Origin of the sequence: Luteimonas sp. MC1828 (genome assembly GCF_016461615.1) — a bacterium.
Classification (GTDB): Bacteria; Pseudomonadota; Gammaproteobacteria; order Xanthomonadales; family Xanthomonadaceae; genus Luteimonas.
Map to the genome: position 1 here is coordinate 1,130,734 of NZ_JAEMNY010000001.1, position 113,978 is coordinate 1,244,711.

General features: G+C 70.1%; 97 protein-coding genes, 1 tRNA gene, 2 pseudogenes and 1 riboswitch (2 of these 101 only partly in view). Of the genes and pseudogenes, 55 read left to right on the top strand and 45 right to left on the bottom strand.

Annotated elements, in window-relative coordinates:
- Positions 1 to 828, bottom strand: the 5' portion of a protein-coding gene (gene radA, locus JHB91_RS05195; RefSeq protein ID WP_199375409.1) for a DNA repair protein RadA. The gene continues 555 nt to the left of window position 1, outside the view; 828 of the gene's 1,383 nt are visible here — the first part of the coding sequence; the start codon lies at positions 826 to 828; its stop codon lies off the left edge, out of view.
- Between the two features lie 126 nt (positions 829 to 954).
- On the opposite strand from radA, the gene JHB91_RS05200 reads away from it, so the two are divergent.
- Positions 955 to 1,030 (top strand) — tRNA-Thr (locus JHB91_RS05200).
- 73 nt (positions 1,031 to 1,103) lie between these two features.
- Here the strand turns inward: JHB91_RS05200 and ispH are convergent.
- The 5 genes from ispH to murJ form a co-directional block, all read right to left on the bottom strand.
- The gene (gene ispH / locus JHB91_RS05205) at positions 1,104 to 2,054 is read right to left on the bottom strand and encodes a 4-hydroxy-3-methylbut-2-enyl diphosphate reductase (protein WP_199471939.1); all 951 of its coding nucleotides are present in this window, start codon (positions 2,052 to 2,054) and stop codon (positions 1,104 to 1,106) included.
- 66 nt (positions 2,055 to 2,120) lie between these two features.
- A complete protein-coding gene (gene lspA / locus JHB91_RS05210) occupies positions 2,121 to 2,618 on the bottom strand; it encodes a signal peptidase II (protein WP_199471940.1) in 498 nt (165 codons plus the stop codon).
- Positions 2,609 to 5,407: an isoleucine--tRNA ligase gene (gene ileS, locus JHB91_RS05215; RefSeq protein ID WP_233398613.1), complete on the bottom strand. Its 2,799-nt coding sequence runs from the start codon at positions 5,405 to 5,407 to the stop codon at positions 2,609 to 2,611. Before ileS ends, lspA begins: the two co-directional genes overlap by 10 nt.
- Positions 5,408 to 5,466: 59 nt before the next feature.
- Positions 5,467 to 6,417 (bottom strand): bifunctional riboflavin kinase/FAD synthetase, encoded by a 951-nt coding sequence (locus JHB91_RS05220; RefSeq protein ID WP_199375405.1) that lies wholly within the window; start codon positions 6,415 to 6,417, stop codon positions 5,467 to 5,469.
- A 91-nt stretch (positions 6,418 to 6,508) separates the two neighbouring features.
- Positions 6,509 to 8,050 carry a murein biosynthesis integral membrane protein MurJ gene (gene murJ / locus JHB91_RS05225; RefSeq protein ID WP_199471943.1) on the bottom strand — a complete coding sequence of 514 codons (1,542 nt, stop codon included), beginning with the start codon at positions 8,048 to 8,050 and terminating at the stop codon, positions 6,509 to 6,511.
- A 236-nt stretch (positions 8,051 to 8,286) separates the two neighbouring features.
- On the opposite strand from murJ, the gene rpsT reads away from it, so the two are divergent.
- A complete protein-coding gene (rpsT, locus tag JHB91_RS05230) occupies positions 8,287 to 8,556 on the top strand; it encodes a 30S ribosomal protein S20 (RefSeq protein WP_199375403.1) in 270 nt (89 codons plus the stop codon).
- 244 nt (positions 8,557 to 8,800) lie between these two features.
- On the opposite strand, the gene cgtA is transcribed toward rpsT, so the two are convergent.
- The 3 genes from cgtA to rplU all read right to left on the bottom strand — a co-directional run bounded on the left by cgtA (position 8,801) and on the right by rplU (position 10,559).
- A complete protein-coding gene (cgtA, locus tag JHB91_RS05235; protein WP_199471946.1) occupies positions 8,801 to 9,883 on the bottom strand; it encodes an Obg family GTPase CgtA in 1,083 nt (360 codons plus the stop codon).
- A gap of 82 nt (positions 9,884 to 9,965) precedes the next feature.
- Positions 9,966 to 10,226, bottom strand: coding sequence for a 50S ribosomal protein L27 (gene rpmA / locus JHB91_RS05240; protein WP_199375401.1), 261 nt, complete (start codon positions 10,224 to 10,226; stop codon positions 9,966 to 9,968).
- Between the two features lie 12 nt (positions 10,227 to 10,238).
- Positions 10,239 to 10,559 (bottom strand): 50S ribosomal protein L21, encoded by a 321-nt coding sequence (rplU, locus tag JHB91_RS05245; RefSeq protein WP_199471948.1) that lies wholly within the window; start codon positions 10,557 to 10,559, stop codon positions 10,239 to 10,241.
- A gap of 522 nt (positions 10,560 to 11,081) precedes the next feature.
- Between rplU and JHB91_RS05250 the strand changes: the two genes are divergently transcribed.
- The 3 genes from JHB91_RS05250 to JHB91_RS05260 all read left to right on the top strand — a co-directional run bounded on the left by JHB91_RS05250 (position 11,082) and on the right by JHB91_RS05260 (position 17,051).
- Complete coding sequence (locus JHB91_RS05250) at positions 11,082 to 13,505, top strand: S8 family serine peptidase (RefSeq protein WP_199471950.1); 2,424 nt, start codon at positions 11,082 to 11,084, stop codon at positions 13,503 to 13,505.
- A gap of 193 nt (positions 13,506 to 13,698) precedes the next feature.
- Positions 13,699 to 16,635, top strand: coding sequence for an excinuclease ABC subunit UvrA (gene uvrA, locus JHB91_RS05255; RefSeq protein WP_199375398.1), 2,937 nt, complete (start codon positions 13,699 to 13,701; stop codon positions 16,633 to 16,635).
- A complete protein-coding gene (locus tag JHB91_RS05260; RefSeq protein WP_199375397.1) occupies positions 16,632 to 17,051 on the top strand; it encodes a thioesterase family protein in 420 nt (139 codons plus the stop codon). The genes uvrA and JHB91_RS05260 overlap by 4 nt, the downstream gene beginning before the upstream one ends.
- A gap of 14 nt (positions 17,052 to 17,065) precedes the next feature.
- On the opposite strand, the gene JHB91_RS05265 is transcribed toward JHB91_RS05260, so the two are convergent.
- The 7 genes from JHB91_RS05265 to JHB91_RS05295 all read right to left on the bottom strand — a co-directional run bounded on the left by JHB91_RS05265 (position 17,066) and on the right by JHB91_RS05295 (position 23,377).
- Positions 17,066 to 18,454: a sigma-54 dependent transcriptional regulator gene (locus JHB91_RS05265; RefSeq protein ID WP_199375396.1), complete on the bottom strand. Its 1,389-nt coding sequence runs from the start codon at positions 18,452 to 18,454 to the stop codon at positions 17,066 to 17,068.
- 119 nt (positions 18,455 to 18,573) lie between these two features.
- Complete coding sequence (locus tag JHB91_RS05270) at positions 18,574 to 19,941, bottom strand: acetate kinase (RefSeq protein WP_199375395.1); 1,368 nt, start codon at positions 19,939 to 19,941, stop codon at positions 18,574 to 18,576.
- A gap of 20 nt (positions 19,942 to 19,961) precedes the next feature.
- Positions 19,962 to 20,477, bottom strand: coding sequence for a hypothetical protein (locus JHB91_RS05275; RefSeq protein ID WP_199375394.1), 516 nt, complete (start codon positions 20,475 to 20,477; stop codon positions 19,962 to 19,964).
- Positions 20,478 to 20,479: 2 nt separating this feature from the next.
- Positions 20,480 to 21,139: a C39 family peptidase gene (locus JHB91_RS05280; protein WP_199375393.1), complete on the bottom strand. Its 660-nt coding sequence runs from the start codon at positions 21,137 to 21,139 to the stop codon at positions 20,480 to 20,482.
- A gap of 44 nt (positions 21,140 to 21,183) precedes the next feature.
- Positions 21,184 to 21,528 (bottom strand): hypothetical protein, encoded by a 345-nt coding sequence (locus JHB91_RS05285; RefSeq protein ID WP_199471952.1) that lies wholly within the window; start codon positions 21,526 to 21,528, stop codon positions 21,184 to 21,186.
- Between the two features lie 74 nt (positions 21,529 to 21,602).
- Positions 21,603 to 22,538, bottom strand: coding sequence for a hypothetical protein (locus JHB91_RS05290; RefSeq protein ID WP_199375391.1), 936 nt, complete (start codon positions 22,536 to 22,538; stop codon positions 21,603 to 21,605).
- Positions 22,539 to 22,918: 380 nt separating this feature from the next.
- Positions 22,919 to 23,377, bottom strand: coding sequence for a copper chaperone PCu(A)C (locus tag JHB91_RS05295; protein ID WP_199375390.1), 459 nt, complete (start codon positions 23,375 to 23,377; stop codon positions 22,919 to 22,921).
- Positions 23,378 to 23,404: 27 nt separating this feature from the next.
- On the opposite strand from JHB91_RS05295, the gene JHB91_RS05300 reads away from it, so the two are divergent.
- Positions 23,405 to 24,181, top strand: a complete 777-nt coding sequence (locus JHB91_RS05300; RefSeq protein WP_199375389.1) for an enoyl-CoA hydratase/isomerase family protein — start codon at positions 23,405 to 23,407, stop codon at positions 24,179 to 24,181.
- 3 nt (positions 24,182 to 24,184) lie between these two features.
- On the opposite strand, the gene JHB91_RS05305 is transcribed toward JHB91_RS05300, so the two are convergent.
- From JHB91_RS05305 to JHB91_RS05315, 3 genes and pseudogenes are all read right to left on the bottom strand, one after another.
- Positions 24,185 to 25,060, bottom strand: a complete 876-nt coding sequence (locus tag JHB91_RS05305; RefSeq protein WP_199471954.1) for a sulfurtransferase — start codon at positions 25,058 to 25,060, stop codon at positions 24,185 to 24,187.
- A pseudogene (locus tag JHB91_RS05310) lies at positions 25,060 to 25,877 on the bottom strand (CoA pyrophosphatase). The gene JHB91_RS05305 and the pseudogene JHB91_RS05310 overlap by 1 nt, the downstream one beginning before the upstream one ends.
- Positions 25,878 to 26,015: 138 nt before the next feature.
- Positions 26,016 to 26,726, bottom strand: a complete 711-nt coding sequence (locus tag JHB91_RS05315) for an FKBP-type peptidyl-prolyl cis-trans isomerase N-terminal domain-containing protein (RefSeq protein WP_199375387.1) — start codon at positions 26,724 to 26,726, stop codon at positions 26,016 to 26,018.
- 182 nt (positions 26,727 to 26,908) lie between these two features.
- Between JHB91_RS05315 and JHB91_RS05320 the strand changes: the two genes are divergently transcribed.
- The 3 genes from JHB91_RS05320 to nth are packed head-to-tail and all read left to right on the top strand — an operon-like array spanning position 26,909 to position 28,784.
- Positions 26,909 to 27,691, top strand: coding sequence for an enoyl-CoA hydratase-related protein (locus tag JHB91_RS05320; RefSeq protein ID WP_199375386.1), 783 nt, complete (start codon positions 26,909 to 26,911; stop codon positions 27,689 to 27,691).
- A 53-nt stretch (positions 27,692 to 27,744) separates the two neighbouring features.
- Entirely contained in the window at positions 27,745 to 28,113 is a 369-nt protein-coding gene (locus JHB91_RS05325; protein WP_199375721.1) for a hypothetical protein, read from the top strand.
- A gap of 26 nt (positions 28,114 to 28,139) precedes the next feature.
- Positions 28,140 to 28,784, top strand: coding sequence for an endonuclease III (nth, locus tag JHB91_RS05330; protein ID WP_199375385.1), 645 nt, complete (start codon positions 28,140 to 28,142; stop codon positions 28,782 to 28,784).
- A gap of 21 nt (positions 28,785 to 28,805) precedes the next feature.
- On the opposite strand, the gene JHB91_RS05335 is transcribed toward nth, so the two are convergent.
- Entirely contained in the window at positions 28,806 to 29,489 is a 684-nt protein-coding gene (locus tag JHB91_RS05335) for a TonB family protein (protein ID WP_199375384.1), read from the bottom strand.
- A 141-nt stretch (positions 29,490 to 29,630) separates the two neighbouring features.
- Positions 29,631 to 30,482, bottom strand: a complete 852-nt coding sequence (locus tag JHB91_RS05340) for a 2OG-Fe(II) oxygenase (RefSeq protein ID WP_199375383.1) — start codon at positions 30,480 to 30,482, stop codon at positions 29,631 to 29,633.
- Positions 30,483 to 30,748: 266 nt separating this feature from the next.
- On the opposite strand from JHB91_RS05340, the gene JHB91_RS05345 reads away from it, so the two are divergent.
- The 17 genes from JHB91_RS05345 to JHB91_RS05425 all read left to right on the top strand — a co-directional run bounded on the left by JHB91_RS05345 (position 30,749) and on the right by JHB91_RS05425 (position 49,021).
- A complete protein-coding gene (locus JHB91_RS05345) occupies positions 30,749 to 32,212 on the top strand; it encodes a hypothetical protein (RefSeq protein WP_199375382.1) in 1,464 nt (487 codons plus the stop codon).
- Positions 32,213 to 32,314: 102 nt separating this feature from the next.
- Positions 32,315 to 35,020: a TonB-dependent receptor gene (locus JHB91_RS05350; protein ID WP_199375381.1), complete on the top strand. Its 2,706-nt coding sequence runs from the start codon at positions 32,315 to 32,317 to the stop codon at positions 35,018 to 35,020.
- A gap of 156 nt (positions 35,021 to 35,176) precedes the next feature.
- Positions 35,177 to 36,019, top strand: a complete 843-nt coding sequence (locus tag JHB91_RS05355; RefSeq protein ID WP_199375380.1) for a type II secretion system protein N — start codon at positions 35,177 to 35,179, stop codon at positions 36,017 to 36,019.
- Positions 36,016 to 38,109, top strand: coding sequence for a type II secretion system secretin GspD (gene gspD / locus JHB91_RS05360; protein ID WP_199471955.1), 2,094 nt, complete (start codon positions 36,016 to 36,018; stop codon positions 38,107 to 38,109). The genes JHB91_RS05355 and gspD overlap by 4 nt, the downstream gene beginning before the upstream one ends.
- Positions 38,106 to 39,605, top strand: a complete 1,500-nt coding sequence (gene gspE, locus JHB91_RS05365; protein WP_199375378.1) for a type II secretion system ATPase GspE — start codon at positions 38,106 to 38,108, stop codon at positions 39,603 to 39,605. Before gspD ends, gspE begins: the two co-directional genes overlap by 4 nt.
- Positions 39,592 to 40,797 (top strand): type II secretion system inner membrane protein GspF, encoded by a 1,206-nt coding sequence (gspF, locus tag JHB91_RS05370; RefSeq protein ID WP_199375377.1) that lies wholly within the window; start codon positions 39,592 to 39,594, stop codon positions 40,795 to 40,797. Before gspE ends, gspF begins: the two co-directional genes overlap by 14 nt.
- Positions 40,798 to 40,811: 14 nt before the next feature.
- Positions 40,812 to 41,276 (top strand): type II secretion system major pseudopilin GspG, encoded by a 465-nt coding sequence (gene gspG / locus JHB91_RS05375; protein WP_305067897.1) that lies wholly within the window; start codon positions 40,812 to 40,814, stop codon positions 41,274 to 41,276.
- Positions 41,277 to 41,738, top strand: a complete 462-nt coding sequence (locus tag JHB91_RS05380) for a GspH/FimT family pseudopilin (RefSeq protein ID WP_199471956.1) — start codon at positions 41,277 to 41,279, stop codon at positions 41,736 to 41,738.
- Entirely contained in the window at positions 41,722 to 42,117 is a 396-nt protein-coding gene (gene gspI / locus JHB91_RS05385; protein WP_199471957.1) for a type II secretion system minor pseudopilin GspI, read from the top strand. Before JHB91_RS05380 ends, gspI begins: the two co-directional genes overlap by 17 nt.
- Entirely contained in the window at positions 42,114 to 42,743 is a 630-nt protein-coding gene (gspJ, locus tag JHB91_RS05390) for a type II secretion system minor pseudopilin GspJ (protein WP_199471958.1), read from the top strand. The genes gspI and gspJ overlap by 4 nt, the downstream gene beginning before the upstream one ends.
- Entirely contained in the window at positions 42,740 to 43,717 is a 978-nt protein-coding gene (gene gspK, locus JHB91_RS05395) for a type II secretion system minor pseudopilin GspK (protein ID WP_343225057.1), read from the top strand. Before gspJ ends, gspK begins: the two co-directional genes overlap by 4 nt.
- Positions 43,714 to 44,835, top strand: a complete 1,122-nt coding sequence (gspL, locus tag JHB91_RS05400) for a type II secretion system protein GspL (RefSeq protein WP_199471959.1) — start codon at positions 43,714 to 43,716, stop codon at positions 44,833 to 44,835. The genes gspK and gspL overlap by 4 nt, the downstream gene beginning before the upstream one ends.
- Positions 44,832 to 45,323: a type II secretion system protein GspM gene (gene gspM, locus JHB91_RS05405; RefSeq protein ID WP_199471960.1), complete on the top strand. Its 492-nt coding sequence runs from the start codon at positions 44,832 to 44,834 to the stop codon at positions 45,321 to 45,323. The genes gspL and gspM overlap by 4 nt, the downstream gene beginning before the upstream one ends.
- The gene (gene gspN, locus JHB91_RS05410) at positions 45,320 to 46,015 is read left to right on the top strand and encodes a type II secretion system protein N (RefSeq protein WP_199471962.1); all 696 of its coding nucleotides are present in this window, start codon (positions 45,320 to 45,322) and stop codon (positions 46,013 to 46,015) included. Before gspM ends, gspN begins: the two co-directional genes overlap by 4 nt.
- Positions 46,016 to 46,098: 83 nt before the next feature.
- Positions 46,099 to 47,253, top strand: a complete 1,155-nt coding sequence (locus JHB91_RS05415) for a porin (protein WP_199471964.1) — start codon at positions 46,099 to 46,101, stop codon at positions 47,251 to 47,253.
- 81 nt (positions 47,254 to 47,334) lie between these two features.
- On the top strand, positions 47,335 to 48,492 hold the full coding sequence (locus JHB91_RS05420) for a glycosyltransferase family 1 protein (RefSeq protein ID WP_199471965.1): 1,158 nt from the start codon (positions 47,335 to 47,337) through the stop codon (positions 48,490 to 48,492).
- Positions 48,464 to 49,021, top strand: a complete 558-nt coding sequence (locus JHB91_RS05425; protein WP_199471967.1) for a phosphatase PAP2 family protein — start codon at positions 48,464 to 48,466, stop codon at positions 49,019 to 49,021. Before JHB91_RS05420 ends, JHB91_RS05425 begins: the two co-directional genes overlap by 29 nt.
- Before the next feature lie 11 nt (positions 49,022 to 49,032).
- On the opposite strand, the gene creD is transcribed toward JHB91_RS05425, so the two are convergent.
- The 3 genes from creD to creB all read right to left on the bottom strand — a co-directional run bounded on the left by creD (position 49,033) and on the right by creB (position 52,641).
- Positions 49,033 to 50,355 (bottom strand): cell envelope integrity protein CreD, encoded by a 1,323-nt coding sequence (gene creD / locus JHB91_RS05430; protein WP_199471969.1) that lies wholly within the window; start codon positions 50,353 to 50,355, stop codon positions 49,033 to 49,035.
- A gap of 135 nt (positions 50,356 to 50,490) precedes the next feature.
- Positions 50,491 to 51,927: a two-component system sensor histidine kinase CreC gene (gene creC, locus JHB91_RS05435; RefSeq protein WP_199471971.1), complete on the bottom strand. Its 1,437-nt coding sequence runs from the start codon at positions 51,925 to 51,927 to the stop codon at positions 50,491 to 50,493.
- A 6-nt stretch (positions 51,928 to 51,933) separates the two neighbouring features.
- Positions 51,934 to 52,641 (bottom strand): two-component system response regulator CreB, encoded by a 708-nt coding sequence (creB, locus tag JHB91_RS05440; RefSeq protein WP_199471973.1) that lies wholly within the window; start codon positions 52,639 to 52,641, stop codon positions 51,934 to 51,936.
- Between the two features lie 51 nt (positions 52,642 to 52,692).
- Here creB and rlmJ point away from each other — a divergent pair, with 51 nt between their 5' ends.
- The 4 genes and pseudogenes from rlmJ (at position 52,693) to JHB91_RS05460 (ending at position 58,467) form a co-directional block, all read left to right on the top strand.
- Positions 52,693 to 53,550, top strand: coding sequence for a 23S rRNA (adenine(2030)-N(6))-methyltransferase RlmJ (gene rlmJ, locus JHB91_RS05445; protein ID WP_199471975.1), 858 nt, complete (start codon positions 52,693 to 52,695; stop codon positions 53,548 to 53,550).
- 62 nt (positions 53,551 to 53,612) lie between these two features.
- Positions 53,613 to 54,143 (top strand): annotated as a pseudogene (locus JHB91_RS05450) (GNAT family N-acetyltransferase); the annotation flags it as partial.
- Positions 54,144 to 54,287: 144 nt separating this feature from the next.
- Positions 54,288 to 57,800: a transcription-repair coupling factor gene (mfd, locus tag JHB91_RS05455; protein ID WP_199471979.1), complete on the top strand. Its 3,513-nt coding sequence runs from the start codon at positions 54,288 to 54,290 to the stop codon at positions 57,798 to 57,800.
- Between the two features lie 109 nt (positions 57,801 to 57,909).
- Positions 57,910 to 58,467: an outer membrane beta-barrel protein gene (locus tag JHB91_RS05460; RefSeq protein WP_199375363.1), complete on the top strand. Its 558-nt coding sequence runs from the start codon at positions 57,910 to 57,912 to the stop codon at positions 58,465 to 58,467.
- Between the two features lie 55 nt (positions 58,468 to 58,522).
- On the opposite strand, the gene JHB91_RS05465 is transcribed toward JHB91_RS05460, so the two are convergent.
- From JHB91_RS05465 to JHB91_RS05490, 6 genes are all read right to left on the bottom strand, one after another.
- The gene (locus JHB91_RS05465) at positions 58,523 to 58,825 is read right to left on the bottom strand and encodes a hypothetical protein (protein WP_199471981.1); all 303 of its coding nucleotides are present in this window, start codon (positions 58,823 to 58,825) and stop codon (positions 58,523 to 58,525) included.
- A complete protein-coding gene (locus JHB91_RS05470; RefSeq protein ID WP_199375361.1) occupies positions 58,822 to 59,496 on the bottom strand; it encodes a DNA-3-methyladenine glycosylase 2 family protein in 675 nt (224 codons plus the stop codon). Before JHB91_RS05470 ends, JHB91_RS05465 begins: the two co-directional genes overlap by 4 nt.
- 4 nt (positions 59,497 to 59,500) lie before the next feature.
- Positions 59,501 to 59,848, bottom strand: a complete 348-nt coding sequence (locus JHB91_RS05475) for a DUF423 domain-containing protein (protein ID WP_233398518.1) — start codon at positions 59,846 to 59,848, stop codon at positions 59,501 to 59,503.
- Between the two features lie 61 nt (positions 59,849 to 59,909).
- Positions 59,910 to 61,061 (bottom strand): SRPBCC family protein, encoded by a 1,152-nt coding sequence (locus JHB91_RS05480; protein ID WP_199471983.1) that lies wholly within the window; start codon positions 61,059 to 61,061, stop codon positions 59,910 to 59,912.
- Positions 61,062 to 61,160: 99 nt separating this feature from the next.
- Positions 61,161 to 61,832, bottom strand: a complete 672-nt coding sequence (locus tag JHB91_RS05485) for a response regulator transcription factor (RefSeq protein WP_199471985.1) — start codon at positions 61,830 to 61,832, stop codon at positions 61,161 to 61,163.
- The gene (locus JHB91_RS05490; RefSeq protein WP_199471987.1) at positions 61,829 to 63,070 is read right to left on the bottom strand and encodes a sensor histidine kinase; all 1,242 of its coding nucleotides are present in this window, start codon (positions 63,068 to 63,070) and stop codon (positions 61,829 to 61,831) included. The genes JHB91_RS05485 and JHB91_RS05490 overlap by 4 nt, the downstream gene beginning before the upstream one ends.
- Positions 63,071 to 63,257: 187 nt before the next feature.
- Between JHB91_RS05490 and JHB91_RS05495 the strand changes: the two genes are divergently transcribed.
- From JHB91_RS05495 to JHB91_RS05535, 9 genes are all read left to right on the top strand, one after another.
- Entirely contained in the window at positions 63,258 to 63,851 is a 594-nt protein-coding gene (locus tag JHB91_RS05495; protein WP_199471989.1) for a GNAT family N-acetyltransferase, read from the top strand.
- Positions 63,852 to 63,853: 2 nt separating this feature from the next.
- Complete coding sequence (minC, locus tag JHB91_RS05500) at positions 63,854 to 64,660, top strand: septum site-determining protein MinC (RefSeq protein WP_199471991.1); 807 nt, start codon at positions 63,854 to 63,856, stop codon at positions 64,658 to 64,660.
- Positions 64,661 to 64,689: 29 nt separating this feature from the next.
- Entirely contained in the window at positions 64,690 to 65,499 is an 810-nt protein-coding gene (minD, locus tag JHB91_RS05505; RefSeq protein WP_199375356.1) for a septum site-determining protein MinD, read from the top strand.
- Between the two features lie 3 nt (positions 65,500 to 65,502).
- Positions 65,503 to 65,769, top strand: coding sequence for a cell division topological specificity factor MinE (gene minE / locus JHB91_RS05510; protein WP_199375355.1), 267 nt, complete (start codon positions 65,503 to 65,505; stop codon positions 65,767 to 65,769).
- A 7-nt stretch (positions 65,770 to 65,776) separates the two neighbouring features.
- On the top strand, positions 65,777 to 66,340 hold the full coding sequence (locus JHB91_RS05515; RefSeq protein WP_343225058.1) for a hypothetical protein: 564 nt from the start codon (positions 65,777 to 65,779) through the stop codon (positions 66,338 to 66,340).
- A 38-nt stretch (positions 66,341 to 66,378) separates the two neighbouring features.
- Complete coding sequence (locus JHB91_RS05520) at positions 66,379 to 68,379, top strand: M2 family metallopeptidase (RefSeq protein WP_199471993.1); 2,001 nt, start codon at positions 66,379 to 66,381, stop codon at positions 68,377 to 68,379.
- Between the two features lie 226 nt (positions 68,380 to 68,605).
- A complete protein-coding gene (locus tag JHB91_RS05525; protein WP_233398519.1) occupies positions 68,606 to 73,975 on the top strand; it encodes a HAMP domain-containing protein in 5,370 nt (1,789 codons plus the stop codon).
- Positions 73,975 to 75,747 carry a response regulator gene (locus JHB91_RS05530; RefSeq protein WP_199471997.1) on the top strand — a complete coding sequence of 591 codons (1,773 nt, stop codon included), beginning with the start codon at positions 73,975 to 73,977 and terminating at the stop codon, positions 75,745 to 75,747. The genes JHB91_RS05525 and JHB91_RS05530 overlap by 1 nt, the downstream gene beginning before the upstream one ends.
- Positions 75,744 to 76,403, top strand: coding sequence for a HAMP domain-containing histidine kinase (locus tag JHB91_RS05535; RefSeq protein WP_199471999.1), 660 nt, complete (start codon positions 75,744 to 75,746; stop codon positions 76,401 to 76,403). Before JHB91_RS05530 ends, JHB91_RS05535 begins: the two co-directional genes overlap by 4 nt.
- 31 nt (positions 76,404 to 76,434) lie before the next feature.
- On the opposite strand, the gene JHB91_RS05540 is transcribed toward JHB91_RS05535, so the two are convergent.
- Positions 76,435 to 77,685, bottom strand: a complete 1,251-nt coding sequence (locus JHB91_RS05540) for a multidrug effflux MFS transporter (protein WP_199472001.1) — start codon at positions 77,683 to 77,685, stop codon at positions 76,435 to 76,437.
- A gap of 143 nt (positions 77,686 to 77,828) precedes the next feature.
- Positions 77,829 to 77,929, top strand: a riboswitch (glycine riboswitch).
- A gap of 46 nt (positions 77,930 to 77,975) precedes the next feature.
- Here JHB91_RS05540 and gcvP point away from each other — a divergent pair.
- From gcvP to JHB91_RS05565, 5 genes are all read left to right on the top strand, one after another.
- The gene (gene gcvP / locus JHB91_RS05545; RefSeq protein WP_199472003.1) at positions 77,976 to 80,873 is read left to right on the top strand and encodes an aminomethyl-transferring glycine dehydrogenase; all 2,898 of its coding nucleotides are present in this window, start codon (positions 77,976 to 77,978) and stop codon (positions 80,871 to 80,873) included.
- Between the two features lie 90 nt (positions 80,874 to 80,963).
- A complete protein-coding gene (gene egtB, locus JHB91_RS05550) occupies positions 80,964 to 82,271 on the top strand; it encodes an ergothioneine biosynthesis protein EgtB (protein ID WP_199472005.1) in 1,308 nt (435 codons plus the stop codon).
- Positions 82,268 to 83,254 carry an L-histidine N(alpha)-methyltransferase gene (gene egtD / locus JHB91_RS05555; RefSeq protein WP_199472720.1) on the top strand — a complete coding sequence of 329 codons (987 nt, stop codon included), beginning with the start codon at positions 82,268 to 82,270 and terminating at the stop codon, positions 83,252 to 83,254. Before egtB ends, egtD begins: the two co-directional genes overlap by 4 nt.
- Positions 83,255 to 83,426: 172 nt before the next feature.
- The gene (locus tag JHB91_RS05560) at positions 83,427 to 85,508 is read left to right on the top strand and encodes a catalase (RefSeq protein ID WP_343225083.1); all 2,082 of its coding nucleotides are present in this window, start codon (positions 83,427 to 83,429) and stop codon (positions 85,506 to 85,508) included.
- Positions 85,509 to 85,510: 2 nt separating this feature from the next.
- Positions 85,511 to 85,843 carry a thioredoxin family protein gene (locus JHB91_RS05565; RefSeq protein ID WP_199472009.1) on the top strand — a complete coding sequence of 111 codons (333 nt, stop codon included), beginning with the start codon at positions 85,511 to 85,513 and terminating at the stop codon, positions 85,841 to 85,843.
- Between the two features lie 30 nt (positions 85,844 to 85,873).
- Here the strand turns inward: JHB91_RS05565 and JHB91_RS05570 are convergent, their stop codons facing one another.
- Entirely contained in the window at positions 85,874 to 86,380 is a 507-nt protein-coding gene (locus tag JHB91_RS05570; RefSeq protein ID WP_199472010.1) for a hypothetical protein, read from the bottom strand.
- A gap of 177 nt (positions 86,381 to 86,557) precedes the next feature.
- Between JHB91_RS05570 and JHB91_RS14095 the strand changes: the two genes are divergently transcribed.
- Positions 86,558 to 88,417, top strand: coding sequence for an FUSC family protein (locus JHB91_RS14095; protein ID WP_199472011.1), 1,860 nt, complete (start codon positions 86,558 to 86,560; stop codon positions 88,415 to 88,417).
- 12 nt (positions 88,418 to 88,429) lie between these two features.
- On the opposite strand, the gene JHB91_RS05580 is transcribed toward JHB91_RS14095, so the two are convergent.
- The 6 genes from JHB91_RS05580 to JHB91_RS05605 form a co-directional block, all read right to left on the bottom strand.
- Complete coding sequence (locus JHB91_RS05580) at positions 88,430 to 88,984, bottom strand: GIY-YIG nuclease family protein (protein ID WP_199472012.1); 555 nt, start codon at positions 88,982 to 88,984, stop codon at positions 88,430 to 88,432.
- Positions 88,984 to 89,553 carry an alpha-ketoglutarate-dependent dioxygenase AlkB gene (locus JHB91_RS05585; protein ID WP_199472664.1) on the bottom strand — a complete coding sequence of 190 codons (570 nt, stop codon included), beginning with the start codon at positions 89,551 to 89,553 and terminating at the stop codon, positions 88,984 to 88,986. The genes JHB91_RS05580 and JHB91_RS05585 overlap by 1 nt, the downstream gene beginning before the upstream one ends.
- A gap of 632 nt (positions 89,554 to 90,185) precedes the next feature.
- Positions 90,186 to 91,406 (bottom strand): beta-ketoacyl-ACP synthase I, encoded by a 1,221-nt coding sequence (gene fabB, locus JHB91_RS05590; protein ID WP_199472013.1) that lies wholly within the window; start codon positions 91,404 to 91,406, stop codon positions 90,186 to 90,188.
- On the bottom strand, positions 91,406 to 91,921 hold the full coding sequence (fabA, locus tag JHB91_RS05595) for a 3-hydroxyacyl-[acyl-carrier-protein] dehydratase FabA (RefSeq protein WP_199375340.1): 516 nt from the start codon (positions 91,919 to 91,921) through the stop codon (positions 91,406 to 91,408). The genes fabB and fabA overlap by 1 nt, the downstream gene beginning before the upstream one ends.
- 111 nt (positions 91,922 to 92,032) lie before the next feature.
- A complete protein-coding gene (locus JHB91_RS05600; RefSeq protein WP_233398520.1) occupies positions 92,033 to 94,123 on the bottom strand; it encodes a TonB-dependent copper receptor in 2,091 nt (696 codons plus the stop codon).
- A 70-nt stretch (positions 94,124 to 94,193) separates the two neighbouring features.
- Positions 94,194 to 94,592: a DUF2946 family protein gene (locus tag JHB91_RS05605; RefSeq protein ID WP_199472015.1), complete on the bottom strand. Its 399-nt coding sequence runs from the start codon at positions 94,590 to 94,592 to the stop codon at positions 94,194 to 94,196.
- 165 nt (positions 94,593 to 94,757) lie between these two features.
- Between JHB91_RS05605 and JHB91_RS05610 the strand changes: the two genes are divergently transcribed.
- The gene (locus tag JHB91_RS05610; RefSeq protein ID WP_199472017.1) at positions 94,758 to 95,426 is read left to right on the top strand and encodes a hypothetical protein; all 669 of its coding nucleotides are present in this window, start codon (positions 94,758 to 94,760) and stop codon (positions 95,424 to 95,426) included.
- 3 nt (positions 95,427 to 95,429) lie between these two features.
- On the opposite strand, the gene JHB91_RS05615 is transcribed toward JHB91_RS05610, so the two are convergent.
- Entirely contained in the window at positions 95,430 to 95,831 is a 402-nt protein-coding gene (locus tag JHB91_RS05615; protein WP_199472019.1) for a host attachment family protein, read from the bottom strand.
- Positions 95,832 to 95,958: 127 nt separating this feature from the next.
- Between JHB91_RS05615 and JHB91_RS05620 the strand changes: the two genes are divergently transcribed.
- The 5 genes from JHB91_RS05620 (at position 95,959) to JHB91_RS05640 (ending at position 101,139) form a co-directional block, all read left to right on the top strand.
- Complete coding sequence (locus tag JHB91_RS05620; protein WP_199472021.1) at positions 95,959 to 97,110, top strand: PAS domain-containing sensor histidine kinase; 1,152 nt, start codon at positions 95,959 to 95,961, stop codon at positions 97,108 to 97,110.
- A complete protein-coding gene (locus JHB91_RS05625; RefSeq protein WP_199472023.1) occupies positions 97,110 to 97,472 on the top strand; it encodes a response regulator in 363 nt (120 codons plus the stop codon). The genes JHB91_RS05620 and JHB91_RS05625 overlap by 1 nt, the downstream gene beginning before the upstream one ends.
- A 112-nt stretch (positions 97,473 to 97,584) precedes the next feature.
- On the top strand, positions 97,585 to 97,989 hold the full coding sequence (locus tag JHB91_RS05630) for a hypothetical protein (protein WP_199472025.1): 405 nt from the start codon (positions 97,585 to 97,587) through the stop codon (positions 97,987 to 97,989).
- Positions 97,986 to 99,467 (top strand): ATPase domain-containing protein, encoded by a 1,482-nt coding sequence (locus JHB91_RS05635; protein ID WP_199472027.1) that lies wholly within the window; start codon positions 97,986 to 97,988, stop codon positions 99,465 to 99,467. Before JHB91_RS05630 ends, JHB91_RS05635 begins: the two co-directional genes overlap by 4 nt.
- Before the next feature lie 25 nt (positions 99,468 to 99,492).
- Entirely contained in the window at positions 99,493 to 101,139 is a 1,647-nt protein-coding gene (locus tag JHB91_RS05640) for a diguanylate cyclase (RefSeq protein ID WP_199472029.1), read from the top strand.
- Here JHB91_RS05640 and JHB91_RS05645 read toward each other — a convergent pair.
- A complete protein-coding gene (locus JHB91_RS05645; protein ID WP_199472031.1) occupies positions 101,129 to 102,820 on the bottom strand; it encodes an ATP-binding protein in 1,692 nt (563 codons plus the stop codon). The genes JHB91_RS05640 and JHB91_RS05645 overlap by 11 nt on opposite strands.
- The gene (locus JHB91_RS05650) at positions 102,807 to 104,324 is read right to left on the bottom strand and encodes an ATPase domain-containing protein (protein ID WP_199472032.1); all 1,518 of its coding nucleotides are present in this window, start codon (positions 104,322 to 104,324) and stop codon (positions 102,807 to 102,809) included. The genes JHB91_RS05645 and JHB91_RS05650 overlap by 14 nt, the downstream gene beginning before the upstream one ends.
- A 223-nt stretch (positions 104,325 to 104,547) precedes the next feature.
- Here JHB91_RS05650 and JHB91_RS05655 point away from each other — a divergent pair, with 223 nt between their 5' ends.
- Together JHB91_RS05655 and JHB91_RS05660 are read left to right on the top strand one after the other, a co-directional pair.
- Entirely contained in the window at positions 104,548 to 105,054 is a 507-nt protein-coding gene (locus JHB91_RS05655) for a M48 family metallopeptidase (RefSeq protein WP_199472033.1), read from the top strand.
- A 34-nt stretch (positions 105,055 to 105,088) separates the two neighbouring features.
- Entirely contained in the window at positions 105,089 to 106,216 is a 1,128-nt protein-coding gene (locus tag JHB91_RS05660) for a sensor histidine kinase (RefSeq protein WP_199472034.1), read from the top strand.
- Positions 106,217 to 106,303: 87 nt separating this feature from the next.
- Here JHB91_RS05660 and JHB91_RS05665 read toward each other — a convergent pair whose 3' ends face one another.
- From JHB91_RS05665 to JHB91_RS05675, 3 genes are all read right to left on the bottom strand, one after another.
- The gene (locus tag JHB91_RS05665; protein WP_199472035.1) at positions 106,304 to 106,801 is read right to left on the bottom strand and encodes a hypothetical protein; all 498 of its coding nucleotides are present in this window, start codon (positions 106,799 to 106,801) and stop codon (positions 106,304 to 106,306) included.
- Positions 106,802 to 106,941: 140 nt separating this feature from the next.
- Complete coding sequence (gene ygiD, locus JHB91_RS05670; RefSeq protein WP_199472036.1) at positions 106,942 to 107,805, bottom strand: 4,5-DOPA dioxygenase extradiol; 864 nt, start codon at positions 107,803 to 107,805, stop codon at positions 106,942 to 106,944.
- A 36-nt stretch (positions 107,806 to 107,841) separates the two neighbouring features.
- Positions 107,842 to 108,666, bottom strand: coding sequence for a dienelactone hydrolase family protein (locus JHB91_RS05675; protein ID WP_199472037.1), 825 nt, complete (start codon positions 108,664 to 108,666; stop codon positions 107,842 to 107,844).
- 107 nt (positions 108,667 to 108,773) lie between these two features.
- Between JHB91_RS05675 and JHB91_RS05680 the strand changes: the two genes are divergently transcribed.
- A complete protein-coding gene (locus JHB91_RS05680) occupies positions 108,774 to 109,754 on the top strand; it encodes a helix-turn-helix domain-containing protein (RefSeq protein WP_199472039.1) in 981 nt (326 codons plus the stop codon).
- A 5-nt stretch (positions 109,755 to 109,759) separates the two neighbouring features.
- On the opposite strand, the gene JHB91_RS05685 is transcribed toward JHB91_RS05680, so the two are convergent.
- A complete protein-coding gene (locus JHB91_RS05685; protein WP_233398521.1) occupies positions 109,760 to 110,194 on the bottom strand; it encodes a sulfur transferase domain-containing protein in 435 nt (144 codons plus the stop codon).
- Here JHB91_RS05685 and hsdR point away from each other — a divergent pair.
- Positions 110,193 to 113,978: the 5' portion of a type I restriction-modification system endonuclease gene (hsdR, locus tag JHB91_RS05690; RefSeq protein ID WP_233398522.1), read on the top strand. Its footprint extends 30 nt past the window's final position; only the first 3,786 of its 3,816 coding nucleotides appear in the window; it begins with the start codon at positions 110,193 to 110,195; its stop codon lies off the right edge, out of view. The two genes, JHB91_RS05685 and hsdR, sit on opposite strands and share 2 nt — an antisense overlap.

A 113,978-nucleotide genomic window follows, 5' to 3' on the forward strand; every position in this document is an offset into this window, starting at 1 on the left:
CTTGTCGCCCATCGCGAACACGCCGAGTTCGTTGACGGCGCCGAAGCGGTTCTTGAACGCGCGCAGCACGCGGAAACGGCTGCCGCTGTCGCCCTCGAAATACAGCACCGCGTCGACCATGTGCTCGAGCACGCGCGGGCCGGCGATGCCGCCCTCCTTGGTGACGTGGCCGACCAGGAACACCGCGGTCCCGGTTTCCTTGGCGTAGCGCACCAGGCGCGCGGCGGATTCACGCACCTGGCCGACGGATCCGGGCGCGGCGGTCATCGATTCCGTCCACAGCGTCTGCACCGAATCGGCGACGATCACCCTGGGGCGCAGCTTGGCGGCATGGCCGAGGATGTTCTCCACGCCGGTTTCCGCCAGGGCGCTGAGGCCGTCGAGCGGCAGGCCCAGCCGCGCGGCGCGGCCGGCCACCTGGGCCAGCGACTCCTCTCCGGTGACATACAGCCCCGGCAGCGTGCCCGACATGCTGGCCATCGCCTGCAGCAACAGGGTGGACTTGCCGATGCCCGGATCGCCACCCACCAGCACCACGGCACCTTCCACCAGACCACCGCCGAGCACGCGGTCGAACTCACCGATGCCGGTGGAGACGCGCTCGTCCTCATGGTGGCGCACGTCCTTGAGCGCCGTGACCTGCGGCGCCTCGACCTTGCCGGCCCAGCCGCCACGGCGCGCGGGCGACGACGCCTTGGCCGCCGACGCAGGCTCGAGCACGATCTCCGACACCGTGTCCCACGCCCCGCAGGCGCCGCACTGGCCCTGCCACTTGCTGGAATCGGCGCCGCATTCGGTGCAGACGTAGGCGGTGCGCGCCTTGGCCATGGACATCCCGGGGGTGTTGGAGAGGCCGCAGGATAGCGGCCACCGGTCGCGTCGGGCGAGACGCGACGCCCCTGCGCCCTTCCGCTTTGACCGTACGCGCCCGCTCGCCCTACAATGCGCGGCCACGCCGGAATAGCTCAGTTGGTAGAGCGGCGCATTCGTAATGCGTAGGTCGTAGGTTCGATTCCTATTTCCGGCACCAGTGACGCAGAAAGGCCGCCCTCGGGCGGCCTTTTTGTTGCGCGAGCCAGGCCGGGGTGGCCCGGCCGCCCGCCCTACTCCACCAGCCGCAGGCGCAGTTCCTTGGGCAGCGCGAACACCATGTTCTCCGGCTCGCCGGACAGCTCGCGGATGCCTACGGCGCCCAGCTCGCGCAGGCGCGCCAGCACGCCTTCCACCAGCACGTCCGGCGCCGAGGCGCCGGCGGTCACGCCGATGTGGCGGCGGCCTTCGACCCAGCGCACGTCGATCTCCTCGGCACCGTCGATCAGGTACGCCTCGACACCATCGCGCTCGGCCAGCTCCCGGAGCCGGTTGGAGTTGGAGCTGTTCGGCGAACCGACCACCAGCACCAGGTCGCACTGCGACGCCAGCGCGCGCACCGCGTCCTGGCGGTTCTGGGTGGCGTAGCAGATGTCGTCGTTCTTTGGCCCCTGGATCGCCGGGAAACGCAGGCGCAGGGCCTCGATGACGCTGCGGGTGTCATCCACCGACAGCGTGGTCTGGGTCGTGTAGGCCAGGTTCCCGGGCTGCGAGACCTCGAGCACGGCCACATCGGCGACGTCCTCGACCAGGTAGATGCGCCCGGTGCCGCGTTCCTTGTTCCACTGGCCCATCGTGCCTTCGACTTCCGGATGCCCGGCATGGCCGATCAGCACCACGTCGCGCCCGGCTCGGCACTGCCGCGCGACCTCCAGGTGCACCTTGGTCACCAGAGGACAGGTGGCGTCGAACACCTTCAGGCCGCGCCGGTCGGCTTCCTGGCGCACCGCCTGCGAGACGCCGTGGGCGCTGAAGATCACGGTGTTGCCATCGGGCACCTCGTCGAGCTCCTCGACGAAGATCGCGCCGCGCTTCTTCAGGTCATCGACCACGTAGCGGTTGTGGACCACCTCGTGGCGCACGTAGATGGGCGCGCCGAGCGTCTCGATGGCGCGCTTGACGATCTCGATGGCGCGGTCCACGCCGGCACAGAAACCACGGGGGTTGGCGAGCACGATATCCATGATGGCCATTCTACCGCCCCGGCACGGGCGCCGCCCTTCCCGGGCTGCGGGAGGAGCGGCGCGCGTTTATGCCGGCTTCGGCTTGCCTGCGATCAGCCCGAACAGCGCGATCCCGATCGCACCGCCGACGATCGCGGCATCGGCGATGTTGAACGCCGGCCAGTAGTAATCGCGCCAGTGCCACTGGACGAAATCGATGACATGGCCATGCACGATCCGGTCGATCACGTTGCCGATCGCGCCGCCGATCACAAGCGCGAACGGCAGCGCCGTGCGCCAGTCACCACGCGGGGTGCGCGAAAGCCACACCGCCAGCAGACCGCTGATGCCGAACGCCAGGATGCTGAAGAACCACTTCTGCCAACCACCGGCATCGGACAGAAAGCTGAACGCGGCACCCGTGTTGTAGGTGCGGTACCAGTTCCAGAATCCGTCGATCACCGGGATCGCCGTGTACTCCGGCAGGCTGCTGAGTACCCACTGCTTGCTCAGCTGGTCGAGCACGATGACCAGCGCGGAAAGCAGCAGCCAGGGCAACGCATTGCGGGCGGGCTTCAGAACCATTGGCGATCCTCAGTGTTGCCTTCGACGTTGCCCGCGCAGCGCGTGCACAGCAGCGGATGCGCGGCGACGGTGCCGATGTCGCCGCGGTGCTGCCAGCAGCGCACGCACTTGGGCTTGGTGGTGGCCGTCGCGCTGACGCCGATCTCGGTGGCGCCATCGGCGACCACCAGCGCGACATCGCCGCTGATCAGCAGGAAGCGGAGTTCGTCGAGCAGCGGCGACAGCCGATTCTGGTCGGCGACGCCGCATGCGAGCGTGATCTCGGCTTCCAGCGCGGCACCGATCACGCCGCTCGCGCGCATCGGCTCGAGCACCTTGGCCACCTGCTCGCGCAGGCGCAGCAACTCGTCGAACTCGCGCGCCGACATCGCGGCGTCGTCGGCCATCGGCGCCAGGCCGTCGTACCAGGTGGCGAACAGCACGTTGTCCTCGCGCGTGCCCGGCAGGTGGCTCCACATTTCGTCGGCGGTGAACGCCAGCACCGGGGCGATCCAGCGCACGAAGGCCTCGGTGATGCGGTACATCGCGCTCTGCGCGCTGCGCCGGCCGCGCGAGTCCTCCGGCATGGTGTACAGCCGGTCCTTGGTGACATCGAGGTACAGCGAACCGAGGTCGACGCTGCAGAAATTGAGCAGCGCCTGGATGATCTCCGCGAAATCGTAGCGCGCGTATGCGGCGACGATCTTTTCCTGCACTTCCCACGCGCGGTGCACGATCCAGCGGTCCAGCGCCACCATGTCGTCGAGCGGGCGCAGGTCGCGCACCGGGTCGAACCCGTGCAGGTTGCCGAGCAGGAAGCGCGCGGTGTTGCGGATGCGGCGGTAGGCATCGGCGTTGCGCTTGAGGATCTCCTTCGACAGCGACATCTCGTTGCTGTAGTCGGCCGACGCGATCCACAGGCGCAGGATGTCCGCGCCCAGCGTCTTCATGATTTCCTGCGGCTCAATGCCGTTGCCGAGCGACTTCGACATCTTGCGGCCGTTCTCGTCGACCGTGAAGCCGTGCGTCAGGCACTGCCGGTACGGCGCGGCGCCGTCGATCGCGATACCGGTGAGCAGCGACGACTGGAACCAGCCGCGGTGCTGGTCCGAGCCTTCGAGGTACAGGTCGGCCGGCTTGCCGATGCCGCGCGCGGCCAGCACGCACTCGTGGGTGACGCCGGAATCGAACCAGACGTCGAGGATGTCGGTGATGCGGTCGTAGTCGCCCGCCTCGTCGCCCAGTAGCTCGGCCGGATCGAGGTCGTACCAGGCATCGATGCCGGCAACCTCGACGCGGTCGGCGGCAGCGCGCATCAGTTCGCTGGAGCGCGGGTGCGGCTCGCCGGTCTCGCGGTGCACGAACAGCGCGATCGGCACGCCCCAGGTGCGCTGGCGCGAGATCGTCCAGTCCGGGCGGCCCTCGACCATGCCCGCGATGCGCGCTTCACCCCACCCGGGAAACCACTCCACGCCCTGGATCGCGGCGAGCGCGTCGCGGCGCAGCCCCGCCTGGTCCATCGAGATGAACCACTGCGGCGTGGCGCGGAACACCACCGGCGTGCGGTGGCGCCAGCAGTGCGGGTAGCTGTGCTGCAGGCTGGCATGCGCGAGCAGTGCGCCGTTGGCACGGAGGACTTCAACAATCGCGTCGTTGGCCTTCCAGATGTGCGTGCCGGCGAGCGCCACGCCGTCCGCCGCCGGCGTCGACGGCAGATACACGCCGCGTCCGTCGACCGGGTTGAGCTGCGCCGCCGTGTACTTCTCGACCAGCCCGTAGTGCCGGGCCGCCACGAAATCCTCCTGGCCATGCCCGGGGGCGGTATGCACCGCGCCGGTGCCGTCTTCGGCGGTCACGTGTTCGCCGAGGATCAGCGGAATGTCGCGCCCGGGGTAGAACGGGTGCGCAAGCAACTGGCCTTCGAGCGCGCTGCCCGGGGCGTGGCCGTGCACGGTCACCTCGTCCACCCCGTAGCGTGCAAGCGCCTTCGCCTCGAGCCCCGAGGCCAGCACCAGCCAGCGGCGTCGGCCGCCATGCGCCGGCCCTTCGACCAGCGGGCCCTCGACAAGCGTGTAGTCCAGCCCCGCGCCCAGCGCCACCGCCAGCGATGCCGGCAGCGTCCACGGCGTGGTGGTCCAGATCGGCACCGCGATCTCGACACCTTCCGGCACTTCGGTGCCGAAGGCACGCGCCAGCGCCTGTGCATCACGTGCCGGGTACGCCACGTCGACCGCGGTCGACTGCTTGTCCTGGTATTCGATTTCCGCCTCGGCCAGCGCCGAGCCGCAGTCGAAGCACCAGTAGACCGGCTTCACGCCGCGCACCAGATGGCCGTTGTCGACCACCTTGGCCAGCGCGCGCATTTCATCGGCCTCGAACTTCGGGTCGAGCGTGAGGTACGGGTTGTCCCAGTCGCCGAGCACGCCCAGGCGCTTGAAATCGCGCATCTGCAGTTCGATCTGCGACAGCGCGTAGTCGCGGCAGGCCTGGCGGAACGCGGTGGCATCGAGCTTCACCCCCACCTTGCCGTGCTTCTTCTCGATCGCGATCTCGATTGGCAGGCCATGGCAGTCCCAGCCGGGGATGTACGGCGCATCGAAACCGGCGACGGTCTTCGAGCGGACGATGATGTCCTTGAGGATCTTGTTGACCGCATGCCCGAGGTGGATGGCGCCGTTGGCATACGGCGGACCGTCGTGCAGCACGAACTTCGGCCGACCCGCGGCGTGCGTGCGCAGGCGTGCGTACAGGCCCTCGCCCTCCCAGCGCGCCAGCGTGTCCGGCTCCCGCTTGGGCAGGTCGCCGCGCATCGGAAACGCGGTCTCGGGCAGGAGGATGGTCGGCTTGTAGCGCTGGCTGTCGTCGTCGGTCACGCGGTCGCTCGCTGCGGGGGCTGCATCAAAAGGTGGCGCGCCTGCTCGGCGTCGCGCTGCATCTGCGCGACCAGGGTCGGCAGGTCGGGGTATTTTTCCTCGTCGCGCAGGCGCGCGACGAACTCGACCTCGATGCGCCGACCATAAAGGTCGCCGTCGAAGTCGAACAGGTGGGCTTCCAGCAGCGGCTCCACGCCGTCCACGGTCGGCCGGGTGCCGAAGCTCGACACCGAGGGCCAGGGCCGGTCACCGACGCCGTGCACGCGGGTGGCGTAGATGCCCTGCAAGGCCGGCACCTTGCCGCCGAAGCGCAGGTTGGCGGTGGGGAAACCCAGCGTACGGCCGAGTTGGCGTCCACGCACCACGCGCCCGGCGATGGCATAGGGCCTGTCGAGCAGCCGCGTGGCGGCGGCGAAGTCGCCTGCCGTCAGCGCGGCGCGGATGCGGGTGCTGGACACGCGCTCGTCGTCGAGCAGGACCGGCGCGATCTCGCCGGCGGCAAAGCCGAGTCGCTGCCCCGCCTGGCGCAGGGTGTCGAGGTCACCGGCGCGCCGCTGGCCGTAGCGGAACCCGGGGCCCACCCAGACCTCGCGGGCAGCGAGGCGTCCGGCCAGTACCGATTCGGCGAACGCATCCGGCGACAGCGCCGCGAATCCGGCGTTGAAGCGCAACAGGCCGACGGCATCGGCACCAAGCGCGCACAGCCCTTCGAACTTCGCCCGTGGCAGCCCCAGCCGCGGCGGTGGAGCGACAGGCGCGAAGAATTCCCGCGGCAAGGGTTCGAAGCTCAGCGCGACCAGCGGCAAGCCAAGGGCGTGGGCGCGCCCGGCCGCGTGGCGCAGCAGCGCGCGATGGCCGAGATGCAGGCCGTCGAAGGCGCCGATGCAGGCCACGCTGCCCTCGGGGCACAAGGGCCCGCCGTCGACGTCGCGGAACAGCTGCTTCATGGGGTCCTGGGTGGAGAGGTGCGGCCGCCACCGGCGCCGCGACCGCGTGGGGTCGACCAGAGAGTATAACGGCGGCGCTCCACCCCCGGCCTCAGTGGCGCAGGTGGCGGGGCCGCAGGCCCAGCACCAGCAGGGCCAGGCCGTAGCTCGCCGCGCCGGCGGAGATGGTCGCCAGCAGCCAGCCAGCGCGTGCCTGCCAACCATCGATGGCCGTCCAGTCGCCGATCCAGCCGCGCATCGCCAGCACGGCCGCCGCCATCGCCGCGCACGCCAGCAGAAGCCGCAGGCCAAATCGGCCCCAGCCCAAGGCGGGCACATAGACCCCGCCGCGGCGCAGGTAGCGCCACAGCAGCCAGGCGTTGGCCACGCCGGCAAGACCCGTGGCGAGTGCGATGCCACCGTGCGCGCCCGGCGTGTCGTGCAGCCACATCGGCGTGGTGAACGCGATGGTCAGCGCCACGTTGATGGCGACCGTCAGCAGGGCCGCGCGCATCGGGGTCTTCATGTCCTGGCGGGCGTAGAACGCCGGCGCCAGCACCTTGCTCAGCATGAACGCCGGAATGCCGATGCTCATGGCGGTCAGGCTGAGCGCCGCCATCCGCGTGTCCACCGCGGTGAATGCGCCGTAGTTGTAGACCGTGGCCGTCACCGGCTCGGCCAGCAGCAGCAGGCCGAGGCCCGCCGGCATGCCGGCCAGCAGCGCCATGCGCAGCGCCCAGTCCAGCGAATGGTTGTAGCCGTCCGCGTCTTCGGCCGCATGCCGGCGCGACAGGTGCGGCAGGATCACGGTCCCCAGCGCCACGCCGAACAGCCCCAGCGGAAACTCGACCAGGCGGTCGGAGTAGTACAGCCAGTCCTGGCTGCCATCGGCCAGCAGCGACGCGAATGCCGTGCCCACCAGCAGATTGACCTGCGCCACCGAGGACGAGAACAGCGTCGGCAGCATCAGCTTGCCGACCCGGCGCACGTCCGGATGGCGGAAGCCGGGGCGCAGGCGCGGCCGCAGCCCCAGCCTGCCGAGCGCCGGCCACAGCAGCACCAGCTGCAGGAAGCCGGCGACCAGCACGCCCCAGGCAAGGCCCACCGGCTGCACCTCGAAACGCGGTGCCAGCCAGAACATGGCGGCGATCATCGTCAGGTTGTGCAGCACCGGGGTGAACGCCGGCAGCGCGAAACGCCCTTCGCTGTTGAGCACCGAGCCGGCCAGCGCCATCATCGAAATGAACAGCAGGTACGGGAACGTGATGCGCAGCATCAGCGCCGTCTGCGCGAACTTCTCGGGTTCGTCCAGCGCACCCGGCGTGAACAGCGCGGTGATCACCGGCGCCAGCAGCACGCCGGCGGCGCAGACCACCAGCACCACCGCGCACAGCGCGCCGGCCATGTGGTCGATGAAGTCCTTGAGCGCCGCGCGATCGCCGCGTTCCTTGATCTCGTTGAGCACGGGCACGAAGGCCATCGCCATCGAACCCTCCGCGAACACGCGGCGCAGGAAGTTCGGGATGCGGTAGGCGACAATGAACGCACTCATCGCACCGCCGGTGCCGAACAGCGTGGCCTGCAGCATGTCGCGCACGAAGCCGGCGATCCGCGACAGCAGGGTCATCGCACTGAACACCGCGGTCGAACGCATCAGCCCGCCACGCGGGCGGCGACCTCCGGGACCGGGGGCGACTGGCCCGCTTGCCGAAGCTGCAGACGGCGCGGCCGCGGCCGGATCCGGGCTGTCCAGGCCCGGTGCCGGGGCGGACCCGGTCACGCCCGCAGCCCCGCGTGGCGGGCATTGTTGACGCAAGCCCCTGATTCACCCATAATTTCCTGCTTGCTCGACCCCAAACTCATCTCTACCCCAGTTTCCAGGATCCCATCGTGGCCAACATCAAGTCCTCCAAGAAGCGCGCCAAGCAGGCTGTCGTGCGCAACCTGCGCAACAACAGCCAGCGTTCGCAGCTGCGCACCGCCGTCAAGAAAGTGCTCAAGGCGCTCGACGCCAACGATGCAACCGGCGCCCGCGAGGCCTTCAACGTCGCGCAGCCGATCCTCGATCGCTTCAGCGCGCGTGGCCTGATCCACCGCAACAAGGCCGCCCGCCACAAGAGCCGCATCAACGCCCGCATCAAGGCGCTTGCTGCCGCCTGAGGCCGTTGTACCGGCGCTTCCCGAAAACCCGGCCTCGGCCGGGTTTTTTGCGTGGGCTGGGCGGGGTGCCAGGGCAAAGGCGTTCCTGGCCACGGATTTGCGCGGATTTACCCGGATCTGTCCGAGGCGAGCGGATGCGTCACGCGCAGACGGCTGCATCTGGTGTGGCTCTTGCACCCTATCCCCGCTGATCCGCGCAAATCCGTGGCACGAAGAAGCTCCTGCCCTTTCCACCCCGCCCACCTCAGCCTCCGGCCGGGTCAGCCGGAGCGGCTGCATGGGCTGCGTCGGCCGCATCGGCGGCTTCAGCGGCCAGCAGGGCCTGTTCGTCGAGGAACGCCTGGACCTTGAGCATCACGTCGCGGGTGCCCGTGTGCGCAAGGCCCGAGACCACGAACCAGGGCTGGGTCCAGCCGAGTTCGGACACGATGCGCTCGGCCAGAGCGCGTGCGTCGTCGACCGGCAACAGGTCGGCCTTGTTGAGCAGCAGCCAGCGCGGCTTCTCCATCAGGCCGGCATCGAACTTCGCCAGTTCGTGCTCGATCGCGCGCACCTGCGCAACCGCATCGGAGCCGTCGAGCGGCTCCACTTCGACCAGGTGCAGCAGCAGGCTGGTGCGCTGGATGTGGCGCAGGAACAGCGCGCCGAGGCCGGCGCCATCGGCGGCACCCTCGATCAGGCCCGGAATGTCGGCGATCACGAAACTCCGCGCCGGCTCCACGCTGACCACGCCGAGGTTCGGGTACAGCGTGGTGAACGGATAGTCCGCCACCTTCGGCGTGGCCGCCGAGACCGCGCGGATCAGCGTCGACTTGCCCGCGTTCGGGAAGCCCAGCAGGCCGACATCGGCGAGCAGCTTCAGTTCCAGGCGCAGCGCGCGCTGCTCGCCTTCGCCGCCCGGCGTAGCCCGGCGCGGGGCGCGGGTGATCGAGCTCTTGAAGTGCATGTTGCCCAGCCCGCCCTGCCCGCCGCGCGCGACCAGCAGGCGGTCGCCGTCGTTCACCAGGTCACCGATCACCTCGTCGGTGTCGATGTTGAGCACCTGGGTGCCCACCGGCACGGTGATCACCGTATCGGTGCCGCCCTTGCCGTAGCGCTGCTGGCCCATGCCGTCTTCGCCGCGCTGGGCGCGGAACGCCTTCTGGTGGCGAAAATCGACCAGCGTGTTGAGGTTGCGCGTGGCTTCGATCCAGACGTTGCCGCCGTCCCCGCCATCGCCACCATCAGGTCCGCCGAGCGGGATGTATTTTTCGCGCCGGAAACCGACGCAGCCATTGCCGCCGTTGCCGGCGGTCACGGTGATTTCGGCTTCGTCGACGAGTTTCATGTCTGGATCCGCTGCTTGATTGGGGGGATTACAACAAAAAGCCCCGCCGGAGCGGGGCCCTTGCTGAATCGTGGCGCCAGGCTCAGGCCTCGGCAACCACGCTCACGGTGCGACGCTTCTTCGGGCCCTTGACCGCGAACTCGACCTTGCCGTCGATCAACGCGAACAGGGTGTGGTCGCGGCCGAGGCCGACGCCCGCGCCCGGGTGGAACTGGGTACCGCGCTGGCGGATGATGATGTTGCCGGCATCGATCGCCTGGCCACCATAGATCTTCACGCCGAGGTATTTCGGGTTGGAGTCGCGGCCGTTGCGCGAGGAACCTACGCCCTTTTTATGTGCCATGGCTGCTGCTCCTTACTTCTTGTCGCCACCGGCGATGCCGGTGATCTCGATTTCGGTGTAGTGCTGCCGGTGGCCCATCTGCTTGCGATGGTGCTTGCGGCGGCGGAACTTCACGATGCGCACCTTGTCGGCGCGGCCGTGGGCCTTGACGGTGGCGGTGACGGTGGCGCCCTTGAGCGCGTCGCCGATCTTGATGCCTTCGCCGTCGCCGAGCATGAGCACGTTGTCGAACGTGATCTCCTTGCCCGCCTCGACGTCAAGCAGCTCGACGCGGAGCGTCTCGCCTTGCATCACGCGGTATTGCTTTCCGCCTGTTACCAGGACTGCGTACATGACCAAGCTTCCTATGTAGTTATTGTGGTCTCTGTCACCTTTGCGGCAGACAGGAGCGGAATTGTAGGCGATTCATGAAGTTAGCGTCAAATCAACCTGAATACAGCCAATACGGTTGCGTGCGGGGTGCTGCATCAAGTAGCGTCGGGTGACGGTAGCTTCAGGGGGTTGCCGCATAGGGAAGTCAAGACTGCGTGCGGAGCCCGGTGGCTGTGGACTCCGCGATGGATGAATGTCTACGGGGGCCTCTGTTCGTGCAAAGCGAGACCAGCGCCAAGGTGGCCAGCGATGGCTGCGCGCCCCCGACCCTGCCCCGCCAGCCAGCGCATCCGCCCGCGGCGCGCCTCATCGACGCCATTGCCCGGCGCCCCTCCGTATACAGCCTCCCCACACGTGCCGCCGACGCAAGCCGTCGCGCCGCGGGCAGGCCTGCAAGTTCCACTGTGGTCGCACCAGCAACTCTGTGGATAGGGCCGACGCCCTGAAAAGCGTTCGGATCGATTAAAGGGAGAGAGGATCGAAATGACACGACGCACTCGCAGCACCACGACAACGACCGCGCTCGCGGTGGCCATTGCAGCCGCACTGGTCGCAGCACCCGCGGCCTACTCGGCTGGCAGGCAGCCCGCCAAGACCGCCAAGGGCCCGGTGTTTTCCAAGCCGGCCCAGGCCTACGGGACCAACCTCAAGGCCCCGACCAACGAAACCCACGACGGTTTCATCATCAGCTTCCAGAAGGGCGCCAAGCCCAGCGCGGCAGCCCTCCGTGACCACCTCCAGGCCGTCGGCAAGAGCCTGGGCATCCAGATCGCGGTCGACCGTGACCTGGCCACCGGGGCAAAGCTGGTCCGCACCAGCCGTGCCCTCGACCGTGACGGCCTGAAGCAGCTGACCATCGAGCTGATGAAGAGCCCGATGGTCCGCGCCGTCGACCCCAACGGCCGCATGTACCGCGCGTTCACGCCGAACGACCCGCTGTTCGCCGAGCAGTGGCACTACCAGGGCGGCGGCATGGGCATCAACGCCGTCGAAGCCTGGGATACGGTGGACGGCGCCGGCTACATCGTCGCCGTGCTCGACACGGGACAGGTGAACCATGCCGACCTGGCGGGCCAGTTCATCGCCGGCTACGACTTCATCAGCGATCCGGCCAACGCCCGCGACAACGATGGTCGCGACGCGAACCCGAATGACGAAGGCGACTGGGACGACAAGTACGACAGCTCCTGGCACGGCACCCACGTCGCCGGCACCGTTGCCGCACTTACCGACAACAACGTCGGCGTCGCCGGCGTGGCACATGGCGCCAAGGTCCAGCACGTGCGCGTGCTTGGCAATGCCGGTGGCACGTTCGCCGACATCAACGACGCCATTGTCTGGGCGTCGGGTGGCACGGTGGCCGGTGTGCCGGCCAATGCCACCCCCGCGAACGTCATCAACCTCAGCCTGGGTGGCACCACGGTCTGTCCGACCGCCATGCAGGATGCGATCGACATCGCCATCGCGAACGGCACCGTCGTGGTCGCCGCGGCCGGCAACTCCAGCGCGAACGTGAGCGGGTTCTCCCCCGCTGGCTGCAATGGCGTGATCGCTGTCGCGGGCACCGGGCCGAACAACACCGCCTATGCGTCGACCAACTTCGGTACGCGCATCAACGTGGCGGCTCCGGCCGGCAGCGGCTCGCAGCCGGCCACCAACCAGGTGCTTTCAACGCTGAACGCCGGACTCGAAGGCCAGGGCGCGGACTCGTACGCCTGGTATGCGGGTACGTCGATGGCGGCACCGCACGTCGCGGGCACCATCGCGCTCATGATGGAGGCTGCGGACGAAGCATTGCCGCCGGCCGAGGTCGAGACCATCCTCGAGAACACCGCGTTCGCGGCGAACGGTCTGGTCGCGGGCTGCAACAACGCCGAGCGCTGGTGCGCCAGCATGATCGACGCCGGCCGTGCCGTCGCGGTCGCCAGGGGCGAGGAGCCTCTGCCCCCGACCCCGCCGGCACCGCCAGAGCCGCCGCCGCCGACCGTACTCCAGAACGGCGTGACGGTGGACCTGCCGGACATGGTGGCCAACGACAACCTGTACTTCGTGCTGGATGTCCCGGCCGGCCAGGGTCAGCTGAACTTCAACCTCGGCGCCGGCACCGCGGGTGACTCGGACATCTACGTCCAGTACAACCAGCGTCCGACGAACTCGATCTGGCAGTGCCGTCCCTGGACGGGTGGCACGGTGTCGGAGCTCTGCTCCTTCACTGCGCCCACGGCAGGCCAGTGGCATGTCCGGGTGAACGCGTACACGGCGTCCGCCGGGTACACGCTGACCGGAAACTACACCGTGGAAGGTCCGCCGCCGCCGACGACGACCGTGCTCCAGAACGGCGTCACCGTGTCGGGCCTCAGCCTCGCGACCAACCAGGAGCTGTTCTTCGTGCTCGACGTGCCGGCAGGCGCGACCGACCTCAAGTTCCAGATGACGGGGACGAATGGCGATACGGACCTGTATGTCCGCCGCGGCAGCCTCCCGACCGACGCGGCCTACGATTGCCGTCCATGGCTGTCTGGCAGCAACGAGACGTGCACCATCGCCGCGCCCGAGGCGGGTCAGTGGTTCGTCCGCCTCGACGGCTATGCCGCGTCGACGGGCGTGAGCCTCACCGGCAGCTTTGTCGGCGGGCCGGCCGGCGAGCCGCCCACCAACGTGTCGGCAGCCTATGCCTTCGCGCTCAAGGCGTTGCGCGTCCGCGTGCCGCTGAAGTGGGAAGGTGGCGGCGAGCAGGTGGACATCAAGCGCAATGGCGCGACGGTGGCCACGGTGGCCAACAGCGGCTACCTGCTGCACACGTTCACTGCCAGCGCCCCCGGTGCCGGCAGCACGACGTACGAGGTCTGCAATGCCGGGACCGCCGAGTGCGCCTCGACCACGGTGAACTACACCGCGCGTCGCTGATCACCCGGTAACACGCTGCAAGCGAGGGGCCCGGTTCGCCGGGCCCCTTTTTGTTGCCCCGGGCACTCCGCGCCGGCACGCCGCCAGGCGCTGGCAATCCGCGGATTTGCCCCCAAATACCCGGCTCGGTAGGCTGCCTGATTGCCCTGCCCGTCCTGTCCCACTCCCCCCTGCCCCACCCGGACCCCACCCGATGGCGATGGACTACATCCGCATCCGCGGCGCACGTACCCACAACCTCAAGAACATCGACCTCGACCTGCCGCGCGACAAGCTGATCGTGGTCACCGGCCTGTCCGGATCGGGCAAGTCGTCGCTCGCGTTCGACACCATCTACGCCGAAGGCCAGCGCCGCTACGTCGAGTCGCTCTCCGCGTATGCGCGGCAGTTCCTGAGCGTGATGGAAAAACCCGACATCGACCACATCGAGGGCCTGTCGCCGGCGATCGCGATCGAGCAGAAGTCGACCTCGCACAACCCGCGCTCCACCGTCGGCACGATCACCGAGATCTACGACTACCTTCGCCTGCTCTACGCGCGCGTGGGCCAGCCGCGCTGCCCCGACCACCACTATCCGCTGGAAGCGCAGATCGTCAGCCAGATGGTCGACCAGGTGCTGGCGCTCGATCCCGACCGTCGCTGGATGCTGCTTGCCCCGGTGGTGCGCGAGCGCAAGGGTGAGCACGCGCAGGTGTTCGAGCAGCTGCGCGCCCAGGGCTACGTGCGGGTGCGCGTCGACGGCGCCCTGTACGAGCTCGACGCCGTGCCGCCGCTTGCGCTGCGCCAGAAGCACACCATCGAAGCGGTGATCGACCGCTTCAAGGTGCGTGACGACATCGGCCAGCGGCTGGCGGAATCGTTCGAGACCGCGCTCAAGCTCGGTGACGGGATGGCCGAGGTGCGCGCGCTGGACGGCGAGGACGTCCCGCCGCTGCTGTTCTCGTCGCGTTACAGCTGCCCGGTGTGCGACTACGCGCTGCCGGAGCTGGAGCCGCGCCTGTTCTCGTTCAACGCGCCCGCCGGCGCCTGCCCGACCTGCGACGGACTGGGCGTGAGCCAGTTCTTCGACCCGGTGCGCGTGGTGGTGCACCCGGAGCTCAGCCTCGCCGCCGGCGCGGTGCGCGGCTGGGACCGCCGCAACCACTACTACTTCCAGCTGATCGCGTCGCTGGCCAGGCACTACGGCTTCGACGTCGACACCCGCTGGCAGGAGCTTCCCGAAGACGTGCGCGAGGCGGTGCTGTTCGGCAGCGGCAAGGACCTCATCGGCTTCACCTACGTCACCGAAGGCGGCGCGCGCAGCCAGCGCCGCCACCGTTTCGAGGGCGTGGTGCCCAACCTCGAGCGCCGCTACCGCGAGACCGAATCGGCGGCGGTGCGCGAGGAGCTGTCCAAGTACATCAGCGAGCGCGCCTGCCCCGACTGCGGCGGCGCGCGCCTGAACCGTTCGGCGCGCAACGTGTTCGTGGCCGAACGGCCGCTGTCGTCGCTGGTGGTGCTGCCGATCGACGAGGCGCTGCGCTTCTTCACCGGCCTGGAGCTTCCGGGCTGGCGGGGCGAAGTGGCCAGCCGCATCGTCAAGGAGATCCGCGAACGGCTGGGCTTCCTGGTGGATGTCGGCCTCGACTACCTGACCCTGGAGCGCAAGGCCGATTCGCTGTCCGGCGGCGAGGCCCAGCGCATCCGTCTGGCCAGCCAGATCGGTGCCGGCCTGGTGGGCGTGATGTACGTGCTCGATGAACCCTCCATCGGCCTGCACCAGCGCGACAACGAGCGACTGCTGGGCACGCTGGTGCGCCTGCGCGACCTCGGCAACACGGTGATCGTGGTCGAGCATGACGAAGAAGCGATCCGCCTGGCCGACCACATCGTCGACATCGGCCCCGGTGCCGGCGTGCATGGCGGCGAAGTCGTCGCCGAAGGGAGCTACGCGGACATCCTCAAGGCGCCGCGCTCGCTGACCGGGCAGTTCCTGTCAGGCAAGCGCCGGATCGAAGTGCCCGCGCTGCGCCACAAGGCCAATCCGAAGATGCTGCTGACGCTGCGCGGCGCGTCCGGCAACAACCTGAAGGACGTCGACCTGACCATCCCCTCGGGGCTGTTCACCGCGATCACCGGCGTGTCCGGCTCCGGCAAGTCCACGCTCATCAACGACACCCTGTACGCGCTGGCCGCCAACGAGATCAATGGCGCCTCGCACACGCCGTCGCCGGTGCGCGAGGTCCAGGGCCTGGACCTGTTCGACAAGGTGGTCGACATCGACCAGTCGCCGATCGGGCGCACGCCGCGCTCCAATCCGGCCACCTACACCGGCCTGTTCACGCCGCTGCGCGAGCTGTTCGCGCAGGTGCCCGAGGCGCGCGCGCGCGGTTACGGCCCGGGGCGCTTCAGCTTCAACGTGCGCGGCGGCCGCTGCGAGGCCTGCCAGGGCGACGGCCTGATCAAGGTCGAGATGCACTTCCTGCCCGATGTCTACGTGCCCTGCGACGTGTGCGGCGGCAAGCGCTACAACCGCGAGACGCTGGACGTGCTCTACAAGGGCCACAACATCCACCAGGTGCTGGAAATGACCGTGGAGGCCGCGCTCGACCTGTTCCACGCGGTGCCGTCGATCGCGCGCAAGCTGGAGACGCTGTCCGACGTGGGCCTGAACTACATCAAGCTGGGACAGTCGGCGACGACGCTCTCGGGCGGCGAGGCGCAGCGGGTCAAGCTGTCCAAGGAGCTGTCGCGCCGCGACACCGGGCGCACCCTGTACATCCTCGACGAGCCGACCACCGGACTGCATTTCCACGACATCGAACACCTGCTGGGCGTGCTGCACAAGCTGCGCGACGACGGCAACACGGTGGTGGTGATCGAGCACAACCTGGATGTCATCAAGACCGCCGACTGGGTCATCGACCTCGGCCCCGACGGCGGCCATCGTGGCGGCCAGATCATCGCCCAGGGCACGCCGGAAGAAATCGCCGCAATGCCGCAGTCGCACACCGGGCGCTTCCTCGCCCCGCTGCTCGGCGCGCACGCACACCTGCCGGCGGCGGCCACCGGCGACAAGCCCGCCCCCCTCCGTTCCAGGGGTCGCACCGGCACGCCGACCCGCGGCCGCAAGACAAGGAAGACGACATGAGCCAGGCTTCCGGCGAACACGGCAAGCTGCTCCATCGCATGCCCATCGAACTGCGCTGGCGCGACCTCGACGCGTTCAACCACGTCAACAACTCCAACTTCATGACCTACCTCGAAGAGGCACGGATCCGCTGGTTCGAGACGCTGGGCCAGGAATGGGTGACCGACGAGGTGGCGCCGCTGCTCGCGGCGGTGCAGATGAACTACCGCCAGCCGATTCCCTATCCGTCGTCGATCGTGGTCGAGCTGACCGCCGACCGCGTGGGTACCAGCAGCGTCACCCTCGGCCATCGCATCACCAGCGCCGACGGCGACGTGCTGCACGCCGACGGCCACGTGGTGATGGTGTGGGTGGCGCGCGCCAGCGGCCGGCCCACGGCGCTGCCCGAGGGCGTGCGCAACGTGGCGAGCGGCTGACGGCGCGACGGCGTTCAGCCCGTTCCGGCGACGTCCAGCCTGCTGCCGCGCAGGCCGTGCCGGATCATCAACCGGTACAGCGTGACCCGCGAGATCGCCAGGTCGCGCGCGGCCGCCTGCAGGTGGTGGCCGTTGCGCAGCAGCGCGCGCTCGATCGCCATGCGCTCGCCCTCGCAGCGCGCTTCGGACAGGGTCGTCGGCTCGCATGCCCCGGTGTCGAGACGGAGGTCGCGCGCACTGATCCGTGGCCCCTCGGACATCACCACGGCCTGGCGCACGCGGTTGACGAGCTCGCGCACGTTGCCCGGCCACGCATGGTCGTGGAGCGCGCGCAGTGCGTCGCGGCTGAAACCGCGGGTGCGTCCACCCCCTTCGCGGCCGTGGCGCACCAGCGCCCAGCCGGCGAGCAGCGCGATGTCGGCGCCACGCTCGCGCAGCGGCGGCATGTCCAGCTCGATCACGCGCAGCCGATGGTAGAGGTCCTCACGGAAGCGCCCGGCGGCGACCGCCGCCACCAGGTCCACGTGGGTCGCGCAGATGATCCGCGCGTCGGTGGGAATGTCGTCGTGGCCGCCGAGCCGCTGCAGCGTGCCCTGCTCCAGGAAGCGCAGCAGCGACGCCTGCGATTCCAGCGGCAGGTCGCCGATCTCGTCGAGGAACAGCGTGCCGCCATTGGCCAGCTCGATGCGCCCAAGCTTGCGCTGGTTGGCACCGGTGAAGGCACCGCGCTCGAAGCCGAACAGTTCCGACTGCACCAGGCTTTCCGGGATCGCCCCGCAGTTGATGACGACAAGCGGTCCGGCGTGGCGCGACGAATGGCGATGGATGGCGGTGGCGGCCAGTTCCTTGCCGGTGCCGGTCTCGCCGCTGATGTACACCGGCGCGTCGGTCATGGCGGCACGCTGCATGCGGCGGTACAGCGCCTGCATCGCGGGACTGTCGCCGATCATGCCTTCCGGCCGCGGCGCCACCGGCTGGCCCACGCCGCCGCAGTCACCCAGCCCCGCCATGCCATACGCGTGGCCGAGCACCAGGGCCAGCAGTTCGTCGTGGCAGGGAAGCACCACGTAGTCGTGGCAATGGTCGAGCACCAGCCGCCGGATGCGGTCCAGGTGCAGCTGGCCCTCGGAGATGCCGGCCACCCAGCCGACGCCGCCACAGGCGAGCGCGGGCAGGATGCGGCTGAAGCCGCGCTCGCCAAGCCGGTCGCAGTCGCGCAGGTCGATCAGCCCGACCTGGCAGCGCGGACTGGCGTTGGCCAGGATCCCCAGCACCTGGTCGGGCTCGGTCACCTGGCGCGGTTGCCATCCGCGCTCGACCACGCCCGCTGGAAAACCGTGGTCGTCTCCACCACCCGCGACGACCCAATGGAGAATCTCGCGCACCTCCGCGCTTTTCGGCATGCAATCGCTCCGTACCCGCCCCCCCGGGTCACGCCTCGTTCCCAGTCCACAGCAGTCAACGCGCGCCGTGCGCGCGACCGGACATCGGGCCGCACATCCGGCCCGATGACATTGCCGGTCTAGAACGTGACCGGCAGCCGCAGCGTCAACGACACGTCGGGCGTGTCACGCGTAAGACCGGCGCCGAGCGCGAAGTTCAGGCTGGTCCGGTCGCTGAGGCGGTAGGTGGCGCCGAGCAGCAGCGTGCCCAGCACGACGCGCACCGAACCGGGCATGTCGTGCCCGTTCTGGCGCGCGCGGCCGACGATGCTGTGGTCATAGCCGATGCTGATCGCGGCCTTCTCGTTGAGCGCCAGCCCCATGCCGATGTTGAAGCCGAGGATGTCACCCGGATCGACCTCGCCGATGAACTCCGTCGTGGTCTGCGGGAAGCCCTCCGGTGCGCCGCTCAGGACCGTGCGCGAGAGGTCATCGCGCGCGAAGTTGTGCAGGTAGCTGAGGCTGCCGAAGAACACCACCGGATCCGACGCATACACCCAGGTGACGCCGGGTTGCAGGGCGGCGAAACCGCTGCCGGTCGGCAGCTCCAGCGGCAGGCCGGTGCCGGTGGCGTTGGACACGCAGCGCGTCACGCAATCGGTGACCACGTCGAACACATCCTTGCCGGTACGCGTCTTGTAGCGCAGCCACAGCACGTAGTACGGATGTTCAGGGCCGCGGTTCGCCAGCTGGTAGCGCGCGCTCAGCTCCACGTCGCCGATGCCGCGGCCGTCGGAGGTGAACACGCTGTCCTGCGCGGTGCCGGTGAAGATCTCGCGGCTGACCGTATCGCCCTTGATGTAGACATACGGCACCCGGGCTTCGACCTCGAAGCGCTTGCCCAGGCCATAGCGCGCGCCGAGCGTCGCGGTCACGCTGGTGGTCTTCACCTGGCGCACGTCGATCAGGCCGATCAGGATCGCCGGGATGATGGTGTACCCGATCAGCGCCACGCGGTCGTTGGCGTAATAACCCGTCTGCAGCGACGGCTCGAGGATCAGCTTGCCCTTCGGCGTCAGCACGCCGGGCTGGTCGAAGATCTGCGCCACCTCGGGCGGCCGGTCGTAGCTTTCCGGCGCCTGGCCCACGCGTGTGTCGGACGGATCGTCGCCGCGCGCCGCTGTCGCGTCCTGCGCCGCTCCCGCCGGCGCCGCCTGGCCTGCCGCGCCGCGGGCGCGGAGGCCATCGAGCGCCAGCGCGTCGACCCCCGAAGCCGCCGCATCCCAGGCGGCCTGCTGGTTCATCACCTGCGTGCGCAGCGCATCGATCTCCCGCGCCTGCGCCTCGACGCGCGCTTCCAGCGCCGAGAGCCTGGCGTCATTGCCGCCCACCGGCGCCGGATCCTGTGCGCGCGCGGCCAGCACCGGCACCAGCGCCAGTGAAATCGCCGCGCTCAGCACAAAACCGCCACGGCGCCGCGGCGCCCGGATCCCAGTCCGCATGTCCATGCCTTGCACTCCCCGATGCCTCACGGTGTACCGATCGCGCCGATGCCGGCGTTGCCCATGGCTTCGCCGAAATTGACCGCCTGCAGCATCCCCAACGCCGTCGTGCCTGCATTGATCGTCGTCATCACGCGGATATCGGCGCCATCAAGCGAGTTCTGCAGCACGAGGCCGGCGCCGCCGCCGCTTGCGACCACGTTGCCGGCGCCCACCTGGACCAGCTGGGTTTCACCCAGGCGCGCGAGCTCCTGGGCCTGCTCGGCCGTGATGTTGGCCACGTCCGGCACATCGATGTGCAGCGATGACACCAACTCGCCGTTGACCCACGCCATGCGCTCGAACCCGAACGACACCAGCAGCCCGGAGGGCAGCACGTACCCGCCGCGCAGGGCATCCAGCCGGTCCGCCTCAAGCGGCGTCCATCCCTCGGGCATGCCATCGGCGGATGCCGCCGGCGGCGACCAGCCGATCGCACCGGTGGCGAGCAGCGCGGTGACCAGCAGATGCCAGAGCCAGCGCCTGGTCGTGAAGGTCTTCATGGCTAGATGTCCCCGGGTCCGCGACGGCTCATCACCACGTCCTGCAGTCCTTGCCGCTGCACGGCGAGGGCGATCGGTGCCAGCGGCGCCGCGCGCCAGTCGCGTGAAGCGTTGAATGCCGCCAGGTCGCGGCGGTTGTGCACCACGAACAACACACGGTTGTCCCACAGCCGCTCCAGGTCGCCCCGCTTGAGCAGCCGCGTGCCGCGTGCCGGGTCGCCGAGCAGGACGCGCCCTTCGCGCATGCCCTTGACCACCACGAAGTGGCGGTAGCCGCGGTCGTTGATGAGGATGATCGCCGGCAGCCCTTCTTCGAGCAGCTTGTCGAGCGGCAACTCGAAGCCGTCGGCCTGGAAGCCCTGCGCGTGCAGGTACTCGCGCATGTCGAGCAGCGAAAAGCCTTCGCGACGGATGCGGGCCTGGTCGCCGGCCGCGTACATCGCCTTGAACACCTCGGCCTCGCCGACCGGCTGGCCGTACTGGAAGGTGAGCAGCGTCGCCACCGCGGCCGAGCCGCAGCTGAAGTCGTATTGCTGGCGGATGGTGGTGCGGTAGCGCGCCTCCTTGAGGCTGGTGACGCGAACCGCGTAGCTGCCGCCATGCGGCACGCGGATCTCGGCCGGGGAGCCTGCCGCGGCGCACGGTGCCGCGACCTGCAGCATGCAGGCAGCTGCCAACACGAGCCCCGGGGCGGCCGCGCGCGGCGTCACGGCGCGGGTCCGCCAAACTGCACGTTGACCGCGGTGCCGTTCTGGATGAGCACGTTGTTGCCGCTGTTCTGGATCACCGTGATGATGCCCGCGGCGTTGCCGAACGCGCCGCCGTCGACCACGTTCTGGCCCGTCACGTTGTCATGCGCGACGTTGCCGCTCACGGTGCCGGCGTTGTCGACTTCGACCAGGATGCCCGGATCCAGGCCGACGTTGCCCGATTGCATCTGCAGCGCGTCGCCGCTGACAGCCGGGCCGAGGCCGGCTACGGCAGCCGCATCCGGTGCCGGTGACGCCAGCGCAACGGCGCCGGCCATGATCAAGATCGTGATTGCAGGCATGAGGAGTGCTCCTGGGCGCAGCGCGGGTGCGCCGCGGTCATGCCGCGGCGCACACATCCGGTCACACGCTCAGGTCACGGACCGGCACCACCGCCCACGCTCAGGTTGGCCTGCACCGTCACGCCCTGCTGGATCAGCGAGGACGCGCCGCTGTTCTGCGCCATCACCATCAGGCCCGCGGCTGCATTGGCCGTGCCGTCCATCGAGTTGGACATGTCGAACGAGCCGGCGTCGGCCCAGGCGTTGCCGCCGCTGCCGCCGTCGCCACCGTCGCCGCCGCTGCCGTCGCCGCCGTTGCCCGCGCCACCGGTGCCGCTGCCGCCGTTGCCGCCAGTGCCCGACGTGGTGCTCGCGTTGCCGCTGCTGCCGGCGTTGCTGGCCGTGGTGGCGCCGCCGGTGGCGGTGGCATCCGCGGTCGCGCTGCTGTCGGACGTGGCCGACGAGTCGGAACTCGCATCGCCGTCCCCGCGCTCCCGCGTGCGCGCGCGGGAATCGGCAGTCGAATCGGAATCCGAGTCGCTGCCCGCGCCGTTCAGGCCGATGGCGCCGGAATCACCGTCGCGCCCGCTGAAGGCAAGCCCGTCACCGCTGTCGCCACCGCTGCCGCCGTCACCGTCGCCGCCGCTGCCGCGCCCACCGTAGCCCTTGCCACCGTCACCGCCGCGCGCGCCATTGGCGTTGCCGCTGTTCTCGGCGTAGTTGCCGATGCCGTACACGAGATTGCCGGTCACCGTCCCTTCCAGGTAGGTCTTGGCGATCGCGCGGTTGCTGTTGAACGAACTGTTGATCTCGGTGGTCGCGCTGCTGTTGTTGACGGCCGATGCGTTGGACAGGCCAAGGCCCAGCGCTGCGTCTGCGTGGTCGCGGTTGTTGCCGCTGCTGTTGTCTTGTTCGTTGATCGCGTTGTTGTCGCCGTCGCCGGCCTCGCTCTGGTCCTGGGCCCAGGCGGACGTGGTCATGCCGATACCCAACAACACCGCCACTGCCATCATGCTCTTACGGATGCGCATCTCGTTCTCCTTGGGGGATGTCGCGCCGTCTCGCGTGGGGAGGTCCGCGTGGATGACGCCACGGACCATCCTTTGCAGGATTGGTGCCAACTGCCCAAGGCAAGATGCAAGGCCATGATTATCATCGGGTTCTTGGCGGCGTACGCGGCGCACGCATGGTCGCAACCGATGTCGGGCGCGCCACGGCGAGCGGAATGTTCCAGTCCTGAATCACGCGCCGCGTGGCGCGGCCGGCAAACGGCGCGGGGCGGCACGCCAAGAGGCGGAACGTGCCGCATACAACGGCGCGCCGTGCGAGTCCGACGGCATGTTCCACATCCGTACAGGCCCCCGAAAAGGGCCGCCCTTGAAAGCGCGTGCGCCGCCCATCCGCGGCCCATTCAGCGTGTGACGGGCGCCCGGACCTCGAATACGCCCTCGACGGTTCGACCGTCCGCGAGCGTGAACCGCAGCACGGCGCGCTCACCGGTCACCGGCGTGGCAGCGGGTCGCATGAGCATCAGGTGCAGGCCGCCAGGCTTCAGTACCGCCTCGCCACCCGCTGCGATCGCAAGCGACGGCACCGCGCGCATGCGGCTGACGCCGTCGACGAGCGTGGTCTCGTGGATCTCGACGCTGCCAAAGCCTGCTCCCGAGGCCGCAACCACCTGCACCGCGGTCGCACAGGGATTCTCGATGCGCGCGAAGCCGGCCAGCATGGGCATCGGCACCGGTGGCGGCCGCAGCCAGCCTTCGACCACGCGCGGCAGGCAACCGGCGGCGGCGTCCCGCGCCGATGCGGAGGGTGCGAGTGCAAGCAGGGCGAGCGCGAACGGCAGGGTGCGAAGCATCTTGTCCATGTGCCTATGATATCGGCCCGTTCCAACATGAGCATCCGCATGCCGGCCATCATCGACAGCATCCGCCACGACGGCGCCATCATCGAACTGCGGCTTGCGCGGGCGCCGGTCAACGCGCTCAACCCCGAACTGTGCCGGGCGATCGCGGACGCGGTGCCGGCGGCCGTCGCCGCGGGCGCGGCGGGCATCGTGCTGTCGGGCGGGCCGAAGGTGTTCTCCGCCGGGCTCGACGTGCCATACCTGATGTCGTTGCAGTCGCCGGAAGAGGTTGGCGCGGCGTGGACGGAGTTCTTCGCCGCGGCGCGCGCGCTCGCGCAGTCGCCGGTGCCGGTCGCCGCGGCGCTCGCCGGGCACGCGCCCGCCGGTGGCTGCGTGCTGGCGCTGTGCTGCGACTACCGGGTAATGGCGAGCGGCGGTTATCGCATCGGCCTCAACGAGACCCAGGTCGGACTGGTCGCGCCGGAGGGCATCCAGCGACTGCTGCGCCGCGCGGTGGGCATCAACCGCGCCGAACGGCTGCTGGTGGGCGGCGAGCTGGTGGAATCGGAGCGCGCGCTGCAGATCGGCCTGGTCGACGAACTGGCGGAGATCGACGAGGTGGTCGTGCGCGCCCGCGCATGGCTGGAGGCGCTGCTGCAGCTGCCGCGCGAACCGGTGCTGCGTACGCGCGCCATCGCGCGCGCCGACCTGCTCGCGGCGCTGGAACCGGAACACATCGGCCTGGATGGTTTCATCGAGGCCTGGTACGCGCCCGACACCCAGGCCGGCCTGCGCGCGCTGGTCGAGCGCCTCGGCAAGAAGTAACGCTCAGCCGGGGCCGGTCGCCACCGGCCGCGCCGGGTCCTCGATCCAGCCGCTCCACGAGCCGGTGTAAAGGCCGGCACCGTCGAGACCGGCATGTGCCATCGCCAGCAGGTGGTGGCAGGCGGTCACGCCTGAGCCGCACATCGCGACCACGTCGGACGGCGGGCGCCCGTCCAGCAGCGCTCCGAACTCGGTCGCCAACCGGGTGGAGGACTTGAAACGGCCGACCTCGAGGTTGTCCGCGTAGGGCCGGGAGCGTGCGCCCGGAACGTGGCCGGCCACGCGGTCGATCGGCTCCACGTCGCCGCGGAAGCGTTCGCCGGCGCGCGCATCGAGTACCAGACCGCCGGCGGCGAGATGCTCCTGCACGCGCGCGGCATCGAACAGTCGGCTGCGGTCGAAGGCAAACGGTTGCGACTGCGTGGTGGCGACAGCCGGGGACGCGGCATCGAGCCGCAAGCCCTGCGCGCGCCACGCGGCAAGGCCTCCATCGAGCACCGCTACCGCGGCATGCCCGGCGAGGCGCAGCAGGCACCACGCGCGCGCGGCGAACGCGCCGTCGGCGGCGTCGTAGACCACCACCTGGCTGTCCTTGACGATGTCCCACCCCGCCAGCGTGCGCGCGAATGCCGCCTCGTCGGGCCACGGGTGGCGACCGGCGCCAGGCGCGTGCGCTGCCGACAGGTCGCGTTCGAGGTGCGCGTAGTACGCACCCGGAATATGCGCCTCGCGCCAGTCGTCCTCGCCCGAACCGGGTCCGGCTGCGGCTGCGGCTGCCAGCGCGAAGCGCGCATCGAGCACCACGAGCCCGGGCGCGCCCAGGCGTGCAGCGAGCTGATCTGGCGAAACAAGCGTGGTCCAGCTGTCGTGCGGGTTCATCAGCGGCCTCCGGCGGCCTGCAGGCGCTGCCGCAGGTTGTACAGGATGGACGCGGTCGCGCCCCAGATGCGCTGTTCGGGCGCCCGCTGGTGGCGGCGGTATTCGAACACCGCCCGCGCGCGGCCGCCGAACTCGATGGCGATGCTGTCGAGGTTTTCCGGCGCCATCAGCCAGTCCAGCGGCACCTCGAACACATCGGCCACCTCGCCCGGCTGCGGCCGCGGCTCGAAGCCCGCAGGGATGCGCGCCACCACCGGCAGCACGCGGAAGCCGGTTACGGTGGCCAGCGGATCGAGATAGCCGAGCACGCGCGCCTGCGCCGGCGCCAGGCCGATCTCTTCCTCCGCCTCGCGCAGCGCGGCGGCCACCGGGCCATCGTCGCCAGGGTCGACCCGGCCACCGGGGAAGCTGACCTGTCCGGCGTGGTGGCGCAGCCCGTCGTGTCGACGGGTGAGGATGACGCCGGTGTCGCGGTCCCCGATCAACGGCACCAGCACGGCCGCATCGACCAGGCGCACGTCGGCGGGCAACAGGTCATGCAGGTCGTGGAGGTTCCAGGCAGGTCCCGCCGGCACCGCGCCCAGCGGATTGAGCGCCGCCTGCAGCAGGGCATCGGCGGAGGCGGCATCCATCAGCCGCGGCGCGCCTCGCGCGCGGGCAGGACGTCTTCCATCAGCCGCAGGCGCTCGTCGTCGCCCATCGCAAGCCATCCCGCGATCTCGTGGCCGGTGCGGTGGCAGCCGTCGCAATAGCCGTCGTCGGCCATCGTGCAGACGCCGGTGCAGGGACTCAGGACGGCACGGAAAGCGGTGGTCATCGGGATTCCGGGTCTCGGGTCACGCGCGATGCGCGCTGCCCACATGCGAACGCGCCGGCACGAAGGCCGGCGCGTCCAGGTTCACTGCGCGGCCTGGGCCGCGCGTGTTGTCGCCGGGGCGTCGCCGCCCCGTGGCACTTACTTGACGCTGACCAGCTTGACGTCGAACACGACCGCCTGGTTGGCCATGCGGCCGGCGCGCATGTCGCTGCCGTAGGCCTTGCTGCCCGGGATCACGACTTCCCAGCGCGCGCCGGAGGGCATCTGCAGCAGCGCCTCGCGCAGGCCGTCCAGCGGCACCTGGCTCACCTTGAGGGCGACCGGGCCCGGGGTCTGGCCGGCCGGCGCCTGGCTGGTGTCGACCAGCACGGTGCCGTCGGGCAGCGAGCCCTTGTAGGTCAGCTGCACGTCGCTCGCCTGGGTGGGCTTGGCGCCGCTGCCGGCTTCGATGACGCGGTACTGCACGCCGCCCGGGAGTTCCTTGACGCCGGCCTTGGCCTTGTTCTGGGCCAGGAACGCATCGCTGGCGGTCTTGTTGGCGCTGCTCAGCTTGGCGAACTCCGCCTCCATCTTGGCCTGCTGGCGCTTCTGCATGTTCTCGACCGCCACGCGCAGCTGGTCGACGGGGACCGTCGGTTCCTTCTTGGCGTAGGCATCCTGCATGGCCTTGATCACGGTGTTGACGTCAAGCGCCTCGCCGCGCGCGGTGAGATCTGCAAGCTCGGCGCCGGTGTTGTAGCCGATCGCGTAGCTCAGCTTCCCCTTTTCCGAGGTGGTGTCCTGTGCGGCGGCGGAACCGGCGACCAGGGTAAAGGCCGCGATGGCGGCAGCAAGCAGGCGCAACTTCATTCGAGGGACTCTCCGGGATTCGATCTGGTTGGGTCCGAGGCAAACCGGGGCGGTCTGGCCGCCGCGGTGGACACGGTAGGATACTGGGCGCAGTGCTTAACCGCCACTGACGACCTTCCGATCCGACCACGCCTGCGGCGTCGAGTTCCCACGCCCGCAGTGCCGCCGCCAGAGACCCCCGCATGACCGATTCCCTGCTCCTGACCTCCAACCACGGCGCCGTGCGCGTGATTGCCGTCAACCGCCCGGAAAAACTGAATGCGCTGAATCGCGCCACCATGGAGGCGCTGCACGCTGCATTCGACACCGCCGCCGCCGATCCTGCCGTGCGCGCGGTCGTACTCACCGGCAGCGGCGCCAAGGCGTTCGTGGCCGGGGCGGACATCGCCGAGATGGCGGCGCTGAGCGCGGTCGAGGCGCGCGAGTTCTCGCTGGTCGGCCAGCGCCTGATGCGCCGCATCGAGCGCATGCCCAAGCCCGTCGTGGCCATGGTCAACGGCTTCGCGCTGGGCGGTGGCCTGGAGCTGGCGATGTGCTGCCACCTGCGCATCGCCGCCGACAGCGCCAAACTTGGCCTGCCCGAAGTCACGCTCGGCCTGCTGCCCGGCTTCGGTGGTACGCAGCGCCTGCTGCGGCTGTCCGGCCGCGCCGCGGCGCTGGAGCTGACGCTTGGCGGTGCGCCGATCGACGCCGCGCGCGCGCTGGCGCTGGGCCTGGTGAACCGCGTGGTGCCGGCGGCCGAACTCGAAGCCGAAACCATGCAGTTCGCCGCCAAGCTCGCCACCGGCGCTCCGCTGGCCATGCGTGCCATCCTCGACGCCATCCACGTCGGCGGCGAGTGCGCGATCGACGACGGCCTGGAATACGAGAGCGCGCAGTTCGGCCTGGTGTTCTCCACCGACGACGCACGCGAAGGCATGACCGCCTTCCTGGAACGCCGCAAGCCGGCGTTCGAAAACCGCTGAGGCGCGGCGTGTCGGCGGGCACAGGCGACGACAGCAATCCGGGCGCCCGCGCGGTGGATGCGCGCGAGCTGTTGCGGCTGGTGCGGGCCGACGAACTGGATGCCGCCATCGAAGCAGGCCTGGCCCGTTTCGTCCCGTGCGCGACGTTGATCGCCAGCGAAAACGCCGAGCTTGCCGCCGCGCGCGACCGCCTGGTCGTCGCCTGGGCCGCGCGTGAGCGTTACCACGCCCGCGCCGCGCGCCTCGCGCGCCGCGCCGCCGAGCGCAAGGCCGCGCGCGCCGCGCCGCCGCCGCCGTCGCCGGACGCATCGACCGCTGCGCTGCCGGCCGATGGAGAGCAGCCAACGTCGCCGCCCGCACTTCCCGCAGCCGCGGCCGCGGCATTGGCACGCGCCCGTGCGCGCATGGCGGGCAAGCCTTGAGCCCGCCGGAGCGTCGCGGCCGCGTCATGCCCACGACGGCGGTCGGCGAGATGTTCGCGCGGCTGCGGGAACTGAACCCGAAACCGGTCACCGAGCTCGAATACACGACGCCCTACGAGCTGCTGGTCGCGGTGACGCTGTCGGCGCAGGCCACCGACGTGGGCGTCAACAAGGCGACGCGGCGGCTGTTCCCGGTGGCCAACACCCCGGCGGCGATCGCCGCGTTGGGCGAGGACGGACTGAAGCCGTACATCAACACCATCGGCCTGTTCAACGCCAAGGCCGCCAACGTGGCGGCGATGGCGCGGCTTCTGCTCGAGCGCCACGGCGGCGAGGTGCCGCGCACGCGCGAGGCGCTCGAAGCACTGCCCGGCGTCGGCCGCAAGACCGCCAACGTGGTGCTCAACACCGCGTTCGGCGAGCCGACGATGGCCGTCGACACGCACATCTTCCGCGTCGCCAACCGCACGGGACTCGCGCACGGCAAGGACGTGCGCGCGGTCGAGGACCGGCTGCTGCGCCGGGTGCCGCGCGAGTACCTGCACGACGCCCACCACTGGCTGATCCTGCATGGCCGCTACGTGTGCAAGGCGCGTCGGCCCGAATGCCCTGCGTGCGTGTTGCGCGACCTGTGCACGTATCCGGACAAGACGCCCGGGATCGCCGGCTGAAGGGCTACCGGCGGCGCGCGGTCAGCGCGCGGCCTGCGACACCAGCGTGACCCGCGGATCCAGCGGCAGCACGGTCTTGCTGGAGAAGCGCTGGTCGTCCGGCCCGGTCCAGCTGCAGGCCTCGGGCGTCGAATGGGCGCCGAGGTAGCAGACCGGCCACAGCAGCGTCGCCGCCACCGGCGCGCCGCCCACCTCTTCGGTGGCGAACCGCCACTGGCGTGATGCATTGACCGCAGCCGTGGCCATCGCCCGCGACACCGAGCCGGTGGCCGCGTGCACGTCGGCGGCGCGCACGCGGCCGTCGGCAGCGACCTCGAGCTTCAGCACCACCATGCCCTCGTGCCCGGCAAGCTGGTCGCGCATCGGATAGTCCGGCGCAGTGGTCGCGGCGAGCGCCGGACCGGTGGTCGCCGACACCACGCTGTAGCCGCCGGGTTCGCCCTGTGCGTCGTCCACGACCACGCGCAGATAGGTGCGGGCGGCGGCGCCGGCCTGGTCGACCGGGCCCGGATGGAACACCCAGGCGCGGATCTCGTCGGCCAGCGCGTCGGTCACCGCACCGGGCACGGCGCCATGCGGCGCGAGCCGGGTGATGTGGCCGTCGGCATCGAGGTCCAGCACGAAGGTGTGGACCTGCTGCGCGGCGTGCGCGGAAGCGACCGGCAGGACCAGGGCGAGGAGAAGTGGAATCGCTGTGCGTTGCATGTTGGTGCTCCCGCGCCGCAGCGCATCGGATGAATGCACCCGATGACACTATGTCCGCGCCCGCAGTGGGTTACACCGTTATGACAAGCCCTGTTTGTGGCGATGGACGGCATCGTTCCGCCGACAGGCGGTCAAGCAGCGTCATGCGTGGCGGCCGATGCGCAGCCATTTGGTTGCCACCCACTTCTCGCCCTCGACCACCGGCGCGCCGCCGTGCAGCGTGCCCGTCATCGGGTGCGGCCGATCGTAGGCGAAGAACACCGCGTTGCCCTTGACCGCAGCGACCTCGAAGCGCGCGTCGGGAAACGTGGTCGCGCCGCCGCGCGCCGGGGTGTTGAGGTACATCACGATCGAGGCCACGCGCTGGCCGCCGCGCGCCAGTGCCACGTGCGCGCCCGGGGTGGCGGGGTCGAAATAGTCGTAGTGCGGGCGGTATTCGGCACCCGGGCCATAGCGCAGCAGCTGCAGGCCTTCGCCATTCTCCAGCGGCCAGTCGACCAGTGCCGCGAGGCGCTGCTCGATGCGCGCGCACAACGCGTTCTCCCCACGCCGGAAGAACATGCCTTCGCTGGTGCGCGCCGGGTGCGCCTGGTCGGCGCCGGTCTCCGGGTCGAACACCGGCGAGGGCGCCAGCCGTTCGCGGCCCAGCGCCACCAGCGCATCGCATTCGTCGTCCGACAGCACGCCGCCGAACACCACCACGCGCGGATGCAGCAGGTTGGCCAGCACCGCGACCTCGCGGTCGCCCGCATCGATGAGCGACGGCCCGTTGAGGACGATCGGCGACGGCACCTTCTGCGGCAGTGGCAGTCCGTGATCGAGCGCGTGCGCGTCGAGGTGGCCGCGCATCGCGTCCTCGATCGCCACCGCCGCCGCATCGCCGTCCCAGCCGCGCCCGACCATGTTGTCGAGGACGTCTTCCGGCGAGGCGCCGCAGCGCACGCGATCCAGCAGCCACTGCACGAGTGCGGCGTCGACGACGGGTGTGTCCATGGCTTCGTGATGTTCGGGGCGGTGGCCTCCTAGGAGGCCGTGGAGATGTGACGGAACGATGACGCGGAGCGAACCGACTCACGACCCGGACGCAGCGCGCAATGCGAAACCAAGACAGCCGCATGAATGAAAGAAAGCTGTCATCGACGCTGCCTATCTTGGCCTCCGATCCGTCCGCCCCGCAGCGGCGCGACGACCCGCGACACAACGCGCGCCGCCAGGCTCGCCCGCCTTCGCCAGCGTCAACTTCCTCCCGGAGAGAACCGATGTCCATGCGCCAAAGCTCCAAGGCCCTTCTCACGACTTTCGGCGCGGTGCTCGCGCTCAGCGCCTGCGGAGGCGGTGCCGACCGCGTCGCCTCGCCGGGTGAGGGTGCGTTCCCGCCGCCGCCGCCGACCGCGCCGCCGCCGCCGCCGACCACCCCTCCGCCGCCGCCGCCGACCGGTGGCCCCGCGGCCGACTGCCCCACCGGCTTCACCAACATCGGCACCGTCGCCGACGGCGCGCTGCGCGCCTGCCGCCTGCCCGAGCGCATCGTCGGCAACCTGCTGGTCCCGGAGCGCGCCGGCACCGTGTACGCCATCAGCGGCCGCGTCGCGGTCGGCGACGACCAGGGTGGCGACATCAACAACGAAGCCCCCGGTGCCCAGGAAGGCGTGCTCACCATCGAACCGGGCGTGACCCTGTACGGCTCCGCCGGCGCCGACCTGCTGGTCGTCAACCGCGGCTCGCAGATCTATGCCCAGGGCACGGCCACCAAGCCGATCACCCTCACCGCACGCGCCGACATCGAAGGCCAGACCAACGCCAATTCGATCGGCCTGTGGGGCGGCCTGGTGCTGCTCGGCCGCGCGCCGATCAACGCCTGCCCGGGCACCACGGTCTCCGGCACGCCTGAGTGCCAGGCGACCATCGAAGGCACCGACGGCTTCTACGGCGGCAACGCGCCGCGCGACAACTCCGGCATCGTCAAGTACCTGCGCGTCAAGCACTCGGGCTTCGAGGTCACGCCGAACAACGAACTCAACGGCATCACCCTCGGTGGCGTGGGCGACGGCACGGTGTTCGAGTACGTGCAGGTGCACAACAGCTCCGATGACGGCATCGAGTGGTTCGGTGGCACGGTCAACGGCCGCTACATCGTGGTCACCGGCGCCGACGACGACAGCCTCGACACCGACACCGGCTGGAACGGCTCGCTGCAGTACGGCATCGTCATCCAGCGCGCCACCGGCGGCGACCGCATGAACGAGTGGTCGAGCATCCGCCGCGAGCCTTACTCGAACCCGAAGGTCGCCAACTTCACCTACGTCGGCCGCGCCGGCGGCGGCGCCGCGATCACCCTCAACCAGGGCACCCAGGCCGCGTTCTACAACACCGTGGTCACCCGTCCCGCCGGCGGCACCGGTGCCGGGCTGCAGTGCCTGAGCATCTCGGACGAAAACACCACCGGCACCTTCGGCTCGGTGTTCTTCTCCTGCCCGACGGCGTTCGCCGACGCGCGCGCCGAGACAGCGTTCACCTCCGGCACCGGCAACGTGGTGGGCACTTCGAGCCTCGCCAACGTGTTCGTCAACGGCGCCAACGAGACCGCAGTCGCGGCCTACCAGGGCCTGACCTCGGTGGACAGTTTCTTCCAGCAGGTCGACTACATCGGCGGCGTCCGCAACGCCGGCGACACCTGGTGGCAGGGCTGGACCTGCGGCCTGACGGCCGACACGTCCTGCTGACGGACTGATGCCACACCGCATCACGTCGACCCGGGGCGGCCATGACGGCCGCCCCGCGTTCCATCCAGGCCGCAACCGGCACCGCACAGCGAAGGTCACCACATGAAACGCACCCCGTCACGCAGCGGCCTGTCCGTCGCGATCACCACCCTGCTCGCCTGCCAGGTCGCGTGGGCCCAGCAGCCTGCCCCGCCACGTGGTGACGCCGCCGCCATTCCGGCGCAGGCCACCATCGTGCAGGCCACGCTCGCGCAGGCGGCCGGCACGCAGGACGCGGCCGCGCAGGCGGCGTCCACGCCGGCCCAGCTCGACGCGGTCGAGGTGCGCGGCGAATACATCCCCGAGCCGATGCTGCAGACCGCGGAAGTCGCCTCGTTCATCACCCGCGACGACTTCGAACGCACCGGTGACGGCGACGCCGCCGCGGCGCTGGCGCGGGTTTCCGGCGTGAGCATCGTCGACGACAAGTTCGTCTATGTGCGCGGCCTCGGCGAACGCTACTCCTCGGCGCTGCTCAACGGCTCGCCGCTGCCCAGCCCGGAGCCGATGCAGCGCGTGGTGCCGCTGGACCTGTTCCCGGCCGAGGTGCTGCAGGGCATGACCGTGCAGAAGACCTATTCGGCGAAGTACCCGGGCGAGTTCGGCGGCGGCATCATCGACCTGCAATCGCTGACCATCCCCGATGCGCCGTTCTTCAAGGTGAGCGTCGGCGGCGGCGGCAACAGCGTCACCACCGGCGAGAAGGGCCTGACCTATTACGGCTCGGAGGATGACTGGTCGGGGTATGACGACGGCACCCGCAAGATGCCGCGCGCGCTGCAGGATGCGATGGCCACCGGCCAGCGCGTGGACCTGGGCAATTTTAGCCGCGAGGACATCCGCCGCATCGGCCGCAGCTTCCAGAACGCCAACCTGAACCTGCTGCAGGAAAACGACAGCATTGATCCGGACGGCAACGTCGGCGCCAGCGCTGGCTACACGGCCGAGATGGGCGAGGACGCGCGCATCGGCTTCATCGCCGTGGCCGGGTTCGAGAACGAATGGCGCACCCGCTTCGGCGACCAGCAGCAGGGCGTCTTCGTCGGCGACGTCGTCGAGTACGACTCCGACTACGAGTTCCTCTCCACCCAGAACAACGCACGCACCAACGTCATGCTCGGTGCCGGCTACGAGTGGGGCGGCAACAGGATCGGCCTCACCAGCCTGTACGTGCACGACACCATCAAGGAAGCGCGCAGCCGCTTCGGCGCGGACAACCTCGCCGGCTTCGAGGCGCGCGACGACTACACCGAGTGGTTCGAGCGCGAGCTGCTCAACCACCAGCTCACCGGCAGCCATGCCTTCGGCGAATACGACGACCTGAAGGTCGATTGGCGCGCCGCCACCGCGCGCGCCACGCGCGACATGCCCTACGAAAAGGGCATCCGCTACGAGAACGTCGACGGCTTCTGGAGCCACGACGCCTCGCGCGTGCAGAACTACACCCGCTTCAGCGCGGTCGAGGACACCGTCGACAGCGCCGGCGTCGACGTCACCTGGCGCCTGCCGGTCGAGCGCGACCTGACGCTCGGCTTCGGCGGCGCGTACATGGACAACGAGCGCAACGCCTGGGCCCGCGAGTTCAAGTTCCTCGCCCTCGACGGCGCCCTGCCGTTCCACAACCGCTACCAGCGCCCCGACTACCTGTTCTCGGACTACAACCTCAGCCAGGACCTGCTGCGGCTGCGCGAGACCACCGGCGGGTTCGGCGCCTCGGCCTATGACGCGTCGCTCGAGGTCAAGGCGCTGTACCTGCAGGCCGAAGGCGAGATCACGCCCAACCTGCGCGCCACCGTGGGCGTGCGCTATGAGGACGCGACCCAGTCGGTGACCCCGTACGACGTGATCACCGGTGTCGCCCAGGCCTCCCCGGCGCCGCTGGAGAACGATTACTTCCTGCCGGCGCTCACCCTGACCTGGAACATCGCCGACAACCGCCAGCTGCGCTTCGGTGCCTCGCGCACCATCGCCCGCCCGCAGTTCCGCGAGATGGCGCCGCAGCAGTACAGCGATCCCGACAGCTTCCGCCAGTACTACGGCAACCCGTACCTGGTGGACAGCGAGCTGACCAACTTCGACCTGCGCCATGAGTGGTTCTTCGGCTCCGGCGAGTACTTCACGGTCGGCGCGTTCCACAAGACCATCGACAAGCCGATCGAGACCAACATCAACGTGGGCGGCGGCGGCACCATCTTCCAGAGCTTCCTCAACGCACCGGAGGCCACGGTCTACGGCGCCGAGGTGGAGTTCAAGAAGTACTTCGACGACGTGTTCGCCGCCGACTGGTGGGGCGCGAACCGCCTGTACCTGGCGACCAACTACACCTGGTCGCAGTCCGAGGTGAATGCCGACGAAGGCGACACGGTGCAGCCCTTCGGCTACCCGGCGCCGGTGGACGCACGGCTGTTCGTGCGCGACGGCAGCGACATGCAGGGACAGTCCGAGCACATCGCCAACCTGCAGTTCGGCGTCGAGAACGAGGCCACCGGCCTGCAGGCCACGCTGATCGCCAACCATGTCAGCGAGCGCGTCTCCGCGCGTGGCCGCCCGGGCCAGCCCGACTACATGCAGGAGCCGGGCACCACGCTCGATTTCGTGTTGCGCAAGGGCTTCAACCTCGGCGACACCGCGATGACCCTGGGTTTTGCCGCGCGCAACATCCTCGACACGGAGTTCGACGAGTACCAGGAGCGCGGCGGGCAGAAGGTGCACGTGCTGCGCTACGACCCGGGCGTGACGTATTCGGTGAGCCTGTCCGCCGAGTTCTGAGCACTGCATCGCCTGACAGGGGCGGGGCCGCGAGGCCCCGCCCTTTTGCGTTTCCTGCAGGCTTGCGACGGTTTCGTGTCAGTTGAAACCGGATTGTCACCAAACGTTCGCATGATCTGACCATCGCGCGGATTCGCCGCGCCGCCGAGTCCGTCATTGGCCACGCCGTTCGCCCTCCATGCACCGCATGCACTGCTCGCCCGCGCCCGCGATGCCGGGCTGCTGCGCCGCGTGGTCACGGTCACTGTCGTCGCCCTGCTGGCCGTGCAGGCCGCGCGCCTGGCGTGGCTGTTGCTCGTGCCACCGGCACCCGTCGGCGCGCCGCCCGCGCCAGCGCGCGCAGCCATGGACGCGACGCGCCTCGAACGCCTTGCCATCGATGCGTTCCATCCGGCGCAGGCCAGCGTGCAAGTCGCGGCCGACAGCTCAGGGCTCCGGCTCCACGCCGCGCGCCCGGCGGCGGATGCCGGCTCCGGCGCGGCGATCATCGCAGGCAAGGACGGCCGGCAGCGCGCGTTCGTGGTCGGTGACGAAGTCGCGCCCGGCGTGGTGCTCGCCGCGGTGGCGAGTGACCATGTGACGCTCGCCGCGTCCGGTGCGCGCAGCGAACTGCGCTTCGCGTTGCCGCCGGGCGGAGCGCCCGCGCCTGCTCCACGCGAGGCGTCCGCAGGGCTGCCCGCGGCGCGCGCGCCATCTCCCACCGCAGGCACAGCCCGCGTCGATCCCGCCCAACTCCTCGCCCAGGCCGGCCTGCGTCCGGTGCAGGCCGACGCCGGCCAGCCCGCCGGCTACAGCGTGATCCCGCGCGGCGACGGCGCGGTGCTGCGCCAGGCCGGCCTGCAGGCCGGCGACGTGCTGCTGTCGATCAACGGCCAGGCGCTCACCCCCGAACGTTATGCGGCACTGCCGGCCGAGTTGGCCGGCAGCCGAACGATCACCTTCACCTACGCGCGCGACGGAACGACGCACACCACGACCTTGCAGGCAGACACTCCGTGAAACAGCGACTCCTCGCCACCGCTCTCGTCATCGCGCTCGCGCTGCCGCCGCCGTCCGTCGCACTGGCGCAGGCCAGCGGCGCCGGCGCCGCCGTGACCGCGCAGGACGCCGACATCCGCGCCTTCATCCAGGACGTCGCACGCGCCACCGGCACCACCTTCATCATCGACCCGCGCGTGCAGGGCACGGTCAGCGTCACGCGCGACCGCGCCATGGACGAGGCCGAGCTGCTCGGCGTGCTGCTGGCGGTGCTGCGCGCCAACGGCCTGCTCGCGGTGCCGGCGGGCAGCGGCGCCTACCGCGTGGTGCCCGACGACATCGCCGCGCAGCAGCCCGGCGCGGGTTCGGGCGGCTCCGCGTTCACCACCCAGGTGCTGCCGCTGGCGATGGTGGATGCACGTATCGCCGCCGAGACCTTGAAGCCGCTGGTCGGCCGCGGCGGCGTGGTCGTACCCACGCCGCAGGGCAACGCGCTGTTGGTCGCCGATTACGCCGACAACGTGCGCCGCATCCGCGGCCTGGTGGCGCAGATCGACAGCGACACCGCCAGCATCGACACCATCACCCTGCGCAACAGCTCCGCGCGCGAGGTCGCCGCCACCGTCGGCGGCCTGTTCGCCAGCGGCGGCGAAGCGCGCAACGGCCAGCTGTCGATCCTGCCGGTGGAAGGCAGCAACTCGATCGTGGTGCGCGGCGATCCGCGCGTCGTGCAGCGCGTGGTGCAGACCATCCTCGAGCTCGACCGCCGCGCCGAGCGCACCGGCAACGTGCGCGTGGTCAAGCTGCAGCACGCCAGCGCCGAACAGCTGCTGCCCGTGCTGCAGCAGCTCGTCGGCCAGGCCACCGACGGCGCGGACGGCAGCGCCGCCCCGGCGACCGCGCAGGCGGGCGATGCCGCCACCGCCACGGTGATCACCGGCAGCCAGGGCAAGCGCCCCACGATCGTGCGCTACCCGGGCTCGAACTCGCTGATCATCAACGCCGACCCGGAAACCCAGCGCCTGCTGGCCGAGGTCATCACCCAGCTCGACACCCGCCGCGAACAGGTGCTGGTGGAGGCGATCGTGGTGGAGATCTCCGACAACGCCGCGCGCAGGCTGGGCGCGCAGCTGCTGATCGCGGGCAAGGACGGCAGCAACATCCCGGTGCTGGCCACCCAGTTCCCGGGCGCCAACCCGCAGATCATGCCGATCGCCGGCGGCGTGGCCGCGCAGCGCGCGCGCAACCGCGGCAATGACGATGACGACTCCGTGCTCGACATCGCGCGCAACGTCGCGGTGCAGTCGCTGCTCGGCCTCAACGGCGCGCTCGGCGGCATCGCCGGCGGCAACGACAACGCCACCTTCGGCCTGATCATCGACGCGGTGAAGAGCGACACGGCGTCCAACCTGCTGTCCACGCCGTCCATCCTCACCCTCGACAACGAGGAGGCGCGGATCCTGGTCGGCCAGGAGGTGCCCACCACCACCGGCGAAGTGCTCGGCGACAGCAACAGCAACCCGTTCCGCACCATCCAGCGCCAGGACGTCGGCATCCAGCTCGAGGTCACGCCGCAGATCAACGCCGGTGGCGGCATCACGCTCACCCTGCGCCAGGAGGTGTCGTCGATCGCCGGGCCGGTGAGCGAGGACTTCTCGGAGCTGGTGCTCAACAAGCGCGAACTGGAGACGCGCGTGCTGGTGGACGACGGCGCGATCGTCGCGCTCGGCGGCCTGCTCGACCAGAGCGAGCGCAGCACCGTCGACAAGGTGCCGCTGCTCGGCGACATCCCGATCATCGGCAACCTGTTCCGGCACAAGTCGCGCGCCAGCGACAAGACCAACCTGATGATCTTCATCCGCCCGACCATCGTGCGCAGCGCGCGCGAGGCGCAGGCGATGACCGCGCCGCGCTACGACTACATGGTGCGCAGCCAGGGGCCGGTGGCCGGCGAACGCGAGGCGGCGCTGGAAACGCTGGTGCGCGACTACCTGCGCACCACGCCGCCGACGTTGCCGGCGCCTGCCGCCGCGACTGACGCCGCGCCACCGCTCCCGGCCCCGACGACGGACGCCGCGCCACTGCCCCCCGGGACCGGATCCGCGCGATGAGCGAGCCGCTGCCCGCCTTCAGCTATGCCTACGCCAAGCGCCACGGCGTGCTGCTGCTCGGCATCGGCGCGGCGAGCGCGCGCGTGGGCCTGTGCGACGACGCCGACCCCGTTGCACTGCTCGAAGCACGCCGCAGCCTCGGCCGCGCGCTCGAGGTGGAGGTGCTGCCACGCTCCGCGTTCGACCGCCGGCTGTCGGAGCTCTACGCCGATGCCGCGCTGGCCGCCGGCGCGGGCGAGCTCGACCTGCCCGGCAACCTCGACGCGCTCGCCGACGACATCCCGGCGAGCGCCGACCTGCTGGAAGCGCAGGACGACGCCCCGGTGATCCGCCTGATCAACGGCCTGATCGCCGAGGCCGCGCGCAGCGGCGCGTCCGACGTGCATGTCGAGCCTTTCGAGTCCGCGCTGGTGGTGCGCATGCGCGTCGACGGCGTGATGCGCGAGGCGCTGCGCCTGCCTGCGCGCATCGCGCCGCTGCTGGTGTCGCGCGTCAAGGTGATGGCACGGCTGGACATCGCCGAGAAGCGCGTGCCGCAGGACGGCCGCATCGGCCTGACCATGGGCAGCAAGGCGCTGGACGTGCGCGTGTCCACCCTGCCCGCGCGCGGCGGCGAGCGCGTGGTGATGCGCATCCTCGACAAGGACCAGGGCGGCCTGCCGCTCTCCGAGCTGGGCATGCAGCCGGACGTGCTGGACGCGCTGCAGCGCGCGCTGCGCGTGCCCAACGGCATCATCCTGGTCACCGGCCCCACCGGCGCCGGCAAGACCACCACGCTGTACGCGGCGCTGGCCACGCTCAACGACGGCCGCCGCAACATCCTCACCGTCGAGGATCCGATCGAGTACGCCATCGACGGCGTCGGCCAGACGCAGGTCAACGCGCGTGTCGGCATGACCTTCGCCGCCGGCCTGCGCGCGATCCTGCGCCAGGACCCGGACGTGGTGATGGTCGGCGAGGTGCGCGACCCGGAGACCGCGCAGATCGCGGTGCAGGCCAGCCTCACCGGCCACCTGGTGCTGTCCACCGTGCACACCAACGATGCGCCCGGCGCGGTCACCCGCCTGCGCGACATGGGCATCGAGCCGTTCCTGCTCGCCTCCACCCTGCGCCTGGTGCTGGCGCAGCGCCTGCTGCGCCGCCTGTGCCGGCACTGCCGCGAACCCGTGGTGGCGGATGCCGCGACCGCGCGCCTGCTCGCCGCCGACGGCCAGCCGGATGCGACCGGTGCTGTGGTGTTCCGCGCGGTCGGCTGCGCGCACTGCAGCCACGCCGGCTATGCCGGACGCATCGGCATCCACGAAGCGCTGACCGTCGACGAACGCATGCGCCAGCTGATCGGCGCCGAGGCCGACGAGGACGCGCTGGCCGCGGCCGCGTTCGCCGGCACCGGCCGCCTCGGCGACGCCGCGCGCGCCGCGGTGCTGCGCGGCGAGACCACGCTCGAGGAAGCCATGCGCGTCACCCGCCAGGAGTCCGACCATGCCGGCGTTTGACTACGCCGCGTTCGACGTCGACGGCCGCAGCCGCGAAGGCGTGCTGCAGGCCGACAGTGCCGCCGATGCGCGTCGCCTCCTTGAGCGGCGTCACCTGCTGCCGGTGCGCGTTGAGGCAGCCGCCAGCACGCCTGCGACGACCGCGCCAGGCCGCGGTCGCTTCACCGCCAAGGACCTGACCCTGCTGACCCGCCAGCTCGCGACCCTGGTCGCGGTGGCACCACTCGAAGAAGCGCTGCGCACCATCGGCAGCCAGGCCGAGCGCCCCGCGGTGCGCCGGGTGGTGATGGCCACCCACGCCCACGTGCTGGAAGGCTTCCGCCTCTCCGATGCGATGGCGCGCCAGGGCAAGGCGTTCCCGCCGCTGTACCGGGCGATGGTCGCCGCCGGCGAGGGCACCGGCGCGCTGCCGGCGATCCTCGAGCGCCTGGCGGACCTGCAGGAGCACGAGCAGCACGTGCGCGGCAAGCTGGTCTCGGCGCTGGTCTACCCGGCGGCACTGGCCGTGACCGCGGTGCTGGTGGTGATCGCGCTGATGGCGTTCGTGGTGCCGCGCGTGGTCGAGCAGTTCGAATCGATGGGGCGCGCGCTGCCGCTGCTGACCCGCATCGTGATCGGCATCTCCGACGCGATGGCGGCGTGGGGCCTGCCGCTGCTGGTGCTGCTTGCGGTGGCGGGCGTGGCCGCGGCGCGCCTCCTGCACCGGCCGGGACCGCGGCGTACGTTCGATGCCACGGTGCTGCGGCTGCCGCTGCTCGGCCGCCTGCTGCGCGACGTCCACGCCGCGCGCATGGCACGCACCCTGGCCACCATGGCCGACAGCGGCATGCCGCTGATCGAGGGCCTGGCGATCACCGCACGTACCGTGGGCAACAGCGTGCTGCGCGAAGCCACGGAGGCCATGGTCGAGGTGATCCGCGAGGGCGGCAGCCTGTCCGGCGCGATGAAGCGCGCCGGCGTGTTCCCGCCGACCCTGCTGTACATGGCCACCAGCGGCGAGGACAGCGGCCGCCTGGCGCCGATGCTCGACCGCGCCGCCGACTACCTGGAACGCGAGTTCAACACCTTCACCAGCGTGGCGATGAGCCTGCTCGAGCCGCTGATCATCATCGTGCTGGGCGCGGTGGTGGCGGTGATCGTGCTCGCGATCATGCTGCCCATCCTGCAATTCAACGCCCTCGTGGCCGGCTGACCGGAGACCCGAACATGCACCGCCCCCGCAGCACCATCCGTTCCATGCGACGCACGCGTCCCGAGCGCGCGTCCGGCTTCACCCTCGTCGAACTGATGGTCGCGATCGTCATCATCGGCCTGCTGTCGACGGTGGTGATGATCAACGTCATGCCGAGCCAGGACCGCGCCATGACCGAGAAGGCGCGCGCCGACATCTCGGTGCTGGAACAGGCGATGGAGACCTACCGCCTCGACAACCTCGCCTACCCGTCCACGGCGCAGGGCCTCGACGCGCTGCTCAAGGCGCCGGCCGGGCTCGCGCGCCCGGAACGCTACCGCAAGGGCGGCTACATCCGCCGCCTGCCGACCGATCCCTGGGGCAACGCCTACCAGTTCCGCCAGCCGGGCCGCGACGGCAGCTTCGACGTGTTCTCGTTCGGCGCCGACGGCGTCGAGGGCGGCGAAGGCGACGGCGCCGACATCGGCAACTGGGGCTGAGTGGACGCCCTGGTGCGCATGCACGGCTTCACGCTGGTCGAGCTGATGGTCGCGTTGGCCGTCATCGGGCTCGCCGGCGCGGCTGTCGCGCTGACCCTGCCACCCGGCGAGGACGTGCTGGTCGCCGAGGCCGACGCGTTCGGCGCGCGCCTGGCGCACGCGCGCGACGAAGCCATCCTCGGCATGCGCACCATCGAAGTCGGCGCCACCGCGCACGGCTATGAATTCCGGCGCCGGCGCTTCGACGGCTGGCAGCCGCTGGACGGCAAGGGCTTCACGACGGTCGCGTGGCGCCCGGGCACGCGCCCGCTGCTGCCGCAGGGCCACGACCGCGCCAGCGTGCGCTTCGACCCCACCGGCGCCAGCGAGCCGGTGACGCTGGTGCTGCAGCGCGAAGGCCGCAGCGCGCGGATCAAGGTCGATGGCAGCGGCGGGATCGACGTCGATGCCGGCGCGCACTGAGCACCTGGCGCGCCGCCCCCGTGCCCCCGGCTTCTCGCTGATCGAGATGCTGGTCGCGCTGGCCGTGTTCGCACTCGCCGTGCTCGGCCTGCTGAACCTCGCCGGCGAGAGCACGCGCACCGCGGTGGCCATCGAGGAGCGCGTGCTGGCGGCGGTGGTGGCCGACAACATCGCGGTGGAGGCGATGACGATCGACGCGCGCCTGCTCGGCGATGACGTACATGGCAGCGAAACCGCCGGCGGACGCGACTGGCGCTGGACGCGCACGGTGGCGGCGACCGCGGACGCGTCGCTGCTGCGCGTCGACATCACTGTCATGCCGCCGGGCGAAGAGCGCGTGGCCGCCGAGCTGGCGCTGTTCCGGGGCGTGGCCGAATGAGCGCCTCGCGCGCGGCGGTCCGCGACGGCGGCGACACGCGGCAGCGCGGCTTCACCCTCCTCGAAGTGATGGTGTCGCTGGCGATCTTCGGGCTGATCGCCGCCGCCGGCGTCGCGGTGATGGCCTATGCCGCCGACAGCCAGCAGGTGCTGCGTGAGCGCATGGCGCGGCTGGGCGAGTTCCAGCGCGCGCGCGCCCTGCTGCGCACCGACCTGTCGCAGGCGGCGACGCGCCTGGCGCGGCGCAGCGACGGCACGCCCGCGCGCGACGCCTTCATCGGCGGTCGTCCGGGCGAATCCGGCCCGCTGTTCGCGTTCGTGCGCCGCGGCCACGAGAATCCGGACGGCGCGCCGCGCGCGTCGCTGCAGCATGTCGAATACCGCATTGTCGACGGCCGCCTCGAGCGCAGCGCGCGACTCGCGCTGGACGGCACTGCCGCGGCGCCGGCACGCGTTCTGCTCGACGGCATCACCCGGGCGCGCGTGGCGTATTTCGACGGCGACGCCTGGAACGACGGCTGGCACGGCGGTGCGGCCAGCATGCCGCGCGCGGTGGAGCTGGAACTGGTGCTGGACGATATCGGCGATGTCCGCCAGCGCTTCCTGCTGCCGGGGACCACGCCGTGAGCGCCGCGCGCGAACGCGGCGCCGCCCTGCTCACCGTGCTGCTGCTGGTGGCGGTGATGACGGTGCTGCTGGTGGCGGTGATGGACGACATCCGCTTCGGCCTGCGCCGCACCGGCAACGCGCAGGCGCTGGCACAGGCGCAGTGGTTCGCGCTCGGCACCGAGGAGCTCGCGCGCAGCCGCATCCTGCAGCTGGTCCAGGCCGATGGTCGCACCACCCTCGAAGGCGGCTGGAACGGCCGCCCGTTCGTGTTCCCGATCGACGATGGCGCGATCCGCGTGCGCGTGGACGACGGCACCGCCTGCTTCAACCTCAACAGCGTGGTCGAGGGCGCCGTGGGCCAGTGGTCGGTGCGCGAAGCGGGCGTCCGCCAGTACCTCGCCTTGCTGCAGGCACTCGGGTTCAACGCGGCACAGGCAGGCAGCATGGTCGACGCGCTGGTCGACTGGATCGACAGCGACAACCTGCCGCGCGCGGCCGGTGGCGAAGATGCCGCCTACGCCGCGCGCGTGCCCGCCAACCGCACCGCAGGCACCCTGCTGGCCGAGGTCAGCGAGCTGCGCGCCGTCGCCGGCCACGATGACGACGCCTACATGCGCCTGCGCCGGCACGTCTGTGCCCTGCCCGACGCGGCGCTGGCGCCGGTCAACCTCAATACCCTCGAGGACGACGACGCCGTGATCCTCGCCATGCTCACCGACAACGCGCTCGACATCGAGGCGGCAAGGCGGGTGATCGCCTCGCGCCCGGCGGACGGCTGGCGCGACATCGCCGCGTTCTGGGCGCAGCCCGCTCTGGCCGCGGCCGTGGCACTCGACCCGGAAATCCAGCAGGTGCGGCTGCGTACGCGCTACTTCACGCTGCGCTCGGAAGTCGAGCATGGCGGCGCCGAAGTGGTGCTGAGCGCCCTGCTGCAACACGACCCCGGCGGCCCGGTGCGGCTGCTGGCACGACGATGGACCCACGACGAATGAGCACGCGCATCCTGTGGCTGCCCGCGGACCCGCTGGCGGACGCCACCTGTTTCCACCTTGGCGACGACGGCCGCGTGCTGGCGCGCACCGCGCTTGCACCTGCCACGCCGCCGGATCCGCCCGCGTTCGCCGCGGCGCAACGCACCGTGCTGGTGGTGCCCGGCGCGGAGGTACGCGTCGACTGGCTGGAGCTTCCCGCGCGCAGCGGCGCACAGGCGTTGGCCGCCGCGCGTGCGCTGCTCGCCGCGCGCCTCGCGCGCCCCGACGACCTGCACGTGGCGCTGGCGCCGGATGGCGGCCAGGCCACCCGCATGGCGGCTGCGCTAAATCCACGCCTGATGCACGAGTGGCTGGCACGCGCCGCGGCGTTCGGCATGCGCGCCGATGCCGTGGTGCCGGAACAGCTGCTGGTGCCGGTACCCATCGCGGGCGATGACGCCGACACCGACATACGCGTGTTCGACGCCGGCGACCGCTGGCTCGCGCGCGGCACCGCGCTGGCGTTCAGCGCCGAGCCTTCGCTCGCCGCGCGCGTGCTCGCCGCGCGCGCGCAGCAGGCGCTTCCCTCGGATGGCATCGACAGCCTCGTCGCCCGTGCCCTGCAGCCCGAAATCGACCTGCTGCAGGGCAGGTTCGCGCCCGCCGCAACCCGCGCGCGCCCTGCCAACCGGCGCCGGATGGCCTGGCTGCTGGCGGCGCTGCTCGCGTCGCCGCTGCTGCTGGTGGCCGCGCAGGCGCTGCGCCTCGAGCTTGCCGCACGCGGCCTGCAGCAGCGCGCGGCGCAGGCGGTGCAGCAGGCGCTGCCGTCTGCGGCCGGCCCGAGCACCGATCCGGCGGCGCTGCGGGCGCAGTTCGACGCCGCGCGTGCTCCGCAGGCCTTCGCCGCCGCATCGGGCACACTGTTCGCCGCGGTGGCGTCGCGCCCCGGTGCCTACCTGGCTTCACTCGACTACCAGCGCGGCGACCGGCTGCGCGCATCCCTGTTCCACACCACGCCCGACGACCTTGAAGCGATCCGCGGCGCGCTTGCCGCCGATGGCTGGCAACTGGTGGAAGGCACCGGCAGCGACGCGCCCGGCGGCCTGCTGACCGGCATCACCCTGGAGCCCGGCGCATGACCACGACCACGCAACTGGCCGCCTGGTGGCATGGCCTCGCGGCGCGCGAGCGCGCCATGGTGGCGACCATGCTGGCGCTGGTCGCGGCGTTCGCCTGGTGGTACGGGCTGCTGCACCCGCTGCGCACGCTGCGCGACGGCGCCGAGGCCCGCTATGACCAGGCAGCCGCCGCGCTGCTTGCAGTCGAAGCCGAAGTCGGCGCGCTGGCGCAGGTCGGCACCCCTGCCACGCCCGCCGTGCCCGGACTCGAAGGCATGCAGCAGCGCGTGCTGGACAGCGCGCGCGTCGCCGGACTTGCGCCCAGCAGGCAGCGCACCGCCGCCGACGGCACGTTCGGGGTCGAATTCGACCGCGTGGCCTCTCCCGCGCTGTTCGCGTGGCTGGGCACGCTCGCCGATGCCCACGGCATCGCACCGGCCACGCTCCACGTCGAGCGCGCCGACGGCCAGCTGCGCGCCGAGGTCGGCTTCGCGGAGGTCGCGCCATGAGTCCGCGGCGCGGCCTGGCCTGGGCGTTCGCCGCGTTCGTGGCGGCGATGCTGCTGCTTGCGCCGCTGCAGCTGGTGCTGCCGCGCATCGGCCTGCCGGCGGGGCTCGGCGCGCTCGAAGCCCGCGGCAGCGTCTGGAACGGGCAGCTGCGCGCGGCCCACTGGCGCGGCCAGCCGCTCGGCGACCTGCAAATCGGCCTGGCGCCACTGCCACTGCTGGCGGGACGGCAGCAGCTGCACCTCCAGGGCGGCAGTACGCGGCTGCTGCTGTCACGCGGACGCAGGGCGGGGCTCGCCGCGGGCGACGGCGTGGTGGCGCTGCCGCCGATCGCCGGCGTCGGCCTGCGCGCGCTGCTCGACGACGCCCGCCTGCTGTTCGATGCCGGGGGTTGCCGCGAGGCCAGCGGCCGGGTGCGCGTGGAGCTGACGCTGCCGCTGGATGCGCTGCCGCCGATGATCCTGTCCGGCACCCCGGTCTGCGACGGTCGCGGCGGACGCCTGGTCCTGCTGCCAGAGGACGCCAGCGGCCCGCTGGCGCTGGAGGCCACCCTGGACATAGAAGCCGACGGCCGCTACCGGCTGCAGGCGCTGGCCCGCGGCGACAATCCGGCCCTCCGCCGCGCACTGCAGGCCGCGGGCTTCCAGGCCGCGGCCGGGGGCATGAGCCGGGTCGACGAAGGCACCCTGAACTGAGGCGGCGCGCGGGCTGCAGTGTTGCGGGCAGGGGGGGAAGGCCTTGCGTAAACTGGGCGGTCCCCCGATTCCAGGTTCCTGCCATGACGCGCTCCCTGCTTGCCCTCGCCCTCTTGTCCGCCGCGACCATCGCCTCACCGGCGCGCGCGGAGGTACCGCTGGGCACGGTGGCCGGCTCCGACGTGGCGTTCGAGGGCATGTTCCAGGTCGACGGCAACTGGTTCGACACCGACCGCGCCGACCTCGACGGACGCGCCGACGGTCGCGACCGCGCCACCGGCATCCGCCGCTTCGAGCTGGTGCTCAAGGGCAGCGGGCCGGGCGGTTTCGGCTGGGTGGTGGGTTACGACGTCGAGAACGAGAGCTACCTCGACAACAACCTCAGCTGGCGCTTCGGCGGCGATGGCGCCCCCAGCCACACCCTGGTGCTGGGCCAGGCCAAGCAGCCTAGCGGCCTCGAGGAGCTGTCTTCCAGCCGCAACAACGACTTCATCGCCAAGGCGGCCGCCACCAACACCTTCGCCCTCGGGCGCCGGCTTGGCGCGTCCTGGGCCTATGACGCCTCTGATTACGGCGCCACCGTGGCCTGGTTCGGCCGCGAGCTGACCAGCGATGGCGCCCATGGCGCGGGCTACGGCGCGCGCGGCTGGTGGGCGCCGCTGCGCACCGACGGCCAGGTCCTGCACCTGGGCCTGAGCCACGTCGACCGCGACACGCCCGATGACAGCCTGCGCCTGCGCGCGCGGCCCAACGCCGATCTGTCCGCGGTCCGCCTGGTCGACAGCGGCACCCTGCCCGACGCCGACCGCGTCGCCACCACCGGTCTCGAAGCGATGTGGATCACCGGCCCGGTGAAGCTGCAGGGCGAGTACTTCCTGGCACGCGCCGATCGCATCGGCACCAGCGGCTACGACGCCGGCGGCGGCTACGCCAGCGCGATGTGGAATCCCGGCGGCACGTCGTGGGGCTACCGCGGCGGCCTGCCGCGCACCTCGGTGGGCGATGGCGGCCTGTGGCAGCTCGGCCTGCGCTACGACCAGCTCGACCTGGACGACGGCGGCGTGCGCGGCGGTCGCATGGATGCATGGACCGTGGGCGTGAACTGGTACTGGCGCTCCAACGCCAAGCTGATGCTGAACTACGTGGACGTGGCCAGCCGCCGCACCGATGCCGCCAGCGGGCTGCGGATCCACGACGACCCTTCGATCGTCGAGGCGCGCGTCCAGCTGCACTGGTAAACGCTGTCACGCCACCGTCAAGCGGCTGCAACAGGCGCGACACCGCATCGGTCCAGGCTGCTCCTCAAACGGGAGCAGCGCATGCACTACGCGATCGTCAGCGAAACCTACCCGCCGGACATCAACGGCGTGGCGCTCACCGTGCAGGACCTGGAGCGCGGCCTGCGCGCCCGCGGCCACGCGGTCGACGTGGTGCGCCCGCGCTGCCCGGGAGACGGGGCGCCCGCCGCGCATGAACTGCTGACGCGCGGCGCCGCACTGCCGCGCTATGCGGGCCTGCGCTTCGGCCTGCCGGCGGCCGCGCGGCTGCGCCGGCACTGGCAGCAGCAGCGCCCGGATGCGGTGTACATCGCCACCGAAGGTCCGCTCGGCTGGTCCGCGCTGCGCGCCGCGCGCGCGCTGGGCATCCCGGCCGCCACCGGCTTCCATACCCGCTTCGACCAGTACGTGGTGGACTACGGCGCCGCCTGGCTGCAGCGCCCCGCCATGCGCTGGATGCGGCATTTCCACAATGGTGCCGATGCCACCCTGGTGCCGACGCACGAGCTGCAGGATGCGCTGGCGCGCGGCGGATTCGCGCGACCGACGCTGCTGTCGCGCGCGGTCGATACCGAACGCTTCGACCCGTCCCGACGCAGCACCACGCTGCGCGCCGCGTGGGGCGTCGACGACGACGGCCTCGCGGTGGTGCACGTCGGGCGCATCGCCAGTGAAAAGAACCTCGCGCTGGTGGTGCGCGCCTTCCGCGCGCTGCAGCGCGAGCGCCCAGGGGCGCGCATGGTGTGGATCGGCGATGGACCGCAGCGCGCGGCGCTGGCCGCCGAACATCCGGACTTCGTGTTCAGCGGCATGCGCCGCGGCGACGACCTTGCGCAGCACGTCGCCAGTGGCGACCTGTTCCTGTTCCCGAGCCTGTCGGAAACCTTCGGCAACGTGACGCTTGAAGCGATGGCCAGCGGCGTGGCCACGGTCGCGTTCAACTACGGCGCCGCGCGCGAGCACCTGCGCCACGGCCTGCACGGCGCGGCGATCAGCGCCGGCGACGAAGACGGGTTCATCGGCGCGGCGTGCCGGATCGCGCTCGAAGATGACGCACGCCGCGAGATGGGCCGGCGCGCACGCGCCGCCGTGGCGCCGCTGCGCCCGGCCAGCGTGGCCGCGGAGTTCGACGCCATCCTGCAGCGCATCGGCAAGCACCGGGAGACGCCACATGCCACAAGTGCCAACGCCCTCGCCTGAGGCCGCACGCGGCGGCGACCTTGCCTGGTGCCTGCGCGCCAACGGCTGGTGCGCCAGGGCGCACGTGTTGCGCGTGTTCGCCACCATCAGCCGGCTTGGCGACGGCGTGGCCTGGTACGTGCTGATGGCGGCCCTGGTGGTGATGGATGGCATGCAGGGGTTGGCGGCATCGGCACACCTGGCAGCCACCGGCGTGGTCGCGCTGCTGCTGTACAAGGGCCTGAAGCGCTGGACGCGGCGCCCGCGCCCGTTCGCCTCCGACGTGCGCATCCGCGCCTGGATCGCGCCGCTCGACGAGTTCAGCTTCCCCTCCGGGCACACGCTGCACGCGGTGGCCTTCACCGTCGTCGCGCTCGCCTATTACCCGCAGCTGGCGTGGCTGCTGTTGCCGTTCACCGCGCTGGTGGCGCTCTCGCGCGTGGTGCTGGGCCTGCACTACCCGAGCGACGTGCTCGCGGCCACCGCGATCGGCGCGGCGCTGGCCGCGGGGTCCCTTGCCCTGGGCCGCGTCTTGCCGGCCATCGGCTGAGCGCGACACGCTCATGCACCACGCCCGGACAGCGCGTACCAGTCCACCTTGCGGGTCAGCACCATGATCGCGGCCAGGATCGCGAACAGCAGGCCGGCGCCCAGCACCAGCGCGTTGTCCTCCGACACCAGCAGGCCGTAGAGCGCGGCATACAGCAGTGCCAGCATGGCGGCGAAGCCGACGCCACGCAGCACGCCGCGCAGCACCGCGGACAGGTAGAAGCCGATCAGCCCGATGCAGGCCGACGCCGCGACCAGATAGGCCCAACCGAAGGCGATGTGTTCACCGAGGCTGACCAGCAGCAGGAAGAACAGCGCGATCGCCAGCCCCACCAGCGCGTACTGGACGGGATGGATCGGCAGCTGCCGCAGCAGTTCGAACATGAAGAAGCCGACGAAGGTGAGCACCACGAACAGCACACCGTACTTGGTGGCGCGTTCGGCCTGCAGGTAGGCGTTCACCGGGTCGATCAGCGCCACGCTGACCGCGCTGGTCTGCGACCCGTCCGCGCCGCCTGCGTGCCGGGCGACATCGGGGGCGTGGCGGTATTCGCGCTGCGCGCCGGTGGCGAGCGCCGCCACCTGCCAGCGCGCGCGGAAGCCGTCGTCGCCGATGTCGTGCTGCGGCGAGAGGCCTTCGAATTTCGGATGCCGCCACGACGACTGCAGGCGCAGGTCGTTGCTGCGCGCCACCGGCAGCATGGCGAACGATTCGGTGCCGCGCAGCTCCAGCGCCAGCGCGGTGGCGAAGACCAGGCGCTGGCCCGCACGCGGCGCTGCCAGGCGCGCATGCAGGCCCGGGCCATCGGCGTGGCCCAGGCCCTGCGACAGCGGCAGCGCCGCGCCGTCCAGCGTGAACACCGGCAGCTCGCGCAGCCCGCGCACGTCGGCAATGCCGTGCGCCAGCCACGGCCGGCCGATGCGCCGCACCCTGGCGCCGTCGTCGGGTATGCGCGCGTCGAAGCGCGCGCGCAGCGAGCCAGACCACTGGTACACCCGCACTTGGTGCAGGCCGCGGCGCCGCGTTTCCGGCGCCAGCGCGCCATCGACCAGCAGCGTTTCCGGGAAGAAGGTCCACTGCCGCTCGCGCGTGCGCGTCACCTTGTGCAGGACACCGGCCGCATCGCGCACGTCCTCTTCGACGTCCTCCACGTACGGCACCACCAGCACCGGCCCCGCCAGCAGCTGGGCACCGCCGAAGCCCGCCACCACGCTGGCCACCGCCTGCGCGCGATGCGCCTGGCGCTCGTCGATCACGCCGCGGACCATGGCCAGCGCCACCAGGATCGCCAGCGTCATCGCCGCAACCATCACCACCTTGAACCAGAGACGCATGTCGCCCTCACCCATGGAGAAGAGAGCGGACAGGCTGCCGGCGGCGAATGGCGGCACGACGGCGCCACGATGAAGCGAGGGTGAAGCGCGCGGCCTGGCGAGCGCCCCCGCGCCACGCGCTGCGAGGTGCAGGCGTTACCTGGCCGGCTGCAGCGGCAACAGCAGGCTGGCGACGGCACCGACGCCTTCGCGGTTGCGAAGGGCCGCGCGCCCGCCGTGCAGCGCCGCGACCTCGGCGACGAAGGTCAGGCCAAGCCCGCTGCTGCGGCCGCGGTCGCCCGGTCGCGGCAGCGAGTAGAAGCGCTCGAAAACGCGGCCCGCGGCGTAATCGGGGATACCCGGGCCGTCATCGGCAACCGCCACCTCCACGTCGCCGTCCACGTGTCTCAACGTCACCAGCACGCGGCCGCCGGCGGGCGAGAAGCCGATCGCGTTGTCGACGAGGTTGGCCAGCGCCTGGCGCAGCAGGAACGCGTCCCCCGCCACCACCGCCGGCAGCGGCGATGCCTCGACCTGCAGCGCCAGGCCGGCAGCGGTCATCCGCGGGATCGCGTCATCGCAGACCTCGACGACCAGGGCCGCGAGGTCCACCGGCAGCGGTGCGTCCAGCTGCTGTCGATGCTCCACCGCGGCCAGCGCCAGCAGCATGTCGATCATCGTCGCCATGCGCGTGCTCTGCGTGCCGATGTGCCCGGCGAAACGCGCACGGTCGGCATCGGGCAGCGGCGATTCCAGCAGCTCGGCGGCGCCGCGGATCGCGGCCAGCGGCGCCTTCAGTTCGTGGGTGAGCGTGTGCACGTAGCGCTCGACGTACTGGCGGCCTTCCAGCCGCAGGCGCATCGACTCGATCGCGCGGCCGAGGTCGGCGAACTCGCCGGCGGAATCGGGCAGCACCGCGCGTTCGCCGGCGGCGGCCGCGTCGGCATAACGGCGCAGGCCACCGAGCTGGCGCGCCAGCCACCACGCCGCCAGCAGGCCGACAAGCAGCGACGTGCCCAGCAGCACCCAGCCCCAGCGCATCACCACCGCCTGGCTGCGTGCGATGAACGGTGCCATCGCCTGGTTGGGCTTGGACACGGTGAGCACGCCGGCAATCCGCGCGCCATCCATGATCGGCGCGGCGACATGCATCACCGAGCTGGCGTCGTCGGCCGGGTCGCTGCGCGTGGAGCGCGCGCCATATTCGCCGCGCAGGGTGCGATGCACGTCGTTCCACCGCGAATAGTCGCGCCCAAGGTCGCGGCCGGCGGAATCGAACACCACGATGCCCTCGGCGTCGGTGACCGTGATCCGGTAGCTGACCGCGTGCTTGTCGAAGCCCCAGATGCGGGCGGCGGGGTCGCGTGCGGCCAGCGCGCGCACGCGCATGGCGAAGCGGCCGCCGTCGATGCGCCCGGCCAGCAGGTCGTCGGTGGCCAGCTCCGCCAGCACGTTGGCGGTGTCGGCGAGGGTGTCCTCCATCGCCTGGCGCACGCCGGGCTTCACCTGCTGCACGAACACGCGCCCGAGCAGCAGCGCCGCCAGCGCGACGATCACGAAGTAGCCGAGCAGGATCCGCAGGCCGATGCGCATGCCGGCTCAGCCGACGTCGAGCGAATAGCCGACGCCGCGGTGGGTGCGCAGCGGATCGGCAACCGCATCCACGGCGCGCAGCTTGCCGCGCAGCGTCTTGACGTGGGTATCGATGGTGCGTTCGCCGCTTTCGCCGGCGTCGTGCCAGGCGCGATCCAGCAGCTGGGCGCGGCTGAGGATCGCACCAGGGCGCCGCAGCAACTCGGCGAGCAGCGCGTATTCGTAGCGGGTGAGCTCGAGCTGCGCGCCGGCGAACGCGATGCGCCGCGCCTCGGGATCGTGTTCGAAACGCCCGCTGCGCCGCACGCCGTCGCTGCCGTCGCAGTCCGCGACCGGATGCCGGCGCAGGCGCGCGCGCACCCTCGCCACCAGCTCGCGCGGCGAGAACGGTTTGGCGATGTAGTCGTCGGCGCCGAGCTCCAGGCCCAGCACGCGGTCGAACTCGTCGCTGCGCGCGGTCAGGAACACCACCGGCAGGGCGCTGAACGCCCGCAGCCGCCGGCACACTTCAAAGCCGCCCACGTCCGGCAGCCCGACATCCAGCAGCACCAGGTCGATGCCGCCGGCGCGCACACGCTCCGCCACGCCGCCGCCCAGCAGGTGGTGCTCGACGGCGAAGCCCTCCGCGCGCAGCGGATAGAGGATGGTCTCCGCAATCGCCAGGTCGTCCTCGACCAGCAGCACGGTGGAGCGGGTGGCGGTGTCAGCGGTCATTGCGGCGAAGCATACCCGCGGCCAAGGGCCCGCCCGCGTATCCTTGGCGCGATGAACTACCGCCACGCCTTCCATGCCGGCAACCACGCGGACGTGCTCAAGCACGTCGTCCTGCTGGCGCTGTGCGACGCCCTGACCGCCAAGCCGGCGCCGCTGTTCGCGCTCGACACCCACGCCGGCCGCGGCCGCTACCGGCTGCGCGCCGACGCGGCGCTCCGCACCGGCGAGGCCGACGAAGGCATCGAGCGCCTGCTGGCCGAGGATCCGCGCGTGCCCGCGATCACGCGCTACCTGGCCGCGGTGCGCGCCTGCCGCAAGGCGCATGGCAACGATGCCTACCCGGGCTCGCCCTGGCTGCTGGCGCACGCCCTGCGCGAGCAGGACCGCATCGCCTGCTGCGAGATCCAGCCGGCCGAGTCCGCGGTGCTGGCGGAAGGCTTCGAGCACGACCGCCGCGTGCGCGTGCTGCCCACCGACGGCTATGCGGCGATGCGCTCGCTGCTGCCGCCGCGCGACGGCGACGCGCGCATCGGCCGCGGGCTGGTGCTGATCGACCCGCCCTACGAAACCCAGCTCGCCGAATTCGACGACGCGCTGGCTGCGATCCGCGAAGGCCTGCGACGGTTCCCGCAGGGCGTGTTCGCGCTGTGGTATCCGATCAAGCTGCGCCGCACCCTGGGGCCGTTCCAACGTCGCGCGGCCGACTTGCCGGCCAAGTCGGTGCTGGTGTCCGAGTTGCTGGTGCGCCCCGACGACTCGCCGCTGCGCATGAACGGCAGCGGCCTGGTGGTGGTCAATGCGCCCTGGAAGTTCGACGCCGCGCTGACCCCCGCGCTGGCCGCGCTGGCCGGTGCGATCGGCGGCAAGGGTGCCTCGTCGCGCGTGCAGTGGCTGCGCGGTCCGGAGTGATCGGCCGGCCGCCGCCGGCCATGTAAAAAAGGGCTTCACTTCGACCGTGCGAGCATCCGCCCATGGTCGCTCGCAACCGTCTCCCGCCCTGGCACGAGGAAGTCCGCCTCGCCAACGGCCGCAACATCGTCATCCGGCCCATCCGGCCCGACGACGCACCCGCGCTGCGCGCCGGATTTGACTTGCTGCAACCGGAAGAAGTCCGCCAGCGCTTCCTCGACGACGTGCCGGAGATGACGCCGGAACTCGCCCACCGGATGACCCACCCGGACACCCGCAGCGAGTTCGCGCTGGTGGTGTCCGAGCCATTGCCTCCGGGCGAGGCATTGATCGGTGGCGTGGCCCGGGTGGCGGTGGTGCCCGGCACGCGCGATGCGGCGTTCACCGTGCTGGTCAGCAGCTACGTCGCCGGCATGGGCCTGGGCCGCCACCTGATGCGACGCGTGGTGCGCTGGGCGCGCGGCAAGAAGCTCGACAGCGTGTATGGCGAAGTGCGCGAGGACAACGCACCGATGCTGGCCCTGCTCGACTCCATGGGCTTCAGCCGCACCCCCGGCAAAACCGACGGGCTGGTGCAGGCGGTGCTGGATCTCACGCCGCCCGCCACCAACGGCGCGGCTGCCGCGCCCGCCGAGGCTGGACCCGGCGAGGGCGGAGCCGCCGACCGCGGGTAAACTGGTCGGCCTTGCGCTGGAGCGGATCGACCGCTCCGGCGCTGCCGTTGTTCTGAAGTGCCGATGACCGACAAGCCCCAGCCCAGCTCCCTCCTCCCCCTGCTTCCCGTCCCGCCGCTGCCCGGCCCCGGCCGCCCGCGCGCCTGGTGGCGCGCGCCTGCGTCGCGCTCGGCGCTGGCCTGGTTCGTGGCCGGCGCCGCGCGTGCCCATGGTGGTGTGCTGCTCGCCGTGGCCCGCGACAACCACGCGGCGACCCAGCTCGAGGCCGACCTGCACACGCTGCTGGCAGGCGACGAGGGGCTGCCGGTGCTGGCGTTCCCGGACTGGGAAACCCTGCCCTACGACCGCTTCAGCCCGCACCCGGACATCATTTCCCAGCGCCTGGCGACCATGCGCCGGCTGCCGACGCTGGCGCGCGGCATCGTGGTGGTGCCGGTGCAGACGCTGATGCAGCGACTGCCGCCGCTGTCGTACGTGGTCGGCAACAGTTTCGACCTGCGTGTCGGCCAGCGCCTCGACCTGGACGCCGAGAAACACCGCCTGCAGTCGGCCGGCTACCGCAACGTGCCGCAGGTGTTCGACCCCGGCGACTTCGCGGTGCGCGGTGGCCTGCTCGACGTATATCCGATGGGCGCCGCCGCACCGTTCCGCATCGAGCTGTTCGACGAGGACATCGACACCATCCGCGCCTTCGATCCCGAGAGCCAGCGCTCGCTGGACAAGGTCGACGCGGTGCAGCTCATGCCCGGCCGCGAAGTGCCGCTGGACGAAGCCGCGACCACGCGCGCGATGGCCGCGCTGCGCGAGCGCTTCGACATCGACACCCGGCGCAGCGCGCTGTTCCAGGACCTGAAGGCCGGGCTGGCGCCGGCCGGCATCGAGTACTACCTGCCGCTGTTCTTCGACGAGGCCGCCACCGCCACGCTGTTCGACTACATCGGCGACAAGGCGCTGCCGCTGGTCGACGACGGCGCATCGGCCGCGGCGGATCATTTCTGGGCGCAGGTGGGCGAGCGCTACGAGCAGCGTCGCCACGACATCGAGCACCCGGTGCTGTCGCCCGACACGCTGTGGCTGCCGCCCGACGACCTGCGCGCGCGCTTCAACGCCCGCGAACGCGTCGACGTCGCAGGTGACGGCCATGCGCGCGCCGCCGAGGCCGCGCCGCTCGGCGACCAGCCCGCGCCGGAGCTGCCGCTGTCCGGGCGACACGAGCAGCCGGCGTCGGAACTGAAGTCCTTCCTCGCCAGCTATCCAGGCCGCGTGCTGGTCGCCGCCGATACCGCCGGCCGCCGCGAGGCGCTGCTGGAAGTGCTCGACGCCGCCGACCTGAAGCCGAAGGTCGTCGCCGGCTTCGGCGAGTTCCTGGCGACGGACGGCCCGGCGTTCGCGATCGCGGTGGCGCCGTTCGATGACGGCTTCGCGCTCGACGGCCCCGTCGCCGGCGGCACCCCGGTCACGATCCTCACCGAGCGCCAGCTGTTCCCGGAGCGCGCGGCGCAGCCGCGGCGCCGCAAGCGCGCAGGGCGCGAGCCGGAAGCGATCATCCGCGACCTCGGCGAACTCACCGAGGGCGCGCCGATCGTCCACGAGGACCACGGCGTCGGCCGCTACCGCGGGCTGGTGACCCTGCACGCCGGCGGCATCGCCGCCGAGTACGTCGAGATCGAATACGCCAAGGGCGACCGCCTGTACGTGCCGGTCGCGCAGCTGCACCTGATCAGCCGCTACTCCGGCGCCTCGCCGGAAACCGCGCCGCTGCATTCGCTGGGCGGCGAGCAGTGGACCAAGGCCAAGCGCAAGGCCGCCGAGAAGGTCCGCGACGTCGCCGCCGAACTGCTGGAGATCCAGGCCCGGCGCCAGGCGCGCGTGGGCCTGGCGATCGACCTCGACCGCGCGATGTACGAGCCGTTCGCGGCCAGCTTCCCGTTCGAGGAGACCCCCGACCAGCACGCGTCGATCGAGGCCGTGCTGCGCGACCTGCAGTCGGCACAGCCGATGGACCGCGTGGTCTGCGGCGACGTCGGCTTCGGCAAGACCGAGGTCGCGGTGCGCGCCGCGTTCGCGGCCGCGGCCGGTGGCAAGCAGGTCGCGGTGCTGGTGCCGACCACGCTGCTGGCCGAGCAGCACTACCGCAACTTCCGCGACCGCTTCGCCGACTGGCCGCTGCGCGTCGAGGTGCTGTCGCGCTTCAAGACCGCCAAGGAGATCAAGGTCGAGCTGGAGAAGGTCGCCGAGGGCGGCATCGACGTCATCATCGGCACCCACCGCCTGCTGCAGAAGGACGTCGCCTTCAAGGACCTGGGGCTGGTGATCGTCGACGAGGAGCAGCGTTTCGGCGTGCGCCAGAAGGAGGCGCTGAAAGCGATGCGCGCCAACGTGCACCTGCTCACGCTCACCGCCACGCCGATCCCGCGCACGCTCAACATGGCCATGGCCGGGCTGCGCGACCTGTCGATCATCGCCACCCCGCCCGCGCACCGCCTGGCGGTGCAGACCTTCGTCGTGCCCTGGGACGACCAGCAGCTGCGCGAGGCGTTCCAGCGCGAACTCGCGCGCGGCGGCCAGCTGTACTTCCTGCACAACGACGTGGAGTCGATCGGGCGCATGGAGCGCGAGTTGCAGGAACTGGTGCCGGACGCGCGCATCGGCATCGCCCACGGGCAGATGCCGGAGCGCGAGCTGGAGCGGGTGATGCTGGACTTCCACAAGCAGCGCACCAACGTGCTGCTGTGCTCGACCATCATCGAATCCGGCATCGACATCCCCAACGCCAACACCATCATCATCAACCGCGCAGACCGCTTCGGCCTGGCGCAGCTGCACCAGCTGCGCGGCCGCGTCGGGCGCTCGCACCACCGGTCGTATGCCTACCTGGTGGTGCCGGACAAGCGCTCGATCAGCGCGGATGCGAAGAAGCGCCTCGAGGCCATCGCGTCGATGGACGAGCTGGGCGCGGGCTTCACGCTCGCCACGCACGACCTGGAGATTCGCGGCGCCGGCGAGCTGCTCGGCGAGGACCAGAGCGGGCAGATGGCCGAGGTCGGCTTCAGCCTGTACACGGAGCTGCTGGAGCGCGCGGTGCGCTCGATCAAGCGCGGCGAGCTGCCCGATGTCGACGGCACCGCGGCGCGCGGCTCCGAGGTCGAGCTGCACCTGCCTTCGCTGATCCCCGACGACTACCTGCCCGACGTGCATACGCGGCTGACGCTCTACAAGCGCGTGAGTTCGGCACGCTCGGTCGATGACCTGCGCGAGCTGCAGGTGGAGATGATCGACCGTTTCGGGCTGCTGCCGGATCCGGCCAAGCACCTGTTCGCGGTCGCGGAGCTGAAGCTCGCGGCGACGGCGCTGGGCATCCGCAAGATCGATCTTGGTGCCAGCGGCGGCCGCGTGCAGTTCACCGAGAAGCCGTCGGTCGATCCGATGGCGGTGATCCGCATGGTGCAGGGCCAGCCGAAGGCCTACCGGATGGACGGCCCGGACAAGCTGCGCATCACCCTGGAGTTGCCGACGGCGGAAGAGCGCATCAAGGCGGCGCGCGGGTTGCTGGCGGTGCTTGCGCCCGGAGGATGACCGCGCGCCCAGCGCGCACGCATCCACTCGGATTGACGCGGCAAGCGCGCATGCGCATGATGCGCGCGCCCACGAACGGGCGACCTACTTTCAGGGAACACGGATCAACATGAAGAAGCACCTCATCCTGGCCTCCGCGCTGGCGCTGGCTGTCATTTCTCCTGCCGCCATGGCGGTCGACGGCGGCGCCGGGTTCATCCGCGCAGAAGTGGGCCAGAGCGATGTCGAACTCGACTACGCGGGCTTTTCGGAGAGCGAAACCGACACGTCGGCCACGTTCGGCGGCGGCTACTGGTTCAACCGGCACTTCGCGGTCGAAGGCCATATCGGCACGCTGTACACCGAGTACCTCGGCAACGACACCGACATCGACCTCGTGTCGATCGGCATCGGCGTGGCTGCGAAGCGCAACTTCGGTGCCGACGGGCACGGCTTCTTCGTCGGCGGCCGCGTCGGCATGGCGCGCCTGACCGCGCAGGTGCGCGAGGACGACTGGGACGTGGTGGACGACGCGCATTCCACCAAGCCGTATTTCGGCGCCAGCGTGGGCTACGACTTCAACCGTCGCTGGGGCGTATCGCTCAACTGGGATCGCCGCCAGGCCGATTTCGAGGGCGTGGACGTGGACGTCGACACGATTGCCGTCGGCGGTGAATTCCGTTTCTGAGCCTGCCCATCGGGTCCAGCACGCGGCCGCCCCCGGGCGGCCGTTCTGTTTCCGGTCAGAAGTTGAAATGGCAGACGGTGATGTCTTCTTCGGGGTCGAAGCCCGGATAGATGCGCTGCATTTCATGCAGGAGCCCTTCGAGGGTCCGGCACTTCGGATCATGCTCGAACCGGATGTCGCTCTCCGACAGCGCCGAGAATTTCTTCAGCGCCGTCTCAAGCGGCATCGGCGGGGAGAGGATGCCGTCGCGCAGGCGAAGCCGGGCTTCCGGAACCGAATGCCAGCGGTCGCCGCGGCGGATCGTCGTGTTGCGCCCGGGGTGGAAGGTCGGCGTATCGAACTCGAGTATCGGAATCATTCCTGGGACCGCTTCACCGGAGCCGAGGCCTTGGCGGCGGAATCCGCGATGCGCCACAGGTACATGCCGGCGTGGGTGCGGAACGGGCCCCAGCGCTCGCCACGCGCGGCCAGCTCGCGCGGCGTCGGCATCGCGTCCGCGCGGTCGAGGAGCTGCGCGCCCTTGCGGATGCCGAGGTCGTCGACGGGCAGCACGTCGGGACGGCCGAGGCGGAACATCAGCATCATCTCCACTGTCCAGCGCCCGATGCCGCGGATCGGCACCAGCGCCGCCACGATGCCGTCGGCGTCGAGGGTGGACATCCGCCGCAGGTCGGGGATCTCGCCGCGTGATTCGCGCTCGGCGAGGTCGCGCAGCGCACGCGCCTTGTTGCCGGACACCCCGCACGCGCGCAGTGCGGCGTCATCGATGCACGCCAGCGTGTCGCAATGGAAACGGGTACTGCCGATAGCAGCTTCGACGCGGCCGACGATCGTCGCAGCGGCCTTGCCACTCAGCTGCTGGTAGAGGATGGCGCGCGCCAGCGCGTCGACCGGATCGAAGGACTTGCGCCAGCGCGCATCGGGCTCGATCGGACCCAGGCGGCGGATCCAGGTACCCAGCTTGCGGTCGCGGCGCGACAGCCAGGCCTCGGCCTCGGCGGTGTCGTAGCCGCGGGCGTGTCGGGCCACGCGCTCAGTCCCGCAGCGCCGCGGCGGCGTGCAGCAGCCAGCCGGCCATCATCAGCACGCCACCGAAGGGCGCGAGACGCGTAGGCAGGCCGTAGAAGTGCGCGCCGGCCAGCGAACCCGAGAACAGCAGCACGCCGGACAGCAGCATGCACAGCGCCGCCAGTGCCAGGCGACCGGGCGTGCGTGGCGCCAGTGCGGCCAGTGCAAGCCCGTGGCCGAACGCGAACACCGCGGCGAGCATCAGCCGCGATCCCTCTTCCGCGGCGGCGACGTGCGAGGCGTATGCGGCCAGCGCCACGGACGCCGACGCGAGGACCGCGCCACTGGCCGCGAGTGCCCGCCCCAAACGCAACGCGCCGCATCCTGGGATGCGGCGCGCGGCAAGACCATTCACTGGAACGTTCGTCCGTGCGTCAGCGCTTGAGCACCCAGCGCACCTCGAACTCGCCGTCGGCGGTGAAGGCCTGGTCGATGCCGTTCTTGTAGAGCTCGTACGGGCGGCCGATGACTTCCTCGCCCTGGGTCAGGGTCCAGGCGCGCACGGCGTTGCGTACGTTGTCCAGCTCCGCCATGTAGCCGACGTAGTCGCCGGTCGCCACGCGGGTCGCTTCGCTGTGCACATAGCTCACCGGGCCCATGAGGTTCAGGCCTTCGAGGGCTTCGGTCGCGGCGACGGCGGGAGCGGCCTCGACAGGCTCGGCGGCGGCAGCCTGGTCGGCCGCGGCGGCGTCGGCGGCAGCAGCCGGCGCGGAAGCCGCAGCGCCCGCGGCACGGCGACGCACCGGCTGGACCACGTCAAAGGTGTAGGTGTCGCGCGCGAACTCGGTGCTGACGATGCGCAGCGGCCCGGCGGCCACCAGGCCGTTAGCATCCATAGTGCGCTTGATCCACTCGGCGTTGGCCTTCATCGAGGTCTTGATGATCTCGTTGTTGCGCTCGACCGCACCGGCGTTGACCACCAGCAGGTGCTCGGCCGGAACGTCGACGAACTCGAGGTTGCTCAGGCGCACGTCCTGCGCGCGATAGTCGATGTTGGGCACGGAAGCGAGCATGTTGCTCAGCCGGCCGAGGCCCAGCTTGATGCTGTCACCGATGTTGCGGCTGACGTACAGGCCCGCGTAGCGGCCCAGCAGGTCCCAGCCGTACTTCACGTCGTAGGTCTGGGTGATCTCGACGTTGCGGTTGTTGCGGCCCGTGGGCTTCAGGCTGAACTCGCTGCGCTTGTCATTGCCGCGCTTCTCGTCCTGGATCGCGTAGACGACCCGCTGGTCCTCGTCGGACTCCACGATTTCCCAGCTGCCGCTGGCGACTTCCGACTTGTAGTCGATGCGCGCGCCCACGCCCGAATCGGGGCCCGAACGATTGAGCTTGACGTTGCCCAGTGCGAGGGGATGCCAGTCGTCGAAGCGACGGAAGCTGTTGAGCGTGTCGTACACGATCGAGAGCTTGCGATTGGTCTCGACGCTCTCGGAGAGGTGGCGGCTTGACGGCAGCAACACGCCGACGATCACGAACAGCACCGCGACGATCGCGATGGAAATCAGGAGCTCGAGCAAACGGGTCATACAGGGTTCTCCGGGACCAGGACCGGCCGGGGCCGGGGCGCAGACCGCCAATCCTATCAAGATTGCCCGCGCGGCTGCGAGCGATCCGCGCGGCAAATGTCAGACGAGCTGCAGTTCGAAGGCCTTGAGCACCGCGCGGGTGCGGTCGCGGACGCCCAGCTTGCTGAGGATGTTGGACACGTGGTTCTTGATGGTGCCCTCCGCCACGCCCAGCGAATTGGCGATTTCCTTGTTGGAGAAGCCCGAGGCCATCAGTCGCAGGATCTCGGTCTCGCGGTCGGTCAGCGGGTCCGGGCGATCGAGGCTGACGAACTCGTTGCGCATGTGCTCGAGCCCCGACAGCAGCCGCTGGGTGACCGCCGGCTGCACCAGCGAGCCACCGGCGGCCACGGTGCGGATGGCGCCCACCAACTGCTCCAGCGACACGTCCTTGAGCAGGTAGCCCTTGGCGCCGGCCTTGAGCCCGGCCAGCACCAGCTGGTCGTCGTCGAAGGTGGTCAGGATGATGGTCGGCGGCAACGTCCCGGCCGCGGACAGCGCCTGCAGCGCTTCCAGGCCGGACATCATCGGCATGCGCATGTCCATCAGCACCACGTCCGGGTGCGACTCGGGGATCACCGTGACCGCGTGGCGGCCATCGATGGCCTCGGCCACCACCTCGATGCCGTCATCCAGCGCCAGCAGCGAGCGGATTCCCTGGCGGACCAGGGTCTGGTCATCGACCAGGCATACCCGGATCGGCGGCGGGCGGGTCTCGGTTTTCGTATTCATGTCGACTCCGGGAGGGTCTGGGAGGGGCCCGGCCCGGACGGGTCGAGCACTGGCCTGGCGATATCGGTGGCGTCATCGAGCGGCAGCCGCAGGCGCAGCACGAAGCCCTGGCCCGGCGATGTCTCGGCGGCGACCTCGCCACCGTACGCCGCCAGGCGCTCGCGCATCCCGCGCAGGCCGTTGCCGGCGGTAAAGCCCTCGGCCCCGCGTCCGTCGTCACGGGCTTCCAGGCGCACCGCGCCGCGCTCCACCTGGTACCTCAGGCGCAGGATGCTGGCCTGCGCATGGCGCACGGTATTGGTGATGATTTCCTGGGTGCAGCGCAGCAGCACGTGCGCGCGCTCGGGATCGTCGAGCAGGAACGGCCGCGGCAGGCTGATGTCCACCGTGAGCCCGGGCACGTTGTCTGCCAGCGGCAGCAGGGTGGCGGCCATGTCGATGGCCTCGTTGCCGCGGATCTGGCTGACCGCTTCGCGGACGTCGCTCAGCAGCAGCCGCGCCAGGGTGTGCGCCTGGCTGACGTGCTCCTGCGCCTTTCCGCTGGTGAGGTGGTTGGCCACCTCCAGGTTCAGGCTGAGCGCGGTCAGGTGGTGACCGAGCAGGTCATGGAGCTCGCGTGAGATGCGGGTGCGCTCGTTGACGCGCACGCTCTGCGCCAGCAGCGCGCGGGTGGCGCGCAGTTCGGCGTTCAGCCGCCGCTGCTCGTCCCGCGCCTGCGCCTGCTGCCGGGCCACCAGCCCGGTCACGAACGCGAAACCGGTGAACCCGACGTACAGGCTGGCCTGCAGCACCGCCTCGCCCCACGAAAAATCGAAGCCGCGCACGTACACCGGCACGATCACGAATTCGCACAGCACCAGCATGGCGACGCCCTGCCAGACCGGCAGCAGCCACGGCAGCACGCAGGCCACCACCATCAGTAGGATGCTGCCCAGGCCGCTCTGGCTGTAATAGCTGATCGCGATCGCGCTGCCGGCAAGGCACGCCAGCAGCAGCTTGTCCAGCAGGGTCACCCGGCGCTGGCCGAGCGCGCGCGTCAGCCATCCGTAGCAGGCACCAAACGCCATCCACGCCAGCCAGGCCAATCCGCCGCCGGTGGCTGCCACCACCTCGCCCGCCTCCAGCGCGCCGCGGTCGGGCTGCGGCAGGGTCAGCAGCAACAGCGGCAGCCCGATCACCGCCCAGGTGAACAGGCCTGCATAGCGCAGCAGGCGATTGTGGTCGAAGCGCGCGAGCATGGCCCCATGGTAGGGGCAATCGGCCGCGCCCGAGCCGCCCGGAAGTCATGACGGACGTGGTGCGGCGCCGGTCGCCCGCCGCCGGCGCACCATGCGATAATCCCGCCGTCGGCAGCAACCGCCGTCGATGGCCCCCTCGGCCCCGGCACCGCGTTGCCAGTACATGTTTTCTTCCACGGAGTCTGGAATGTCGATTGTCATCCGCGACGTGCGCGAGCACGAGCTGGATTCCGTCCTTGCCCTCAACAATGCCGCCGGCCCTTCGATCCTGCCGCTCGATTCGGGACGGCTGCGCCGCTTCTACGAAACCGCCGAATATTTCCGGGTCGCCGAGCGTGACGGCACCCTGGCCGGGTTCCTGGTCGGCTTCGGCTCGGCCAGCGACCACGCAACCAGCAATTTCCACTGGTTCGCCGCGCATTACCCGCACTATTTCTATATCGACCGGGTGGTCGTCGCCAGCCGCCGCCGCGGCGGTGGCGTGGGCCGCGCGTTCTACGCCGACGTCCAGAGCTATGCCGAGCTGCGCTACCCGGTGCTGGCCTGCGAGGTGTTCGTGGAGCACGACAGCGACCCGGCGCGCATCTTCCACGGCAGCTTCGGCTTCCGCGAGGTCGGCCAGCACGTGATGCCCGAGACCGGCATCCGCGCGTCCATGCTCACCAAGGACCTGTGCAGCTACGCCTGGGTGCATTCGCACTACGGCGACGCCCTGCCCCACGAGCCGTGGCTGCTGCAGCCGCGCGCGGTCGGCGAGGCGCAACTGGCCACGGGTACTTGATGATGGCCCAGGCGCACGACGCGGCGGCGGCCGGATTCGAACCCGCAGGTGAACTCAAGATCGGCCAGGTCGGCATCGCCAACCTGCGCATCCGCACGCTCGACATCGACCGTCTCGCGGCGGAGATGCGCGAGCGCGTGCTGCGCGCGCCCAAGCTGTTCGAACGCGGCGCCGTGGTCGTGGATTTCGGCGGCCTGCCCGGCATTCCGGATGCGGCCACCGCGCGCGCCCTGATGGACGCACTGCGCCAGGCCGGCGCACTGCCGGTCGCACTGGCCTGGGGCAGCAGCGAGAACGAGAAACTCGCGGTGGAGCTCGGCCTGCCGGTGCTGGCCCGGTTCCGTGCCCAGTACGAATCCGCCGGCCAGGCCGGCGCGCAGGTGCCCGCCGCACCCGCGCCCGCCCCGGCACCCGCCGAGCGTGCCCCGGCGCGCAAGCGCGCAGCCGACGAGCCCGCCGCCGCTCCTGCGACCTCCGGCGGTGCCGGCCTGATGCAGACCACCGCGGTGCGTTCCGGCCAGCAGGTGTATGCCGCGGACCGCGACCTGACCGTGCTCGCCGCCGTGGGCGCGGGTGCCGAGGTCATCGCCGACGGCTCCATCCACATCTATGGCGCGTTGCGCGGGCGTGCGCTCGCAGGCGCCCAGGGCAATCCCCGCGCCCGCATCTTCTGCCGCGAGTTCCATGCCGAACTCGTCGCCGTCGCGGGCCACTACAAGGTGCTGGAAGACATCCCCGCCGAACTGCGCGGCAAGGCCGTGCAGGTCTGGCTCGATGACGACCAGCTGAAGATCGCAGCGCTCGTCTGAAGCGCGCACACACTCACAGGAGAGAGACGTTGGCCGAAATCATCGTAGTCACATCCGGCAAGGGCGGCGTCGGCAAGACGACCACCAGCGCAAGCCTCGCCTGCGGCCTCGCACGGCGCGGCAAGAAGGTCGCGGTCATCGACTTCGACGTCGGCCTGCGCAACCTCGACCTGATCATGGGCTGCGAGCGCCGCGTGGTGTACGACTTCGTCAACGTCACCCAGGGCGAGGCGACGCTCAAGCAGGCACTGATCAAGGACAAGCGCTTCGACACGCTGTTCATCCTCGCGGCGTCGCAGACCCGCGACAAGGACGCACTCAACAAGGAAGGCGTGGAGAAGGTGCTCAAGGACCTCGCCGCCGACGGCTTCGACTACATCGTCTGCGACTCGCCGGCCGGCATCGAGAAGGGCGCGTTCCTGGCCATGTACTACGCCGACCAGGCCGTCGTGGTGGTCAACCCGGAGGTCTCGTCCGTGCGCGACTCCGACCGCATCATCGGCCTGCTCGACTCCAAGACGCACCGCGCCGAGAACGGCGAACCGGTGAAGTCGCACCTGCTGGTCACCCGCTACAACCCGGCGCGCGTGGGCGACGGCGAAATGCTGTCGATCACCGACGTCGAAGACGTGCTGGGCCTGAAGACGGTCGGCGTGATCCCCGAATCGGGCGACGTGCTGAACGCGTCCAACAAGGGCGAGCCGGTGATCCTGGACATGGAATCGCTCGCGGGTCAGGCCTACGACGATGCCGTCGCCAGGCTGATGGGCGAGGAGCGGCCGATGCGCTTCACCCAGCTGGAGAAGAAGGGTTTCTTCAGCAAGCTGTTCGGGGGTTGAGTCATGGGCATGTTTGATTTCCTGAAGCCGAAAGCCAAGAACACCGCGTCGATCGCCAAGGAGCGATTGCGCATCATCGTCGCCCAGGAGCGCAGCACGCGCGGCGCGCCCGACTACCTGCCGCTGCTGCAGCGCGAGCTGCTGGAAGTGATCCGCAAGTACGTCAGCGTCGATGTCGAAGCGGTCAAGGTGGACCTGATCAAGGACGGCGACCATGACGTGCTCGACATCTCGGTGGCGCTGACCGACGAGCGCGCCGCCGCCGGCTGAGCCCGCCGTGGCCGCTCCGCATTCCCCGCCGGAAATCCCCGCGGGGCCCTCACTCGCGGCGGACGTCCTGCGCCTCCGCGACATCGCGTTTTCCGACGCCGCCGCCCTGCTCGCACGCCACGGCCTCGCACTCGTGGCGGTCGATGACGGCGCGCCGATCCCCGGCAGCTACTGGGGCGACGACGAAGCCGGGATCATCGGCGGCACCGTGTATGCGCGCGGCGACACGCCGGTGCACTCGCTGCTGCACGAGGCCTGCCATCTGGTCGTGCTGCCGCCCGAGGCCCGCGCGCGGGTGCACACCGACGCCACGGACTCGATCGCCGAAGAAGACGCGGTCTGCCTCCTGCAGGCGCTGTTCGGCGACGAACTCCCGGGCGTCGGCCGCGAGCGCGTGCTCGCCGACATGGACACCTGGGGCTACACCTTCCGCCTCGGCTCGGCGCGCGCCTACTTCGAACACGATGCCGAGGCCGCCTGGGCGTGGCTGCAGGCGCGCGGCCTGGTCACCGCCGCGCGTGGCCTGGCACCGGCCGGTTCCGCACTTGCGACGCCCGCGGCCGCGCTCTAGCCTCGCACCCTGCCCCACTCCGACCAGGAACCTCCGCCGTGACCACACGCCACGCCCTGCTTGCCCTCGCGGTCACCGCGAGCCTGACGCTCGCCGCGTGTTCGCGCGCCCCCGAACAGACGCCCGCCGACGACGGCCGGCTGTCGCAGGCCGAGCTCGACAAGGAGACCGCCGACGAGTTCGTCGCCCGGGTCAACCGCGAGCTCGCGGAGCTGATGCCCGAATTCACCGCTTCGCAGTGGATCTCGTCGACCTACATCAACGACGACAGCCAGCTGCTCGCGGCCAAGGGCAACGAGCGCTTCCTCGCCCAGACCAAGGCCTGGGTGGAACAGGCGCGGCGCTTCGAGGGCAAGGAGATGTCGCCCGCGACCCAGCGCGCGATCAACCTGCTGCGCCTCGGCACGTCCATGCCGCCGCCGCGCGACCCGGCCAAGCTGTCCGAGCTCACCCGCCTGGCCAGCAAGATGGAAGGGGCCTACGGCGCCGGCACCTACTGCAAGACCAAGGGCGATGCCAAGGATTGCCGCCAGCTCGGCGCGCTCGAAGACGTGCTGCGCAACGACCGCGACTACGACGCCCAGCTCGACGCCTGGCAGGGATGGCATGGCGTAGCGGCGCCGATGCGCGGGGACTACACGCGCTTCGTGGAGCTGGTCAACGACGGTGCGCGTGACCTCGGTTTCGCCGATACCGGCGAACTGTGGCGCGCCGGCTACGACATGACGCCCGCGGAGCTGTCGGCCGAGACCGACCGCCTGTGGAACCAGGTCGAGCCGCTCTACGAACAGCTGCACTGCTACGCGCGTACGCGCCTGGAGGCGCAGTACCCGGGGCGCGGTTCGGTCGATGGCATGCTGCCCGCGCACCTGATGGGCAACATGTGGCAGCAGGACTGGAGCAACCTCTGGACCACCCTGGCGCCCTACCCGCAGGCCGGCAAGCTCGACATCAGCGGCGCGCTGGAGCGGCAGTACCAGGCCACGCTCAACGACCACCTGGTGCGCGAGAACGCGCTGATCGATACCGACCAGCGGGTCGAGGTGGCGCGTACCGCGCAGACCGAGCACGCGCGCGAGATGACCCGCCGCGCCGAGGAGTTCTACACCTCGCTGGGCATGCCCGCCCTGCCGGAGAGCTACTGGACCAAGACCCAGTTCATCAAGCCGCGCGACCGCGAAGTGGTCTGCCACGCCAGCGCCTGGCCGATGGACACCACCGGCACCGACGTGCGCACCAAGATGTGCATCAAGCCGAACGAGGAAGACTTCACCACCATCTACCACGAGCTCGGCCACGTGTATTACTACCTGGCCTACGGCAAGCAGCCGCCGCTGTTCCAGGGTGGCGCGCACGACGGCTTCCACGAGGCCATCGGCGACACCATCGTGCTGGCCATGACCCCGGGCTACCTGCAGTCGATCGGCCTGGTGGACGCGCAGCAGGCCGGCCAGGAATCGCTGATCAACGCGCAGATGCGCATGGCGCTGTCCAAGGTCGCGTTCCTGCCCTTCGGGCTGATGATCGACCGCTGGCGCTGGGGTGTGTTCGACGGCTCCATCACCCCGGACAACTACAACAAGGCGTGGTGGGAGCTGAAGGCCAGGTACCAGGGCGTGGCCCCGGCGACGGCGCGCGGCGAGGAGTTCTTCGACGCGGGCGCGAAGTACCACGTGCCGGGCAATACGCCATACACGCGCTACTTCCTCTCGCACGTGCTGCAGTTCCAGTTCTACAAGGCGCTGTGCGACTCGTCGGGCTACCAGGGTCCGCTGTACGACTGCAGCTTCCACGGCAACAAGGCCGCTGGCGAGAAGTTCTGGTCGATGCTGTCGAAGGGCAGCAGCCAACCCTGGCAGCAGACCATGAAGGAGCTCACCGGCACCGAGAAGATGGATGCCAGCGCGGTGCTCGAATATTTCTCGCCGCTGCAGGAGTGGCTGGTGCAGCAGAACGAAGGCAAGACCTGCGGCTGGGAAGCCGCCGCCGCGGCGCCCAAGGCGCCCACCGCGCCTGGGGCGCCCGCGCAGCAGGGTTGACGCGCCGACTCTGTTCCAATGCCGCAGGTCGTGACCTGCGGCATGCATGCGTGCGTCGTGATCGTTTCGTGAACGCATCGCGCAAGGTGAGCACGTATCGTCCCTGAACGGATCCAGCGATCCGGAAACCAGGGGGACAGGACCAGTGACGCAGACAACGCAGGGGCGGCGCAGCGCCCCGGGCGGAGACATCGCCGTGGACGATGCCGGCGACCCGATGCGGATGATGCTGTCCGCCCTTCAGGCGGTGGCGCAGGGCGATTTCAGCGTCGAGTTGCCCGGCCATTGGGAAGGGCTTGAAGGCCGGCTGGCCGATGCGTTCAACGCGGTGGTGCGCGGCAATCGCGGGCTCGCGCACGAACTCGCGCGCGTGGGCCAGAAGGTCGGCCGCGAAGGCCTGACCCGGCAGCGCATCGCCCTGCCCAACCGGCACGGCTGCTGGGGCGACATGGAAGACTCGGTCAACGAACTGGTCGACGACCTTGTGCGCCCGGTCGCCACCATCACCGAGGCCATCGCCGGTGTCGCCAAGGGCGACCTCACCCGCAGCGTGCCGCTGGAAGCCGACGGCCGCCAGCTGCAGGGCGAGTTCATGCGCTCGGCGACCATCGTCAACCGCATGATCGAGCAGATGGGCGAGTTCAGCTCCGAGGTCACGCGCGTGGCGCTCGAGGTGGGCACCGCCGGTCGCCTCGGCGGCCAGGCCAAGGTGGAAGGCGTGTCCGGCGTCTGGAAGGAGCTGACCGACTCCGTCAACCAGATGGCGTCGAACCTCACCGCGCAGGTGCGCAACATTTCCGAGGTGACCATCGCGGTCGCCAACGGCGACCTGTCGCGCAAGATCACTGTGGACGTGCGCGGCGAGATCCTGCAGCTGAAGGAAGCCATCAACACGATGGTCGACCAGCTGCGCGGCTTCGCATCGGAAGTCACGCGCGTGGCGCGCGAGGTCGGCACCGAGGGCAAGCTTGGCGGCCAGGCGATCGTGCCCGGCGTTGCCGGCACCTGGAAGGACCTGACCGACTCGGTCAACGCGATGGCGTCGAACCTGACCAGTCAGGTGCGCAACATCGCCGAGGTCACGACGGCCGTGGCCCGCGGCGACCTGTCGCGCAAGATCACCGTCGACGTGCGCGGCGAGATCGCGCAGCTCAAGGACACCATCAACACGATGGTCGACCAATTGAACGGCTTCGCCGCGGAAGTCACGCGCGTTGCGCGCGAGGTCGGCACCGAGGGCAAGCTCGGCGGCCAGGCGCAGGTGCCCGACGTCGCCGGAACCTGGAAGGACCTCACCGACCACGTCAACTCGATGGCGTCCAACCTCACCAGCCAGGTGCGCAACATCGCCGAAGTGACCACGGCGGTGGCCAAGGGCGACCTGTCGCGCAAGATCACCGTGGACGTGCGCGGCGAGATCGCCGAGCTGAAGGACACCATCAACACGATGGTCGACCAGCTCAACAGCTTCGCCGCCGAGGTGACGCGCGTGGCGCGCGAGGTCGGCACCGAAGGCAAGCTCGGCGGCCAGGCGCAGGTGCCCGGCGTCGACGGCACCTGGGCCGACCTCACCGACTCCGTCAACGCCATGGCGTCCAACCTGACCAGCCAGGTGCGCAACATCGCCGAGGTCACCACCGCGGTGGCCAAGGGCGACCTGTCGCGCAAGATCGCGGTGGATGCGCAGGGCGAGATCCTGCAGCTCAAGGACACCATCAACACGATGGTCGACCAGTTGAACGGCTTCGCCGCCGAGGTGACGCGCGTGGCGCGCGAGGTCGGCACCGAGGGCAAGCTCGGTGGCCAGGCGCAGGTGCCGGGCGTGGCCGGCACCTGGAAGGACCTGACCGACAACGTCAACTCGATGGCGACCAACCTCACCACCCAGGTGCGCAACATCGCCGAGGTCACCACGGCGGTCGCCAAGGGCGACCTGTCGCGCAAGATCGCGGTGGATGCGCAGGGCGAGATCCTGCAGCTGAAGGACACCATCAACACGATGGTCGACCAGTTGAACGGCTTCGCCGCCGAGGTGACGCGCGTGGCGCGCGAGGTCGGCACCGAGGGCAAGCTCGGCGGCCAGGCGCAGGTACCGGGCGTCGCCGGCACCTGGAAGGACCTCACCGACAACGTCAACTCGATGGCCACCAACCTGACCACCCAGGTGCGCAACATCGCCGAAGTGGCGACGTCGGTGGCGAAGGGCGACCTGTCGCGCAAGATCGCGGTGGATGCGCAGGGCGAGATCCTGCAGCTCAAGGACACGCTCAACACGATGGTCGACCAGCTCAACGGCTTCGCCGCCGAGGTGACGCGCGTGGCGCGCGAGGTCGGCACCGAGGGCAAGCTGGGCGGCCAGGCGCAGGTACCGGGCGTCGCCGGCACCTGGAAGGACCTCACCGACAACGTCAACTCGATGGCCACCAACCTGACCGCGCAGGTGCGCGGCATCGCCAAGGTCGTCACCGCGGTCGCCACCGGCGACCTGCAGCAGAAGCTGACGGTGGAAGCCAAGGGCGAGATCGCGGAGCTGGCCGACACGATCAACGGCATGACCGACACGCTGGCGATCTTCGCCGACCAGGTGACCACGGTCGCGCGCGAGGTCGGCGTCGAAGGCCGCCTCGGCGGACAGGCCAACGTGCCCGGCACCGCCGGCATCTGGAAGAACCTCACCGCCAACGTCAACCAGCTCGCCGCCAACCTCACCACCCAGGTGCGCGCCATCGCCGAGGTCGCCACCGCGGTGACCCAGGGCGACCTGACCCGCTCGATCACGGTCGATGTCCGCGGCGAACTCGCCGATCTGAAGGACAACATGAACCTGATGATCGGCACCCTGCGCGCGACCACCGAAAGCAACAGCGAGCAGGACTGGCTGAAGACCAACCTGGCGAAGTTCAGCGGCATGATGCAGGGCCAGCGCGACCTGCTGACGCTTGGCCAGATGCTGCTGTCGGAACTCGCGCTGCTGGTCGATGCGCAGCAGGGCCTGATCTACGTGGTCGAGGCCGACGACGCCAGCCGCCATCCGCGTCTGCGCCAGCTGGCGCGCTACGCCGACGCGCCCGGCGCGCCGCATCCGGGCACGCTCGCCTTCGGTGAAGGGCTGGTGGGCCAATGCGCTGCCGAGGGCCGGCTGATCCTGATCGAGGACGTCCCGCCCGGCTCGGTGCAGATCGCGTCGGGGCTGCTGAGCGCGGTGCCCAAGAGCGTGATCGTGCTGCCGGTGCTGTTCGAGAAGCAGGTCAAGGCGGTGCTGGAACTCGCTTCGCTTTCCGGGTTCACGCCGTCGCAGCGCATCTTCCTCGAGCAGCTCTCCGGCAGCATCGGCATCGTGCTCAACACCATCGAATCGACGATGCGCACCGAGCGGCTGCTGTCGCAGTCGCAGCAGCTCGCCGGCGAGCTCCAGGTGCAGCAGGACGAACTGCAGCAGACCAACGAGGAGATCGCGCTCAAGGCGCAGATGCTCGCCGAGCAGAAGGCCGAGGTGGAGCAGAAGAACCAGCAGATCGAGCACGCACGCCGCGAACTCGAGGAAAAGGCGGCCGAGCTTGCCCTCACCTCGCGCTACAAATCCGAGTTCCTGGCCAACATGTCGCACGAGCTGCGCACGCCGCTCAACTCGATCCTGATCCTCGGCCAGCAGCTGGCGGAAAACCCCGAAGCCAACCTCAGCGGACGCCAGGTGGAGTTCGCCAAGACCATCCACGCCGCGGGCACCGACCTCCTCAACCTGATCAGCGACATCCTCGACCTGTCGAAGATCGAGTCGGGCACGGTCACCGTCGACAGCGAGGCCGTGCGCTTCGCCCATCTGCGCGACAACCTGATGCGCGCGTTCCGCCACGAGGCCGAGCGCCGTGACCTCGAGTTCACCATCGAGCTCGACCCGGCCCTGGGCCCGGTGCTGAGCACCGACCCCAAGCGCCTGCAGCAGATCCTCAAGAACCTGCTGTCCAACGCCTTCAAGTTCACCCAGCAGGGCAGCGTGCGGATGCGCGCGTACAAGGCCACGGCGGGCTGGTCGCACGAACACGACGTGCTCGTCGATGCCGGCACCGTGGTCGCGATCGAAGTCAGCGACACCGGCATCGGCATCTCCGCCGACAAGCAGCGGATCGTGTTCGAGGCCTTCCAGCAGGCCGACTCCGGTACGGCGCGGCAATTCGGCGGCACCGGCCTCGGGCTTGCGATCAGCCGCGAGATTGCCGGCCTGCTCGGCGGCGAGCTGACGCTGCAGAGCGAACCCGGCACCGGCAGCACGTTCACCCTGTACCTGCCGCTGCACTACGCCGGTGCCGACCGCGCCCACAGCGTGCGCGCCGCGCAGGCCCTGCGCGGTCCGTCCGGCGCGGTGGAAGCCCCCGTGGCCGCGCCGGAAGCGGTCGCCGACGACCGCGACCTCGAGGCCGGCGGCGCCCCGGTGCTGCTGCTGGTCGAAGACGACGCACGCTACGCGACGGTGCTGCGCGACCTGGCCCGCAGGCAGGGTTTCCACGTGCTGGTCGCCGGCTCCGGCACGGAGGCGCTGCAGCTGGTGCACACCTGCCAGCCGACCGCGATCTGCCTGGACATCTTCCTGCCCGACATGCTCGGCTGGACGCTGCTTGCGCGGCTCAAGCAGGACGCCGCGACCCGGCACATCCCGGTGCAGATCCTCACGATCGAGGAAGGCCGCCACCAGAGTCTCGAGCGCGGCGCCTTCGCCTACCTGGCCAAGCCCGCCACCACCGAGACCATCGACGCCTCGCTGCAGCGGATGCGCGAATACGCGCTGCCGCGCGTCAAGCGCCTGCTGGTGGTCGAGGACGACGCCAACGAGCGCCTGGGCATCGAGGCCCTGATCGGCCACGACGACGTCGCCATCGACACCGTCGACAGCGGCGAGGCGGCGCTCACGGCGCTGGCCGGCGGCGGCTACGACTGCGCGGTGGTCGACCTGCGCCTGCCCGACATGGACGGCTTTGAACTGCTCGACCGCATCCAGGAGCAGCCGCAGCTGCGCGACCTGCCGATCGTGGTGTTCACCGGCAAGGAGCTTTCGGCAGAGGAGATGCAACGGCTGCGGCACGCGGCCAAGAGCGTGGTGCTTAAGGACGTCGAGTCGCCGGAACGCCTGCTCGACGAGACGGCGCTGTTCCTGCACCGCGTGATCGCCGACCTGCCCGCGGACAAGCGGCGCATGGTCGAGCGCCTGCACGCGTCCGACGAAGTGCTGGCTGACAAGCGCGTGCTGGTCGTCGACGACGACGTGCGCAACATCTTCGCGATGTCGAGCGTGCTCGAGCGCCATGGCATGGACGTGATCACCGCCGCCAATGGCCAGGAAGCGGTCGAAAAGGTCGCCGGCGACTCCACCATCGGCCTGGTATTGATGGACATCATGATGCCGGGCATGGACGGCTACGAGACCATGCGCGCGATCCGTCGCCTGCCCGGGTCACGCGCGCTGCCCATCGTGGCCATCACCGCCAAGGCGATGAAGGGCGATCGCGAGAAATGCCTGGAGGCCGGCGCGTCGGACTACCTGGCCAAGCCGGTGGTGACCGACGAACTGCTGGGAGTGCTGCGGCAATGGCTGCATCGTTGATGCACCCATCCGCGTCCGCGGCGAGCCGCACTGGCGTGCGCGCACCGGCCGACGAGCCGGTGCGGATCCTGCTCGTCGACGACCAGCCCGGGCGCCTGCTCACCTACCAGGCGATCCTCGAGCCATTGGGCGAGCACCTGGTGCAGGCGAGCTCCGGCCGCGAAGCGCTGAGGCTGCTGATGCAGGACGACTACGCGCTGATCCTGCTCGACGTGAACATGCCGGACATGGACGGCTTCGAGACCGCGAGCCTCATCCACCAGCACCCACGCTACGAGAAGACGCCGATCATCTTCGTCACCGCGGTCAACGTCACCGACATGGACCGCCTGCAGGGCTACCAGCTGGGTGCCGTCGACTACGTGATGGTGCCGGTGATCCCCGAGATCCTGCGCAGCAAGGTCGAGGTGCTCGTCGAGCTGTACCGCAAGCGGCGCGAGCTGCAGTTGCTCAACGCCAGCCTGGCCGCGCAGAACCAGGCCCTGCAGCGCGAGAAGTCGCGCGAACTGCAGGCATTGAATGAATCGCTGCGCCTGGCCAACGAAACCCTCGCCAGCCGCAACATCGAGCTGCAGAACGAGGTGTCCGAGCGTGCGCGCGCGGAAGAGCGGCTGCGCGACATGGACCAGCGCAAGGATGTGTTCCTGGCGACACTGGCGCACGAACTGCGCAACCCGCTGGCGCCGCTGCAGAACGCGTTGGCCATCCGCAGGCTCGCGGCCGGCGGTGGCATCGACCCGCTGCACGAGACCATGGAACGGCAGCTGGCGTTGCTGGTACGCCTGATCGACGACCTGCTCGACATCGCGCGCATTGCCCAGGGCAAGTTGACGCTGCGCCCCGCCAGCGTCGCGCTTGCCGACGTGCTCGATTCCGCGGTGGAGATCGCGCAACCGCTGCTCGATGCCGGCCGGCACCGCTTCCACATGGCGCTGCCGGCGCAAGACGTTCTGCTGCACGCCGACCGCGTGCGCCTGGCCCAGGTATTCGCCAACCTGTTGAACAACGCCGCCAAGTATTCCGACCCCGGCAGCAGGATCGACCTCGAGGCGCGCCTGGATGACACGCGCGACGAGGTCGTGGTGACTGTCCGCGACACCGGCATCGGCCTGGCCGAAGACCAGATCGAAGCGGTCTTCGACGTGTTCCGCCAGGTCGACACCACCATCGAGCGCGCGCATGGCGGCCTCGGCATCGGCCTCACCCTGGTGGAGAAGATCACCGCCATGCACGACGGGCGGGTCGAGGTGGAAAGCGCGGGACTCGGCCAGGGCTGCACCTTTCGCGTGTGCCTGCCGCGGCAGCGGGCGGCGCTGGCCGGCGCGCTGGAGGCGTCGGTGACCAACGCGGCGGCGGCCGACACCTTGGACAACGTCATCGATGCCTCCCGCCGGGGCGCGACCCGGATCCTGGTGGTCGACGACAACCGCGACGCCGCCGATACGCTGGCGATGATGGTGCGCGTGCTCGGCCACGAGGTGGCGCAGGTGTACGACCCGCTGCAGGTGGAAGCCGAAGTGGAGCGCTTCGCGCCCGACCTGGTGTTCCTCGACGTCGGCATGCCCGGGCGCAGCGGCTACGACATCGCCCGCAGCCTGCGGCTGCGGCGCGACGCGCGGGCGCTGGGCATCGTCGCGGTCACGGGCTGGGGACAGCCGGAGGACCGCGAGCGCACCCGCGCCGCCGGCTTCGACGAACACCTGGTGAAGCCGCCACAGCTGGATGCGATCCGGCGGCTGTGCGCCGGCGCCGGCCGGGATGCGGACGCATGAGCGCGCCATCCGCCAAAGCCTGGATGGACCGCCTCGCGCACGACCTGCGCGGGCCGCTGTCGCCGATGCAGACCGCGGTCTACCTGCTGCGCGATCCGGGCTTGGGCAACGAGCAGCGTGAAGAGCTGTTCGCGGTGCTGGAGCGCCAGATCCAGCGCCTGGGCGGGATGATCGACGAGTTCAGCGACCTGGGGCGCGCCGAACAGGGCCGGCTGAAGGTTCGCAGCGAGCCGATCGACCTTGAACTGCTGGTCATGGACACCGTCGCCCGCCTGCGGGAGGTGCCGCCCCGCGTGGAGTTCGCCGGCGACGCGCGGGCCCTGCGGATCGATGGTGACGTGCAGCGCGTCGCCCAGCTGTTCCATGCCCTGCTCGGCCTGCAGCTGTCGCGCAGCAGCCCGGTCGCCGTGCAGGCGCGCATCGAATGCCACGGCGACCGCCTGCGCATGGTCTGCACGGTGCATTGCCGCGATGCGTCGGACGCCCTGATCGCGGCGCTGCTGACCTCGCCGCACCCGGACCCGCCTGATGATGCCCTCGGGCTCGGACTGGTGATTGCCGCGGCGATCGCCGACGCGCACGGCGGCGGCCTGCACGGTCGTGCCAGCGGCGACGACACGCTGGAGCTTGTGCTGGAACTGCCCGCCGCTTCCTAGGCTGGAGCGGCGCGCAAGCGACGCGACTCCGCTACACCGGCTCGGCCGGATCCGGCATTCCCGGCTCGCACGGTCCCACCGGCAGCTGCCTGGTGCGATGCCGCTCCAGCCGCCACACCAGCCAGCCCGCGAGTGTGAACACCGCCGCGGCCACCGCCAGCGTCACCATCGAACCACTCACCAGCGGCGACAGCACGCCCGCCACCACCGCATTGAGCGCGAGGCTGGTGAAGGCCTGCAGCGACGACGCCGACCCGCGCTGGCGCGGGTACATGTCGAGGATCGCCAGCGTCAGCACCGGGAACACCAGGGCCACGCCGAAGGCGTTCATGGCCGCCGGCAGCACCGCCCACGGCACCGTGGGATCGGCCACCAGCAGGCCGTAGGCGACGTTGCCCAGCGCACCGAGTCCGCAGCAGGCGAAACCGAGGTTTACCTGCATCGCGTGCGGGATCCGGCCGGCCACGCGCCCCGAAGTGAAGGCGCCGAGCATCATGCCGCCGATCATCGGCGCGAAGAACCAGGCGAAGCTGCGCTCGTCGAGCTTCAACAGGTCGAGCACGAACGCCGGCGCCGAGGCGATGTACAGGAACAGCGCCGCGAAGTTCAGGGCGCCCGCCGCGGCCAGGCGCTGGAAGCGGCCGTTGGTGAAGATCGACACGTAGTCCCGCAACAGCCGCCGCGGCAGCGGTGCGATGCGGTTCTGCGCCGGGTGCGTCTCCGGAAGCCAGGCCCAGGTTGCCGCCAGCAGCAGCACGCCGAAGCCGACCAGGAACCAGAAGATGTCGTGCCAGTGGCCCCAGCCGAGGATCCAGCCGCCGATCACCGGCGCGATCGCCGGGGCGATGCCGAAGATCATCGACACCTGGCTCATCAGCCGCTGCGCGTCGTCGCCGTGCAGCACGTCGCGGATCACCGCGCGGCCGACGATCAGGCCCACGCCCGCCGACAGCCCCTGCAGCGCGCGGAACGCCAGCATGGTCGGCAGGTCGTCGGCCAGAGCGCAGCCGACCGAGGCCGCGATGAACACCACCAGGCCGGACAGGATCACCCGCCGTCGGCCGAACGCGTCCGACATGGGGCCATGCACCAGGCTCATCAGCGCATACGCCACCAGGTAGACGCTGATGGTCTGCTGCATCGCCAGCTTGTCGGCGCCCAGCGACGCGCCCATCGCCGGGAAGGCGGGGAAGATGGCGTCGATCGAGAACGGGCCGAACATCGACAGCCCGGCCAGCAGCAGGGCGAGCCGGCCGGTGGATTTGGGGAGATGGGGGGACATCAGGGACAGGATACCGGGGCGGAACTGGGACCGGGCTATAATCGCCGCGTGAAACCCTCCAGCGGGAGAAGCCGCCCGGTTCGACCGGTCCGGCTGCCGAAGGCGCAACGCCCGTAATCGCTCAGGCCCACGTACCGCCGGCGGGAAAAAACTCTGGAGAGACCGGTCAAACCCGGCGCCGAAGGTGCATGGATGGGGCTCGCTCCCGTCCCGAACTCTCAGGCAAAAGGACAGAGGGGCGCCCCGCGTGCATGCACGCGGCCCACCCGCGCCCGCCAGAGTCCATTGCCATGTCAAAGCCTGCTTCGCTCCGCTCGCTCGAGCACCATGACGCGTTCGTGTCGCGCCACATCGGCCCCAACGACGCCGAGGTCGCGCAGATGCTGCGCGTGGTCGGCCATGACTCGCTGGAGTCGCTGACCGACGCCATCGTGCCGGGCGCGATCCGCTCCGGGCAGGGCCTGGCGCTTTCGCCGTCGATGACCGAGGTCGACGCGCTCGCGCGCATCCGCGCCATCGCCGACCGCAACCAGGTGTTCCGCAGCTTCATCGGCCAGGGCTACCACGGCACGCACACGCCGAACGTCATCCTGCGCAACATCCTGGAAAACCCGGCCTGGTACACGGCGTACACGCCCTACCAGGCGGAGATCTCGCAGGGCCGCATGGAAGCGCTGATCAACTTCCAGACCATGGTCGCCGACCTGACCGGGATGGAGATCGCCAACGCCTCGCTGCTCGACGAAGCCACCGCCGCCGCCGAGGCGATGACGCTGGCCAAGCGCATGTCGAAGTCGAAGTCGAACGTGTTCTTCGTCTCGAAGCACGTGCATCCGCAGACGCTGGAAGTGCTGCGCACGCGCGCCGGCGGCCTCGGCATCGAGCTGCACGTCGGTGAGGATGCCGACGCCGCCACCGTCGACAGCTACGGCGTGCTGCTGCAGTACCCCGACACCTTCGGCCGCATCGGCGACCACCGCGCCGTGGCCGACGCCGTGCATGCGCGCAATGGCGTGGTGGCGGTGGCGGCCGACCTGCTGGCGCTGACCCTGATCGCCGCGCCCGGCACTTGGGGCGCCGACATCGTGGTCGGCAACAGCCAGCGCTTCGGCGTGCCGTTCGGATTCGGCGGTCCGCATGCCGGCTTCATGGCCTGCCGCGACGCGTTCAAGCGCTCGATGCCGGGGCGCCTGATCGGCGTGTCGGTGGACGCGGAAGGCAACCCCGCCTACCGCCTCACCCTGCAGACCCGCGAGCAGCACATCCGCCGCGAGAAGGCGACCTCGAACATCTGCACCGCGCAGGTGCTGCTGGCGGTGATGGCCTCGATGTACGCCGTCTACCACGGCCCTGAAGGACTGACCCGCATCGCCCGCCGCGTGCACCGCCTGGCCGCGATCCTCGCCGACGCGCTGCGCGGCGCCGGCGCCACCGTCGGTGGCGAATTCTTCGACACCCTGCACGTCAGCGGCATCGATGCCGCGGCCGTGCACGCCCGTGCCCGCGACGCGCGCATCAACCTGCGCGCGCTCGATGCCGGCAGCGTCGGCATCAGCCTCGACGAGACCACCACCCGCGCCGACGTGGCTGCGCTTGCGGCGATGTTCGGCGCCACGCTCGGTGACATCGACGCGCTCGACGCCGCCACCGCCGACGCCCTGCCCGCCGGGCTGGCGCGCGACACCGCGTTCATGGCGCACCCGGTGTTCAACACCCACCACAGCGAGCACGAGATGCTGCGCTACATGCGCGCGCTGGCCGACAAGGACCTGGCGATGGATCGCACCATGATCCCGCTGGGCTCCTGCACCATGAAGCTCAACGCCACCGCCGAGATGATCCCGATCACCTGGCCCGAGTTCGCCGACATCCACCCGCTGGCGCCGGCCGACCAGACCGAGGGCTACGACGAACTCATCACCGGCCTGGAAGCGATGCTGGTGGAAATCACCGGCTACGACGCGGTCAGCTTCCAGCCCAACTCCGGTGCGCAGGGCGAGTTCGCCGGCCTGCTGGCGATCCGCGCCTACCAGCAGTCGCGCGGCGAAGGCCACCGCGACATCTGCCTGATCCCCGAATCCGCGCACGGCACCAATCCGGCGTCGGCGCAGATGGTGGGCATGACCGTGGTGGTGACCCGCTGCGACAAGGACGGCAACGTCGACGTCGACGACATCCGCGCCAAGGCGGAGAAGTACTCCGACCGCCTGGCCGCGATCATGATCACCTACCCGTCCACGCACGGCGTGTTCGAGGAGGACGTGGTCGAAATCTGCGAGATCGTGCACGCGCACGGCGGCCAGGTGTACACCGACGGCGCCAACATGAACGCGCTGGTCGGCGTCGCAAGGCCCGGCAAGTGGGGTTCGGACGTCAGCCACCTCAACCTGCACAAGACCTTCTGCATCCCGCACGGCGGCGGTGGCCCCGGTGTCGGTCCCTGCGCGGTGAAGTCGCACCTTGCACCGTTCCTGCCGCGCGCGTTCAACGCGGATGCCGGCGCCACAGCGACCGGCGGCATGGTCTCCGCCGCCACGCATGGCTCGGCCTCCATCCTGCCGATCAGCTGGATGTACATCGCGATGATGGGCGCCGACGGCCTGCGCCGCGCCACCCAGATCGCGCTGCTCAACGCCAACTACGTGGCAAAGCGGCTGGAGCCGCACTACCCCACCCTGTACACCGGCCGCAACGGCCTGGTGGCGCACGAGTGCATCCTCGACCTGCGCCCGCTCAAGGATGCCACCGGCATCGGCGCCGAGGACGTGGCCAAGCGCCTGATCGACTTCGGCTTCCACGCGCCGACGCTGAGCTTCCCGGTATCGGGCACGCTGATGGTCGAGCCGACCGAGAGCGAGTCGATGCACGAGCTCGACCGCTTCATCGACGCGATGATCCAGATCCGCGACGAGATCCGCGCGATCGAGAACGGCACGCTGGACCGCGAGGACAATCCGCTCCTCAACGCCCCGCACACCGCCGCGCAGGCCAGCGCGAGCGAGTGGACGCACGCCTATCCGCGCGAACTGGCGGTGTTCCCGCTCCCCGGCCTGCGCCAGCAGAAGTACTGGCCGCCCGTGGCGCGTGTGGACAACGTGCACGGCGACAAGAACGTGTTCTGCAGCTGCATCCCGATCGGCTCGGCGGAAGACGAGCCGGAGGCGTTCAGCGAGCCCGACGTGGTGTGACGTCGGATGGCCGTGGCGGTATTGCCGCCGCGGCGGTCAGGACCATCGGCCATAAACCCCGCTTCACATGCGGGGCGCTAGGCTGCGCGCATGCCCTCCGTCCAGGCATCCATCGCAGCCCCACCGGCCGCCATTGACGACGGCGCGCCGGACCTCCGCGCGCGCTTCGTCGCGGTGCGCGCGCGCACCTGCGCGCTGGCCGCGCCGCTGTCGGCCGAGGATGCGCAGTTGCAGAGCATGGCCGACGCCAGCCCGGCCAAATGGCACCTCGCCCACACCACCTGGTTCTTCGCGCGATTCGTACTGGGGCGGCGCGGCGAGCCGCCGATTCCCGAGGGCTGGGACTACCTGTTCAACAGCTACTACGTCGGTGCAGGCGCGCGCCATCCGCGCGCCAGCCGCGGACTGGTGTCGCGCCCCACGCTGGCCGAAGTACTGGCGTGGCGCGACGCGATCGACGAGCGCGTCATCGCGCTGCTCGACGCAGGCCACCTGGATGCGGGCGCGCGCGACGTGCTGCTGCTCGGTACCCACCACGAACAGCAGCACCAGGAGCTGCTGCTGACCGACATCAAGCATGCGTTCTGGTGCAACCCGCTGGCGCCCGCATACCACCCCGGTGCCGCGGCATCCGCACCCCGCGCACCCGCTGCAGCAGCGGGTCCACTTCGCTGGCTTGCGCGTGACGAAGCGATCTTCGAGCTCGGTGCCGCGCCCTGGCCCGGCAGCGCCTTCGTCTACGACAACGAGACGCCGCGCCACCGCGCGCTGGTGCCCGCGCACGCGCTGGCCAGCCGTGCGGTGAGCAATGCCGAATTCGCCGCATTCGTGGACGACGGTGGCTACGCCACGCCCACGCTCTGGCTCAGCGACGGCTGGGAGCTGGCCGCCCGCGAAGGCTGGCAGCGCCCGCTGTACTGGCATGCCGACGGCGCGCGCGAGTTCACGCTCGCGGGCTGGCAGGAACGCGACCCGCATGCCCCGGTGTGCCACCTGTCGCATTACGAGGCGGATGCCTTTGCGCGCTGGGCCGGGGCGCGCCTGCCCACCGAAGCCGAGTGGGAGCTAGCTACGTGCGGTCTCGCCGTCGAGGGCGACTTCGCCGATGGCGTCGCATTTCACCCGCGCGCGCAGGACGCCCACGGCGACGGCCCGCACGGCATGTTCGGCGGCACCTGGGAATGGACGTCGAGCGCCTACGCACCCTACCCCGGCTTCCGCCCGCTGGCCGGCACGCTGGGCGAATACAACGGCAAGTTCATGAGCGGCCAGCTGGTGCTGCGTGGCGGCAGTTGCGCAACGCCGCGCGACCACGCGCGCGCCAGCTACCGCAATTTTTTCCCACCGTCGGCGCGCTGGCAGTTCAGCGGCGTGCGCCTGGCCAGGGACCCCGGGTGAGCGGCGACCTGCCAATCACCGACCTGCACCCGACGCCCGACGACATCGCCGGCGACGTGCTGCGCGGGCTGGCCGCGACGCCAAAGCGGCTGCCGTCGAAATACTTCTACGACCGGCGCGGCTCCGAGCTGTTCGAAGCCATCACCCGCCAGCCGGAGTACTACCCCACGCGCATCGAGCTGGCGCTGCTGGAGGCCCGCGGCACCCAGGTCGCGGCCGCGGTCGGCCCACGCGCGCACGTGGTCGAGTACGGCAGCGGCAGCGGACGCAAGACACGGCTGCTCCTCGACGCGCTCGACGACCCGGTGGCGTACACGCCGATCGAGATCTCGCGCTCGGCGCTCACCGCCAGCGCCGACCGCCTGGATCGTGAATTCGGCGACGTCGAAGTGTTGCCGGTACTGGCCGACTTCACTTGCCCGGTGCCGTTGCCTGCGCCGTCGCGCGCGGCCGGGCATGTGCTGGTGTTCTTTCCCGGCTCCACCCTCGGCAACTTCACCCGCGAGGAATCCGTGCGCCTGCTCGCGGCGATGCGCGACACCATGGGCGAGCGTGGCAGCGCGCTCATCGGCATCGACCTGGAGAAGGACCCGGCGGTCATCGAAGCCGCGTACAACGACGCGGCCGGCGTGACCGCGGCGTTCACGCTCAACCTGCTGGCGCGCCTGAACCGCGACATCGGCAGCGATCTCGCGCTCGACGGCTTCGCGCATCGCGCGCGCTACGTGCGCGACGAGGGCCGGATCGTGACCACGCTGGAAAGCCTGCGCCAGCAGGTGGTCACGGTGGATGGCCGGCGGTTCGCGTTCGCGGCCGGCGAGCAGATGCACGTCGAGCAGAGCCAGAAGTACAGCGACGCGCGCTTCGAGGCGCTGGTGCGCGACGCCGGATTGCACGTCGTCGAACGCTGGAACGACCCGCTCGACTGGTTCGGCCTGCGGCTCCTGCGCCGCGACCCGCCGCCTGCGAACCCGCCCCCGTAACCGCGCGCGGGTTGCGATCCGCACGTCGGCTTTACATCGCAAGGCAGAGGATGGCGCTCCACCCCCGCCCCCGGAACGCCCCATGGCCAGACCCAAAACGCCGACCGCCACGCCGCCCGGCAAGCAGCCCCCGACCGCGCCCAAGGCACCGGACCCCAAGCCCGCCGGCAGCATCGGCCGCCGCGCCGGCGCGGATCCCGATGCCGACGCCCCGCGCGGCCATGGCGACGAGCTCCAGCAGCAAGCGGGCGGCGAGCACCCGCAGCTCACCACCAACCAGGGCCTGGTGGTCGCCGACAACCAGAATTCGCTGCGCGCGACGCCGAAGGGCCCGACGCTGCTGGAAGACTTCATCCTGCGCGAGAAGATCACCCACTTCGACCACGAGCGCATTCCGGAACGCATCGTGCACGCGCGCGGCTCCGCCGCCCACGGCTACTTCGAGCTCACGAAATCGCTGGCGCAGTACTCCCGGGCAAAGCTGTTCACCGAGGTCGGCACGCGCACGCCGGTGTTTACCCGCTTCTCCACCGTGGCCGGCGGCGCCGGCTCGGTCGACACGCCGCGCGACGTGCGCGGCTTCGCGGTGAAGTTTTACACATCGGAAGGCAACTTCGACCTGGTGGGCAACAACATCCCGGTGTTCTTCATCCAGGACGCGATGAAGTTCCCCGACGTGGTGCACTCGGTGAAGATGGAGCCCGACCGCGCTTTCCCGCAGGCGGCCAGCGCGCACGACACGTTCTGGGACTTCATCTCGCTCACGCCCGAATCGATGCACATGATCATGTGGGCGATGAGCGACCGCACCATCCCGCGCTCGCTGCGCACCATCGAAGGCTTCGGCGTGCACAGCTTCCGCCTGCTCGACGAGGCCGGCAACAGCACGTTCGTGAAGTTCCACTGGCGGCCGAAGCTCGGCATCCAGTCGACGGTGTGGGACGAGGCGCTGAAACTGCAGGCCGCGGACAACGACTACCACCGCCGCGACCTGTTCGAAAACATCACCGCCGGCAACTATCCCGAATGGGAGTTTGGCGTGCAGCTGTTCACCGAAGCCGAAGCCGAGGCGTTCCCGTTCGATCACCTCGACCCCACCAAGATCATCCCCGAGGCCCTCGTGCCGGTGCAGATCGTCGGTCGCATGGTGCTCGACCGCTGGCCGGACAACTTCTTCGCCGAGACCGAACAGGTGGCGTTCTGCCCGACCAACATCGTGCCCGGCATCGACTTCAGCAACGACCCGCTGCTGCAGGGCCGGCTGTTCTCCTACCTCGACACGCAGCTGATCCGCCTTGGCGGGCCGAACTTCCACCAGATCCCCATCAACCAGCCCAAGTGCCCGTTCGCCAACCACCAGCGCGATGGCCACATGCAGATGCAGGTGCACAAGGGCCGCGTGAACTACGAGCCCAGCTCGCTGCAGGACGACAGCCCGCGCGCCGATGCGCAGGCCGGGTTCCGCAGCCACGCCACGCCGCCCGATGACGGCGTAAAGGGCCGCATCCGCGCGGAAAGTTTCGCCGACCACTACACCCAGCCGCGGATGTTCTTCCGCAGCCTCGAGGCGCCGGAGCAGGCGCACCTGGCGTCGGCGCTGGTGTTCGAACTGTCCAAGGTGGAAACGCCGAAGGTGCGCGAGCGCACCGTCGGGCATCTGCGCCACATCGATGAATCGCTGGCGCAGCGCGTCGCCGATGGCCTGGGACTCGACACCCTTCCGCCCGCGCCCGACGCGGCGGTACCACCCCGCGACATGCCACCGGCGCCTGAGGTGCGCATCATCGGCCGCATGAAGGACACCCTGCAGGGGCGCTGCGTCGGCATCCTCATCGACGACGGCAGCGATGCCGCGGCGCTGAAGGCCCTGCGCAAGGCCGCCGAATCCGCCGGCGCGACGGTCAAGATCGTCGCACCCAAGCTCGGCGGCGCGGTGCTCTCGGACGGCAGGAAGCAGCCGGCCGATGGCCAGCTTGCCGGCACGCCCTCGCAGGTGTTCGACGCGGTCGCGGTGCTGCTGGCGGAGGCTGCCGGCAAGAAGCTCGCCAGGGAGTCGGCCGCGGTCGACTTCGTCGCCAACGCCTGGGTGCATCTGAAAGCCATCGCGTCCGACGCCGGCGCCGCGCCACTGCTGAAGGCCGGCAACGTCGGCAAGGATCCCGGCATCGTGGACGCCGCCGACAGCAAGGGGTTCGTCACTGCCGCCAGCACGCGGCAGTGGGCGCGCGAGCCGAAAGTGCGGACGCTGGCCTGACCGTGGCCTACGTCGGCAGCTACGCGCCCGAGGCGAAAACCCGCGACGAGGTCGACGCGCTTGCTGGCGTGACGGTCCTCGAGTTCGGCACCGACTGGTGCGGCTTCTGCAAGGGCGCGCAGCCGGCGATCGAAGCCGCGCTGGCTGCGCATCCGGACCTGCGCCACATCAAGGTCGAGGACGGCAGCGGACGCCCCCTCGGCCGCTCCTTCCGCATCAAGCTGTGGCCGACGCTGGTGCTGCTGCGCGACGGCGAGGAAGTCGCCCGCGTGGTGCGGCCATCGACCCGGGCGGAGGTGGACCGCGCACTCGAACTGCTCGACCCGCCGGCCTGACGCCGGCGCCCCGCAGGCCGGCGGCCCTGCTCAGGCGCTGCGGATATGCGCGACCTGCGGCTGCAGCATGATCCTGGCGCCCTTGAAATACAGCATGCGCAACTGCCTGCCGCGCGGCGACCAGCCGATGAAGTGCGCGGCGGGCTCCTGCTCGTACATGTCCTGGTAGCGCACGCTCATCGCGTCGTTCTGCAGTTCGATCATCACGCCCACCGATTCCGGCTGCGGCAGCGACGCGTTGTACGCCTCCAGAGTCTCCCGCGCGCGCACCAGGAACGGCATGGTCTGCTTCATGCCGCGGTGCGAGGCCGCGAAGAACTGCCGGTACAGGTAGGTCGGCTGCCCGAACGACGGCACGATGCCCAGCACCGCGGTGCCCACGCTCCAGATCTGGCCGTCTTCGTCGCGGCCGACCAGCACCGCCTGCGTGGCGCGCTCGGCCGCCTTGGTTGGATCCGGGATGGCGTTGTTGCGCGCCCAGAACGCGATCAGCTCCGATGCCAGCGCCGGCGTGACCTGCTTCCAGACCGGAATCATTTCCAGCGCCATTACGACCGGCCCCGCTGTGGTGATGCCTGTTTCATCGCGTCCACTCCCTGCGTTGGTTGGTCCCGATCATGGCGCATGCCGTCGCCGCGCCGCAATCCGACCGCGCGGTGCCGGCATGGCTGCGCCGACGCCTAGAATGTCCCGTCACCCGGGAACCCGAGGCCCGTGCCCCCGTCCATCCTTGCCAGCCTGCTACGCGGCCTGTTCGAAGTCCGCCCGATGCCGCCGGACCGCCTGCGCTTTTCGCTGCGCGCGGCCGGGTGCATGGGCACGCCGATCCTGGTCGGCTGGCTGGCCGGCGACACCTCCGCGGGCCTGATGGCCTCGATCGGCGGATTCACGGCGCTGTACGGGAGCGGTCGCGCCTACCTGCACCGGGCCGCGCAGCTGGCGTCGATCGCCCTCGCCTTCGCGCTGGCCACGTGCCTCGGCCTCTGGGCGGCACCGGACATCGCTCCCGTTGTGGCGGTGGTGGCGCTGGTGGCGATGGCGGCCACCTGGATCGGCAACGCGCTGCGCATCGGCCCGCCCGGTGCCTACATGTTCGTGCTGGCCTGCGCCGCGGGGAGCGCCATGCCTGCCGGACACCTCACGCCGTTGGACGCCGGACTGCTGGTGGGCGCAGGCGGGCTGTTCGCCTGGGTGGTTCACATGTCCGGCGCGCTGTTCGGCTTCCGCGGGCCGGAGCGCAAGGCGGTGGCCGCGGCAGGCAAGGCGGTCTCCGTGTACGTGGCCAGCATCGGCACGCCGGGCGAATCCGCGGCGCGGCAGCAGGCCGCCTTCGTGCTGCAGAACGCATGGTCGGTGCTGGTCGACCAGCAGCCCGGACAGGCCCGCGGCAGCGCCACGCTCGGGCGGCTGCGCACCGTCAACCGCGGCCTGCACCTGTGCTTTGCCGAAGCGATGGGCGCCGCCAGCCGCGGGCAGGCGCCGAGCGCCGACCTGCTGGTGCGCACCACCGCGCTGAAAGGCGCCATCGCACGGCTGGAGACGGTGGATGCGACCGCACACGATGCCGTGCCGCTCGGCCATCCAGGCGCCTGGTCGCGCTTGCGCGAGGCGCTTGTGCTCGGCTCGGACGCGCAGCGCATCGTGCTGCGCGTCGGCGTGGCCGCGGTGTTCGCCGGCTCGCTGGGCGCATGGTTCCACTTCGAGCGTGCGTACTGGGCGGTGGCGGCGGCGGTATTGATGCTGCACCAGGGGTTCGACTGGCTGCGCATGCTGCAGCGCAGCCTTGAGCGCCTGCTGGGAACCTGGATCGGCCTGCTGCTCGCCGGCGCCCTGCTCTGGCTGCACCCGCAGGGGCTGTGGCTGGTGCTGGCGGTGATGGCGCTGCAGTTCACCATCGAGATGGTGGTGATGCGCAATTACGCGCTGGCGGTGGTGTTCATCACCGCGGGGGCGCTCACCATTGCCAGCGGCGGGCGCCCCGTCGATGCCCTCGGCAGCTACCTGCTGGCACGCGGCCTGGACACCCTGGCCGGCTGCGCGGTCGCGCTGGCGGTGTTCCGCCTGCTGCCGCCGCAGGCGGCGACCGCCGCCATCCCCGAGCGCATCGCCGCCGCACTGCGTGCAGTCGACGCGCTGGTCCCCATCCTCGCCAGTGGTGAGGTCACCACGCTTGCCGCCCGCCACGCGCGCGACCAGGTGCTGCAGGCGAGTTTCGCCGTGGTACGCGCGCACCAGCAGGGACTGGCCAGCTCGCGCCGCCAGCGGCGCGCCGCCGACGAGGCATGGCCCACGGTGGCCGCGACCGAGCGCCTCTGCTACCGCGCGCTGTCGGCGTGCTGGGCGCTGGAGCGGCTGGGCGGCCAGACCGCCGGCGAAACTGCCGCCGCGATGTTCGCCGGTGGCGGTGCATCGCGGCTGCGCGCCACGCTCGACACACTTGCGGCTGCGGCGATCGCAGGCCACGCGCCGCAAGGACTCCCCCCGCTGCCGCATGTGCTGGAAGCCGAGGTGCAGGGCGTCCGGGAGTGCATGGCCCGGCAAGCCGCGCCGCCCGCGGCAGACCCGGCGAGTTGACGGCGCGCGACGTCAGCCGCGCCGGTACCAGCGCTCGACCTGCGCCGGCAGCAATGGCGTGACATCGATGCCGAGCTCCGAGTAGGCATCCAGCACGTCGCGGACGTGTGCCTGCGCCGGCGTGGATCGGGCGACGCCTTCGAGTTCATCCACCGTGAGCTGTGCCTCGGCCCAGTCGTGCAGCTGGTCGCTGCGCGCCAGCAGAGCCTCGCGCAGCCACGGCCGAAGCGCATGCACCGTGTACCCGTCGATTCCGAGCGCGGCCACCGCCGCATCAAGCTGCGCGCCCGCGCCGCGATACCACTCGGTGTGGCCTCCGGCCTCATGCCGCGCGGTCAGCGGCGCCGGGGCGTTGTGCTCGACGAGGCGCCGGCGCAACGCCAGCTCGAGGTCACGCGCGTCGCGGACGGTCTCGGTCTCCACCAGCCAGCCGCGATTCAGGTCGAAGAACTCGAACCAGCGGCGATGCAACTGGCGCAGCCTGGCCAGGGGATCGCGCGAAAATCCGAGCTTGCACTGGTCCTCCCAGTGGCAGGGAAACACATACAGATGGCAGCGGCCGGCCATCAGCGCGGGCGAACGCGGAACACCACGCTTATGCGCGCGCCCACCGGGCGCACCGTCTTGGGGATGCCGTGCTCATGGGTCACCTGCGAGGCGTGGCTCATCGCCAGCAGGCTGCCGTGGTCGAGCTCCACGGTCAGCCCTTCGCGCCGGCCCGCCTTGGCGCGGATGCGCATGCGCCGCGGGTCGCCCAGGGACACCAGGGCAATCGGGTGCCCGGGCACCAGGGTGTGCAGCTTGTCGTTGTGCATGGCCACGCTGTCGTGGCCGTCGCGATACAGGTTGAGGCCCACGCCGGTGTAGGGCGCCGGCACTTCGGCCTGCACGCGCGCGAGGATCTCCGCGAGCGGCAGTGCCGGCGGCAAGGCGTCGGTGCGGTAGGACGCAAGCAGCCGCGGCACGTCGACCACGCGGTCGTACATCGGGCGGCGTTCGCTGTGCCAGTCGGCATCGCGCCGCAGCGCTTCGAACCAGGCATCGGCGACATCCGGGGCCACGAAGTCCGGCCAGTACCGGATGCCGCCTTCGGCGTCGTCGATGAGCACCTGCGGCGGGGAGGCGAACAATCCCATCCCGCCGAGCATGCCAACCCCGTGTCTCACCCCGTGTGACGCTTGCACTGAACGTTCAGGGCAGCGCCGTCGGCTGGCTGGGCTGGCGGTTCGGTTCGCAAGAGCAGGGCCGAGGGCTGGCTGGCTGGCTGGCTGGCTGGTTGGCTGGCTGGCTGGCTGGCTGGCTGGCTGGCTGGCTGGCTGGCTGGCTGGCTGGCTGGCGGATTGGTGGGTACTCCGTGGGCGACCCCCTTTTTGATCGCTGGGTGTTTCCTCGGGACTTTGGTCGCAGCGAGGGTCTTTATGCCCACTGCGCACCCACCAACCCGCCATGGCGCGCTTCTCGCGGCCGCGGGAAAAAGCACAGCCGCTCTGCCCCGGCATGCGTCAGCCGCGAGAAAGACTCGATCTTCGCGACGCTTTCCCTCAAGCCGCAGCGCCGGTGGCAGCGGAGGGTGTACGGGTACGCAGCCGGCCTCAAGGGCCCGCGCTGCGAACCCGCCGCGCAGTACCCGCCAACCTCCCAACCCGCCACAACCCATGCAGCGGGGACCAGCCGGCGGAGTACCCGTACACCCTCCGGACCCGCCAACCAAGAGAAGGCCCGGAGTACCCGTACACCCTCCGCCAAGACCAACCAGGAGAAGGCCCGGTCAGACGGCCCGGAACACCAGGGTCGCGTTGGTGCCACCAAAGCCGAAGCTGTTGGACATCACCGTGCGCAACGGTGCATCGCGGGTTTCGCGGACGATCGGATAGCCCTCGGCGCGCGGATCCAGCGACGTGATGTTGGCCGAAGCCGCCACGAAGCCACCCTGCAACATCAGCAGGCTGTAGATCGCCTCGTGCACGCTGGCCGCGCCGAGCGAATGCCCCGTCAGCGCCTTCGTCGACGACAGCGGCGGAACCGCATCGCCGAACGCGGCGCGCACCGCCTCGAGTTCCACGATGTCGCCCAACGGCGTCGACGTACCGTGCGTGTTGAGGTAGTCGATGGAACCCACGCCCTGCCCGTCCAGGCCGGCCATCGCCATGCGCATGCAGCGCGCAGCGCCCTCGCCATTCGGCGCCACCATGTCGGCACCGTCGGAGGTCACGCCATAGCCGACCAGCTCCGCATGGATCCGCGCACCACGCGCCACCGCATGCTCGTAATCCTCGAGCACCAGCATGCCCGCGCCGGAACCGATGACGAAACCGTCGCGCGCCTCGTCGTACGGACGCGATGCCTGCTCCGGCGCCTCGTTGTGGTGCGTGGACAGCGCGCCCATGGCATCGAACTGGCTGGTCATGCCCCAGTGCAGCTCCTCGCCGCCGCCGGCGAAGACCACGTCCTGCACACCGTGGCGGATCATGTCGGCCGCCGCACCGATGCAGTGCGCGGAGGTCGCGCACGCCGCGGACAGCGAATAGCTCACGCCGCGGATGCCGAACGCCGTGGCCAGGTTGGCCGACACCGTCGAGCACATCGTGCGCGGCACCATGTACGGACCGATCTTGCGCACGCCCTTGTTGCGCAGCAGGTCGCCGGTTTCGATCTGCCACTGCGGCGAACCGCCGCCGGAGCCCGCGATCAGGCCCGTGCGCGGATCGCGCACCGCCTCGTCCGACAGGCCGGCATCGGCGATCGCATCGCGCATGGCCACGTACGAATACGCAGCCGCGTCGCCCATGAAGCGCCGCAGCTTGCGGTCGATTTCGGCTTCAAGGTCGATCGTGCAGGTGCCGGCGACATGGCTGCGCAGGCCGAACTCGACCTGCTCCGGCACCACGTGCAGGCCGCTGCGGCCCTCGCGCAGCGCGGACGCCACTGTCGCCGTGTCGTTGCCGAGCGGCGACACGATGCCCATTCCGGTAACAACCACGCGTTTCATCAGAAGCCCTCCACGGACTGGAACAGGCCGACGCGCAGTCCGTCGGCCTCATAGATCAGGCGGTCGTCGACATAGGTGCGGCCATCCGCGATGACCAGCGCCAGGCGGCCACGCATGACGCGCTTCACGTCGATCTCGTAGCGCACCACCTTGGCGGTGGGCAGCACTTGGCCGGTGAACTTCACCCCGCCGACGCCGAGCGCGCGGCCGCGACCGGGCTCGCCGAGCCACGGCAGGTAGAAGCCGGCCAGCTGCCACATGGCGTCCAGGCCCAGGCAGCCGGGCATCACCGGGTCGCCTTCGAAATGGCAGGCGAAGAACCAGAGGTCGGGGCTGATGTCGAGCTCCGCGACGATCTGGCCCTTGCCGAAGCCACCACCGGTGTCACTGATGTGCGTGATGCGATCGAACATCAGCATCGGCGGCGAGGGGAGGCGCGCATTGCCGGGGCCGAACATTTCACCGCGGGCGCATTCGAGCAACTGGGATTTATCGAGTGAAGCAGGCCGTGACATGGACTGGACCGTGTGGGGAAACCATGTAGTTTGCCTTACTGCACGGATGTCTCGCTGACTGCGGTCAAGAAAACTCCGTCCGCTTGCGTATGGAAAATTCGAAATCGCCCCCTAGTAGCGGTAGTCCACGCGCACCCACGCGGTGCGCCCCGGCTCGTTGATGCGCACCGGATCCGCCGGGTAGCCGAAGTCCGCGTTGCCGGCGAGGTTCAGGTGCTCGCTGAAGGCGCGGTCGAAGGCATTGTCCACGCCGGCAGTGAGCTGCAGGCTGGCACTGAAGCGGTACCCGGCATTGAGCGCGAGCGTGGCGAAGCCGCTGCTGGCGTCGAAGTCCTGGCCGACCACGTTGCCGTAACCCGGTGCCACGCGGTCCTGGCCGTCGACCGCGCGCAGCAGCGCGCCGGCCGACCACGCGCCGTTGTCCCAGGCCACGCTGGCGCGCGCCTCCAGCGGCGGCATCTGCGGCAGCGGACGGCCGCTGTCGCGGTCCTCGCCGCGCGCATGGGCGAGGCTGCCGCCGAACGTCCAGTCCGCGAGCGGCCGATACTCCACGCCCAGCTCCGCGCCCCGGATGTCGACCGTGATGTTGGACACCCGGCTCATGCCGTCGTGCATGCCGCCGCTGAGGTAGCGGAACTGGATGAAGTCGTCGACGCGCCCGGCATAGGCCGACACCCAGGCGTGCAGCACCTTGCCGCGGTACTGCAGGCCGGCGTCGAGCTGCGTGGTCTTCTCCGTGTCCACGCCGGCAAAGGCGTTGGCTGCGCCCATCGGCCCCATGTCCGCGGAGAACAGCTCCCAGTAGTCGGGCATGCGTCCGGTATGGCCCAGCCCGGCGAACCACGTCACCGGCGCGTCCGCCACGTCGTGCTCGAAGCGCAGGAATCCCGCCTTCAGCGCCTCGCTGCGGGTCTGTCCCGCAGTCGGGTTGGGCATCGCCATGCCGCCGTGCCCGCCGGACACCGTGGCGCGTTCGTCGGTGGCTTCGGAGCGGTCGATGCGCGCGCCTGCCACCCAGCGGCTGCGATCGCCCTGGAACAGCGTGCCTTCGGCAAACGCGCCCAGCCCTTCGAAGCGCGCGTCCGTCATCCACGGCCGCGCGGCGTACGCGCCCCGCCCCATCGCGCTGCGTCGGCGGTGGCGGCTGTCCTGCAGGTCCATGCCGGTGACCAGTTCGAAGCTGTCGCCGCGCCAGGTCGCCGCCACGCGACCGCCTTCGGTGCGGCGCTCCACGTTGGACGCCATCGCCATCGGCATCGGGCCATCCGGACTGGGCTCGCGCAGGCTGTAGTTGTCCATCACATGGTCGGCACTGTTGTGGAATGCGGTCGCCTCGAGCTTCGCGAGTCGTTCGCCGATGTCGGCCTTCTCGAAGCGCAGGTTGTAGTTGTTGCGCCTGAAGCTGGCGCCATCCATGCCGCGCGTCGCGTAGCGCGCCTGGCCGTCGCCCGTGCCCACGCCGAGCTCGAACAGCGTGTCCTCGTCCGGCGTCCACCCGAACGCGACGTCGGTGTTCCATTTCCTCCAGGCCGAGCCGACCGTGCGCCCGTCGCCATCGCGGTAGTCGCCCGACTCGGAGCGGTTGGCGGTCAGCCGCGCATAGCCGGGGCGCGCACCGTACAGGGCATCCAGCACCTGGTCGTTGCGTCCGAAGCTGCCGCCCAGCGCGCTGGCGGAGACCTTGAACGCAGGATCGGTGAAGTGCTCGCGGTCGCGCTCGAAACGCACCGTGCCCGCCGACGCGCCCGGCCCCCACAGCACCGTCTGCGGTCCCTTGGTGACCACCAGCCGGTCGTAGGTGTCGGGCGCGATGTACGACATGGCGTTGTCCATGCGCGACGGGCACGCACCGTGCATGGCGCCGTCGTTGGTCAGGAGGTTCAGGCGCGAGCCGAACATGCCGCGCAGCACCGGGTCGCCGTTGCTGCCGCCGTTGCGCACTGCGGTGAAGCCGGGAATCGTCTTGAGGTAATCGGCGCCGTCGCTGGCCGGGATCGGCTGGCGCGGGATGCCGGGATCGGTTTCATAAGTCAGCGCGGACACCGGCGCCGCGGCGGTGACGACGACGGCATCGAAGTCGACCGTGCGCGGCGTATCCGCCGACTGGTCGGGACTTGCAAGGATCGCGGGGCTCGCCAGCGCGGCGGCGATGGCCACGAACAGGCAGCAGGGACGGATCATCGGGCAACAGGGGATCGTCATGGCAGGATTCCATGGAAACAGGAGGCTTCAGATGCGCGGCGCGGCGTGCACCGGCGCGCGGGGGCGACGATCAGCCGTGGAGCGGCGGGCCGCGCGAGCCGAGTCCGTTGGGATGCAGCCAGCGCAACCGGAACGTGCTGCGCGGCCGTGCAGGCTCGGCTGGCACGACGGCTGCCGCAGACGGGCCTGCATGCGACAGGGCTGCAATCGATGCCAGCAGCGTGCAGTAGTGGCAGTCCTGGTTGTCGGCTGCCGGGAGCGCGGGCGCCCCGCCCCGGTCGCCTCGCGCGCGGTGCTGCGCGCCTCCGGCGTGGGGATGTGCATCGTGTGCGGGGTACTCCGCGGCGTGGCCTGCTCCGCCGTTTGCCGCTGCCTGCACCAGGCGTCCCGTCGTGGGCACGAGCAGCAACAACAGCGCTGCCGCCAGTCCGAACCGGGCCATCCAGCGCTGCACTGCACGACGCTTCATGATGATGATGATTATCCGCGGCACGCCACCGGCAACCCTGACCCAGGTCAAGGGCATTCATCCCGATCCGCAAGTTCGCGGCGCAAGGTGCGCGGAGCACCCGTTGCATGAAGGGGTCATCGCCCAGTCACACCACATGCGACGGCGCCGCCGACAATAGGCGCCATGCAACCGATGATCGAACTCCACCCCCAGGCCGATGCACTCAGCGGGCTCGGCCTTCCCGCCATCCCCTATCCGGTCGCGCTGCCTGCGTTCCAGGCGGCGGTGGCCAACGATGGCGCGCTGCCGCTGGCCGACATGCTGCACGGCCTGCAGCGGCTCGCGGCCGGTGCCAAGGCCAACCACGAACGCCTTGAACCCGCGATGGCGCGGCTGGCCGAACTGCTCGCAGTGGACGACGGTGGTGGCGTGGGCTTCGCCGCAGGCGACCACTGGTGGCTCGAGTTGGGACCGGTGGACCTGGATGGCCCGATCATCACCCTCCAGCGCAACGGATCCCTGCTCGCCGCACTTGCGCCGTGCAGCGACGGCAGGCTGCGCGTTGCCGCCTATCGCCCGCTCGATGCGCGCGCAGCCGGGCTGCTGCTGGCCCTCGCCAGTGGCAACGGCTGGCAGCGCGCACTGGATGCAGCGGCCGGCGTGGGTGAGCACTTCCCCGGCATCGAAGGCGCGGCGTACATCGCGTACTGGGAAGCTGGTATCGGCATCGGACCGGACGGAAGTGCGCTGCCCGAATGGCGCGCGCAGCGCACGCTCTCCGTTCGCCGCGCCGCGCACGTCGTCGCCGAACTCGACACCTGCGACGCCTTCCGGCTGCACACCCCTCGCTGAGCCTTACGGCGCCTTCAGCGCGCGCTCGATGTCTGCAAGCGGGGAGTTGGTGAGTGTCTTGCCGATCTCGGCGATGAGGCGCTGCTGCACCTCCTTGTGGAGAAGCGGGCGGATGCGCCCGAGCGTCGCGGGATCGGCGATCAGCACGAGATGCTCGTACTGCTGCTTCAACGCGCCCTCGTTGAGGGCCAGCGCCAGCTGTTTGGTGAACGTGGCCTCGTCGACCTGGCTGGCGGTGGACTCGTGCGGCATGCTGCCCGACGGGCCGTCATCGTCCATGTTCATCAGCTCCAGCATCTCGAATTGATGCAGGGCTGGCGCGCGTTCATCGCCACGGTTGAGGAATACACGCGCGCCTGCGCCGTCGGCGACGACAACCAGGGTGTCTGTGGGGACCAGGGTCATGTGGGGCTCCGTTGAAGGGGTAGCCCCACCTTCCGTCAACGTCGATCAACACCGCGTGACCCGGCCATCGTGGTGTGACGGGGCGTTAACGCCGGGAATACTAGTGTGCGCGTCCAGAGGGGAATCCATGCCGCCCAACCACAATCCAGCGCCGCCGGTGGACCTCGCGGACGAGCCGCGCCAGTTCGCTTTGCTGGTCAACTCGGTCACCGACTACGCCATCTACATGCTCGACGCGAACGGATACGTGCGGACGTGGAACCCGGGTGGCATCCGCATCAAGGGATACCAGCCCGAACAGGTCATCGGCACGCACTTCAGCAGGTTCTACACCGACGAGGAAGCCGGTGCCGGCGTTCCGCTACGCAACCTCCAGACCGCGGCCGCCGAAGGGCGCTTTTCCGCCGAAGGATGGCGGGTGCGCCAGGACGGCACGCGCTTCCTTGCCAGCGTGGTCATCGACCCGATCTGGAATGGCAGCGAGCTGATCGGCTTTGCCAAGATCACCCGCGACATCACCGAGCGTTTTGAATCCGAACAGCGCCTGCAAGCCGCGCAGGTGGCGCTGATGGAGTCGCAGAAGCTCGAGGCCATCGGCCTGCTGACGCTGGGCCTGGCCCACGACTTCAACAACCTGCTCACGGTGGTCGTCAACAGCCTCGATGTCATCGGCGGCCGCACCCAGGACCCGAGGATCACGCGCCTGCTGGAAACAGCCATGCGCGCCTCGGACCGTGGCGTGCTGCTGACCAGGCAGCTGCTGACGTTCGGACGCGGCCAGGTGCTGATTGCCGAGGCGCTCGACCTCAATGCGCTCATCGTCGCGAACCGGGAACTGCTGGGCAGGGCGGCCACCGACCTGATGCAGCTCACCCTCGACCTGGCACCCGCGCTGCCGATGGTGGAGATCGACCGCAGCCAGTTCGAGGCGGCGATCCTCAACCTCGTGAGCAACAGCCGCGACGCCATGGCCCACGGCGGCCACATCCGCCTGTCCACCTCGCTCAAGCGCGCGCACCTGCCCGCGGAAGCGCCTCAGCAGGAGCGGCTTTTCGTGTGTACGGAGGTCGCCGACAATGGCTGCGGCATCGCCACCGAACACCAGGCGCGCGTGTTCGAGCCGTTCTTCACCACCAAGGACGTGGGTCGCGGCAGCGGCCTGGGCTTGAGCCAGGTGTTCGGCTTCGCGTCGCAATCCGGTGGCTTCACCGAATTGCACAGCCTGCCCGACGGCGGCACAACCGTCTCCATCTACCTTCCCGTTTGCGAGAACCCTTGATGCCCTCTTCCCGCGTCTTGCTCGTCGAAGATGAAGACGACCTGCGCTTCCTCATCTGCGATGCACTCTCCGACCTCGGCTACGACGTCACCACGGCGTCCAACGGCAAGGAGGCGATCGCCGAGCTGAACGGCGAAGCGCGCTTTGACCACGTGATCACCGACGTGAGCATGCCGCACGGCATCTCGGGCATCGAGGTGGCCGCGGAAGCCGCCAAGGTGCAACCCCTCGCCAACCTCGTGCTTGTGTCGGGCTACCAGCGATCGCAGCTGCCGCAGATACCTGAAGGCACGCGCTTCCTGCCCAAGCCGTATCGCATCCATCAGCTCATCAGCGTGCTGGAGGAAGCCAATCCCAAGTGACATGCGGGACCCGCGTATCCACGCGATCAGCGACCACCTGCGCGAAAGCGTACGATGCAACAATCCGCATGCGCGGGACTCCGGGCGGCAGATGCAACCCAAAGTGCACCAGGTGGACAGCGTCCTGCGCCGCATCGCGGCCGAGGGCAGCGGCATGGACGCCATTGCGGCACGCACGGAGGCCCTGTGGACCGACGTGGCGCGCGCGCTCGTCCCCATCATCGGCCAGCGCGGCATGTCCGCGCTGTACGAACGAGCACTGCACCTCGCTGCACGGCAGCACCAGTGGCTCGCGCAGGCACTTGGCCTGGACGGCGAGCCGGCGGTCTTCTCCTCGCTGGCCCGCGTCGCCTCCGAACACTCCGTGGACGACGCGATCGCGGCGATCACCACCCTCTTTGAAACCTTCGACCGCCTGCTGGTCACCTTGATTGGCGCATCGCTCACCGGGCGCTTGCTGCAGCCGATCTGGGACGTCCCGTCCGCCGGCCCCACCCGACAGGACACTGCCCAATGAACACCCAGAACGCGACCATCCGACGCTTGGCCACCGGTGTCAAAGGCCTTGACGACGTCCTCGGGGGTGGCATCCCGGAATTCTCGTTCAACCTCATCGCCGGGTCGCCGGGCGCGGGCAAGACAACCCTCGCGCACCAGATGATGTTCGCGATGGCGACGCCGGAGCGGCCGGCGCTGTATTTCACCGTGCTCGGCGAGCCAGCGCTGAAGATGCTGCGCTACCAGCAGCAGTTCGACTTCTTCGATGCGGAGCGGATCAACTCGTCGATCCGCTTCGTCAACCTGGCCGACGACACCGCCAACGGCGATCTGGACAAGGTGCTTGCGCGCATTGTCGACGAGGTACGCACCCACGCGCCCGGCTTCGTGTTCGTGGATTCGTTCCGCTCGGTGATCCTTGCAAGCCAGGGCAATGGCGACACCTTCCTGACGCTGCAGGAATTCATCCAGCAGCTGGGGATCCTGCTGACCAGCTGGGAGGCCACGACGTTCCTGCTGGGCGAATACTTCAGCGACAACGACCCCAACCCGATCTTCACCGTGGCCGATGGCCTGATCTGGCTGCGCCAGAGCGCGGAGCGCAACTCGGTGGTGCGCAAGCTCGAAATCGTGAAGATGCGCGGGCAGCCGACGTTGCCCGGGCTGCATACGTTCCGCATCACGCAGGCGGGGCTGCAAGTGTTTCCACCGCCACGGCTCGCGCCCATTACGCTCGACAGCACGGTTCCAGCCCTGCAGGAACGCCTCAGCGTGGGCGTGCCCGGCCTGGACGACATGCTGGGCGGCGGACTGCCGCGCGGGTATTCGCTGCTGGTCGCCGGGCCCTCGGGCTCGGGCAAGAGCATCCTCGCCGCGGCGTTCCTGGCCGAGGGCGCACGCCAGGGCGAGACCGGCGTGATCGCGGCGTTCGAGCAGCGCTCCCGGCAGTCGCGCGGTGCGGTGATCTCGGCCCTGATCGGGGACGGCCGTGTCGGCGTCGTCGACTCCCGCGCCACCACGCTGTCGGTGGACGAGATCGCCATGCTGCTGATTGACGAAGTGCAGCGGCTGAAGGCGACGCGCGTGGTCATCGATTCGCTGTCGGGCTTCGAGCTCGCGCTCGCCCCGACCTTCCGCGAAGACTTCCGCGAGTCGCTCGCGCGACTGGTATCGGCGCTCGCGGATACCGGCGCCACGGTGCTGATGACCTCCGAACTCGAGGACCGCTACAACCAGCTCAGCTTCAGTCCCTATGGCACGGCGTTCCTCACCGACGCGATCATCGTGCAGCGCTACATCGAAGTGGACAGCCGCCTGGAGCGCGTGCTCGCCGTGGTCAAGGTCCGCGGCAGCGCGCACTCGCACGACCTGCGCCTGTTCGACATCGACGAACACGGCCTGCAGCTGGGTCCACGCCTGGCCGGCTACGAGGGCCTGCTGGGTGGTCGCCCGACGCGGGCAATCGAGGCCGCGCCGGTGGGCGTGCCGCGGGGATGAACGCGCCGCGGCCGGCGGGTTGCAGATGACCGGCCCGGGTTCCACTGCGCGCGGTGTTGCGGCGGCGACGAAGTCGCTGGCGACGCTGGAGGCGCACGCCGCACTGCTGCGCGCGGAGGTCGCCGGACTGGAGGCGGTGCTCGCCACCTTGCGCGACCGCGTGCCGCTGCACAACGACAGCGACCTGCTCGAAGCCAACGGGCAACTGGTGCTCGCGGCACTGCGGGCGCAACTGGTTGCCGAAGCGGCGGAACGCCACCGTGACGAGGCGGCCCGCGCCGGCCAGCGGGACCCGCTGACCGATCTCCCCAACCGGGCCTCGATGCGCGATCGGCTGCCCATTGCGCTGGCATCGGCGCAGCGGCGGCGCACGCACCTCGCGGTGCTGTTCATCGACATCGACCGTTTCAAGCAGATCAACGACACCTACGGCCACTCGGTTGGCGACGGCGTTCTGCAGTGCGTGGCACGGCGGCTGGAGGCGAGCGTCCGCGAGACCGACACCGTGGGGCGCCATGGCGGCGAGGAATTCCTGGTGCTGCTCGACGACCTGGCGTCGACGGACGACGTGCCGCGCATCGTGGAAACCCTGCTGGATGTGCTGGCAGAGCCGGAGTCGATCGCGGGCCACGTGGTCGAGCTGTCCGCGAGTATCGGGGTGGCCTTCTACCCCGACGATGCCACCGACCCGGCCGCCCTGATCGCATGTGCCGATGCGGCGATGTATCGCGCCAAGCGCCACGGGCCGGGCGGCTACGAGTTCTGCCACGACGTCGATCGCGACGCCGATGGTGCGCCGATCGTCCACGTGGGAGCTGCCAGCCCCCCCGCTGAACGGCGACTCCCCGGCCACGCCGGCACGCGCGCGCGGCACGAGGCGCTGCAGGAAGCCAACGGCCTGCTGGTCGCGTCCGCCCTGCTTGCACAGGCGCAGCAGACGCTCGCGGTCGACGCGCACGCGCGCGCGCTCGGCTCGATGGCGACGGCCGCGCATGAACTGCGCAACCCGCTCACCCCGATCAGGCTTGCGGCGGGCATGCTCGGCAGCGCCCGCGACGACCTGGTGCGGTTCACCCGGCTCCGCGACATCATCGAAGCCGAGGTCGTCCACATCGCCCGGCTGGTCGACGATCTCGTCGACGGCTCGCGGGTGGTCAGCGGAAAACTCCGCCTCGAGTGCGCGGACACCGACCTGGCCTCGGTGCTCGAGACAGCGCTGTTGACTTGCCGTCCGACGATCGAGTCACGGCAGCAGCAGCTGCTGGTCGACCTGCCGCCCGGTGATGCCATGCCGCTGCACGCCGACCGTACCCGCCTTGTCCAGGTGTTCACCAACCTGCTCGACAATGCGTCGAAGTACACGCAGGAGGGCGGCCGCATCAGCCTGGCCGCGGCGCGGTCTCCCGGCGCGCTCACGGTCAGCGTGCACGACACCGGCATGGGCATACCCCCCGGCGCACTGCCTCACATCTTCGACATCTTCGTGCAGGACCCTGTCGCGGCCGCGCTTCGCCCCGGAGGCCTCGGCATCGGTTTGGCCATCGTGCGCGAACTGGTCGAATCCCACGGCGGCACGGTGGAGGCCAGCAGCGGCGGCAATGGTCTCGGAAGCACGTTCGTGGTCACATTGCCCCCCGGCGATGAACCCGCCCGCGAGACCGCTAACGCGTGAACCGCGCATCGGCGGCACGCGTCCCCACCTGTCCTTGCACCGCGATGCGCAGCTCCTCGATGGCGTAGGGCTTGCGCAACACCGGGATGTCCAGTGCCTGCGCCTCACCGCCGGCGGATCCCGAAAATCCGCTGGTCAGCAAGACCGGCAACCCGGGCCTGCGACGCCGGATTTCCCGCGCCAGCTCGATCCCGTCGGTGCCACCGGGCATCATGATGTCCGAGAACACCAGGTCGATCCTGCGCCTGTCGGCGAGCGCGCCCAGCGCCGCCTTCGCGCTCAGCGCGTGCACCACGTCGTAGCCGATGACGCGCAGCATCTCCTCCACGAGTGTGGCCACCTCGGCATCGTCCTCCACCAGCAGCACGCACTGGTCGTGCGCCGACGCGGGCGAATCCACCGCCGGCACGCTCGCGCCGTTCGCCGTCACGGCCTGCCGTGACCGCGGCAGCAGCAGCGTGATCGCGGTGCCCTGCCCGACCACCGAGTCGATGACGACCCGCCCACCGGACTGCTTGGCGACGCCATAGACCTGCGCAAGCCCGAGCCCGGATCCCTTGCCGACGTCCTTGGTGGTGAAGAACGGCTCGAACACGCGCGCCTTGACCGCCTCCGTCATGCCGGTGCCGGTGTCGCGCACGACCAGGCGGACCAGTTCCGTCGCATGGGCGGTGTCGTGTTCGACCACGTTCTCGCCGGTGATGGTGATCCGGCCGCTGCCGTCCATCGCATCGCGCGCATTGACGGCGAGGTTGAGGATGGCCAGCTCGAATTCCCCGGCATCGACGAACACCGGCCACAGGTCCGCGGCCAATTGCACGTCCACGTCGACATCGCCGCGCAGGCTGCGATCGAGCAGCTCGCGCATGTCGCCGATCAGCTTCGCCAGGTCGATCGTCTCCGGCCGCAACGCATGGCTGCGCGAGAACGTCAGCAGCTGCCGCGTCAGCGCCGCGCCACGCTCGGAGGCTTGGCGCATTGCGCCCATGAACCGCTGCCGGCGCACCGGATGCTGCTGCCGCTCCAGCATGTCCAGGCCTGCCGTGATGACCATCAGCAGGTTGTTGAAATCGTGCGCCACGCCACCGGTCAGCTGGCCCAGCGCCTCCATCTTCTGCGCATGCCGCAGCGAGTCCTCGACGCGCGCGCGCTCGGCCATTTCCCCGCGCAACCGGGCGTTGACGTCGCGCAGTTCCGATGTCCGGTCCTGCACCTGCTCTTCGAGGGTCGCAGCGGCCGCCTCGCGCGCCTCCAGCAGTGCGCGGATCTCCAGCTGCCGCTTGCGCGCGCGCAGCGCCGCCTGCACCACGCTCACCAGGGTGAGGGGCTGCACCGGCCGCTCGATCAGCGCGACATTGCCGAGCCGCTCGATCTGCTGCTGCCGCCAGGCCGACACTTTGGGATGGTCGCGTTGGCTGGTGAGCATCACGAACGGCAGGTCGGACCATGGCGGCTGGCGGCGGATCCAGTCCGACAGCGCATCGAGCGGCTGCCCGATCAGGCCTTCCTCGGCCACGAACACCGCGGCGGCGGTGTCGAGGCCGGCAACGAACATCGCGTACTCCGGGCAGGTGCGAGTGGTGATGCCCGCGCGATGCAGCAGGTCGCATGCGACGGCCGCGTCGCGCCCCGTGGGGGCGAAGACCAGGACCGGATGCGCCGCGGCTTCAGTCCGCGGCACAGGCGTCACCAGGCAGCAGCGGGGCACTGCCGCCGGTATAGGTCGGCATTCCGGAGAGGACGCCGCTGAACTCCTTCAGCGGCGGCCCCACCACCACGCCCCGCGTGCCCAGCTGGAACTCGCGGATCGTGTGTTCGTGGAAACCGCTGCGCTTCTTCACCACCGACACCGCACGCCGCACCACCCCGGCATGCTCGAAGTACCGCAGCATCACCACCGCATCGCTCAGGTAGCTGATGTCCAGCGGCGCCTCGACCGGCCCGACCATGCCGTGCTGGGCGAGGACCAGGATGGTCACCACGCCCTGCTGGGCGAGGTAGGTGAGCAGTTCGTGCATCTGCAGGATCAGAAAGCGCCCGTCCGGCATCGCGTTGAGATAGCCATTGAGGCTGTCGATCACCACCATCCGCGCGCCGTCGCACTCGACGCGCCTGCGCACGATGGCCGCGAACTCACCGGGCGACATCTCCGCGGGATCGATCTGCTGGAACAGGACCAGACCGGTGTCGATCGCCGACGCCAGGTCCAGGCCCAGCGCCCTGGAGCGCGCTTCGATGGTGCCGCGCCCCTCGTCGAACGCGAAGATCGCGCTGCGCTCGCCGCGCTGCGCCGCGGTGATGGCGTAGGTCAGCGCCAGCGAAGACTTGCCCACGCCCGCGGCGCCGATCAGCAGGGCGTTGGTGCCGCGTTCCAGCCCGCCGCCCAGCAACTTGTCCAGTTCACCGTTGCCGCTGGGGGTGAAATCACCCGAGAACTCGGACTGGTGGTCGGACGCGACCAGCCGTGGATAAACCTCGATGCCGCCCCTGACGATCTTGATGTCGTGGAAGCCGCCGCGGAACTCGATGCCGCGCATCTTGATCACGCGCAGCCGCCGTCTCTCGGCGCCGTAATCGATGGCCAACTGCTCCAGCAGCACCACGCCGTGCGAGATCGAATGCAGCTGCAGGTCGTTCTGCTGCGATGTCATGTCGTCCAGCAGCACCACCGTGCAGTTGCGGTTGGCGAAGAACTGCTTCAGCGCCAGCACCTGGCGGCGGTAGCGCAGCGAACTCTGCGCCAGCAGGCGCAGTTCCGACAGGCTGTCGACGACCACCCGGCTGGGGTTGACGGCACTCACCTGCTCGAGGATCAGCCGCGTGGTCTCGCCCAGCTCAATCTCTGCCGGTTGCAGCAGTGTGATCTCCTGGCTCTGGTCGAGCATCGTCTCGGACGGCACCAGCTCCACGATCTCGACGCCCGTGAGGTCCCATCCGTGGCGTCGCGCCACCAGCTGCAGTTCGCGCTCGGTTTCCGACAGGGTGATGTAGAGCACGCGCTCGCCGCGCCGCGCGCCGTCGAGCAGGAACTCCAGCGCCAACGTGGTCTTGCCCGCACCGGGGCGGCCTTCGTAGAGGTACATCCGGTCGGCGTCGAGCCCGCCGCCAAGGATGTCGTCTAGGCCGGCGTTGCCGGTGGAAACGCGCGCGTCATTGCAGTCGGTGGGAACTTCTGGGTTTGGCATCGGACTGGGCCCCGGGGAGTGCGGATTCCGTTGTGCGCCAGACTATGAACAGGCGTGCGTGAAAGCCGCATCGACCGCGGGAACGTCGGCATGCGCGGGTTCAGCGTTGTCCACCCGACGTGAGTCAGCGGCATCCTGCGCCGTTCGGCATGCGTGACCAGGTCTTCGTTCAGCCCATACTGGCCCTCGTTTCGACCGTCCTTCTGCAGCCCGCCTCCCCTCCATGCAACCGCTCAAATACCTCGCCGGCTACCCCCAGCACCTGCAAACCCAGGTGCGCGAGCTCATCGACCAGGACCGGCTCGGCGCACTGCTCGCCGGCAAATATCCCGAGCCGCACACCGTGCGCAGCGACGGCCAGCTCTACGACTACGTGCAGGCCCTCAAGGACCGCCATCTGCGCAAGTCGGCGCCACTGGACAAGGTGCTCTATGACAACCGGCTGCAGGTGCTGAAGCAGGCGCTAGGCACGCACACCACCATTTCCCGGGTGCAGGGCAGCCGGCTCAAGGCAAGCCGCGAGATCCGCATCGCCAGCGTGTTCCGCGATGCGCCCGCGGCGTTCCTGCGCGTGATCGTGGTCCATGAACTGGCGCACGTGAAAGAGTCGGACCACGGCAAGGCCTTCTACCAGCTGTGCATGCACATGGAGCCGGACTACCACCAGCTCGAGTTCGACATGCGTCTCTACCTCACCCACCTGGGGTCGCTACGCGTGGCAAGGGCGTAGGATGCGTTCGGGGATCACGAAACGGACACACGGCATGCAGAGCGGGCTGGCGGACTTCATCGAACAACGCGTCGAAACGATCGTCGAGCAGGCCATCACCTTCGCCAGATCGATCGACGTGGACACGCCACTCGACGACGTCACGTTGCGCGACCACCTCCCCGAGATCATCCAGGCCATCGTCAGCGACCTGCGTACGGCGCAGACGCGCGCCGAGGAAATCGCCAAGTCCGAAGGCCATGTGCCGATGTCGGCAGGCCACTCGAAGTCGGCGGCCGCCACCCACGCGCTGCATCGTGCGCACAGTGGTTTCAGCATATCGAGCCTGGTGGCCGAGTACCGCGCCATGCGCGCATCGGTGTTGCGGGCGTGGGCGGACGACGCCAGCCAGCCACCCGGGGCCGCGCGCGAGATCACCCGCTTCAACGAGGCGATCGACGAGGCGATTGCCGAGTCGGTCAGCCATTACGCCGACGAAGTGGAGCGCTGGCGCAACATCTTCCTGGGCGTGCTGGGCCACGACCTGCGCAGCCCGCTCACGGCCATCATGCTGACCTCGGAACACATCGCGCGGATGGCGATCGATGCCCCGCTTGCCAAGGCCGCGCAGCGGCTGATCCGCAGCGGCGAGAGCATGAACCAGCTGTTGGACAAGCTGCTGGTCTACAACCGTTCGCAGTTCGGGATCGGCTTCGAGATCACGAAGGAAGACATCGACCTCGCGCAGGCATGCCGCGACGAGATCGAGCAGCTGCGGGCCGCGATGCCGGCAACGCGCATCCGCTTCGATGGGCCGGACGCCATGCGCGGCATGTTCGACGCCGGCAGCATCCGCGAGGCCTTGGCCAACCTGGTGGTCAACGCCCGCAAGTACGGCGCGGAGGATGCGGAGATCCGCGTGGTACTCCGCGAGGATGGCGCCAACGCCGCGCTGGCCGTCGCCAATACGGGCGACCCGATCCCGCGCGAGACGCTCGACCTGATGTTCGAGCCGCTGCGGCGCGGCGGCGTGTCCGGCGGCGAACTGGAGCAGGCAAGCCTGGGGCTCGGGCTGTTCATCGTGAGCCAGATCGTGAAAGCCCATGCCGGCGTCATCCGCGCGGAATCCGTGGATGGAACCACCACCTTCAACCTGCAGCTGCCGCGCGGCATGCCGCAGTAGCCCGCGACAGGCCGCCGCACATAGAGAGGCCCCGCAAGCGGGGCCTCGTGGTTGCTGCGGATCGGCTGGTCCAGCCGACGCCGTGGTTCAGCGGCCGTCGCCGTCCGCGTCGCCCGGGAGGGCGCGCTCGACGCGATGCCAGGCGGCGCGCGTGGCGTGCTTGGCGTCGTTCCACTCCAGGCGCGAGTTGCCCTTGGCCTGCTCGTACTCCGAACGCAGGTCGTTCTCGACCTGATCGAAGCTCTGCCCGGCATAGCGCGAGCGCGCTTCATAGCCGGTGCGATAGGCAGGCTGGTAATCCTCGTAGCCGTACTGCTTGTTGTTGTACGGCTCGCTGGAATAGTTCTCGCGCCAGTAGGCGTCTTCGACGGTGGGGTTCACCGCTTCGCCCGCGGCCTTGCCGCCGAGGCCGCCGGCCACAGCGCCCACCGCGGCGCCCACCACGGTGCCGATGGGGCCCGCGACGGAACCGACGGCTGCGCCGGCCACACCGCCGGCTGCCGCGCCCAAGCCAGTACCGACCGGATGCGCACCGGGGGTGCCGCTGATCGGGTCACGGTTGGCATCGTGCTTTTCGTTGCTCATGTCTCGCTCCTTTGGGGGGGTCGGCCTGTTGCCGATCGCCAACATGCGCGGCACTGCGTGATGCGTGCGTGTTGCAGCACGGATGAACGCGCGTCGCAGCTGTACGGTTCATGGATGTGGAGAACGCGTGCAGTGCAGCGCTACAGGTTGGACTCGTCCGGCGGCGTGTCCACGGCGAGCGGAGCCGCACCCGCGGTGATTGCACTGTCAGGCGGACACGTCGCGCCTACCGTGTACGAGGTCATCGACAGCGATCCGTACGCGGGGCCTTCGACCAGCACATCCGCGCCCTTGCCCGCTGCCGCGCCGATGCCGGCGAGATACAGCAGCGGCAGGAAGTGTTCCGCGGTGGGTGCCGAAGCCGCGTAGTCCGCATGTTCGATGAGCGCAGCGGCATCACCCGGGCGCTCGGCCAGCAGCTGCATGGCGTCGGTGTCGAATCGCTGGTTCCAGTCAAACCCCGAGTCAGGTTGTTTCCAGTCGATCGCGCGCAGGTTGTGCACCACGTTGCCGCTGCCCACCACCAGGATGCCGCTGGCGCGCAGCGCCGCCAGCTTCGCGCCGAGCGCGACATGGAACTCCGCCGGCTTCTGCGCATTGATCGACAGCTGCACCACCGGAATGTCGGCATCGGGAAACGCGTGCACCAGTACCGACCAGGTGCCGTGGTCCAGGCCCCAGCCGTCGTGGTCGGCGCCGACGTAATCGGGATGCGCCACATCGGCGACCTCTTCGGCAAGCTCCGGCAGCCCCGGCGCCGGGTATTGCACGTCGAACAGCGCCTGCGGGAAACCGAAGAAATCGTGGATCGTGCGCGGCCGCGGCATCGCCGTCACCGCGGTGGCGTTGACGTACCAGTGCGCCGACACCACCAGGATCGCGCGCGGCCTTGGCACCGATGCGCCGAATGCGCGCCAGGCTTCGGTGAACCGGTTGCGCTCGAGCGCGTTCATCGGACTGCCGTGGCCGAGGAAGGCGGCGGGCATCAGGGGCGCTGCGGACATGGCGGGCTCGCTCCAGGAAGGCCGGATCAGCGGAGTCTATGCCTCCGCCAGGCGCCTGCGCAGGAACGCCAGCACTTCGTCGCGCGCCGCGATGGTCGGCTCGCCGGTAGCGTCGATGAGGTGCGCGGTCAGCACGCTGTGCGGGCTGCCGACGACATGCTTGAAGAACGGTGGAGGTTCCGGATTGGCCGCAGCGTCTGGCAGCACACGGGCGATGAAGCGCTGTCCGAGTGCCGCTTGGTAGGCGGCGAAGCGCTCGGCGCGGCAATGGCGATCGCCCTCGAAGCGGTACGCCAGCACCGTCAGGTCGTCGCGCTCCAGGCGCGCGCGCACCGCGGCCAGTTCCGCAGCGCTGCTTTCAACGCCGGCCGGGTCATCCAGCGGCAGCGATGGCTGTGCCAGCACCGGCGCCAGCATCACCGGCTCCAGCATCATCGACAGCGCGAAGTTGCCGGTGAAGCACATGCCGATCGCGCCGACGCCCGGGCCGCCGCATTCGTCCATGGCCTGCCGCGCCAGCGCGCGCAGCCATGCCGTGACCGGGCTCGCACCCTTGCCCGCCAGCGCATGGAACTCGGCGCTGACGCAGGCCCTGCGCATGATCGCCAAGCCGGCTTCCGCCTGCGGAAAGGCGCCGTCGGTTCCGAACAGCGACGGGATGTAGACGGTGAAGCCGGCATCGCGCACCCAGCGCGCGAAGCGCGCCACGTGCGGGCTGATGCCGGGCATTTCCGCCATGACGATGACCGCGGGGCCGGCGCCTGCGACGAGGACGCGCTTGGCGATGCCATCCAGCGTGTACATGCGTGGCTCGAAGTCCTGCAGGGCATCGTCCTGTGGCGCGTTGTCGTCGATCGGCATGGTGGGTCCTTCGCGCGGTGGCGGTTGGTGGGCGTCCCGGGGGATTGGACCCGCGACGGCGTCGCCGGCGCAGTGTCCAATGCGACATCTTCCGGGCGGAAACGGACATGAAGGATTTCGAGATCCTGGTGCTCGAGGGCGCCTATCCGAGCAGCGTCGCCATGAGCCGCGACATCCTCGATGCCGCCGCGCGGATGGCGGCGATGCGCGGCACGCCGGTGCCGACCTGGGGCTTGCACTCGATCGGCGGAGGCCGGGTGTCGCTGCGCGATGGCATCAGCGTGGAGACGACGCGACTGCCGCCGCGCAGGCCGGGGTCACGCGCGATCTGCGTCATCCCCGGGCTCGGCGCGGATCCGCAGGAGGTCCTGACGCAGATGCGCACGCCCGATGGCCTTGCGATCGCACGCCGCCTCGCCCGGCATGTCGCGATCGGGGGGCAGGTGGCCGCCTCGTGCTCCGCTGTCTTCGTCCTGCATGCCGCAGGGCTGCTCGATGGCCGCCGGGTGACGACCACCTGGTGGCTGGCGCCCACCCTCGCCCGCCTGGCGCCCACCACCACGGTCGACGCGGACCGCATGGTCTGCGCCGATGGCCCGGTGGTCACCGCCGGCGCGGCGTTCGCGCACGCGGACCTGATGCTGCACCTGCTGCGCGAACGCTTCGGCCCGCGGCTGAGCGAACAGGTGTCGAAGATGCTGCTGCTGGAGCCACGGCATTCGCAGTCCACGTTCGTCGTGCCCGAGGTGCTCGCAAGCGGTCACGCGCTCGTGGCGAAGCTCACGGCACGCCTCGAGAAGTCACTGCCCGACGTACCACCGGTGTCCGCGCTGGCGCGCGAGCTGTGCGTGTCCGAACGCACCCTGGCGCGCCATGTGCGGCACGCCACCGGCAAGAGCACCAGCAGCCTGGTGCAAAGCGTGAAGATGCGCCGCGCACGGGCGTTGCTCGAGAACAGCCGGATGACGATCGATCAGGTCGCGGCGGCGGTCGGTTACCAGGACGCGACTGCGTTGCGGCGACTGGTGCGCAAGGCCGCGGGCGTCAGCCCCGCGCATTTCCGCGCGGCGGCGAGTGTCGGCCGGTAACAGCGCTAGCGCGCGAGGCGCTCGCGCACCGCGTCTTCCAGCCCGCGCAGCCCCCAACGGCGTCCTTCCTCCACGGCGGCGTCCGCGTCGGCGCCCTGCAGCCATGCCGCGCGCAGCGCCGCCAGCGCGCCCACGCGGTTGCCGCTGGCGCAGTGCACGAGCGTCGGCCCGTCGGCGGCCCGCAGCAGCTGGTCGAATGCCACCACGGCCTCGCGGTCCAGGTCATCGGGGCCGGCGATGGGCAGGTTGTCGTAACCCATGCCGGCGGCGCGCACGGCGCCCGCCTCGTCGAAGCCAGGTGTCTCCGAATCCGGGGTCAGGTCGATCACGTGGCGGATGCCTGCGGCACGCAGTGCGGGCAGGTCGTCGGCGGTGATGCGGCCGCCGGCGTGGATGCCTTCGGCGGGCGTGGTGAAGCGTTCGAGCAGTGGGGATTGCATGGTCACCTCGTCTTGCGCCGGCGCGGCCGGCGCGCTTTCGGTCGTGGTGCAGGCTGAGAGCGCGAGCGCCATCGGCAGCGCGGCGGCCGCCGCCAACAGGGGGGATCGTCCGGACATTGCGTGCTCCATCGACATTGGTGTTCGACGCGGTTTCGTGGACCAGGTGCCCATGATGCACCGTTCGAACACACGCGCGCCGCAGCCGAGCAAGGGCGCGCCGAATCAGTGCGCGACCACGATTCCAGCGCCCGAGGGGATTCCGTCAGAGCCCCTCACATCCGGCTTGTGGCCTATATTGCCCTCCGGGGATGGAAATAGCAGGCGGGGCCACCTTGTGAGAGCGACGGTTGAAAGCAACTTTCTGTTTCTCCGGGCGCACGACCCTGTCTTCATCAAACTGGCCTCGATGGCCGAACAAGTTTTTGTCGCGGACCCGAACACGACCCTCATCAAGCTCCGCCAGCTGGGCGAAGCATTCGCGAAGGATCTCGCCGTCAGAGCTGGCATCCGGGTCGACGAGAGACCGTCGCAAGCCGACCTCATTTTTCAGCTGTCCCGGGAGCTGCGGCTCGATCCGCGGATCCGCGAGCTGTTCCACGTCCTGAGGGTAGAGGGCAACAAGGCCACCCACGGCTTTGCCACGCAGCATCGTGACGCGATGGACGGCCTCAAGGTCGCCCGGGAACTCGCGATCTGGTACCACCGTGCCTTCGGACAGAACGCGACGGATTTCAAGCCTGGCCCATTTGCTGCCCCGAGGGATCCAGCGGCCCCGCTTCGGGAGGTGCAGGCCGAAGTCCAGCAGCTCAAGGCTGAGCTGGACGCTGCACGCAAAGCGCATGACGAAAGCCAGAAGCTCGCGCAGCTCCAGCAGGAGCAGGCGGAGCTGCATGCGGCCTTGGCAGAGGCCATGGACGTGGAGGCAAGGGAACAAGCAGCGTTGGTCGCCGAGCGGGAACAAGAACTTGACCAACTGCGGGCGGAATTTGACCAGCGGATCGAGCAGGTCGGGCTGACATCCGATCTACCGGGGAATGCCACTCAACAGGTTCAAGCCGCAACGCATCAGGCGAGCCGGAATTTCGACCTGACCGAGGACCTGACCCGCATCCTGATCGACCAGCAGCTGCGGGATGCGGGCTGGGAAGCGGATTCGCTTGAACTGACGTACGCCAACGGCGCTCGCCCGGAGAAGGGCTTGAACCGCGCGATAGCGGAGTGGCCCACGCGCATTGCCGGAGCGAATGCCGACTATGTCCTGTTCTGCGGCCTGGTACCGGTCGCCATCGTCGAAGCCAAGCGCAAGCGGGTCAACGTCGCCGACCGGATCACTCAGGCCGAACGCTATGCACGGGACCTGGTCCCGTCCGGCGACCTGCAGTCCGCATGGTGCGAGGCTGGGCTCGGCGTTCCCTGGCCTGACGGCCAGGACGGAACCTTCCACGTGCCACTGGCGTTCTCCTGCAATGGTCGCCCGTACATCAAGCAGTTGGCCGAACAGTCCGGCATCTGGTTCCGCGACCTGCGCCGCCCCTCCAACCTGCGGCGGCCATTGCAGGGATTCCATACGCCGGCCGGCGTCGCGGACCTGCTGAAGCGCGACATCGAAAGCGCGCAATCGCAGTTGGGGCAAGAAGGCATGGCCTACCTGCGGCTGCGCGACTACCAGCAGCACGCGATCCAGGCGGTCGAAGACGCCATGGCCGCCGGCCATCGCACCAGCCTGTTGGCCATGGCCACCGGCACCGGCAAGACCCGCACCATCATCGGGCTGATCTACCGCCTGCTGAAAACCGAGCGCTTCCGCCGGATCCTGTTCCTCGTTGACCGCTCCGCGCTCGGCGAGCAGGCCCAGGACACGATGGGCGAGATGCGACTGGAGCAGAACCAGACACTCTCCCAGATCTACAACCTGGACGGCCTGCAGGACACGTCCACCGCCGACGAGGCGCGCGTGCAGGTGGCAACGGTGCAGGCCATGGTCCGCCGCATCTTCCAGTCGGACGCGCCACCCCCGATCGATACCTTCGACTGCATCGTCGTGGACGAAGCCCACCGCGGCTACACCCTCGACCAGGAGATGACAGAGGGCGAGCTGGCCGTCCGCGACCACGCGCAGTACATGTCGCAGTACCGGCGCGTTCTCGACTATTTCGATGCCCACCGCATCGGCCTGACCGCGACGCCCGCCAAGCACACCACCGACATCTTCGGGAAGCCGGTCTACACCTACAGCTATCGCGAGGCGGTCGCAGACGACTGGCTGATCGACCACGAACCGCCCATCCGCTACGAAACCCTGCTCAACACCCGTGGCATTCACTTCGAGCGCGGCGAACAGGTCAACGTGGTCAACGTCCAGACCGGTGAAGTCGACACCACGGAACTCGATGACGATCTCGATTTCAACGTCGAATCCTTCAACCGCCGCGTCATCACCCCGGCCTTTGACCAGGTCATCTGCGAGGAGCTTGCGAAGGAGCTCGATCCCGACGGCGACGAGAAGACGCTCATCTTCTGCGTCAGCCAGGCCCACGCCGAACGCGTGAAGCACCTGCTCGACGACGCCTTCAAGGCCGTCCACGGCGAGCAGTACAACCAGGCCAGCGTGGCCATCATCACCGGGCGCAGCGACAGGGTGGACGCGCTGATCCGGCGCTACAAGAACGAGCGCCACCCGAACATCGCCATCACCGTCGACCTGCTCACCACCGGCATCGACGTGCCCGCCATCTGCAACCTGGTGTTCATGCGCCGGGTCCGCTCGCGCATCCTCTACGAGCAGATGAAGGGCCGGGCCACCCGCCGCTGCGACGACATCGGCAAGACCGTCTTCCGCATCTACGACCCGGTGGACCTGTACGCCGCGCTGGAAGAGGTCGACACCATGAAGCCGCTGGTGAAGGATCCCGACGTCAGCATCGAACAGCTGCTGCACGAGCTGAAGGATCCGCGCAGCCTGGCCGCCCCCGGCGGCAACGGCGACAGCCATGCGCAGGACGTCCTCGACCAGCTCGGCCAGAAGCTGATGCGCGTGCTGCGCAAGGCCGCGCATCGCGCCGCCGCCAAACCGCCGCTGCGCGACAAGCTGGACCAGCTCGAGGCCGCGTGGGGCGTGGCACCGGAGCGGCTGCATGCCCATCTGCACGAACTGGGCCCGCAGGCCGCCGCGCAGTTCCTGCAGCAGCAGCCGCTGCTCCTGCAGCAGCTGGCAGAGGTCGGCGCCCTGCTCGGCTCCGACCGCTACCCGATCATTTCCACGCACCAGGACGAACTGATCGACCGCCAGCAGAACTACGGCGTGCACGAGCAGCCGGCCGATTACCTGGAGAGCTTCAACCGCTTCGTCCGCGAGAACCTCAACCACTCGGTCGCCCTGAGCGTGGTGGTCAACCGCCCCCGCGACCTGACCCGTGCCCAGCTGCGCGAAGTCCGCCTGCTGCTGGACGAGCACGGCTTCAGCGAAGCCAACCTGCGCGGCGCCCTGCGCGAGAGCACGCAGCAGGAAATCGCGGTCAGCATCATCGGCCACATCCGCCGCGCCGCCCTGGGCGAAGCGCTGGTCCCGTTCGAACACCGGGTGGGCCGCGCCATGCAGGCCATCTACGCCAGCCGTGCCTGGACTCCTCTGCAGCGGCGCTGGCTGGAGCGCCTTGCCCAGCAGCTCGTGCACGAAGTGGTGCTGGATCGCGAGGTGGTGCAACGCAACTTCGAGGCCGACGGGGGCGCGCCCAGGCTCGACAAGCTGCTCGATGGCCGGCTCGACCGGATCCTGGACGACATC

What these genes read in the sequence shown, in the direction of transcription:
- ileS (WP_233398613.1), bottom strand. Translation starts at nt 5,407, where the DNA reads ATGCGCGGCGACCTGCCCAAGCGGGAGCCGGACACGCTGGCGCGCTGG.
- mfd (WP_199471979.1), top strand. Translation starts at nt 54,288, where the DNA reads ATGACCGACAAGCCCCAGCCCAGCTCCCTCCTCCCCCTGCTTCCCGTC.
- JHB91_RS05460 (WP_199375363.1), top strand. Translation starts at nt 57,910, where the DNA reads ATGAAGAAGCACCTCATCCTGGCCTCCGCGCTGGCGCTGGCTGTCATT.
- JHB91_RS05260 (WP_199375397.1), top strand. Translation starts at nt 16,632, where the DNA reads ATGAGCCAGGCTTCCGGCGAACACGGCAAGCTGCTCCATCGCATGCCC.
- nth (WP_199375385.1), top strand. Translation starts at nt 28,140, where the DNA reads ATGCCCACGACGGCGGTCGGCGAGATGTTCGCGCGGCTGCGGGAACTG.
- JHB91_RS05605 (WP_199472015.1), bottom strand. Translation starts at nt 94,592, where the DNA reads ATGAAGCGTCGTGCAGTGCAGCGCTGGATGGCCCGGTTCGGACTGGCG.
- gspE (WP_199375378.1), top strand. Translation starts at nt 38,106, where the DNA reads ATGAGCGAGCCGCTGCCCGCCTTCAGCTATGCCTACGCCAAGCGCCAC.
- JHB91_RS05315 (WP_199375387.1), bottom strand. Translation starts at nt 26,726, where the DNA reads ATGAAGTTGCGCCTGCTTGCTGCCGCCATCGCGGCCTTTACCCTGGTC.
- JHB91_RS05600 (WP_233398520.1), bottom strand. Translation starts at nt 94,123, where the DNA reads ATGACGATCCCCTGTTGCCCGATGATCCGTCCCTGCTGCCTGTTCGTG.
- JHB91_RS05580 (WP_199472012.1), bottom strand. Translation starts at nt 88,984, where the DNA reads ATGGCCGGCCGCTGCCATCTGTATGTGTTTCCCTGCCACTGGGAGGAC.
- JHB91_RS05275 (WP_199375394.1), bottom strand. Translation starts at nt 20,477, where the DNA reads ATGAAGACCTTCACGACCAGGCGCTGGCTCTGGCATCTGCTGGTCACC.
- JHB91_RS05610 (WP_199472017.1), top strand. Translation starts at nt 94,758, where the DNA reads ATGCAACCGATGATCGAACTCCACCCCCAGGCCGATGCACTCAGCGGG.
- JHB91_RS05685 (WP_233398521.1), bottom strand. Translation starts at nt 110,194, where the DNA reads ATGCAATCCCCACTGCTCGAACGCTTCACCACGCCCGCCGAAGGCATC.
- JHB91_RS05320 (WP_199375386.1), top strand. Translation starts at nt 26,909, where the DNA reads ATGACCGATTCCCTGCTCCTGACCTCCAACCACGGCGCCGTGCGCGTG.
- JHB91_RS05280 (WP_199375393.1), bottom strand. Translation starts at nt 21,139, where the DNA reads ATGCTGCAGGTCGCGGCACCGTGCGCCGCGGCAGGCTCCCCGGCCGAG.
- uvrA (WP_199375398.1), top strand. Translation starts at nt 13,699, where the DNA reads ATGGCGATGGACTACATCCGCATCCGCGGCGCACGTACCCACAACCTC.
- JHB91_RS05535 (WP_199471999.1), top strand. Translation starts at nt 75,744, where the DNA reads ATGAGCGCGCCATCCGCCAAAGCCTGGATGGACCGCCTCGCGCACGAC.
- JHB91_RS05675 (WP_199472037.1), bottom strand. Translation starts at nt 108,666, where the DNA reads ATGCCGATCGACGACAACGCGCCACAGGACGATGCCCTGCAGGACTTC.
- JHB91_RS05665 (WP_199472035.1), bottom strand. Translation starts at nt 106,801, where the DNA reads ATGAGCAACGAAAAGCACGATGCCAACCGTGACCCGATCAGCGGCACC.
- JHB91_RS05615 (WP_199472019.1), bottom strand. Translation starts at nt 95,831, where the DNA reads ATGACCCTGGTCCCCACAGACACCCTGGTTGTCGTCGCCGACGGCGCA.
- JHB91_RS05490 (WP_199471987.1), bottom strand. Translation starts at nt 63,070, where the DNA reads ATGCTCGCGCGCTTCGACCACAATCGCCTGCTGCGCTATGCAGGCCTG.
- JHB91_RS05540 (WP_199472001.1), bottom strand. Translation starts at nt 77,685, where the DNA reads ATGTCCCCCCATCTCCCCAAATCCACCGGCCGGCTCGCCCTGCTGCTG.
- JHB91_RS05300 (WP_199375389.1), top strand. Translation starts at nt 23,405, where the DNA reads ATGAGCATCCGCATGCCGGCCATCATCGACAGCATCCGCCACGACGGC.
- JHB91_RS05525 (WP_233398519.1), top strand. Translation starts at nt 68,606, where the DNA reads ATGCTGTCCGCCCTTCAGGCGGTGGCGCAGGGCGATTTCAGCGTCGAG.
- rpmA (WP_199375401.1), bottom strand. Translation starts at nt 10,226, where the DNA reads ATGGCACATAAAAAGGGCGTAGGTTCCTCGCGCAACGGCCGCGACTCC.
- creB (WP_199471973.1), bottom strand. Translation starts at nt 52,641, where the DNA reads ATGACCGCTGACACCGCCACCCGCTCCACCGTGCTGCTGGTCGAGGAC.
- JHB91_RS05345 (WP_199375382.1), top strand. Translation starts at nt 30,749, where the DNA reads ATGTCCATGCGCCAAAGCTCCAAGGCCCTTCTCACGACTTTCGGCGCG.
- gspI (WP_199471957.1), top strand. Translation starts at nt 41,722, where the DNA reads ATGCCGGCGCGCACTGAGCACCTGGCGCGCCGCCCCCGTGCCCCCGGC.
- minE (WP_199375355.1), top strand. Translation starts at nt 65,503, where the DNA reads ATGGGCATGTTTGATTTCCTGAAGCCGAAAGCCAAGAACACCGCGTCG.
- JHB91_RS05620 (WP_199472021.1), top strand. Translation starts at nt 95,959, where the DNA reads ATGCCGCCCAACCACAATCCAGCGCCGCCGGTGGACCTCGCGGACGAG.
- JHB91_RS05530 (WP_199471997.1), top strand. Translation starts at nt 73,975, where the DNA reads ATGCACCCATCCGCGTCCGCGGCGAGCCGCACTGGCGTGCGCGCACCG.
- lspA (WP_199471940.1), bottom strand. Translation starts at nt 2,618, where the DNA reads ATGGTTCTGAAGCCCGCCCGCAATGCGTTGCCCTGGCTGCTGCTTTCC.
- JHB91_RS05220 (WP_199375405.1), bottom strand. Translation starts at nt 6,417, where the DNA reads ATGAAGCAGCTGTTCCGCGACGTCGACGGCGGGCCCTTGTGCCCCGAG.
- JHB91_RS05465 (WP_199471981.1), bottom strand. Translation starts at nt 58,825, where the DNA reads ATGATTCCGATACTCGAGTTCGATACGCCGACCTTCCACCCCGGGCGC.
- creC (WP_199471971.1), bottom strand. Translation starts at nt 51,927, where the DNA reads ATGCGCATCGGCCTGCGGATCCTGCTCGGCTACTTCGTGATCGTCGCG.
- JHB91_RS05250 (WP_199471950.1), top strand. Translation starts at nt 11,082, where the DNA reads ATGACACGACGCACTCGCAGCACCACGACAACGACCGCGCTCGCGGTG.
- egtB (WP_199472005.1), top strand. Translation starts at nt 80,964, where the DNA reads ATGCCCTCCGTCCAGGCATCCATCGCAGCCCCACCGGCCGCCATTGAC.
- JHB91_RS05295 (WP_199375390.1), bottom strand. Translation starts at nt 23,377, where the DNA reads ATGGACAAGATGCTTCGCACCCTGCCGTTCGCGCTCGCCCTGCTTGCA.
- fabA (WP_199375340.1), bottom strand. Translation starts at nt 91,921, where the DNA reads ATGTCACGGCCTGCTTCACTCGATAAATCCCAGTTGCTCGAATGCGCC.
- JHB91_RS05570 (WP_199472010.1), bottom strand. Translation starts at nt 86,380, where the DNA reads ATGATTCCGGTCTGGAAGCAGGTCACGCCGGCGCTGGCATCGGAGCTG.
- minC (WP_199471991.1), top strand. Translation starts at nt 63,854, where the DNA reads ATGGCCCAGGCGCACGACGCGGCGGCGGCCGGATTCGAACCCGCAGGT.
- JHB91_RS05640 (WP_199472029.1), top strand. Translation starts at nt 99,493, where the DNA reads ATGACCGGCCCGGGTTCCACTGCGCGCGGTGTTGCGGCGGCGACGAAG.
- JHB91_RS05270 (WP_199375395.1), bottom strand. Translation starts at nt 19,941, where the DNA reads ATGGACATGCGGACTGGGATCCGGGCGCCGCGGCGCCGTGGCGGTTTT.
- gspF (WP_199375377.1), top strand. Translation starts at nt 39,592, where the DNA reads ATGCCGGCGTTTGACTACGCCGCGTTCGACGTCGACGGCCGCAGCCGC.
- cgtA (WP_199471946.1), bottom strand. Translation starts at nt 9,883, where the DNA reads ATGAAACTCGTCGACGAAGCCGAAATCACCGTGACCGCCGGCAACGGC.
- JHB91_RS05420 (WP_199471965.1), top strand. Translation starts at nt 47,335, where the DNA reads ATGCACTACGCGATCGTCAGCGAAACCTACCCGCCGGACATCAACGGC.
- JHB91_RS05485 (WP_199471985.1), bottom strand. Translation starts at nt 61,832, where the DNA reads ATGAATACGAAAACCGAGACCCGCCCGCCGCCGATCCGGGTATGCCTG.
- ispH (WP_199471939.1), bottom strand. Translation starts at nt 2,054, where the DNA reads ATGGATATCGTGCTCGCCAACCCCCGTGGTTTCTGTGCCGGCGTGGAC.
- gspL (WP_199471959.1), top strand. Translation starts at nt 43,714, where the DNA reads ATGAGCACGCGCATCCTGTGGCTGCCCGCGGACCCGCTGGCGGACGCC.
- rlmJ (WP_199471975.1), top strand. Translation starts at nt 52,693, where the DNA reads ATGAACTACCGCCACGCCTTCCATGCCGGCAACCACGCGGACGTGCTC.
- JHB91_RS05285 (WP_199471952.1), bottom strand. Translation starts at nt 21,528, where the DNA reads ATGCCTGCAATCACGATCTTGATCATGGCCGGCGCCGTTGCGCTGGCG.
- JHB91_RS05660 (WP_199472034.1), top strand. Translation starts at nt 105,089, where the DNA reads ATGCAGAGCGGGCTGGCGGACTTCATCGAACAACGCGTCGAAACGATC.
- JHB91_RS05265 (WP_199375396.1), bottom strand. Translation starts at nt 18,454, where the DNA reads ATGCCGAAAAGCGCGGAGGTGCGCGAGATTCTCCATTGGGTCGTCGCG.
- murJ (WP_199471943.1), bottom strand. Translation starts at nt 8,050, where the DNA reads ATGCGTTCGACCGCGGTGTTCAGTGCGATGACCCTGCTGTCGCGGATC.
- JHB91_RS05495 (WP_199471989.1), top strand. Translation starts at nt 63,258, where the DNA reads ATGTCGATTGTCATCCGCGACGTGCGCGAGCACGAGCTGGATTCCGTC.
- ygiD (WP_199472036.1), bottom strand. Translation starts at nt 107,805, where the DNA reads ATGTCCGCAGCGCCCCTGATGCCCGCCGCCTTCCTCGGCCACGGCAGT.
- JHB91_RS05655 (WP_199472033.1), top strand. Translation starts at nt 104,548, where the DNA reads ATGCAACCGCTCAAATACCTCGCCGGCTACCCCCAGCACCTGCAAACC.
- JHB91_RS05650 (WP_199472032.1), bottom strand. Translation starts at nt 104,324, where the DNA reads ATGCCAAACCCAGAAGTTCCCACCGACTGCAATGACGCGCGCGTTTCC.
- rplU (WP_199471948.1), bottom strand. Translation starts at nt 10,559, where the DNA reads ATGTACGCAGTCCTGGTAACAGGCGGAAAGCAATACCGCGTGATGCAA.
- JHB91_RS05625 (WP_199472023.1), top strand. Translation starts at nt 97,110, where the DNA reads ATGCCCTCTTCCCGCGTCTTGCTCGTCGAAGATGAAGACGACCTGCGC.
- fabB (WP_199472013.1), bottom strand. Translation starts at nt 91,406, where the DNA reads ATGAAACGCGTGGTTGTTACCGGAATGGGCATCGTGTCGCCGCTCGGC.
- JHB91_RS05415 (WP_199471964.1), top strand. Translation starts at nt 46,099, where the DNA reads ATGACGCGCTCCCTGCTTGCCCTCGCCCTCTTGTCCGCCGCGACCATC.
- creD (WP_199471969.1), bottom strand. Translation starts at nt 50,355, where the DNA reads ATGCGTCTCTGGTTCAAGGTGGTGATGGTTGCGGCGATGACGCTGGCG.
- JHB91_RS05290 (WP_199375391.1), bottom strand. Translation starts at nt 22,538, where the DNA reads ATGCGCATCCGTAAGAGCATGATGGCAGTGGCGGTGTTGTTGGGTATC.
- JHB91_RS05480 (WP_199471983.1), bottom strand. Translation starts at nt 61,061, where the DNA reads ATGACCCGTTTGCTCGAGCTCCTGATTTCCATCGCGATCGTCGCGGTG.
- gspG (WP_305067897.1), top strand. Translation starts at nt 40,812, where the DNA reads ATGCACCGCCCCCGCAGCACCATCCGTTCCATGCGACGCACGCGTCCC.
- gspJ (WP_199471958.1), top strand. Translation starts at nt 42,114, where the DNA reads ATGAGCGCCTCGCGCGCGGCGGTCCGCGACGGCGGCGACACGCGGCAG.
- JHB91_RS05680 (WP_199472039.1), top strand. Translation starts at nt 108,774, where the DNA reads ATGAAGGATTTCGAGATCCTGGTGCTCGAGGGCGCCTATCCGAGCAGC.
- JHB91_RS05305 (WP_199471954.1), bottom strand. Translation starts at nt 25,060, where the DNA reads ATGAACCCGCACGACAGCTGGACCACGCTTGTTTCGCCAGATCAGCTC.
- gspN (WP_199471962.1), top strand. Translation starts at nt 45,320, where the DNA reads ATGAGTCCGCGGCGCGGCCTGGCCTGGGCGTTCGCCGCGTTCGTGGCG.
- gcvP (WP_199472003.1), top strand. Translation starts at nt 77,976, where the DNA reads ATGTCAAAGCCTGCTTCGCTCCGCTCGCTCGAGCACCATGACGCGTTC.
- gspM (WP_199471960.1), top strand. Translation starts at nt 44,832, where the DNA reads ATGACCACGACCACGCAACTGGCCGCCTGGTGGCATGGCCTCGCGGCG.
- JHB91_RS05425 (WP_199471967.1), top strand. Translation starts at nt 48,464, where the DNA reads ATGCCACAAGTGCCAACGCCCTCGCCTGAGGCCGCACGCGGCGGCGAC.
- JHB91_RS05350 (WP_199375381.1), top strand. Translation starts at nt 32,315, where the DNA reads ATGAAACGCACCCCGTCACGCAGCGGCCTGTCCGTCGCGATCACCACC.
- JHB91_RS05335 (WP_199375384.1), bottom strand. Translation starts at nt 29,489, where the DNA reads ATGCAACGCACAGCGATTCCACTTCTCCTCGCCCTGGTCCTGCCGGTC.
- JHB91_RS05585 (WP_199472664.1), bottom strand. Translation starts at nt 89,553, where the DNA reads ATGGGATTGTTCGCCTCCCCGCCGCAGGTGCTCATCGACGACGCCGAA.
- JHB91_RS05340 (WP_199375383.1), bottom strand. Translation starts at nt 30,482, where the DNA reads ATGGACACACCCGTCGTCGACGCCGCACTCGTGCAGTGGCTGCTGGAT.
- JHB91_RS05635 (WP_199472027.1), top strand. Translation starts at nt 97,986, where the DNA reads ATGAACACCCAGAACGCGACCATCCGACGCTTGGCCACCGGTGTCAAA.